Raw genomic sequence first — 114,236 nt, 5'->3', positions numbered from 1 at the left:
CATTTCGGCACAACTGCGCTACTGGCATCTCGATCCCCTGATCGACCATGCCGCGCTAGGTGTCACCGAACTGCTGACCAACGTCCACCGGCATGCACAGCCGGACAAATCGTGCACCGTCGAGATCGAGCTCCTGCTCGACCGGCTGACGGTCTCCGTCCACGACCACGACCCCCGGCTGCCGACCGTGTGCGACGCCGATTCGTCCGCCACCTCCGGGCGCGGACTGGCGATGATCGCCGCGGTCAGCGAGAGCTGGGGCATACGACCGAGCGATGACGCGGGGAAGGTCATCTGGTTCACCCTTCCCGCCCCATCCTTCACCAGCGCTCTGCCCACTCTCCCGGTGTACGGGTCGACGACCGACGGCCCCTTCGCCACGGACCTGGCGGGCCTCCTTGAGCCCACAGCGGTAAGAAAGCGGGCCCGGTCGACCGTCGTCGGCTGACGGGCCCGGGCGGCGCACTCCACGGGCACCCCGACGGAGCGCATCGCCACGAGCGCACAGGAGCGCGCCGGCCCCCGGACCGGCGCGCTCCCACGTCGCCCCCCCCTCACTCCCCGGCGGTCACGCCGCGCCGTCCTTGCCGTAGCGGCCGTAGGGCTCGTCGAGCACGGAGAGCCTGCGCCAGTACTCCTCCTCGTCGATCTCACCCGCGGCGAAGCGCCGCCCCAGAAGGGCGACCGGTGCACGCTCGCCGAGCGTTGCACGGTGTCCGGCGCGCGTCCGCCACCCGCCACCACCCCGCCACACGGTCCGCCGCAGCACCGTGACTGCGCCGACGACGACGGCCGCCCAGATGACGGGGAAGAGGAGGATCCAGGGCCCGGGTCCTCCGGTATACGCAAGGGTGTTCATCTCGGTCAGCTCCTCGGTGACGACGTCGTCGGGTTTTCCCGTCACCTACGAGCCTGTCTCCGGGCGGCCGTCAGGGCGTCGTACGGTCGGCGGCAGTGCGCGTACGCCTCCGGGAGCAGGCGGCCGGCATCTGCCTGCTCCCGGACGGGTCCGCCGAAGTCCGCACTTCTGTACCTACTGGTATGTACAGTGCCGGCATGAGCACTCCGGACCGGTTGATCGAGGCCACCCAGGAGCTCCTGTGGGAGCGGGGTTACGTGGGTACGAGCCCCAAGGCGATCCAGCAGCGGGCGGGAGCCGGCCAGGGCAGCATGTACCACCACTTCGCGGGCAAGCCCGACCTGGCACTGGCGGCCGTGCTGCGCACGTCGGCCCGGATGCGGGAGACCGCCGGAGCCCTCCTCGACGGCCCCGGGTCGGCCTACGAGCGGATCTCGGCCTATCTGCTGCGTGAGCGTGAGGTGCTGCGCGGCTGCCCGGTCGGGCGGCTGACCATGGATCCCGACGTGGTGGCGAGCGACGAACTCCGCGCCCCGGTGGACGAGACGATCGCCTGGCTGCGGGAGCGACTGGCACAGATCGTCCAGGAGGGTCTGGACAGCGGGGAGTTCGGCGCGGGGCTCGCACCGGGGGACATCGCCGCCTCCGTCGTGGCCACGGTCCAGGGCGGCTACGTCCTGGCCCGGGCCTCGGGCTCGGCGGATGCCTTCGACGCCGCGGTCCGGGGGCTGCTCTCCCTGCTCGACCCGCCCAACCCGCCCCCGGCCTGAGGAGCACAGCGTGCACGCCATGCAGTACGAGATCACTCTGCCCGCCGGCTACGACATGGGCATCATCCGCGAGAGGGTCGCGACGAGAGGGCATCTCCTGGACGACTTTCCCGGACTCGGCCTCAAGGCCTACCTGATCCGCGAGCGAGGCCCGGACTCACCGGTCAACCAGTACGCCCCGCTGTATCTGTGGTCGGCCCCGGAGGGCATGAACGCGTTCCTGTGGGGCCCCGGATTCCAGGGGATCGTCGACGACTTCGGCCGCCCCGAGGTGCAGCACTGGACGGGGCTCTCCTACCAGGAGGGCTCCGTGCCGACGGCACTCCCCCGCACCGCCGTCCGACGCCGCGAGACGATCCCCGGCACGGCCGCGCCCGCGCAGGCCGTCCAGGCCGCGATCGAGGAGGGCGCACGGACGGCAGCACATCCGGGGGCCGTCGCCACCGTGACCGCCGTCGACCCGCGCCACTGGGAGCTGCTGCACTTCTCCCTCTGGGACCACGAGCCACCCGGACCGCTGCCCGGTGACCGCTACGAGATCCTGCACCTGTCGGCGCCGGAACGCGACCGGCCGGTCCGCGGCAGGCAGTGGTGAGCCGGGCCCGTTCGATTCGGGGGGCAGTTGCCGGTCGGGGGCGGCACGAGGGTGCCGGAGACAGCGGGCAAGCCCCATCTGCTGCGGCGGCTGCGCCCACAGCCGGTGACGACGCTCGGCGAGGAGGTCCCAAGGCGATGCTCGCAGCACGTCCGGCACGGGCGTTCGCCCTGTCGGAGGTCTGATCCGCTCCGCACCACCCGTCTCCCGCCGGGAGGGCGGGCGGTCAGGCCAGCGCCGCGAGCGGGTCGTCGAGCACGGGCTGCCAGGCCAGTTCGGCGGCACCCACCAGGCTGTTGTGGTCGAGGGTGCACGCGAGAATCGGCACACTGCCGCTGCGGCCCCAGAGGCTGCGGTCGGCGACGACCGCCCGCAGCCTCTCCGGGTCGGCCTCCAGAAGGTCGCGGTGCAGCCCGCCCAGGATGATCCGGTCCGGGTTGAGGATGTTGACCAGGCCCGCGAGGCCGAGGCCGAGACGGTCGATCAGCTCCTCGGAGGCCGCCCGCACGTCCGGGTCGTCGTACTCGGCGCGCAGGAGGTCGCCGGACTGCTTGAGCAGGGACTCCTCGGGGCCCGGTTCCCGGCGGGCGGCCGTGAGGAAGGCCAGCGGGTCCGTCTCGACGTCGAGGCAGCCGCGTCCGCCGCAGTGACAGGGGCGCCCCTCGGGGTTCACCGTGAGGTGCCCGACCTCCAGGGCGAGCCCCGAACTCCCGGTGTGCAGGCGGCCGTCCAGGACGAGCGCGCCGCCCACGCCGCGATGACCGGTGGCGACGCACAGCAGGTGCTGCGCGCCGAGTCCCGCGCCGTGCCGGTGCTCGGCGAGGGCCGCGAGGTTGACGTCGTTCCCGGTGAAGGCGGGCTGGGTGATGCCCGCCTCGCGTACACACGCGGCGAAGATCTCCCGGACGGGCGCACCCGCGGGCCAGGCGAGGTGCAGGGGGTTCAGCGCCGTGCCCTCGGGTTCGGCCACCGCCGAGGGGACGGCGAGCCCCGCGCCGACGCAGCGCAGTCCGCTCTCGCGCAGCAGCCGGGCGCCGGCCTCGACAACCTCGCCGAGCACCTGGGCGGGGTCGGCCATGACGGCGACGCAGCCGGGGGCGGTGGCCACGATTCTGCCCCCGAGCCCGACGAGCGCGGCCCGGAAACCGTCGGAGTGGACCTGGGCGGCGAGGGCCACCGGACCGCTGTCCAGCACGGAGAGCCGGTGGGAGGGGCGCCCCTGCGAGCCGGCCGCTGAACCCGGGCTGGAGTCGACCTTGATGAGCCCGAGCGCTTCGAGTTCGGCGGCCACCGCGCCGGCGGTGGCACGGGTGACGCCGAGTTCGGAGGTCAGCACGGCACGCGTGGGGGCGCGCCCGGTGTGGACCAGCTCCAGGGCGGGCCCGAGCGCGCTGCGGCCCCTCTCCAACTTCGTCCGCGTGGTGGTCGACTTGCCGTTCATGGGGGCGAGTCTCCCATGATCCGGAGCCGCTGCCGACGCTGCGGCATCCTGCGGCGTTCACCGGCCGGCCACCGCGACGACCGTCTTGCACGCGCCATGGGTAGGCCTCTATGCTCACTTTGTGCCGCAACGAAACAAACTGCGGACGGCCCTGCCGGGGGGATTTGACGGAAGCACCGCCCCACCCTCCTTCACTCGCCTCCGTACCGCGCTGACCGTTTTCTTCGCCCTCGACGGCTTCCTGTTCGCGGGATGGGTGGTCCGGATCCCCGCCATCAAGCACCGGACCGGAGCGACAGCGTCCACTCTGGGGCTGGCCCTGCTCGGCGTCTCCGCGGGCGCGGTGATCACCATGATGCTCACGGGCGCCCTCTGCCGCCGCTACGGCAGCCACGTCGTCACCGTGATCTGCGGCGTACTGCTGTCACTGAGCATCGCCCTTCCCGCGCGGACGGGTTCGGCCCTCACGCTCGGTCTCGTCCTGCTGGTCTTCGGTGCGGCGTACGGCGGCATGAACGTGGCGATGAACAGCGCGGCGGTCGATCTGGTCGGCGCCATGCGCCGCCCGGTCATGCCGAGCTTCCACGCCGCCTTCAGCTTCGGGGGCATGGCGGGCGCGGGGCTCGGCGGCCTGGTCGCCTCCCGCCTGTCACCCGGGAGCCACCTCCTGGCCCTCACCGGCTTCGGGATCCTCGTCACCGCGATCACCGCCCCCGTGCTCCTCGGCGGCCGGACGACGGCCGCGGCACTCTCGCAGGAACGGGGTGACGATGCCGCGGCACAGCCGCACAGGATGAGCCCGCACACCCGCCGGGTCGTGGTCCTGTTCGGTGTCATCGCCCTCTGCACGGCGTACGGCGAGGGCGCACTGGCGGAATGGGGCGCACTGCACCTCAGCCAGGACCTGCTGGCCGATCCCGGCCTCGCCGCCGCCGGGTACTCGCTGTTCGCGCTCACGATGGCCATCGGGCGGCTCACCGGCACCACGCTGCTCGAACGGTTCGGGCAGACCCGCACGCTCGTGGCGGGAGGGACGACCGCTGCCGTCGGGATGCTGTTCGGCGCACTGGCCCCGACCGCGTGGCTCACCCTCCTCGGCTTCGCCGTGGCGGGCCTGGGGCTGGCGAACATCTTCCCCGTGGCGGTCGGACGGGCCGGTGCGCTCGCCGGCCCGGGCGGAGTGGCCGCCGCCTCGACCCTGGGCTACGGCGGAATGCTTCTGGGACCGCCGGTGATCGGATTCCTCGCCGACTGGCTCTCCCTGCCGGCCGCCCTCACGACGGTGACGCTCCTCGCCGCCACCGCGGCGGTACTGGGCCTCGCCGCCCGCAACGCGGGAACACCTGAACGGATTGAGTAGGCGTACTCAGGCACCTGCCCCTGCCCCGGCGGACGATGGAGGAACCACCTACCGACGGGGAGCGGAACATGAGTCACCGAATGATCGACATACAGCGGCTCGGCACACTGGCGCGACTGACCTTCGGCAACACGGCCTCGCGGATCTACCTCGGCCTCGTCCTCGCGGTCACGGTGTTCGTCGCCGTCGACACACTGTTCGTGACGCATGACGACGCCTCGTTCGCCGGCGTCTGGCTGTTCCTCCTCGCCGCGCCGACCGTCTTCGCCTTCTTCCTCGGCAGCTCGATGGCGGGGGCCGACACGGCAGGCCCCGCCTGGTTCGTCTACCTCGCCCTGGTCGTGTCCGTGCTCGTCCAGGCCTGTGCGCTGGGATGGTTCTCGCGACTGGTGCGCCGGGCCGGCCGGGGGCACCCGGCACACCCGCAGGGCGTCTGACGCTCTGGCACAATCACCGCCGTGGAGATATCGGATCATCTGGCGTCCCTTTCGGCGGACGGCCGTTCACTCGCCTCGGCCGCCAGGCAGGCGGGGCCGGACGCACCTGTCCCGACCTGCCCGAAGTGGCAGGTGCGCGACCTCCTCAGGCACACCGGCACGGTGCACCGCTGGGCCACCGCGTTCGTCGTCGAGGGGCACCGGGCCTACCGGCCCGACGACGGCGAGCCCGACCTGGACGGCGCCGCCCTGCTCGACTGGTTCACCGAGGGCCACGGCCGGCTCGTCGACGCGCTGTACTCGGCGCCCGCCGGCCTGCGGTGCTGGACCTTTCTCCCCGCGCCGTCCCCTCTCGCGTTCTGGGCAAGGCGGCAGGCACACGAGACCTGCATCCACCGGGTGGACGCCGAATCGGCGCGCGGCGGCGCGCTGACGCCCGTACCTCCGTCGCTCGCCGTCGACGGGATCGACGAACTGCTGGCAGGTTTCCACGCGCGCGCCACGAGCCGGGTCCGGTCCGGCGCCCCGTGCACACTGCTCGTGCATGCCGTGGACACGGAGACGGCGTGGACCGTGCGGCTCTCCGACGGCCCGCCCCGCACGGTGCGTGGCGGCGACGCCGCGGGGCCGGTCGACTGCACCCTGAGCGGGACCGCCGAGGCCTTGTACCTGGCCCTGTGGAATCGCGCGCCCCTGTCGTCGGTCGAGGTCTCGGGTGACGCGGGCGTCGCCACGCTCTGGGCGGAGAACTCCGCGGTGATCTGACGGCGGCCGAACGCCGCCCCTGTGGAGCGCGTCCGGCGGGACGGCGGCCACACTCCCGGGCCGGGAGTGACCACGTACGCGCGGGGGCAAAGCGGACGCGGGACGGCAGAACTCCTTGTCGTCGGCCGCCGCTCCTGTGACACTCCGGGTATGCAACATCGCACCCAGGCACAGCGGGACGCCGCGACCATCGAGACCGGCTACGCGCTGGTGAGCGGAGCCTTCGTGGCGGTCGCCACCTTCATCGGGGTGTCACTTCCCGCTCTGCTCCTCGAACTGCCCGACACCGGCGAACGCCTGCTGTTTCTCAGTGGTGCGGTGCTGGGCGCGCCGGCCTTCGTCGTACGCGTGGTGCATGTGCTCCTGCGGTTCCAGCAGAGGCCCGGACCCCGGGGCGAACAGCCGGTTCAGTCGAGCCAGCCAGGGCGCACGAGCCCGGACTCGTAGGCGAGCACGACCAGTTGGGCGCGGTCCCGCACGCCCAGCTTGACCATGGCCCGACTGACGTGCGTCTTGGCGGTGAGCGGGCTCACCACGAGCCGGCGGGCGATCTCCGCATTGGAGAGCCCGATTCCGACCAGAGCCATGACCTCCCGTTCGCGATCGGTCAGCCCGTCCAGGACCGTGGCCGACGCGGGCTGCTTGGAACGGGCGGCGAACTCGGCGATCAGGCGGCGGGTCACACCGGGAGACAGGAGCGCGTCCCCTCCCACCACGGCACGCACGGCTCTCAGCAGCTCCTCCGGCTCGGCGTCCTTGACCAGGAAGCCGGAGGCCCCCGAGCGAATGGCCTCGAACACGTACTCGTCCAGTTCGAAAGTGGTCAGCATGACCACTCTCACGCCGCGCAGGGCCCGGTCCTCGGTGATCGTCCGGGTGGCGGCCAGGCCGTCCGCCTTCGGCATCCGGATGTCCATGAGCACGACGTCCGGCCGCAGTTCACGCACCAGCCGCACGGCCTCCGCCCCGTCGGCGGCCTCACCGGCCACCTCGATGTCCGGCTGGGCGTCGAGCAGCGCCCGGAACCCGGCCCGGACCAGCACCTGGTCGTCGGCCAGCAGTACACGGATCACGTCGTCCCCTCCGTGGTGGCATCGGTCCGAGGGGTGGAAACTCCCCGGCCGGAGAACAGCGGGATCTCCGCCGCGACCCGGAAGCCACCGCCCGCGCGCGGTCCCGCGTCGACGGTCCCCCCGAGGGCAGCCGCCCGCTCCCGCATCCCGACCAGCCCGTTGCCGCTGCCGCCGGCGTCACCCGCGGCGGCGGGCCCCTCGTCGTCCACCAGAAGCAGGAGACGTGCGCCCCCGTACACGACCTTGACGTCCGCGGTGCGCGACCCGGAGTGCCGCACCACGTTGGTCAGGGCCTCCTGCACGATGCGGAAGGCCGCGAGGTCGGCTCCGGGCGGGATCGCCTCCTGCACGCCCGACGTCCCGACGGTCACGGCGAGACCGGCCGCGGCAGCCTGTTCGACCAGCTCGGGCAGGCGGTCGAGCCCGGGGGCGGGGGCCCGCGGGGCGTCGCCGGGCGTACGCAGGCTCTCCAGCACCTGGCGCACTTCGCCGAGCGCCTCCTTGCTCGCCGATTTGATCGTGGTGAGCGCGGTGCGGGCCTGTTCGGGGTCGGAGTCGAGCAGGGCCAGGCCGACTCCGGCCTGGACGTTGATGACGGAGATGCTGTGGGCGAGGACGTCATGGAGTTCGCGGGCCATGCGCAGCCGTTCCCCGTCGGCGCGTCTCCTCTCCGCGGCCTCGCGCTCCGACCGGGCGGCCGCCCACTGCTCACGGCGCACCCTCAGCAGTTCCGCCGCCGCGACGATCGCCACGATCCACGCGGAGACGAAGGCTTCCTGGCCCCACGGTGCCGGGCCGTCGCCGTCCGGCGGCAGCCACCGGTAGAGCCAGTGGGCGGCGAGCAGATGGCCCGCCCACAACAGGCCGAGCGACCACCAGGCCGCCCTGCGGTGCCCCGACACGATGGCGCTGAAGCAACCGACGGCGACGGCGACGAACACCGGGCCGTACGGGTAGCCCAGACAGAGGTAGACGAGTGTCGCGGCGCACGTTCCGCCGACGGCGACCACGGGGTGGCGGTGGCGTACGAGCAGCACGGCCACCGCGGCGACCAGCAGCAGCCGGCCGACGGCACCGAGCGGCTCCCGGCCCTGCCCGTGGGCGGCGACGTTGGTGCCCAGCAGCACGATCACGGCGAGCACGACGGTCGAGAGCCAGGGCAGGCGGCCTCCCGGCCCCCGGCCGGCGTTGCTCCCGAGCCACGGCGGACGTCGGCCGGCCATGGGGGACGGCTCCCGGTGAGGGACGGCGCCCTGGTGGGCTCGCTGATCGCGCATACCCGCAACGCTAGACGCGCGGACGACCGGCGCGCGTCGGCCGGACGTGGTGGACGCGTGTACTCCCGGCGGAGTAGCGGCCGGGAGCACTCGCGTGCGGTACGCCCCGCCTGTGCGGCTCCCGGCCGGCCCGTGCGCCCTCCCGGGCACGTGTGACCGCCCAGCACTGCTGTCGGTGCGGCCCATCCGTCTCGTACGGCCGGTCCGAACGCGTTCCGGCCGGCCGCGCCCGCGCCACCGGGCCGAAGAAGGCCGCCCGGCGGCGCCCTCGGCTCGGGCGCCTCCGCCGCGTCAGGCTCCCCCGCCGCCGGTTCCCGCGCCCCGTCCGCGCAGGAGTCCGACGGAGTGTCCGAGCTCCTCGGCGGACCGCCGGAAGAACGGCTCACGGTCCTCCACGACCCGTTGGAACTGGCCGAACAGCTCGAAAGAGATCAGCCCGAAGAGCTGGGCCCAGGCCGCGATGAGAGCCGTCACCACGGCGGGAGGGAGGTCGGCGGCCAGGTCGGCCGCCATGCGCTCGGCCTCGGGGCGCAGATCGGCCGCGAGCGCAGGCGCCGCGAGTCCATCGGCGCCGTGGGCCTCGCGCACGACCCCGACCAGGACGAGGCCGACACGGGACGCGGGACCGACCGTGTCCTGGGGGGCGATGTATCCGGGTACGGGAGAGCCGTAGATCAGCGCGTACTCGTGCGGATGCGCGAGAGCCCAGTCCCGCACGGCGCAGGCGACCGCCGCCCATCGGGCGGCGTGACCGGCTGACGCGTCACGGGCCGCCGCCCACGCGGCCTCCGCCGTTTCACCCACCGCGTCGTAGGCGTCGACGATCAGTGCGGTCAGCAGGTCGTCGCGGCTGGGGAAGTAGCGGTAGAGGGCGGAGGAGACCATGCCGAGCTCGCGGGCGACAGCGCGCAGGGAGAGCTTCGCGGCGCCCTCCGCGGCGAGTTGTCTCCGCGCCTCGTCCTTGATCGCCGCGGTGACTTCGATACGGGCACGCTCTCTGGCTCCTCGGATGGTGCTCATGCAGTCAGCCTGCCACGAAAACAGAGCACCGAACAACAAAGAGAGCAGTGCTCTTGCTTTAGAGCATCGCACTCGTACACACTGATCTCAAGCGAGAGCACCGCTCTCGCAAATGAAGAGCACTGCTCTCTCGATCGCTTCTCTCCACGGTAGGAGCCCACCCATGTCGCAGCAGCCGTACTACCTCGAGGCCGACGCCTTCGCCCAGCGGATGAACAACGTCATCGGCTGGCTCGCACGCCACGGCGTCAGCCTCCTCGGATCCGCCGAGATGTCCGTCCCGGGGCGCAAGAGCGGTCGGATGCAGCGCATTCCCGTCAACCCCCACCTCCACGAGGGCGTCCAGTACCTGGTCTCCGCCCGCGGACACTCGCAGTGGGTGCGCAACATGCGCGTGGCCGGCGGCGGCGAGCTGAAGGTGGGCCGGAAGGTCCGCGTGTTCACCGCTGTGGAGATCGCGGACGACGAGCAGAAGGCACGGATCGTCCGCGCCTACCTCAAGCGCTGGGGCTGGGAGGTCAACCAGTACTTCCAGGGCATCACCGCGACGTCTACGGACGCCGAACTCCTGGCCGCCTGCCCGGACCACCCGGTCTTCCGGATCAAGGTCGAGAGCTGACCCCGTCCGCTCCCCGTCGGTCCATGGCGTGCAGAGCGCGCTGTGCCAGCGGATGCGAACGGACCAGCTCCGCCAGCGAGGTCGTCCCGCGGGTGATCCCGGCGAAGGCGTTCCAGGCGGGGCGGAAGCCCGTGAGCGCAGCGTGCAGGAGACCCGGACGTCGCTCGAACAGCCGGAGCATACGGCGTCCGACGCTCATCTCCACACCGAGGCCGGCCTTGATCGCGAACGCGTAGTTGAGCGCCTGCCGCCGGGCGTCGACCGCGTCGTGCGCCTCCGCGATCCGTACCGCCCACTCACCGGCGAGCCGCCCGGACCGCAGTGCGAAGGAGATGCCCTCCCTGGTCCAGGGTTCCAGCAGCCCGGCGGCGTCACCGCAGACCACCACCCGCCCGCGTGACAGCGGAGAGTCGTCGCTCCGGCACCGGGTCAGATGGCCGGAGGAGACCGTCGGCTCGAAACCGGCCAGGCCCAGCCGGCCGACGAAGTCCTCCAGATAGCGCTTCGTCCCCGCGCCGTCGCCGCGCGCCGAGATCACGCCGACGGTCAGCGTGTCGCCCTTGGGGAAGACCCAGCCGTAACTCCCGGGCATCGGGCCCCAGTCGATGAGCACCCGGCCGGCCCAGTCCTCGGCGACCGTCTCGGGCACCGGGATCTCCGCCTCGAGGCCGAGGTCGACCTGGTCGAGCTTCACTCCGACGTGGGCTCCTATGCGGCCCGCACTGCCGTCGGCGCCGACGACGGCACGGGCGAGCACCGTCTCACCGCCGGCGAGCACCACCGCGACGGTGCGCCGGTCGGGCACGGCGGGCCCGTGCTGCTCCACCCGCGTCACCGTCGCACCGGTGCGCAGTTCGGCGCCCGCCTTCTGGGCCTCCTCCACCAGACCGGCGTCGAACTCCGGCCGGTTGATGAGCCCGAAGAGCATGCGCCGGGACCTGCGGGTACGGGACAGCTTCCCGTTGAGCGAGAAGGTGACCGCGTGGATCCGGTCCTTCAGGGGGAGTTCGAACCCCGGAGGCAGGGAATCCCGCGAAAACCCGATGATCCCGCCGCCGCACGTCTTGTACCTGGGGATCTCCGCCTTCTCCAGCAACAGCACCCGTCGCCCTGCGACGGCTGCCGCGTACGCCGCGGAAGCTCCGGCCGGGCCCGCGCCGACCACGACGACGTCCCATACCGAAGACTCCTGCGGTACCGACGACGACTCTTCCGGCTCACGTCCGGCGTCTGCGTTCTCGCTGCTCACGATGTGCTTCTGCTCCCGATCCGACCAGTGACCCCAACTGCTCACGGCATCCTACGGCGCGTCGCGGCCGAGCTCCTCTGTGGGAGGATCAGCCATGAATTCGTCGTACACGCAACGTCGCACCCACGGCGTCGCACACCGTCGTGGCGACACCGCGCCACAGTCCTAACGTCGCACCCACCAGGAGCGTGCCCATGACCGCCCGTCCGATTTCCGAGACCGTTGCCTCGCTGATGCCCCGTGCCAAGGCGGAGCTGACCGAGCTGGTGGCCTTCCGGTCGGTGGCGGACCCGGCACAGTTCCCCAGGAGCGAGTGCGAGGCAGCGGCCGGCTGGGTCGCCGACACCCTCCGGGGAGACGGCTTCCAGGACGTCGCGCTGCTCGACACCCCCGACGGAACCCAGTCGGTGTACGGCTATCTGCCCGGGCCGGCCGGGGCGCCCACGGTGCTGCTCTACGCCCACTACGACGTGCAGCCGCCGCTCGACGAGGCGGCGTGGCTCTCCCCGCCGTTCGAGCTGACCGAGCGCGACGGCCGCTGGTTCGGCCGCGGCGCCGCGGACTGCAAGGGCGGACTCATCATGCACCTGCTCGCGCTGCGCGCCCTGCAGGCGAACGGCGGCGTCCCGGTCTCCGTCAAGGTGATCGCCGAAGGCTCGGAGGAGCAGGGCACGGGCGGGCTCGAACGGTACGCCGAGGCCCACCCGGAGCTCCTGGCCGCCGACACGATCGTCATCGGCGACACCGGCAACTTCCGGGTCGGCCTGCCCACGGTCACCGCCACCCTGCGCGGTATGACCATGCTCCGGGTGCAGTTGGACACCCTCGCGGGCAATCTGCACTCCGGTCAGTTCGGTGGCGCGGCCCCGGACGCCCTGGCCGCGATGATCCAGTTGCTGGCGTCCCTGCGGGCCGAGGACGGCACGACGACGGTGGACGGTCTCACGGCCGACGCCCGGTGGGACGGACTGCAGTACCCGGAGGACGAGTTCCGCAAGGACGCAAAGATCATCGACGGCGTGGAACTGATCGGCACGGGCACGGTCGCCGACCGGATCTGGGCGAGGCCCGCGGTCACCGTCGTCGGCATCGACTGCCCGCCGGTCGTCGGAGCCACCCCTTCCCTCCAGGCGACCGCCCGGGCCCAGATCAGCCTGCGGGTTCCGCCCGGCCAGGACGCCGTCGAGGCCACCAAGCTGCTGACCGCCCACCTCGAGTCGCACGCTCCCTGGGGTGCCCGGGTCGCCGTCGAACAGGTGGGCCACGGGCAGCCGTTCCGCGCGGACACCGGCAGCCCCGCGTACACGTCGATGGCCGAAGCCATGCGGCTCGCCTACCCGGGTGAGGAGATGCAGGTCTCCGGCATGGGCGGGTCCATCCCGCTGTGCAACACCCTGGCCGCGCTGTACCCGCGGGCGGAGATCCTCCTGATCGGTCTGAGCGAGCCCGAGGCCCAGATCCACGCGGTGAACGAGAGCGTGTCCCCCGAGGAGCTCGAACGGCTCTCCGTCGCCGAGGCGCTGTTCCTGCGGAAGTACGCCGACTCCAAGGCGGTCTGACGACGTACCGGCGCGCCGCCGGACCCCGGGTCCGGCGGCGCGTCCGCGTACCCGCGGGACCGGCGTGCGTCATGTGTCCCGCGCGCTGCCCCGCACAGGTGCGTGGACAGGGCGGCAATCCCGGAGCCGGGCGGCTCCGGCCCCGGTGGTTCGCCGGCCGGGCACCGGCAGCCCGGCGGGCCTATCCGCCCACCGGCACGCCCGCCTCCAGGTTCAGCACGGCGGACCGTTCCCGGGCGCGCAGTGCCCAGCGCAGCCGCTCGAAGCGGGTGGGAGGCAGCAGACCTGCCGCCTCCTCCTCCGTGACGAACCGCCAGTCGCGCAGCTCCGAACCCGGCAGGAGCAGTTGTGCGGCCTCCTCCGCGCTCAGCCGGCCTCCGTCGAAGAGGAAGCGCAGTCCTCCGTACGCCGGCGGTCTGGGCGCCTCCCAGTCGACGACCAGGAGCTCAGGCAGCCTTCCCAGGCTCAGTCCGAGTTCCTCGGCGACCTCGCGCACCCCGGCCTGCGCGGGGGCCTCACCGGCCTCCACCACACCGCCGGGGAATTCCCAGCCGGGCTTGTAGGTGGGGTCGACGAGCAGGACACGGTCCTGTTCGTCGAAGAGCAGGACCCCCGACGCGACGGTCTCCGCCCGCGGCGCGGGAGTCTGCACGATGCCGCACTCTCTGGCCGCACCGCTGCTCAGGGCCTCGGCGATGCGTTCGGCCGTCGCGTGCGGGGTCAGGGAGCTGGTGTCGATGGTGTGCGCGTCGGCTTCGATCCAACTCAGCGCTGCCCGGTAGGGCTCGACGTGGTCGTACGCCCGCTCCCTGATCCGCTCGCTGTGCCCGGGGTCGTCGGCGAACTCCTCCCGCTCGGCGATCCGTTGCCGCAGGATCGTTTCCTCTGCTGCCAGCAGCACATGCCGAACGGGTATGCGCCGGGAGGCGAGTCCGCCGAATATCTCGTCCCGGTAGTCCTGCCTCAGCAGGGTCATCGGAACCACCAGCACCCCGGACAGCTCGGCGAGCAGTGCGGCGGCCGTGTCGACCACCAGCCGACGCCAGATCGGCAGGTCCTGGAAGTCGGTCACTTCCGCGAGTTTCTTCTGGGGCAGCATCCGCCGCAGTCCGCCGCCGATCAGCTCGGGGTCGTACAGGGTGCTGTTCGGGATCAGATCGATCAGTTCGCAAGCGGCGCTGGTCTTGCCCGCGCTGTACGCACCGTTGATCCAGACGATCACGGGTCCCCCTCTTCCGTAGCCCCCTGTGGCTTGCCCGCAACACCCCGTTGCGGAAACCCCGTCGGGGCGGTGCGGTTGCACCGGGGCGGCAGCCGGGAGCGTCCCACTGTACGAGCACGTACGGGCGGGACGGCCCGTAACGGGGGGCGGCGGGCGTCGTTGGAGCGGGTAGCCACAGGAACGACGACGGGGGTGCGCGGTGCGCCGCACGGTACTTGAGCAGTTTCCCGCGGGAGGGCCGCGGGGCAGCCGGCCGGCGGAGGAGTTCGCCGCGGCCCGCCGCGGCGAGGGAGTGGCCGCGGAGGTCGTGATGGACCTGGAGCAGGACGCGTTCCTCGTGGTCGTGCCCCAGCAGACGGCGGACCGGGGCCGCAGGCCACGCTGATCCGGCGCCGGGCGGCCCCGGTCCCGGGAGGCCCGCGCCTACTTCGCGGCGGCGGGTACGCCGTTGACCGCGGCAGGCCGGAGGGCCGAGGCCGCGGCCGCCGCGCCCACCAGGCCGGCGTCCGTGCCCATCACCGCGGAGGTCACCGTGAGGCCCTGGACGAAGGAGAGCGTGGCGTAGTCGCGCAGGGCCTCGCGCAGCGGCGCGAAGAGCACCTCGCCCGCGCCGGCCACTCCCCCGCCTATCACCGCGATGTCGATGTCGGTCAGGGTGGCGGTGGCGGCGATCCCGGCTGCCAGGGCCTGGGCCGCCCTTCCGAAGGAAGCGACGGCGACCGGGTCCCCGGCCCGCGCCGCGGCGGCCACCGCGGCCGCCGTGTCGTCGCCGTCGGGCCCCGGGCGCCAGCCGTTCTCCAGGGCACGCCGGGCGATGTTGGGCCCGCTGGCGATGCGTTCGACGCAGCCGCGCGCGCCGCACGGGCAGAGGTCACCGTCCAGGTCGACGCTGATGTGACCGATGTGACCGGCGTTGCCCGAGGGGCCGGGGTGCAGCTTTCCGCCGAGGACGAGCCCGCCTCCGACTCCGGTGGACACGACCAGGCACAGCGCGTTGTCGAAGCCGCGGGCGGCCCCGAGCCAGTGCTCGGCCGCAGTCATCGCGACCCCGTCGCCGACCAGTGAGACGGGCATCCCGCCGGTAGCGGCGGAGACACGGTCCACGAGCGGGAAGCCGCGCCAGCCCGGGACGTTGACCGGGCTGACCGTGCCCGCCGTGGCGTCGACCGGGCCCGCGCTGCCGATCCCGACCGCGCTCACCCGGGGCCACAGGGCGGAGGCGGTCAGTTCCGCCAGGATGTCACTCACGGCGCCCATGACCGACTCGGCACCCTCCCGCGCGGGCGTCGGCCGCTGCGCCCGGACGAGAAGGGAGCCACTGCCGTCCACCAACGCGCCGGCGATCTTGGTGCCGCCGATGTCGAGCGCGGCGACGAGGTCGGTATGCATCGGTGTGGACTCTCCGGAGGGGTGAGGGGCAGGACCTGCGACTTCGGTCGACGGTCCTCCCCAGTCTCCATTCTGTTGACAACGTTGTCCAGGGCCTATGCTCGACGCCACAGCTTCGGGACACTCCACGGCACCGCACGAGAGGCCCCCGAAGCACTCGTTCCCGACGACAGGACAGCGCACCGTGGCCGAGACCACCCGTCATTCCGAGTCCCGCTACGGCAACAGGCCGACCATGAAGGACGTGGCGGCCCGAGCCGGAGTGGGCCTCAAGACGGTATCCCGGGTGGTGAACAGCGAACCCGGGGTCACCCCGGACACGGAACGCCGCGTGCAGGAGGCGATCGACGCCCTCGGCTTCCGCAGGAACGACAGCGCGCGTGTGCTGCGCAAGGGACGCACGGCCTCCATCGGACTCGTCCTCGAGGATCTCGCCGACCCCTTCTACGGGCCGCTGAGCCGCGCCGTGGAGGAGGTGGCCCGTGCCCACGGGGCCTTGCTGATCAACGGCTCCAGCGCCGAGGACCCGGACCGTGAGCAGGAGCTCGTCCTCGCGCTGTGCGCCCGCCGGGTCGACGGACTGATCGTGATTCCGGCGGGCGACGACCACCGCTACCTCGAGCCCGAGATGAAGGCCGGCATCGCCACCGTCTTCGTCGACCGCCCGGCGGGGCGGGTCGAGGCGGACATGGTCCTCTCGGACAGCTTCGGGGGCGCCCGCGAAGGCGTCGCGCATCTCGTCGCGCACGGGCACCGCAGGATCGGCTTCGTCGGCGACCAGCCGCGCATCCACACCGCGACGGAGCGACTGCGTGGCTACCACACCGCTCTGACGGAAGCCGGGATAGAGGTCCGGGACTCCTGGGTGTCCCTCGGTCCGACCGACCCCGACCGGGTGAGGACGGCCGTCGAGACCATGCTGTCCGGCCCCGAGCCGGTGACCGCGCTCTTCTCGGGCAACAACCGGGTGACCGTCACCGCAGTGCGCGTCCTCGCCGAGTGCGACCGCCGGATCGCACTGGTGGGCTTCGACGACATCGAGCTCGCCGACCTGCTCGGCATCACGGTCATCTCGCAGGACGCCGCCGCGGTCGGCCGGACCGCGGCGGAGCACCTGTTCCGGCGCCTGGACGGCGCGGGCCACCCGCCGGCCAGGGTCGAGCTCCCGACCCGGCTCATCCCCCGCGGTTCGGGGGAGCTGCCGCCGGCCTGAGGCCGCTCACGGCGCCGTCACGGTCAGCGCGCCACGGCGGGGCGACGCGAAGGCGTCGAGGTCTTCCCGGGTCAGACCTGTCGCTGCCTCGACCTCCGCGGAGTCCAGGGCACCGCAGTCGACGCCCCGCAGCAGATAGCCGCTGAGCGCCTTCGCGGTGGCAGGCTCGTCCATGACGTCCCCGCCGGCCTTGGCCACGTAGGCGGCGAGCCGGGAGGCGGCCTGGCCCAGACCCTCGCGGTAGAAGGCGTAGACGGCCGCGTAGCGCGTGGGCAGGTGGCCGGGGTGCATGTCCCAGCCCTGGTAGTAGGCGCGGGCCAGAGCGCGGCGCGTGAGGCCGTGGTGGAGGCGCCAGGCGTCGTGGACCTGCTGGGTGGGTCCGACCGGGAGCACGTTGGTGGAGCCGTCGCAGACGCGCACACCGGTACCCGCCGCGGCGACCTGCATGACGGCCTTGGCGTGGTCGGCGGCGGGGTGGTCGCTCGCCTGGTAGGCCGGGCTGACGCCCACGCAGGCGCTGTAGTCGAAGGTGCCGTAGTGCAGGCCGGTCGCCCGGCCGCGGGCGGCGTCGATCATGCGGGCGACGGCGGCGGTGCCGTCGGCGGCGAGGATCGACTGGCTCGTCTCGATCTGGATCTCGAACCCGAGGCGCCCGGCCGGCAGACCGTGAGCCTGCTCGAAGGCCTCCAGGAGCCGTACGAAGGCGGTGACCTGTTCGGGATAGGTCACCTTGGGCAGCGTCAGGACGAGCCCGTCGGGAAGGCCTCCGGCCCGCATGAGGCCGGTCAGGAAGATGTCCGTGGTGCGGATACCACGGTCCCGCACGGCGGCTTCCATGCACTTCATGCGGATGCCCATGTACGGCGCGGCCGTCCCGTCGGCGTACGCCTCGGCGACCAGCCGGGCCGCACGCGCCGCGGCCTCGTCCTCCTCGGCGTCCGGACGCGGCCCGTAACCGTCCTCGAAGTCGATGCGGAGGTCTTCGACGGGCTCGCGCTCCAGCTTGGCGCGTACGCGGTCGTGGACGGGCGCTGCGAGCTCCTGCGGGATCCCGAGTACCGAGGCGAACACGTCGGCGTCGGCGGCGTGCTCGTCGAGCGCCGCGAGGGCCTGGTCGCCCCAGCTGCGGATGGTGGTGGCGGCGAAGGTGTCGGCGGGTACGTAGACGGTGTGGACCGGCTGGCGCGTCCCCGGGTCTCCCGGGTAGCGGCGGGCGAGCTCGGCGTCCACCTCCGTCAGGGAGGCGCTGATCTCCTCACCGACCGCGCCGGCGAGGCTCGTCGCCACCTTCTGCTGCTGACCCATGGCCGTACCCTCCAGTGTCACTATTTCCGCTTCCCGGAATCTTTCATCCGCATAGCGAAGTTATAAGTCTCCCGGTTCTGCGTCAATGGTGATCGGAAACGGCCTGGGGCCGCGCGGTGGAGAACACCACGCGGCCCCAGGCCGTCGTACGGGACTACGTCGCCGGGTCAGCCCTTGCGGGACTTGACCTCGTCGGTGAGCTGCGGGACGACGGCGAACAGGTCGCCGACGACGCCGTAGTCGACGAGGTCGAAGATGGGCGCCTCGGCGTCCTTGTTGACCGCGACGATGGTCTTCGAGGTCTGCATGCCGGCGCGGTGCTGGATCGCGCCGGAGATGCCCGAGGCGATGTACAGCTGCGGGGACACCGACTTGCCGGTCTGGCCCACCTGGTTGGTGTGCGGGTACCAGCCGGCGTCGACCGCGGCGCGCGAGGCGCCGACAGCCGCGCCGAGGGAGTCGGCGAGCGCCTCGATGATCGCGAAGTTCTCGGCGCCGTTGACGCCACGGCCGCCGGAGACGACGATCGCGGCCTCGGTCAGCTCCGGGCGCCCGGTCGACTCGCGCGGCGTGCGCGAGAGGACCTTGGTGCCGGTGGCCGTCGCGGAGAAGGAGACCGCGAGGGCCTCGACGGCGCCCGCGGCCGGGGCGGCCTCGACGGCGGCCGAGTTCGGCTTGACCGTGATGACCGGAACACCCTTGGAGACGCGGGACTTGGTGGTGTACGAGGCGGCGAACGCGGACTGCGTCGCGACCGGGCCCTCGTCACCGGCCTCCAGGTCGACGGCGTCGGTGATGATGCCGGAGCCGATGCGCAGCGCGAGGCGCGCGGCGATCTCCTTGGCCTCCGCGGAGGAGGGAAGGAGCACGGCGGCCGGGGACACCGCGTCGTAGGCGGCCTGGAGGGCGTCCACCTTCGGTACGACGAGGTAGTCGGAGAACTCCGGGGCGTCGGCGGTGAGCACCTTGACCGCACCGTGCTCGGCGAGCACGGCGGCGGTGTCGGCCGCACCGTTGCCGAGCGCGACGGCGACCGGCTCGCCGATGCGGCGGGCGAGCGTCAGCAGCTCCAGGGTGGGCTTGCGGACGGCACCGTCCACGTGGTCGACATAGACGAGAACTTCAGCCATGGGACTTCAATCTCCTGCGTGCGAGGGAGTGCGGGGCGGTGGAGGGAACGGCCGGGGCTAGATGAACTTCTGGCCCGCGAGGAACTCGGCCAGCTGCTTGCCGCCCTCACCCTCGTCCTTGACGATCGTGCCCGCCGTGCGGGCCGGACGCTCGGCCGCGGAGTCGACCGCGGTCCACGAGCCGCCCAGGCCGACCTCGTCCGCCTCGATCTCGAGGTCCTCGAGGTCCAGGGACTCGACCGGCTTCTTCTTGGCCGCCATGATGCCCTTGAACGACGGGTAGCGGGCCTCGCCCGACTGGTCGGTCACGGAGACCACGGCGGGGAGGGACGCCTCGAGCTGCTCGCTCGCGGAGTCGCCGTCGCGACGGCCCTTGACCGTGCCGCCGTCGACGGAGACCTCGGAGAGCAGCGTGACCTGCGGGACGCCGAGGCGCTCCGCGAGCAGCGCCGGGAGGACGCCCATGGTGCCGTCCGTCGAGGCCATGCCGCAGATGACCAGGTCGTAGCCGGTCTTCTCGACCGCCTTGGCCAGCACCAGCGAGGTGCCGATGACGTCGGTGCCGTGCAGGTCGTCGTCCTCGACGTGGACGGCCTTGTCGGCGCCCATCGACAGCGCCTTGCGCAGCGCGTCCTTGGCGTCCTCGGGGCCCACCGTGAGCACGGTGATCTCCGCGTCGTCCGCCTCGTCGGCGATCTGCAGCGCCTGCTCGACGGCGTACTCGTCGAGCTCCGACAGCAGACCGTCGACGTCGTCACGGTCCAGGGTCAGGTCATCGGCGAAGTGCCGGTCGCCGGTGGCGTCGGGCACGTACTTCACACAGACAACGATCCTCAAGCTCACGCCGGCTCTCCTACTGCATCGTCATTTCTGGGCTGCCTTGTTGCACGCAGCATAGGCGCCTCATCGGGCGGTTTCCGGTCGGGAGACCGGGCCCCCAGCCGAATATTACTCGCCAGTACACCCAGTACGTTACCCATAAGCAAGCGCTTGGAACTGTGACGTAGCCAACCAGGCCCGCCCCCTGCGCCGCCCTGCTCGACCTCAGTCTCGCAGAGCCGTGAAACGACCTCGGTGGTAGACCAGCGGCCGGCCACCCCCGGACGGGTCCCCCGACTCCACCTCGGCGATCACGATGCGGTGATCGCCCGCCGGAATCCTGGCCACCACACGGCAGACCAGCCAGGCCACCACCCCGTCGAGCAGGGGTACGCCCTCCGGCCCGTCACGCCAGCGGGTGGACGGGCCGAACCGGTCGGCACCGCTGCGGGCGAAGGTCGCGGCGAGATCCCGCTGCTCCTCGCCGAGCAGGTGCACGCCTACGTGCTCCGCCTCCGCGACCACGGGCCAGCTGGAGGACGCCGTGCCCACGCCGAAGGAGATGAGCGGAGGTTCGGCGGCGACGGAGTTGAGCGATGTCGCGGTGAAGCCCACGGGGCAGTCCCCTGCGGCCGTGATCACAGCCACTCCGGCGGCGTGCTGCCGGAACACGGATCGCAGGAGTTCGGGTGCAGCCGTCCGGGAAGTGCCGAGGCCGGGCGAGGCCGTCATGGAAAAGTCCTTCGGGGAGTGGGCGTACGGGGCCGTGGGTAGCTCAGGCACCCGGACAGCGCGCACTCGCGTGGCGCACGAGGTCGACATGGACCCGGCAGTGGAGAAGGAGTTCCGGCGGCATGTCGTCAGAGTGACGATGCGTTGTGTACACAGTCAAGTGCGTCCCGTCATGTGGGAGATGCGTCACTGCCCGTCACATCGCCTGCCCCAGCGCGGCCACGACATCCGCGGTGCGCGGCTGACCGGTCGCCCGCCGGACCACGCGGCCGGCCGCGTCGAGCACCAGCACGGTGGGCGTCCTGGTGATGCCGAGGCTGCGGACCAGCTCGAGACGGGCCTCGGCGTCGACCTCGATGTGGGTGACCCCCTCCACCATCCCGGCGACCTCGGCAAGGACGCGTCGGGTGGCACGGCAGGGCTGACAGAACGCGCTCGAGAACTGCACGAGGGTCGCCCTGCCCCCGAGTTCCGCGCCCAGTCGGGCGGCGTCCAGGGTGCCGTCGGCCTTCAGCCCGTCCATACCGGCTCCCTTCCCAGAGCTCCGCGCAAAAGGTCAGCACCCGGCGTGCGTATTACATTCCCGGAGGTTTCACGTGACGAGAATCTCTCGCCAGGGGGCCTTTGGGGCTGGCCACGGCGTCGCGCATGGGGCACCATCGCCACAATGCCGAATACCTACGGCTGCGTAACTTCCGCGGGGGGAACCCTCCCCAGGCATTGACGAAGGGTCTTCATCCAGATGGCAGAGCTCGTCTATCGGCCGGTCATCGGCGCCGCTCGCACGCTGTTCAAGGCGCTCGACCTGAAGATCGACACCCAGGGTTCGGAGCACATCCCGAAGACCGGTGGCGCGGTTCTGGTCAGTAACCACATCAGCTATCTGGACTTCATCTTCACCGGACTCGGCGCCCTGCCGCAGAAGCGGCTCGTCCGCTTCATGGCGAAGGACTCGGTGTTCCGTCACAAGGTCTCCGGCCCCCTGATGCGCGGCATGAAGCACATCCCCGTGGACCGCGCGCAGGGCGAGGACGCCTACGCGCACGCGCTCGCGTCCCTGCGCTCGGGTGAGATCGTCGGCGTGTTCCCCGAGGCGACCATCTCGCAGTCGTTCACGCTCAAGAGCTTCAAGTCGGGCGCGGCTCGGCTGGCCCAGGAGGCCGGCGTGCCGCTCGTCCCGATGGCGCTCTGGGGTACCCAGCGCATCTGGACCAAGGGGCGCCCGCGCAACTTCAAGCGCAGCCACACCCCGATCACGATCCGCCTCGGCGAGGCCATGGAGGCACCGGCCGACCAGTACGCGGGCGCGATCACCCGCCGGCTGCGCGAGCGCGTCCAGGAACTCCTGGAGGCCGCGCAGCGGGCCTATCCCGTACGCCCCAAGGACGCGACGGATACCTGGTGGGTGCCGGCGCACCTGGGCGGCACGGCTCCGACCGCCGCCGAGGTGCGCGAGCTCGGCTGACGGCGCCCTGCGCCCACCCTGCCCGGGCGAAACGTCACACCCCGGTACGGGCGCGAATCCGCCCGCCCGGGCCGGGCGACTCCTCACGGGTCGCACCCCGGCTCGGGGGCGCCCCGGAAGTTCCCGCCCGCTCGTCCGCCGGACACGACGGCGTGGCCGGCGGAGAGGTCTCCGTCCGGCCACGCCCCCCAGGGTCTTTCGCCCGCCAGGGATTACGGGACAGCCCTCAGCGGGCCATCTCCTCCTTGAGCGCCTGGACGAAGGCGTCCACGTCCTCCTCGCGGGTGTCGAAGGCGCACATCCAGCGGACGTCGCCGGCCTTCTCGTCCCAGAAGTAGAACCGGAAACGCTTCTGCAGTCGCTCGCTCACCTCGTGCGGCAGGCGCGCGAAGACGGCGTTGGCCTCCACCGGATAAAGGATCTCCACCCCGTCGACCGTGCGGACCCCGTCGGCGAGCCGCTGGGCCATGGCATTGGCGTGGCGCGCGTTGCGCAGCCACAGGTCCCCTGCCAGCAGCGCCTCCAGCTGGACCGAGACGAAGCGCATCTTGGAGGCGAGCTGCATCGACAGTTTCCGCAGATGCTTCATGGCGCGGACGGAGTCCGGGTTCAGGACGACGACGGCCTCACCGAAGAGCGCGCCGTTCTTGGTGCCGCCGAAGGACAGCACGTCGACGCCGACCGTGTTGGTGAACGTGCGCATCGGCACGTCCAGCGACGCGGCGGCGTTCGCTATCCGGGCACCGTCGAGGTGCACCTTCATGCCCCGCTCGTGGGCATGCTCGCAGATGGCGCGGATCTCACGGGGCGTGTAGACCGTGCCGAGCTCGGTGTTCTGGGTGATCGACACGACCTGCGGCATCGCCCGGTGCTCGTCGTCCCAGCCGTACGCCTCGCGGTCGATGAGCTCGGGGGTCAGCTTTCCGTCCGGGGTGGGCACGGTGAGCAGCTTGAGCCCGCCCACGCGCTCCGGTGCGCCACCCTCGTCCACGTTGATGTGCGCGGACTCGGCGCAGATCACCGCGCCCCACCGGTCGGTCAGCGCCTGGAGCGCGGTGACGTTGGCCCCCGTGCCGTTGAACACCGGGAACGCCTCGGCGGTGGGGCCGAAGTGGCTGTGCATGACCCGCTGCAGGTGATCCGTGTAGTCGTCCTCCCCGTAGGCGACCTGGTGGCCGCCGTTCGCGAGGGCGAGGGCCGCGAGTACCTCGGGGTGCACACCGGCGTAGTTGTCACTGGCGAAGCCGCGTACCTGCGGATCGTGATGACGTCGCGCGTCGGTCCTTACGGTTGCGGGGTCAGCCACAGACGCTTTCCGTTCAATTCTCCGGCGGGCTTGTCCCAGACGCCGGCGATGGCCTCGGCCAGCTCCTGGACGTCCGTGAAGCCCGCGAACTTCGCTTGGGGGCGCTCGGCGCGCATCGCGTCGTGCACCAGTGCCTTGACCACCAGGATCGCAGCAGCCGCCGTCGGGCCCTGCTCGCCCCCCGCCTTGCGGAAGGCGTCGGCGAGTGCGAGCGTCCAGGCCTCGGCGGCGGCCTTGGAGGCGGAGTAGGCCGCGTTGCCCGCAGTGGGGCTGCTGGCACCCGCCGCACTGATCAGCACGTAACGTCCCCGGTCGCTGCGCCCCAGCACGTCGTGGAAGGCCAGCGAGGTGGACTGCACGGTCCGGATCAGGAGCTTCTCGAGGAAGTCCCAGTCCGCCAGACTGGTCTCGGCGAAGCCCGCGCTGCCGCGCCAGCCCCCGACGAGGTGGACCAGGCCGTCGACACGGCCGAATTCCTTCTCCGTCTTGAAGGCCCAGTCGCGGGCGGCTTCCGGGTCGAGCAGATCGACGGTGTCACCGGTGACCGTCGCCCCACCGTGGGCGTACCGCGCGGCGTCGACCGCTTCCGCCAGCCGTTCGGGGTTCGCGTCGGACGCGACAACGGTCGCGCCCGCCTCGGCGAGCCTGAGCAGGGTCGCCCGCCCTGCCGGTCCCGCCGCTCCGGCCACCGCGACGACCGCCCCCTCGAGCGCGCCGCTGTCGGCCCTGCCTGTTGCGTTCATCGCCACCGCCTCCTCAGACCGCGCGCTCACGCGGCTGCCCGCCCGGCATCCGCCGCAGTGATCCCCTTGGTGGAGGCGATCACACGCTTCAGCTTCTTCGAGAGCGCCTCATAGAACATGCTCAGGGGAAACTCGTCCGGAAGCACGTCGTCGACGAGCTTACGGGGCGGTTGATCGAGGTCCAAGGCGTCCGGGCCCTTGGCCCAGCGGGAGCCCGGGTGCGGAGAAAGATAGGTCGCGACGAGGTCGTACGCCGCGAACCAGTGCACCAGCTTCGGGCGGTCGATGCCCTCGCGGTAGAGCGTCTCGATCTCAGCGCAGAGCTGGTTGGTGATCTGCGGGGCGCGGGCCCAGTCGATCTTGAGCGTGTTGTCGGTCCAGCGGACCACGTCGTGCTTGTGGAGGTAGGCGAAGAGCAGCTGGCCGCCGAGACCGTCGTAGTTGCGCACGCGCTCGCCGGTGACGGGGAAGCGGAACATCCGGTCGAAGAGGACCGCGAACTGCACGTCACGGCCCTGGCCGAAGCCGTCCGACTCCAGCTTCACGGCCTCCCTGAAGGCGGTGAGGTCGCAGCGCAGCTCTTCGAGCCCGTACATCCAGAACGGCTGCCGCTGCTTGATCATGAAGGGGTCGAAGGGCAGGTCACCGTGGCTGTGGGTGCGGTCGTGGACCATGTCCCAGAGCACGAACGCCTGCTCGCAGCGCTTCTGGTCGCCGAGCATGTCCTTGATGTCGTCAGGCAGTTCGAGGCCGAGCAGGTCGACCGACGCCTCGGTCACCCGGCGGAAGCGGGCGGCCTCGCGGTCGCAGAAGATGCCGCCCCAGCTGAAGCGCTCCGGGGCCTCGCGCACGGCGATGGTCTCGGGGAACAGGACGGCGGAGTTGGTGTCGTATCCCGCGGTGAAGTCCTCGAAGGTGATGCCGCAGAACAGCGGGTTGTCGTAACGCGTGGCCTCGAGCTCGGCCAGCCACTCCGGCCAGACCATCCGCAGCACGACGGCTTCGAGATTGCGGTCGGGGTTGCCGTTCTGCGTGTACATCGCGAACACGACCAGGTGCTGGAGGCCGTCGGCGCGGTTCTTGGCGGGCTGGAAGGCCAGCAGGGAGTCGAGGAAGTCCGGGACGCCGAAGCCGTCCGCGACCCAGCGGCGCAGGTCCGCTACGAGCGCACGGTGGTAGGCCGCGTCGTGCGGGAGCAGCGGGGAGAGCCGCTCGACGGCGGTGATCACCCGCTCGACGACGGAGGCGGCAGCCTCGGCGGCGGGGGCGTTCTCGGCCTCCAGGTCTATGGAGCCGTCCTTGGACTGCCAGGGACGCAGTTCCTCCACGGCACTCTTGAGCGCGGGCCAGGCCGGGTGCTCCACGACCCGCTGGGCAGCAGTTGTCGCACCGGCGGCGGCGGTCTGCTCAAGAATTTCCGTCATGACACTTCCTTCACGGGAGAACCTCGCGTCAAGTAACCGTATCCATGTGCGGTTCCTTCGGACAAGTGGAGGGCAGAAAATTATCCTGCCGCTCCCCATGCTCACCGCTATTTTTCCTGCCACACATCCGTAGGACAACTTCTTCCTCACGGCTGGCCGGGTAGCCGCAGTCGGGCACGCGCGAACTGGTTCCCTGGGGGCAGGAGTCGCACGCAGGGCAAGGACGACGGACGGAAGCGGGAGTGTCTTGACTTTTCTCACCATCGGTCATCGCGGAGTCATGGGTGTCGAACCGGAGAACACGCTGCGCTCGTTCGCGCACGCGGAGCAGGCCGGCATGGACGCCGTCGAACTGGATCTCCATCTGAGCAAGGACGGCGCACTCGCCGTGATGCACGACGCGTCCGTGGACCGGACCACGGACGGACAGGGACTGATCGCGGAGAAGACGCTCGGGGAGCTTCGCGAGCTCGACGCCGGGCAGGGCGAGCGGGTGCCCGTGTTCGAGGAGGTCCTCGACGCCGTCCGGTCACCGCTCCAGGCGGAGATCAAGGACGTGGCGGCGGCTCGGGCCCTGGCGGACGTGATGCTGCGCCGTGGCCTGGCCGGCCGCGTGGAGGTGTCCTCGTTCCACGACGAGGCCGTCGCAGAGATCGCGCAGCTGGTTCCGGGGGTCAGGACGGTCCTCATCGCCAGCCGCTGGGAGGGCGACGTGGTGGACCGGGCGAAGACGGTCGGTGCCGCGACGCTGGCCCTCAACATCCGCCGCCTCACCCTGGAGGTGGTCGAGCAGGCGCACGCGGAGGGCCTGAAGGTGATCGGCTGGGTCGTGAACACCCAGGACCATCTGCGTCTGGTGCGCGCGCTGGGTCTGGACGGCGCGACGACCGACTACCCGGAGATCCGCCGCGCGGGCCGCTTCACCGCGTGAGGACGGCCCGGGGATCCGACGCCAGGGCCTCTCGTCCGGATCATGCCGGGCTCGTGTGCCCCGGCACCGCCTCCTGATCCAGCCTGATCCAAGCGAGACCCTAGAGCTCCTTCACCAGCAGCTCGAACGCCAGATCGTCGCGCTGCGGGACCCCGAAGCGCTCGTCGCCGTACGGGAAGGGCGTCAGCTCTCCCGTACGGCGGTAGCCCCGGCGCTCGTACCAGGCGATCAGTTCCTCGCGGACCGAGATCACCGTCATGTGCATCTCGTCCGTCCCCCAGTCGGAGCGGGCCGCGCGCTCCGCCTCGGCGATGATCATCTTGCCGAGGCCCGCGCCCTGCAGTCCGGGACTGACGGCGAACATGCCGAAGTAGGCGGCCCGGCCGCGGTGTTCGAGCTGACAGCAGGCGACGGTTTCGCCCTCCCGCTCGGCGATCAGGACCCGCCCCGAGGGATCGGCGAGGATCTCGCGCACCCCGTCGGCGTCGGTGCGCTGCCCCTGGAGGATGTCCGCCTCCGTGGTCCATCCCGCCCGGCTCGCGTCTCCCCTGTAGGCGGACTCGACGAGTCGCACGAGGACCGGGACGTCGTCCTCGGTCGCGTCGCGGAAGGTCAGTTCTGCCCGTGCCGTGGCGGGTGCGATGTCCATGGGCTCTTCTCCGGTGAGGCGCTGCCGACTGTGCCTTCCCGAGACTAACCCGCCCCCCGACCGCCCCCCGAAGGCCCGGGCGCGCTCCCCCAGTACTTCAATGCGCCCCGGTAGGAGCGGTCCGGACGGGGCATCGATGGGACGACACCGGCGTCGTTCGCCGTAGGGGGAGGTGCGCTGTGCACGGACCGGCACTGTCCGGCTGGCTGCTCATGGTGCTGTGCGGGCTCACGGGGGCCTACTGCCTGCTGCGCGCCCGGGACGGTACGGAGCGGGAGCGCAGCACCGCGCGCGCCGAGGCGCTGATGGGTTTCGGCATGGCCGCGATGGCGGTGCCCGCGGCCCTGTTCACCCTCCCGGACTGGATGTGGGCCGTGTACGCCGTGACGTTCGGCGCGTCGGCCCTGCGCGCGCTCGCGTACGCCCGTGCCGGAGGACATCATCTGCACCATCTGGTGGGCTCGCTGGCCATGGTCTACATGTCCGTCGCGATGATTCCGTCATCGGCGCACACGGTCGGGGGTCACTCGGGCCACGGTGCCGGCGCCGCCGGAGGCGTCCCCGTCCTGACGGGAGTGCTGCTCGTCTACTACGCGGCCTACGTCCTGCGCTCGGCGGGACGGCTCATACCGGCGTCCGCACCCGTGGCCGTGCCGGACGGCGGGACGGTGGGTGTCAGCTGGGGTGCGCGGCCGGAGCTGGCACTCGCCTGCAGGCTGACCATGGCGATGGCCATGTTCGCCATGCTGCTCACACTCTGAGACGGCGGACGTCCCACACCGTGGCGTACGTCACTTGACGCGCACGGCCATACCGCGGCACACGGCGGCACTCATAGGCTGACGCCCATGTTGGTCTCCCTGACCCTGCTGCTGCTCGGTGCGCTGGCCGCCGTCGCGGCCCCGGGCCTGATGGCGAAGGCCCGGTGGCCGGACCGTGAGCCCGTCGTCGCCCTCTGGGTCTGGCAGTGCGTCGTGGCGGCTGTCCTGCTGTCGTTCGCCCTCTCCATGACCTTCAGCGCGGCAGCCGCCTGGCAGGCGGTCCGGGGCCACGTCTTCGCACCCGCCCCGCACGGCGTGGTCGAGGCATACGCCCTCGGCGCGTACGGGCCGTGGTCCGCGGTCATCGCCGTGGTGCTGGCCCTGGGCGGCGCGTGGAGCGGCGCGATGCTCGTGCGGGAGATCCACCGGGCCGGCCGCCGGCGTCGGCAGCGGCGCACCGAACTGCTGGCGCGCTCCCCGCTCATGCCGGGCGAGGAGCCCGACGGCGGACGCCTCGTGGTCCTGGAGGGGGAACGCCCGGACGCGTGGTGGCTGCCCGGTTCGGCTCCTCAACTGGTCGTCACCACAGCGGCACTCGACCGGCTGAAAGGCCGTCAGCTGGATGCCGTACTGGCTCACGAACAGGGACACGCCCAGGCCCGGCACGACTGGCTGCTGCACTGCTCGGGCGCCCTGGCGAACGGATTTCCGCAGATCCCGGTCTTCGCGGCGTTCCGCGACGAGATGCACCGCCTCGTCGAGCTGGCGGCGGACGACGTGGCGTCACGACGTTTCGGGCGACTGACCATCGCGCTCGCCCTGGTGGAACTGAACGAGGACCGGGGGGTGTTCGGGCCCGGCCCGGCATCCGGCGCCCATGTGCCGTTGCGGGTCGACCGCTTGCTCGCGCCGACGAAGCGGCTCACCGCGGGACATCGGCTGCGCCTGACGGCGGCGGCCGCGCTGGTGCCGGTCGTACCGCTGCTGGTGGCCTTCGTGCCGGGACTCAGCGCACTGGGATAGCCGGGCGCTCGCCCCGTCCGCGAGGATCGTCCCCATGCACTCCCCCTCACGCTCCGCGCGTACCGGTCTCCCCTTCCTCGTCACGGGCCTCGCCTGTGCCGTCCTCTCCGTCGTACTGCTGTCTCTGGTCGCGGTGCGCTGGCCGCCGCTGATCTCCGCGGACGGTTCGGTCGCGGAGGCGCTGCACCGCGATGCGGTGGGAGAACCGGTGCTGGTCCACGTCAACCGCGTACTGACGGACTGGGTGTGGGACCCCTGGACGATGCGTGCGCTGACGGCCGTCGCCGTGGTCACCCTGTGGTGGCGTGGAGCGCGGCTGCTCGCGGTGTGGGTGGCCGTGACGAGCGCCGTCACCACACTCGTGCAGCAGGGGCTCAAGGCCCTCGTGGGGCGGGAACGCCCCCGGTGGCCCGATCCGGTGGACTCGGCGAACTACGCCGCCTTCCCCTCGGGTCACGTGATGACCGCGGCGGTGACGTGCGGGCTCCTCCTGTGGCTGCTCCGCCTCCACGGCGCTCAGCCTCCGCTGTGGTGGGGCTCGCTCGCCCTCGCCGTGGTGTCGGTGACCGGCGTGGCACTGACACGCCTCTACCTGGGCGTGCACTGGCCGAGCGACGTTCTGGGCGGAGCGCTCCTGGGCGGGGCCGTGTGCGCGCTCTCCGTGGCCGCGTACACCCGCCGCACCGGCGGGTCACCGTCGACGCGCAGCCGCCCTTGTAGGCCGGTTGCGGGGCGGCGATGATCGGGCCATGCAGATCAAGGGCGCACTTTTCGACTTCTCCGGAACCCTCTTCAGGATCGAGCCCGTCACCTCGTGGCTGCGGGCAGCCCTGGACAGCACGGGTACGGTCCTGGACGAGGCCGACTTCGAGGGGTACGCACAGCGGCTGACGGCCGCCGGCGCACTGCCCGGGGGCCCGTCCCCCGAGCGGATCCCGCCCGAACTGGCGTCCGCCTATGCCGTTCGCGACAGCAGCGCGCGACACCACAGGGAGGCGTACACGGGCCTGGCACGGCAGGCGGGTCTGCCGGATCCCGGCCTCTGCGACGCGCTGTACGAGCGCCACATGGATCCCGCCGCCTGGCAGCCGTATCCCGACGCGGAGGAGGTGCTGCGCGGACTGCGCGCCGACGGGGTTCCGATCGGTGTCGTGAGCAACATCGGCTGGGATCTGCGCCCTGTCTTCAGGGCGCACGGCCTGGACGGGCTGATCGACGTCTACGTGCTGTCCTACGAACACGGCGTCCAGAAGCCGGATCCCCGCCTGTTCCGCACGGCGTGCACGCTGCTGGGGCGCGACCCGGTGGACGTGGTCATGGTCGGTGACGACCGGCACGCTGACGCGGGGGCGGCGGGGATCGGCTGCGAGGTGCGCTTCGTCGACCACCTCCCCGTGGCGGAGCGGCCCGGCGGACTCCGGGCGCTCGGCTTGACGGACGTCACGGAAGAGGGCCGCGATACCCGCGGTTCGTGAAGGATTCCGTCAGGAGGTGTGAGGGATATCCCTGTCCGCGAGGGGGTCCGGGGCTCTGACGGGGCCTAACCTGGTGAGCATGTCCCCGTATCCGAACACGTCCGCCCGCGTGCGCCCCGCCTCTGTGGTCAACGAAGCGATCCGTGACCTGTGGCAGCGCTCGGGGGGACTGCTGTCTCCGGACGACGAGACCGAGTACCAGCGCCTTCTCGTGGAGTGGGCCGCCGCCGCGGGTACGAGCGTGCGGCCGGCCGCCTGACGTCCGGGCGGGCCCGGGCCCGCCCGCGGCTGATTCCGGCGATCCCCCGCGTCGCCGGAATCAGGGGTACAGCATGTCCCCGCGACGTCCACCGGTCAATGAGACGAACGTGCCCCGCCGGACGGAGACCGTCCGGCGGGGCAGTCGTTCTCACCTGTGGGTGGAGCGGGTCGGTCAGTGACGGAAGTACTCCGGCTGCGTCTGCACGTTGAGCTCGGGCAGGCGCACCCGCTTGGCCGGGTCCGTCCGCCGGTCGTCGAGCTTCAGGACGTCGAAGCCCTTGGCGATGTCGTTGGAGTAGATGTAGCCGTTGTAGTAGTAAGCGGACCAGGGGCCCGCGGTGGTGACGGCCTCCGTGGACACGGGGCCGCGCTCGAAGTACGCGATCTCCTTCGGCTTCGAGGAGTCGGTGAAGTCCCACACGGAGATCCCGCCCTGGTACCAGGCCTGGACCATCAGGTCACGGCCCTTCACCGGGATGAGCGACCCGTTGTGGGCGACGCAGACCTCCGTGTCGGCCTGGGGGCGGTCGATCTTGAAGTAGCTCCGGAAGACCAGCTTGCGCTTGTCCCCCTTGCCGGTGATGTCGTAGATCCCGTCCGCACCCCGGTTCGGACCGATCTCGTCGTTGCAGGTGGCGGCGCCACCCCCGCCGAGCTCGTCCGTGAACACGACCTTGTCGGCGTCCTGGTTGAAGCTGGCGGAGTGCCAGAACGCGAAGTTCACGTTGTCCTGGACCCGGTCGATGATCTTCGGGTTCTCCGGATCCTTGATGGAGAACAGCAGGCCGTCACCCATGCAGGCGCCCGCGGCGAGGTCCTTCGACGGCAGGACGGTGATGTCGTGGCAGCCCGTGGTCTTGGACACGCCCGGGTTGTCCGGCGCTCCCGGGTTGCCGCCGTCCGGGAAGAGGACGGGGAAGGACACGATGCGGGCGTTCCCGGGGGCCTTGCGCGGCACCTTGATGACGGAGATCCCGTCGTGCGGCGGCTGGCAGTCCGGGAAGGTCGCGTTCGGCGAGTAGGAGGAGACGTAGACGTACACGTCCTTCCGCTCGGGAATGATCGTGTGGGTGTGCGAACCGCACGCCGTCTCGACCGCGGCGACGTACTTCGGGTTGCGCTTGTCGCTGATGTCGAAGACCTTCATGCCCTCCCAGGACGACTTCTCCGTGGCTGGCTGGGTGGTGCTGGTGCACGAGTTGTCGCTGCGCGAGGAGTCGGTCGACAGGAACAGCAGGTTGCCCGAGACGGAGATGTCGTTCTGGGAGCCCGGGCACAGGACCTGTGCGACGGTCCTGGGCTGCTTCGGGTTGCTGATGTCGAAGATGCGGAAGCCGTCGTAGTTCCCGGCGTAGGCGTACCTGCCCTGGAACGCCAGGTCCGTGTTGAGCCCCTGGAGCGCGTCCTTGGGGATGTTGGTGAGGTGCTCGATGTTGTCGCTGTGGACTATCTCGTCCACGCCGGGTATGTCGCCGCTCTTGATGGCGGCCCTGGCTTCGGCCTGCTCACTCACGGAGACACCGCCGCGGGTGGTGGCGGTATCGCCCGGGTCCGGCGTGGCCGCGGCGGGCCCGGCTGTCAGCAGAGTGGCGAAGAGCCCGGCCGCGGCTGCCGCCACACCCAGACGTCTGCGCCGCACGCTTGTGGTGTGCAACGAGGTCACTGCGTCCTCCCTTGTATCCGTTCGTCGAGGAACGGTTCATGGACCCCGGCAGTATCGTCCCTCTCATGTACACACCAACAGATGGCAACACAGACGTAATGAAAGTTTTTGATCAACGGCCTGTGGAAGGTGTTAGGACGGTCTGCAATACACCCAAGTGCCCCTGGAGGTAGTTGTGCTGATATCCCGTCGGACGTCACGCCTGCGCTCTGTCGTCCTGGTGGCCGCCCTCTCGGCCGCGCTGCTCACGAGCGGCTGCGAAGCAGACGGCGGTGACGGCGCGACGAAGTCAGCGGCGGACGGGGGCCCTTCGGTCATCGCTCCCGGAAAGCCGGGTGAGCCGGCCCGGACGCTGTCGCCCGACGAGGCGGCCGAGGCCGCCGGGGACGACACCCCCAACTCCGCCGACATCCGGTACGCGCGGATGATGATCGAGCATCACCGGCAGGCACTGGTGCTCACCGCACTCGTCCCGGACCGGGCCCGGTCGGGCTCGGTCGAACGGCTCGCACAGCGCATATCCGCCGCTCAGAAGCCGGAGATCGCCGCCATGGAGGGGTGGCTGAAGAACAACGGCGTCGAGGGCAGGGAGGAGACCCACGAGCATTCCCCGATGCCGGGGATGGCGACCGAGACCCAACTGGCGGACCTGCGCGCGGCGCGGGGCGAGGCGTTCGACACGCTCTTCCTGAAGCTGATGATCACTCACCATCAGGGTGCGGTCACGATGGCCACCGAAGCCCTCACGGACGGCAACAACGTACTGGTGGAAGAGATGGCCAACGATGTCGTGGCTCAGCAGACCGTCGAGGTGGAGCGCATGCGTGCGCTGATGACCTGAGCGGTGCGGGGAGGGCGGGCCGGCGGCTCAGCTCTCGCCGTGGCGCTCGGCCTGGAGGGCGGCCGCACCGAGGACGCTGTCGAGCAGCCCGGGGAACAGGGCGTCCAGGTCTTCCGCCCGCACACAGTTCAGCTTGGCCGTGCCGCGGTAGAACTGACTGATGACGCCGCTCTCGCGGAGCACCCGGAAGTGGTGCGTGGTGGTGGACTTGGACACCGGGAGGTCGAAGCGGGAGCAGGCCAGTTCGTCGACCGCCCCCGCGAGCTGGCGCACGATCCTCAGCCTGACCGGGTCGGAGAGCGCGTGGAGTACTCCCTCGACACGGATCTCCTCGCGTGAGGGGTGGACGAGCACGCGAGCGGCGTTCGACGTCACGACGGCTCCACTTCGTACGGGGGACTCCATTGTACGAGAGTCATCGAAATTTCATTCCGGGACCGCTGCCACCACGAGGCGGGCACGCGGGCTTCCGTCCTGCCTCCGGCCGAGGGTCTCCAGCGGCAGGAGACGGGTCCCGAAGCCGGCGCGTCCGAGATCGGCCAGGACACCCGGCAACGGAAACGTGCGGTAGTACATGATGAATCGGGGGCGCACGAGCGCGTTGCGCACCCTCATGGCGGAGTCGAAGCCGAGCAACGACCAGTAGGCCCGGGAACCGACGGCGGGCGGCGCGCCCACCGGGAAGGCGAACAGGCCGCCCGGCCTCAGGGACGCGCGCACCTGGGCGAACAGCCCGGGGCGCTCCGACGGCAGGAAGTGCCCGAACGCCCCGAGACTCAGCGCCAGGTCGAAGACCGGCCGGAACGGCAGGGCCCGTGCGTCCGCCCTCACCCATCCCACGTCCGGGCCGCCGCGGTCGGCCGGGTGCGAGTGCCTGGCCACGGCGAGCATGCCCGCGCTGAAGTCGACGCCGGTGACGCGCTCCGTACACAGACCGCGCAGCACGCCAACCCCGGCGCCGGTGCCGCAGCAGACGTCGAGGCCGCTGCTGAAGGGCCCCAGGGGCCGCACCGCCTCGGCAACGGCGTCGAGGACCCGGTCCGGGGTGCGGTACGGCGTCAGGTCGAACTTCGGGGCGAGCAGGTCGTATCCGCGCATCGTCGAGGAGAGCGCCTGTACGGCCAGTTCGCGGAGCGTGGGGCCCTGCGGAGTGGACATCGCGGTCAGCGTACCGACAGGAGTGGCGTCACACCGCCCGGCCGTACTGATCGGGTGTCCGGACCTCGCCGCCGAGCTCCCGCGCCGCCCGGCGGGCGAAGTAGGGGTCACGCAGCAGTGCACGGCCGAGCAGGACCGCGTCCGCGCCGCCGTCGGCAAGGACCTTCTCGGCCTGTACGGCGTCGGTGATCAGTCCCACTGCCGCGACCGGGAGGCCGGTCTCGGTGCGCACCCGCTCGGCGAACGGCACCTGATAGCCGGGCTCCAGGGGGATTTGGGCGTTCGGCGCCAGTCCGCCGGTGGAGACGTCCATCAGGTCGACACCGTGCGCGAGCAGCAGTCGGGCGAAGCGGACGGTCTCGTCGGCGGTCCAGCCCTCGCGCGTGTCGTCCGCGTTCTCGGTCAGCCAGTCGGTGGCGGAGATCCGGAAGAACAGCGGGAGCTCCTCGGGCCACACCGCTCGCACCGCGTCGACGACCTCGAGCGCGAGCCGCGTGCGGTTCTCGAAGGAGCCGCCGTAGGAGCCGGTGCGGCGGTTGCTGTGCGGGGACAGGAACTGACCGATGAGGTAGCCGTGCGCACCGTGGACCTCGGCGACCTGGAAGCCGGCGGCGAGTGCGCGGCGGGCGGCCTCCGCGAAGTCGTCGACGATCTTCTTGATGTCGTCGACGGTCAGCTCGGCGGGTGCGGGGTCACCCTCGTCGTACGCCAGGGGACTCGGGGCGACCGTCTGCCAGCCTCCGGGCTCGCCCGCCCCGATGGGAGTTCCGCCGCGCCAGGGCAGATCGGTCGAAGCCTTCCGTCCGGCATGCGCGAGCTGGATGCCGGGGACCGTCCCCTGGCTTCGGAGGAAGTCGGTGACGCGCCGGAACGCCTCCACCTGCCGGTCGTTCCAGATGCCGAGGTCGGCGGGGCTGATCCTGCCCTCGGGGCTGATGGCGGTGGCCTCCGTCAGGACGAGGCCGGTGCCGCCCACCGCGCGCGCCGCGTAATGGGCGAAGTGCCAGTCGTTGACCGTGCCGGCGTCCGGCCCGGACGCCTCCGCGCTGTACTGGCACATGGGAGCCATCCAGACACGGTTGGGGACGGTCAGCGACCTGAGGGTGTAGGGCTCGAAGAGTGCGCTCACGGGGGGCTCCGATTCATCGGGACGCGACGGGGGGCGGCCGGGGGCGCACCGGGCCCGCCCCTTCGTACGAGATTCACCGTACTACGAGATTCACCGTACTACGAGATTCACCGTACTACGACAGGCTTCGAATTATGAAGCCGCCCGATGACCGGCCCCTCAGCTCCCCGGGCGCAGGCGGCGCCTGAGCCTGATGTCGGTCCCCGCGGCGTAGACCTGGCTCCAGCTGCGTCCGGCTCCCGACGTCCAGGTCACCAGGACGTTCGCCCCGTCCGGCTTCACCGCCTCGACCGTCATGTTCCGGTCCCCGTCGCGTACGTCACCGCGCAGCAGTTCACCGGCCTTGACCGTGACGGGCTCCGACCTGGCGTTCTCCGCCTCGGCCGCTGCGGCGGCAAGCGCTGCGGCCAGCTCCCTGGCCGCAGCCGGGGAACAGGTCCAGGAGGCGCGTACGGCGTGTCCCTCCACCTGGATGCCGACCTGAACCGGCCCGCCCGCCGGGCCGGGCGCGATACCGAACACCACCTCTCGGCCGTCGGTGTCCTGGACCTCGATGCCCATCCGTGTCTCCTCCTCGTCCCGTTCCGGCCGGCCGGAACCCGGACCACCGGTCCTCATGGAGTACCACGACGGACCGGCCGTACAGAATCCGAGGGGCCGGGACGCGGTGTCCTCGAAAGTTTCGACAGCGCCCGGCTCCCCCTCGGGAGGCGGTGCGGGCCCCTGCTCCTCACTCCTGGACGAGTGGCGGTCCCACCGACGTGACGCAGACCATGCGGCGACCGTGATCGACGGTGCGCTCGGGTCCGGTGAGACGCAGCCGCACGGTGTGCTTGACGTCGGCCGCGTCGCTGGACGTGGCGAAGCGGAGTTCGAGATCTCCCGGTTCCACGATCCGGCGCCCCGCGGTCCCGGTGAAGGAGACCAGGTCCGCGTGGAAACGGAAGCCGACCCTGCGGGCCTCCCCCGCGGCGAGCGGCACCCGGGCGTAAGCGATCAGCCGGACCTCGGGGCGCGTGGTCTGGGCGACCGGGTCGTGGGCGTAGAGCTGCACGACCTCGGCCCCGTCGCGGTCGCCGGTGTTGCGCACCGTGATCTCGAGGTCCCTCTCACCGTCGGTGGAAAGCTCGGCCGGGACGTCCGGGCCGGGCTCCCAGGCGAACGAGGTGTAGGACAGCCCGTGTCCGAACGGGTAGAGAGGGCTCGGGTCGAGGTTGCTCACCCCGTTGGCACGCCCGAGCGGAGGCTGGAGATACGTCCACGGCTGTCCCCCGGGCCCCTCGGGGACTCCCAGGGGCAGGCGTCCGGAGGGATTCACCCGGCCCGAGAGCACACCCGCGAGCGCCGGGCCGCCCTCCTCGCCGGGGAAGAACGCCTGCACACACCCGGCCAGCCGCGCGGCCCGTCCACCCAGCGCGTACGTACGTCCCGTCAGCAGGACCAGGACGACCGGGGTGCCCGTGGCCAGGAGTGCGTCCAGGAGTTCGCCCTGCCGGCCCGGCAGGGCGAGGTCCGCCGCGTCACAGCCCTCTCCGGACGTGCCCCTTCCGAACAGCCCGGCCCGGTCCCCGAGTACGGCGACGCAGACATCGGCCGCGGCGGCCGTCGCGGCGGCGGCCGCGATGCCGGAGGTGTCCGCACCGTCCACCTCGCAGCCCCGGGCATGGTCGACGCCGGCGCCCGGGAACTCCTCGCGCAGGGATTCCAGCAGCGTCAAAACCTCGATGCCCATGGGCGAGGCGGGGTGCTGGACCCCGACGTGACTGGGGAAGGAGTAGCAGCCGAGCATGGCCAAAGGGTCGTCGGCACGCGGTCCGACGACCGCGATCCGGCCGGTGCCGCTCAAAGGCAGCACGCCCCCGGGGTTCGCCAGCAGCACGCAGGACCGCTCCGCGAGCAGCCGGGCAAGGGCCCTGTTCCGCGGCGGGTCCAGGTCCACCGTGCCGCGTGCGTGGGACGGCTCCACACCGTCGAGTGCCACGGGCAGGAGGGACAGGTCCCGGTCGAGCAGCCCGAGCGCGCACTTCTGGAGCAGAACGCGGTGCAGGGCACGGTCCAGGAGTTCCTCCGCGACACGTCCGTCCCGCACGGCGGCGACCAGCTCGTCGCCGTAGCTGCGCACGGTGGGCAGTTCGACGTCGACTCCCGCGGTCAGGGCGAGGCGCGCGGCGTCCCCACGGCTCCCCGCCACCTTGTGCAGGGTCTCCAGGAAACCGATGCCGAAGTAGTCGGCGACGACCGTGCCGGTGAATCCCCAGGTGTCCCGGAGGAGTCCGGTGAGCAGCGAGGGGTCGGCGGCGGCGGGTACGCCGTCGATCTCCGCGTAGGAGTGCATCACGGAGCGTGCACCGCCTTCCCGGACCGCCATCTCGAACGGCGGCAGGATCACGTCCGCCATCTCCCGGGCGCCGGCCCTGACGGGAGACAGGTTCCGTGCGCCGGCCGACGCGGAGTAGCCCGCGAAGTGCTTGAGTGTCGCGACGATCCCGGCGGACTCGAGACCGCGGACATAGGCCGTACCGATGGTCGCGACCAGGTAGGGGTCCTCCCCGATGGTCTCCTCGACGCGGCCCCAGCGCAGGTCCCGGACCACGTCCAGGACCGGTGCCAGTCCCTGGTGGACGCCGACCGAACGCATGTCGTCGCCGATCCGCCGGGCCATCTCCGTGACGAGCCCGGGGTCCCAGGCCGCACCCCAGGCGAGCGGGACCGGGTAGGCGGTCGCACCCCAGGCGGTGAAGCCGGCCAGGCACTCCTCGTGGGCGAGTGCCGGGATACCGAATCTGCCGGCCGCGACGATCCTGGCCTGAGCGGTGGCCAGCGAGACGGCTCCGACGCCCGGGTCCACCGGAGCGCTGCCGAACGGCCGGGTGAGCTGGCCCAGGCCGCGGGTGGTGAGGTCCTCGAAGTCGACGGGGTCGACCATGTCGTTCTGATGCGGCGCGACTCCGTCGCCCTCGGCGTCGGCACCCACCCAGATTCCGTACAGCTGGGCGGCCTTCTCCTCCAGCGTCATCCGGGACGCCAGGTCGGCCACCCTCTCCTCGGGGCTGAGCGAAGGGTCGCGCCACGGGCCGTCCGCGGCCGGGGGCGGGTCGGCCGGACGGGCCTGCGGTGCGGGGTGGATTGCCATGGCGGCAGAGGTTCCTCTCATGAGTGCGGTGGTCCGGGGCGGCGTCGGCGCTCTATTTGCCGCCCACCCCCATCAGTCCGTCGATGAGCGCCCGCCGGGCCACGAGGTACACGGCGAAGATGGGGACGACGGAGAGGACGATCGCTGCCAGTACCGCGGGGATGTTCACTCCGAACTGGGTCATGAAGGTGAACAGCCCGAGCGTCAGGACGCGGTTCTCCTGCGACTGCGTCAGGATCAGCGGGAACAGGAATCCGTTCCACGCCTGCAGGGCGGAGAAGATCGCCACCGTGCTGATCCCGGCCCTGGACAGCGGGACCGCGAGCTGCCAGAGCATACGGAGGGGTGACGCGCCGTCGAGGGACATCGCCTCGTACATCTCCTCGGAGACGTCGCGCATGGTGCCGCTGAGGACCAGGACCGCGACCGGCATCGCGAAGGCGGCGGTGGGCAGGATGATCGCCCAGAGGGTGTCGTACAGGCCGAGCTTGCCGATCATCAGGTACAGCGGCACGATCACCGCCTGGGCCGGGATCGCGACGCCCAGCAGGAACATCCGGAAGGCGAGCGACGAGAGGCGGCTGCGGGTGCGCACCGCCACGTATGCCACCGGGACGGAGAGCACCAGGACGATGGCGACCGTGGCGACGGCGACGATCGCGGTGTTGCCGAGCAGTGCGGCGAAACCGCTGTCCAGCACGGTTTCGTAGTTCTCCGACGTCGGGTCGGACGGGACGGCCAGCGGGTCTCCGTTCAGCGCCTGGTCCTGGCGCATCAGCGACGCGGAGACCAGGGTGTAGAGCGGCACCAGGACGACGACGAGCCAGATCAGCGAGCCGAGGCCGGCCACCGGGTTACCGAGGGACCTTCGGCGCCGGACCGTGCGCGTACCGCGGGGAGCGGCGGGCACCGGCCGGTGCCGGGGTGTGGCGGGACGGGTGTCGATCGACATGGCGTCACATACCTTCCCTGGTGGACCTCATGGCCCCGAACCCGCTGAATCGGACCATGATCAGCGAGATGCTGGTGGCCACCACGACGAGCGCGGTGGCGATGGCGGCGGCGTAGCCGAGGTCATACGTCTGGAAGCCGGTCCGGTACATCAGGTAGGGCAGGATCGTGGTGTCCGTGCCGGGACCGCCCTTGGTCATGATGAGGACGGTGTCGAAGTACGTCAGCGATCCGACGATCATCAGCACCGAGGAGGTCGTGATCGTGTGGCGCAGCTGCGGCAGGGTGATGTGGAAGAACTGCCGCACCATGCCCGCGCCGTCGATGGCGGCCGCCTGGTGGAGGACTTCGGGGATCTGCCGGGCGCCGCCCTGGTAGATCAGCGTGTGGAAGGGCATGAACTGCCATCCGCCGACGAACGCCACCACGAGCAGGGCTCCGGTGGACGATCCCATGACGTCGGAATCGATGCCCAGCCAGGGTCCGATCGACTTGATCACGCCGAAGTTCGGATCCAGCAGGGCGTGGAAGAGCATCGCTATCGCGGTGGTGGAGAGCAGCAGCGGGACGAAGAAGACCGCCGACAGGAAGGCGCGGCTGCGTTGGCGACCCGCCGCCCAGACGCCCAACAGCAGGGCCACCGGGGTCTGGAAGGCCCAGCTGACCGTGGTGAGCAGCAGGCTCAGCCAGGCGGCCTGGCCGAACTCCGGATCCTGGAACAGCCGGGTCCAGTTGTCCAGGCCCGTCGGGGTCGGGGAGCCGAGCCCGTCCCACCGGCAGAAGGAGAGGTAGACGGCGATCGCCAGGGGGACGATCGCGAAGACGGCGAAGAAGAGGATGCCGGGGACCGCCCAGGCGACCGGGGGGCGGCCGGCGTTACCGGCGGCCGCCCTTCTGTCGCCGCGCCTCTTCGCGACCGGGGTGTGAGGGGACATCGCTACCTGGCGGCCTTCATCGCTGCGACGAACTGCTCGGGCGTGCTCTTGCCGGCGAACAGCTTGCTGATCTCCGTCAGGAGCGGCGTGGCGTACCGGGCTTCGAGCGCCTGGTCCCACGAGAGGGTGAAGCTCGGGGCCTTCTGGACCATGGCGTACTGGTCTGCGGCGAACTCCGGATTGGGCGAACCGCTGAGCATCGAGGCGGCGTTGGAGGTGGTGGGCACGTCACCGTTGTCGACGAGGGCCTGGGCGTAGGTCTTGGAGGCCATGGTCCTGAGGAACGCGACAGCGGTTTCCTTGTGCTTGGTCCGGGCATTGACCGACCAGTAGTTGGTGGGGTTGCCCACGACGTTCGCCGCGTCGCCCGCTCCCCCGGCGACGGTCGGGAACGCGGTCCAGCCGAGGTCCTTCTTCGCGAACTCGGGGGCCTTGCCCAGCTGGGTCGAGTACTCCCACGAGCCCATGAGGTGCATGGCCGCCTTGCCCTTGTTGAGCAGGGTCGGGGCGCCGCCGTTGCCGTAGTCGACCGAGTTGAAGTTCTTGCCGAAGGCACCGTCGTCGATCAGCTTCACGACGGTCCTGGCCGTCTCCAGGACCGCCGGGTCGCCCCAGCCGCCGGTGTCGCCGTTCTGGATCTTCCGGAAGACCTCGGGCCCGCCGATCCGGTCCAGCAGGTACTCCATCCACATCAGCTCGGGCCACTTGTCGGAGCCGCCGAGAGCGAACGGGGTGATGCCGGCGCCCTTGAAGGTGGTGACGGCCTTCTGGAGGTCCTCCCAGGTCCTGGGTGCCTGGAGGCCGTGCTCCTCGAACAGGGCCTTGTTGTAGAAGAGCATCACGGGCTGCATGCCGCGCATCGGGACCCCGTAGATCTTCCCGTCGAGGCTGCCCGCGGCCACGACGGACGGCAGGAAGCCGTCCTTGAGCACGGCGTCGTTCTTGACCGTGGAGGTCAGGTCGACGAGCTTGTCGGAGTCGACGTACGGCTTGATGGACCCGCCGCCCCAGTTGAAGAAGACGTCCGGCGCGCCGGGCGAACCCATGGCACTGCGCAGCTTGTTGACGTAGTCGGTGCCCGGGACGGACACCAGCTTCACCTTGACCTCGGAGGTCTTGTTGAAGGCGTCGACGGCGGCCTGCTGCACCTTGACCGCGTCGTCGCCGTAGACGTAGGCGGTGATCGTTCCGCCGTCACTCCCGCCGGCACCGGAGCCGCAGCCCGCCAGCAGCCCTGTCATGGCCATCGCCGCACCTGCGGCGGCCCCTCTCGTCGTACGCCTGCCCTGAGCGAATATCCCCGACCGCATGACCGCACCTCTGTCGAATGTTTCGGCGTGCCGTTCGAATGTTGCCGGAACCGTACGGTTGGGTTTCGGGCTCGTCAAGAGGGCAGGAGCAAGGATTCGCGAACCTCGCCCGGACCGCCGTCGACCCTGCCGGGGAAGCTACGATTCGTGCATGAGCCCTGCAAAGGTCCAGCACCGCAAGGAGAAGGCATCCTCCGGCGAGCCGACGGAGAGCACCGCCACGCTGGCAGAGATCGCCCGAGCGGCCGGAGTCTCGACTCCGACAGTTTCGAAGGTGCTGAACGGCCGGGCCGATGTCGCCCCCGGCACGCGCACACGGGTGGAGGAGCTGTTGCAGCTGCACGGCTACCGGCGCCGGCGCGGGGCCTCCCAGCAGTCCCAGCTGATCGACCTCGTGTTCCACGAGCTGGACAGCGCCTGGGCGATGGAAGTCGTCCGCGGCGTCGAGAACGTCGCACGGGAGGAGGGGCTGAGCCTGGTCCTCTCGGAGAGCGCGGGCCGGCTCACCCCGGGCCAGACGTGGGTGGACGGCGTCCTGGCGCGCCGCCCGGCCGGGGTCATCCTGGTGCTCTCGGATCTCGACGCGGCGCAGCGCGCCCAACTGACCAGCCGCTCCATCCCGTTCGTCGTGGTCGATCCGGCCGGCGACCCCGGGGACGACATCCCGTCGGTCGGGGCGGCCAACTGGCAGGGCGGCATCGCCGCCACCCGCCATCTGACGGGCCTGGGCCACCGGCGGATCGGTGTCATCGGCGGGCCGGCCCGCATGATGTGCAGCCGGGCGCGGCTGGACGGCTACCGCGCCGCCCTGGAGACGTCCGGCCTGGTGATGGACCCCGAGCTCGTCCGGGAGGGCGAGTTCAACCACGAGGACGGGTACACGGCGGCGCTGGACCTCCTGCGCCTCCCCGAACCTCCCACCGCCGTCTTCGCGGGGAACGATCTGCAGGCCCTCGGCGTGTACGAGGCCGCACGCGAGCTGGGGCTGCGCATCCCGGAGGACCTCAGCGTCGTGGGCTTCGACGATCTGCCGCTCACCCGCTGGATCGGGCCGCCCCTCACCACGGTGCGGCAGCCGCTCATAGAGATGGCCGAGACCGCTGCCCGGCTGGTTCTGGACCTCGGGCGGGGCAGGCAGCCGGCGACCACGCGGGTCGATCTGGCGACGAGCCTGGTGGTCCGCAGCAGCACGGCTCCGCCGTCGCGCTGAGGCGGTCGCGGCCGTGACGTCCCGCCGGTCGTGGGCGACGCGGGGCCGCACCGGGATCCGGCGGCAGGGTCACCCGTCCCCCGATCCGGGTGCGCGGGGGCGGCGGATACCCGGGCGGGCGGGGAAAGGGAGGGGCACGGAGGGGCACCCGGGCGGGCGCGAGCCTGACGAGACCCGGCTGATCCGGACGGGAGACCCCGGCGTGCGTCGTCGCTACGGGCCGTTGTCAGTGGCGGGGTGCAGACTGACCCGTATCCGGCACAACGGCGTCTCGGGAGGTCCTGTCATGACCGATGTACTGCTCACCGTGGGTACCCGCAAGGGACTCTTCATCGGCCGCAGGCGCGGCGGGACATGGGAGTTCGGCGATCCGCACTTCAACGCGCAGGCGATCTACTCGATCGCGATCGACACCCGGGGAAGCACGCCACGGCTGCTGGTGGGCGGAGACAGCGCACACTGGGGCCCCTCCGTCTTCCACTCCGACGATCTGGGGGCGACGTGGGTGGAGCCGAAGCAACCCGCCGTGAAGTTCCCCCGGTTCACCGACGCGTCGCTGGAGCGGGTCTGGCAGCTGCACCCGGCCGGGCCCGAGGCGCCCGACGTCGTCTACGCGGGAACCGAGCCGGCCGCCCTGTTCCGTTCGGACGACCGGGGTGAGTCCTTCGAGCTGGTGCGCCCGCTCTGGGAACATCCGACGCGGTCCCGATGGGTGCCGGGCGGGGGCGGAGAGGGGCTGCACACCATCCTGACCGACCCCAGGGACGCCGCGGCCGTGACCGTCGCCGTCTCCACCGCGGGCGTGTTCCGGACCGAGGACGGCGGCGAGCGCTGGACGCCCTCGAACAGGGGCGTCTCGGCCGTGTTCCTCCCCGATCCCGATCCCGAGTTCGGCCAGTGCGTGCACAAGGTCACCCGTGACGCGGCCGATCCCGACCGGCTCTATCTCCAGAACCACTGGGGTGTGTTCCGCAGCGACGACGGCGGGAAGCGCTGGACGGACATCGGCGCGGGACTGCCCTCGGACTTCGGCTTCGCCGCCGCCGCTCATCCGCACCGCGCGGACACGTTCTACGTGTTCCCGATCAACGCCGACGCCGACCGGGTGCCGGCCGGTCACCGCTGCCGGGTCTTCCGCACCCGGGACGCGGGGGGCACCTGGGAGCCGCTGGCGCAGGGTCTCCCCGACGGCGACCACTACGGCACGGTGCTGCGGGACGGCCTCTGCACGGACGACGCGGACCCGGCCGGCGTCTACTTCGGCAATCGCAACGGCGAGGTGTACGCGAGCGCCGACGACGGTGACAGCTGGCAGCAGTTGGTCTCCCATCTGCCGGACGTGCTGTGCGTACGGGCGGCGGCGCTCGGCTGACCGGGAGCGCTTCCGTGACTCGGCCCGCCCGGTGGCGGTTCCCCGAAAGAGCCCTTTGGAGGGCCGGTTCCCCGGTAGCGCCCGCCACGCGACCGACCGCCGACCGACCGCCGACCGACCGCCGACCGGCGCGGGCCGACGGACGACCTGCGCGGCGACGGCCGTGCGCCCGAGAGCCGGTATGCCCCCCGGCCGGGCACGGGCCGGGTCAGACCTCCGTCGGCACGCACAGCACGGGCACGGTCGACAGGTGCAGGAGCTTGTGCGGGGTGGAGCCGAGCAGAGCCCCTCGCATCGGGCTCTCGCCCCAGGTGCCCACGACGATGACCCGCGCCTCGTGGCGGGAGGCCGCGTCGATCAGCGCCTGCGCAGGGCTCAGGTCGATGACTTCGACGGTGGTCGGCACCTCGGCCTCCTCCGCCGAGGCGACCGCGCGTTCCAGCCCCGTGCGTCCGGCCTGCCGAATGGCCTCGTAGTGGGCGCGGTACTCCTCGCCGGTGGGACGGCCGGGCGGAGCGGCTCCGTAGACGAGGACGAGCTTCTCGCCGAACGCGGCGGCCACCTCGATCGCCGCCCGCAGGGCACGCGCCGCGCCGGGTGACTCGTCGTACCCGAGGACCACGGACATCTCAGGACTCCTTGCCGTGGACGAGGTCGGGGTCGACCACACAGCGCCGCTCTGCCCAGAAGGCCGGCGACCGGAACCGCAGGACCACCATGATCACCACTCCGATGAGGATGATGGCGATGCCGATGACGAGCGGCGGGCCCAGTCCGAACCACGAGGTTCCGCTGTAGGAGTTCGCCGGGTCAGACATGTCCATGACCGACCGGACCAGCAGCCACGTCAGCAGACCCGCCCCGACCAGCGGGCCGAGGCCGATGAGGAAGAAGTTGCGCACGCTCTCGGTCAGGTGGCGGCGGTAGTAGACCGCGCAGGCCACACCGGTCAGCGCGTAGTAGAAGGCGATGAGGAGGGAGAGCGCGGTCAGCGAGTCGAAGAGGGCGTTCTCACTGATCTGGCTGACGACCAGATACCAGGCGATGGCGATCCCGGCCACCCACCACGTGCTGACGTCGGGGGTCCGGAACCTCGGGCTGATACGGGCGAAGTGGGCGGGCAGCGCGTGACGACGGGCCATCGACAGGGCGGTGCGCGACGCCGGGATGATGGTCGTCTGGGTGGAGGCGAGCGCCGAGGTCGCGACCGCGAGGAGCACGATCCAGTCCCATCCCCCCATGACCTCACGGGCGAGCAGGGCGAAGATGAACTCCTCCTCACCGGCGTTCTCCACCAGGTAGGCCGTTCCGGCGAACGCGACGACCGCGAAGCCGACGGAGAGGTAGGTCACCAGCAGGATGACGGTCGACCACACGCCGGCCTTGCCCGGCGCGGTCGCGGAGTCCTCCACCTCCTCGGTGAGGTTGACGGCCGATTCCCAGCCCCAGTAGATGAAGACGCCCAGCAGCAGCCCGCCGGTGAGCGCCGCACCTCCCGCCCCGAAGGGGTTGAGCCACTCGACCGAGGGTCTGACCGAGTCGAAGGACGTCGTGCCCGCGTAGACACGGTAGAGCGCGACGATCACGAACACGAGCAGGAACGCCACCTGAGCCAGGATGAGGGCGTTCTGCACCTTGGCCGACAGTTCGGTCCCGATGACACACAGCCAGGTCATCACCACGATCAGGACGACGGTCAGCAGTTGGCGGACGAAGGTGTTCTCGGCCCAGCTGTCGAGCCCCACGGCGAGCAGTCCGAAGCTGACGGCGATGTCGGCCAGTGATCCCACGACCAGCACACCGGTCATCGCGATGGCCCAGCCACCGAGCCACCCGGCCCAGGGACCCATGGCGCGGGTCACCCAGGAGAACGTGGTCCCACAGTCCTGGTCGGCCTTGTTGAGGTAGTAGAAGGCCGATGCGATGAACAGCATCGGCACGAACGAGGCGAAGAGCACCCCTGGCGCGTAGACACCGACGAGCGCCACGACCGGGCCGATGACCGCGGCGACCGAGTAGGCCGGGGACGTGGCGTTCAGCCCGATGACCAGCGCGTCGACGAAGCCGATCGCGTTCGGCTTCAAGCTTGCCGGTGGCGCTGATCCGGCACGGACCTCTGCCATGTTCCCTCGCTCGGGTCACAGGCCTGAAGAGAAGGCGGAATATTTCCTTCCACATGCTAGGGAGGTGCCTCCCGGTGTGCACGTCCGGCGAGGCGTCCCCACGCCGCGCGCACGGACGCCTCCCGGCCTTCACTGCTCGCGCATGCCCCAGGGAACGCCGTACTCATTGAGCAGATCGAGGAACGGCCGGGGCGGCAGGGCTTCGGGGCCGAGTACTCCGCTCCCGCTCCAGACGCCGCCGGCCAGGAGTTCGAGGGCGGCCACCGGGTTGATCGCCGTCTGCCAGACGACGGCCTGGGAGCCGTACTCGCGCATCGACCACTGGTTGTCGACCACGTGGTAGAGGTAGACCTCCCGGGGCCGTCCGTCCTTGCTGCCCTTCACCCAGGTGCCCGCGCAGGTCTTGCCGTGCATCCGCTCCCCGAGTCCGGCCGGGTCGGGCAGGCACGCGGCCACCACGTCGCGGGGGGAGACCTCGGCCGCCGCCCCCGCACCGCTCTTCACCGACACGGGATCCGTACGGTCAAGGCCCAGCTTGTGGAGCGTGCGCAGGACACCGATGAACTCGTCGCCCAGTCCGTACTTGAAGGTGACGCGCCTGGCCTTGAGCCAGCGCGGCACGAGCAGGACCTCCTCGTGCTCGACGTTGACGCACTCGACGGGACCGATGCCCTCCGGGAAGTCGAACACCTCCGGTTCACTGAAGGGCTCAGTGGTGAACCAGCCGCGGTCCTCCTCGTAGACGACCGGCGGATTCAGACACTCCTCGATGGTCGTCCAGATACTGAAAGATGGGGCGAAGTCGTAGCCCTCCACCGTCAGGTCGGCGCCGTCACGGATCCCGATCTCCTCGATCTCGTCGAAGAGCTCGTCGGAGGCATAGCGCGCGAAAACGTCCGAGAGTCCGGGCTCCACGCCGATCCCCACCAGCGCGAGCCTGCCGGCGGCCTCCCAGTCGGCCGCCCGCTCGAACTGCGCGTCCCCCAGCTTGACGCCGCACTCCTCGTACGGGCGGGACGGGTGAGGCCGGGACAGGGACATGGCCATGTCGAGGTAGTGAGCGCCATGGGCGAGGGCCGCCTCGAACAGCGGCATGACGAACCGCGGGTCGGTGGCGTTGAGCAGAACGTCGCACCGGTGTTCCGTGAGCACCGCGCGTACGGCGACGGGGTCCGAGGCGTCCAGCCGGGCGGCGCCGAACCGGGCCCCGCTCTCCCCCAGTGCGGCGACGGCGGACTCTGCCCGTCCGAGGTCGTAGTCGGCCACCGTCATGTGCTCGAAGAAGGATCGACGGGCCGCGATACGCGTGATCGCCGTACCCACGCCTCCCGCCCCGACCAGGAGGACACGCATGGGACACCTCTCCTCTGCCGTTCCGGCGCTGCGAACGGCTGCAGCCGGGCCGGCCGGTCCGGTGGTCCGGGGACGCTAGCAGCCGGGCAGCCCTGCCATCAGCAACCGTCCGGAAGATGTCCCGCGTCCGGGCTATCCGCGCTGCCGGCTCCCACTCCGACGGGCGGGCGCCTTCGCCCCCGTGGTCGGGGACGTCGTTGCGGACCCCGGGGCCACTGCGACAGGAGGGCCTACGTGTTCCACGGCACCGTCACCGGGCTGCGATCCGCCGATGGCTTCGGCCCTGATCCGCCAACGCCCGTCAAAGCCCTGTGGGATCACTCGTGGCTTCGGCGGGGCGGAAGCAACTGGCTGAAGGCAATCAGGAGCAGCCCGCCAAACAGGAGTGCGTTCCCGCCGAGGAAGCGGGCCTCCCAGGAAACGCTCGGCATGACTCGAAAGAAGCAGAGGCTCTGCAGAACGACGGAAGTGCCCGTGAGCAGGGCGCCGAGACCATGGAGTCGGGGCCTGGTGACATGGCGACGCGCCGTGGGCACGATCCACCCTGTCCGGAGCGTGACGAATCCTGATGCGATGGCCAGCAGCCCCAGAAGCGCGCCCATTCCTGCTGTCCATGCCATGGTGTCGCTCCGCTCCGACCGCAGAAAGGACCGGAACGCGAATAGCGCCCGGCACGAAGGGTGCCTCCATGGTCGCCGGACCCGGTGTCGCCGGACCATGCCGGGGTCCGGCAATGATCATCCGGCTTCGTTGCCGTCTCTACGCGGTGTGCTCGAGATCTGCCACGTGGAGTTCGCCAACACGCCCGCCGACAGCTCCTGGCCGGCCGCATCGAGGCCCGGTTCACTGCCCTGCCCCACTTCGCCCCCGGCGGCGCGGATCATGCCGACCACAAGGAACAGGGCAGCATGATCCGCCGCGAGCCGACAGCGTCAGTCGCCGGAAACTTCTGAGTCCGCCGGTGGACTTCTCCTCGCACCTGATCGGAACGCGGCCCGGACACGGGTTCGGCGCCGGCTCAGAGGCATGCCAACAACGCGGTGAGTTCCACGCCACTGCCAACGCGGCAATGACCACACAACCCCACCTCACGTTCGAGGAAGCCGGTGACCGACGCCTTCAGGCCGTCGAAGGCCCGGGCGCTCCCGTCGGGGTTGTGCGTCCACACGACCAGCAGGGGGACACCGTCGGGCCCGGTGCTTATCCCGATCCCGTACGGGCAGAAGTCCGGCCCCACCGACGGGGGGATGGCGGTGGGGCCGGAGGCTCACACAGGTGCTGGGGGGAAGCACCGACCGGAGCTCGGGTCACAGGGTCTCGTGCCCCGGAATCGCGGTCCCATGCACGGTTCGCCCCTGGACATTCGGAACGGCGCCGCAGACCGCGCCCACGACGCCCCGAGCCACTGGGCGCCGCATCTCAGGCATCACACCGGGACGCCGCAGGACCTCGCGTCCCGCGCTTCCCGGGTCAGGGCAGACGCCAGTCCACAGGCTGCTGCCCCAGACCGACGAGGAAGTCGTTCGTGCGGCTGAAGGGCCGCGAACCGAAGAACCCGCGGTCGGCCGACATGGGCGAAGGGTGTGCGGACTCGACCGCGGGCAGGTCCCCGAGGAGCGGGCGTACGTTGCGCGCGTCCCGGCCCCACAGCACCGACACCATCGGTCTGCCCCGCGCAGTGAGTGAGCGAATCGCCTGCTCGGTGACTTCCTCCCAGCCCTTGCCCCGGTGGGCGGCGGGCTTGCCCGGTGCCGTCGTCAGCGCCCGGTTCAGCAGGAGCACTCCCTGCCGCGTCCACGGTGTGAGATCTCCGTTGGACGGCCTCGGGAGACCGAGGTCGGTGTGCAGCTCCCTGAAGATGTTCTCCAGGCTGCCGGGAAGACGGCGTACGTCGGGGGCGACGGCGAAACTCAGCCCGATGGCCATCCCCGGCGTCGGGTACGGGTCCTGACCGACTATCAGGACGCGTACGTCGTCGAACGGTTGCTGGAAGGCGCGCAGGACGTTCTGCCCGGACGGCAGATACGTGCGCCCGGCGCCGATCTCGGCGCGGAGGAAGTTGCCCATCTCCGCGATCCGGCCGGCCACGGGCTCCAACGCCTGAGCCCAGCCGGGCTCCACAAGTTCACTCAACGGTCGCGCTGCCACGTCCGTCACCCTACCGGCCTACACCGACAACGTGATCATGCGGTCCTCCGCGGCCGGCGTCCTGGGGATAGGCTGCGCGTCGTCCCCGTCCTCCAGTCCCCGGAGTCGGTCCCCATGGTCACGCAGGCGTTCGTCGAGGATGGGCGGTGCCCCGCGCCCCGGGTGATGGCACGGGCCGGGCAGCGCCCGTCCGAGGGGTGGCCGCGGTGAGCGCCGCGACAGCCGGACTGGTCCTCGGGGTGGACTCCGGCGGTTCCGGACTGAGGCTGGCGCTGGGAGCCGTGGACCCCCGGCTTCCGGTCCGCACCGCCGTCTGCGCCGAGCCGGTGCGGACCGGCGCCGCCGGGATCGACGCCGCGCACCTGCTGGAGCAGTTGCTTCCCGAGGTGCACAGGCTGATGAAGGCGGCGGACCCTGGGGCCGCCGTGACCGCGGCGGCGATCGGCGCGGCCGGCATGGCGACGCTCGGCGGCCGGCTGCGCGCGGAGCTGCCCGCCGCGCTCGCGTCCGCACTGGGCGTGCGACGGATCGCCCTCGCCGCCGACGCGGTGACGGCGTACGCCGGCGCGCTCGGCCAGCGGCCCGGCGCGGTGGTGGCCGGCGGCACCGGCATGATCGCGCTCGGCACCGACCTCTCGACGTGGCGCAGGGCCGACGGCTGGGGCCATCTGCTGGGCGACAGCGGCGGTGGCGCCTGGATCGGCCGGGAAGGGCTCGACGCGGCCATGCGCGCCCACGACGGCCGGCGCGGTGGTTCCCCGGCCCTGCTGGCGCGGGTCGAGACGGTCTTCGGCCCCGCGGCCGGCCTGCCCGGCCTGCTCTATCCCCGCACGGACCGCCCGGCGCTGCTCGCTTCCTTCGCGCCGGAGGTCGCGGCCTGCGCCGGCGAGGACGGGACGGCGGCGACGATCCTGCGTCGGGCGGCCGTCCACATCGCGGAGGCTGCGGCCGCCGTGTGCCCGGACCCCGCGGAACACCGGACGGAGGCATACGAAATCGCTCTGACCGGTGGGTTGTTCCGCATGGGCGAGGCTCTTCTCGGACCGCTGCGCGAGGAGTTGGCGGAGCAGGTGCCGCGGGCACGCGTGGTCCCGGCGGCGGGCGACCCGCTGCACGGTTCGCTGGAGATCGCCCGGGCGCTGGCCGGACCAGGGCTGCGACTGCCGCCCCACCCGGCCCTGTTGTTCGTACCGGGAGTAACGTAGAAGGTCGGGCGATCAGCGGTCCGGGACAGAGCAGGTCAGTTGCCCGCTATGCCGCTCTACAGACATATACGGACAGATAACGCCCTGCCGCCCCCTCCCCGAACAGAGGGGTACCCAAAACCAGTAGCATGCGGCGCCATGAGCACCCCCACTGGGCCCGCCTCCGGCCTGCCAGTACGAATGCCGCGACCTCGCCAGTCCGGACGGCACCGCCGCCCTGAGCCCGTGGTCGCACCTGAGGGCGCTGCCGCGCTCGTTCTCGCCGTTCCCGGCACTCCTTCCCCGGCATCGCGCAGCCTTGCCGAGGAGGTCATCAGCATCGCTCGTTCCGAGCTGCCCGGCCTGAACGCGCAGATCGGTTATCTCGACGGCGAAGACGCCGAGTTTCCCGCACTCGCCTCCGTCCTGACGCAGGCCGCCGCCGAGCGCGTCGCGCGCTTCGAGCAGGCCACCGCAGCCGGACGCGAGGTCGCCGCACCGACCGGCCCGTCCGCCGTCGTGGTGCCGCTCCTCGCAGGCCCGGACAGCGCCTTGATCCGGCGCATACGGCAGGCCGTGATGGAGAGCGGCACGCAGGTGGAGCTGACCGACGTGCTCGGTCCGCACCCGCTGCTCGCCGAAGCGCTGCACGTCCGTCTCTCGGAGGCGGGGCTGGCGCGCGCCGACCGCGCCAGGCTGTTCACCGTGGCGACCGCCGCCGACGGCATCGTGCTGGCCACGGTCGGTGGCGAGGAGGCCGTGCAGGCCGCCGGTATCACCGGCATGCTGCTCGCCGCACGTCTCGCGGTACCGGTGATGGCCGCGGCACTGGACGTGGAGGGCTCGGTCGCCTCCATCGCCGCCCAGCTGCAGGGATCCGGTTCCGTGCAGCTCGCGCTCGCGCCCTACCTCGTCGGGCCGGAGATCGACGCCGCACTGCTGGAAGCCGCCGCGAAGGAGGCCGGCTGCGCGACCGCCGAGCCCCTCGGCGCGTACCCGGCCATCGGCAAGCTGGTGCTCTCCCTCTACGCGACCACGCTGGGCATCACCCCGGCGACGCCGCAGGGAGCCCCGACGCACTGACGCGCGTCAGGCTGTGGCACGGACCGGCGGTTCCGGTCCGCGCCACAGCCTTGCCGGTCCGGATCCACGAAGGTCGCACGGACGGCGCGGCTCCCCGCCCGAGGGCGGACGGGGAGCCGCGCTGTCAGGCGAAGACCACGCAGGAAGCCGCCGGTACGTCGATGGAGCCAGCGGGCGACGGCATGCCCGTCTCCGCGTCGAGGGAGAACCAGCTCACGTTCCCGGAGCGCTCGTTGGCGGCGTACAGCCACTGTCCGGTGGGGTCCAGGGTGAGGTCGCGGGGCCAGCGCCCTCCACAGCCCACGGCCGCCACGAGGACGGGCTTCTCGGCCGTCTCGTCGAGGGCGAGCACGGAGATGCTGTCGTGCCCCCGGTTGGCGGCCCACAGGAACCGCCCGTCGTGCGACACCACCACCTCGGAGGGGTACGTACGCACCGCGTCATCGGCACCGTGGGGCAGCACCGGGGTCTCACCCGTCGGTTCGAGCCGGCCGGTGGCAGCGTCCCAGCGGCACACGGTGACGGTGGGTTCCAGCTCGTTGAGGACGTAAAGGTGTCCCCCGGACGGATGAAAGACGAGATGGCGCGGACCGGTCCCCGGACGCAGCACCGCCTCGGAGTGCGTGCGGAGGGAACCCGTGCCGGGGTCGAGTGCGCAGACGCGCACGGAGTCCGTGCCGAGGTCCACACTCAGCACCCAGTTTCCCGACGGGTCGGCGAGCACCTGGTGAGCATGGGGGGCGGTCTGGCGTGCCGCGTCGGGTCCGCCGCCCTCGTGCCGCAGGACGCCGGCGGCCGGGCCCGGCGAGCCGTCGGGCCGCAGGGGCAGGGAGGTGACACTGCCCGAACCGTAGTTGGCGGTGAACAGGTGGCCGGCCCGGACGTCCAGGTGCGTGGGACCGTCGCCCTCAACCGGCCGCGACTCGCCGATGAGCACCGGCGCGCCCCCGCCGCCGATGTCGAAGGCCGCGGCGGCGCCGTCGGCGACCTCGCTGACCGCGTACAGCACCGGGGCACCCGTGCCCGGCGCGTGGCCGACCGCGAGGAAGGAAGGGTCGGCCAGGACGTTCGTGGACGCCAGGACGGACAGCTTCCCGGTGCTCCCGTCCACTTCGGCAACGGTGATCCCGAGTCCACCCGCCGAGGTGAACGACCCTATGAATGCCCGTCCGCCAGTGTTGGCGCCCATAGCGCTACCCCTCTTCGCATGCGTCGCGATCTTCACCGTCGACGGTAGCAGGAGCCCTTTCTGGTCCAGACCAATTCTCGGCGCTTCGGCGAGGCGTCAGGACCGGGCCCGGTGACTCGAATACGTCGGGCCGGCCCGCCCGAGCCTGCGGGACCACCCCCGGCGTCAGGTCCCGACGAGCGGAGCACGCGGGGAGCTGTGCAGGGGGGCCGCCAGCTCGGCGAGCGCTCTCTCCAGGCCGTGCAGATGAGCGAGCGCAGGTTCGACGGCGCCGGCGGGCGGCAGCACGCCGACGGGGGCCACGGCCTCACGATGCCTGCGGGCCGGGGCGGTCAGCGCCTCCACGGACGCCTCCACGCGCCAGCACGCCGCGGCGAGCCGCGCGTCGTGGGACGCCTCGGGGTCGGCCGCGACGGAGGCGAGGCCCCTCACCTCACGTGCGCAGTCGTCGAGCAGGGCGAGTACCTGCCCCGCACGCGCCTTCCGGGCGCGCAGCGGGCTCAGGGGGTGCACGAGCGGACCGAGCGACAGCCGCACGCGGCCCAGGAGCGCTTCCAGTTCGGCGACGCGGCTCGCGGGGTCGGCGGTCGCCGTCCCCGCGAGCCGCGCGGTGGCCTCGGCGGTGCAGGCGTGCACGCAGCGCAGAGCGCGCTGGATCCAGGCGTCCGTCGTGGCGTGGGTGGTGACCGGCAGCACGACGAGCACCGCCAGCATCGCCCCGAGCGCTCCGACACCGGTCTCGACGAGGCGCAACGCGAGCAACGCGGGGTCGAGCACGCCGAGCGCCCCGTACAGCGCTCCCGCAAGGACCGTCACCGAGAACATCATCCAGGTGTAGGAGACCGCGGCGGAGTAGAAGATCCCGAACACACCGAGCGCCACCAGGAGCGCCGTGGGCACGGCAGCCCCGTGCAAGGGGGCGATGACGACGAGACCGACGGGTATACCGATCAGCGTTCCCAGCACCCGTCGGAAACCGCGGACCAGCGTCTCGCCGCGCGACGCCGTGTTGACGAACACCCACCAGGTCGCCCCCACGGCCCAGTACCAGCGCTCGTCGGAGAGGAGCTGGCCGGCCAGGAGCGCGAGCGCGCCGCCCGTGGTCGCCTGGACTGCCTGGCGGGTCGTCGCCCGGGCCAGCCCCCGGCCGGCGACCGGTGCGAGCAGGGCGGTCACCGGCAGCCTGCGCTCGTAGCACCAGAGGCCGAAGCGGACGGACGACGCCGCCAGCAGCGAGAGCAGGACGGCGGAGAAGAGCTCGGGCAGCTGTCCCGGCAGGGTGTGCAGGAACTGGGTGATGAAGAAGCACATGAAGGCGAAGACGCCGAGCGAGTGGCCGCGTGGACCCCACCGCCGGGCGTAGACACCCGCCCCCATCACCGCGAGGAAGGCCAGGTCACGGGCCACCGGGTGGTCGTGCAGCACGGCGGCCAGGGCGAGGACCGGCAGTCCTGCCACCGGGAGCAGCGCGGTGGTCACCGCCTGCCCCCGCACGGTCGAGTCGGTGACCGTGAAGAGGGCAAGCAGTGCGGCGAGCCCACCGGTGATCGCGGCGACGAGCGAGTGCCCGGCGACGCCGCAGACGACGACCGCCAGCCCGATGCCGAGGACGGCCCTGCTCGCGTGCCGCAGCCGCAGCCGCCCCGGGTCAGGAGCCACGAACACCTTCTTCAGCAAGACTTCCCGCCCCTTCTCATGAAAAAGGGCGCCACGGAATCCGCGGCGCCATCGACAGGACCATCAGACCACGCGCACGACCGATGGCTCAACAGGCAAGACTCTCACTGGGCCATTGGTGCATCATAGGTGCATTTTCGTGTACCAGATCCCTGCCATTGGCAGTGCTCGGACGCCATGGAGGGGTCGAGCCACCCCTGCGCACACCGCGGGAGGGGCCCGCCGGGCGTCACCACCCGGCGGCCCTCCCCCGGTACCCGGGAGCCGGGCGGCCGCACTCCCCCAGGCATACCGGAACGCACCGGATCGCCGTACGAGTGTGCGGACACGACGGAGGGTGCCGGGATCCATTCGGTCCGGCACCCTCTCCTCCCGACCACGTCGCGGGTCCCGCTCGCTGACCCAGGGGCGAGGGCGCAAGCCGCCGGACAGGCGTCCAGGGCCCCGCGAGCCGTCCGGGTCGCGGCCGCTCAGCTTTTGCGGCGGCGGAACGTCATCCAGGCGACGACCGCGGCTCCTGCGGCCACCAGCAGCACGGTGCGGTTGTCCCGCGCCACCAGGGCACCCTCGGCCGCCTTCCGCCGCACCGGCTCCGGCGCCTTGTCCTCCCACAGGCTCCCGGCCTGTGCGGCCTTGGCCCGGACTTCACTGGCCGCCTGCGCCGCCTTGTCCTTGACCGGTGCCGGCACCGTGTCCTGCACCCGGTGCGCGGCCTCGGCCGCTTTGGCCTTGAGCTCCCCGGCCTTGGCCGTCGCCTGCTCCTTGACCTCGGCGGACTTCTGCCTGACCTCTGCCGTCTTCTGCTTGGCCTGGGCCTTCACATCGGCCTTGGCCGCCAGCGCCTCGACCGTCTGACCGAGTTCGTCGCGGGCCTCCTCGACCTGCTCGCGGAGTGCCTCCGGGCTGGAGGCGTTCGGATTGTCGTCGAATGGCTTGGTCATCGGTGGGCACTCCTCTTGATCTCGGCCACGTCGGCCTTCACGTTCTCGATCGCCTGCTCCGGTGCGGGGGGCGCCGCACGGACGACTTCCTTCTTTCCGGCCAGGGCCATCACAGCGGCGATCGCCCCGAGCGCAGCGGTGACGATGAGGGCAGCGGCCCATACCGGCAGTGGCACCGCCAAGGCGGCGACAGCGGTGACCACCAGGGTCTGCAGCATCAGGAAGCCGACCACACCTGCCCCTCCGAACAGCCCGCCGCCCTTGCCGTAGTGCCTGCCCTTCTCCTTCACTTCCGCCTGCGCCAGTCGCAGCTCGCTGCGCACCAGCTCCGTCAGCTGCTGCGAGGCCCTCTGCACCAGCTCGCCCACCGGCTCCGCCCCGGATGCGTGGACATCACGGTCGGAGCGCGGGGAGTGCGGCTGCGTGTCCGACACCGCAGTCACCTCCTGTCCCTCTTCGATGAAGCCGGACGCCATGGAGGCGCCCTGACCATGCGTGAGGCCACGCGTACCCCGAACGGAGCGGTTCATCGGCACATCGCCGTACGAACCGGGCCCACCGCCCCGCCACGACGGCTTCGGCGGGGTCGCCCGGCCGCCGGGACCGCGTCCGCCCACGGGGCGGCTTGCGGACCGCGGCGCGCCGGTGGCCCGGCCGGGGGGCCGCACGCGGGCCCTGAAGTGTGACGGCCGCGCGCACCCTGGGGCGGCCCTCACGCCTCGTCCAGCCGACGCACGTCCTTCTCGTCCCAGGTCCGGGTGTCGCGCGGCCGCGTGTAGGGCTCGGCCTCCGGCGGGTGTCCGCCGGCGATGGCCCGCTGCCTGGCCGTCTCCGCGTCGAACTGGAGGCCGAACAGGATGGCCAGGTTGCCGATCCACAGCCAGATCAGGAAGACGACGAGGCCGGCCATGGTTCCGTACGTCTTGTTGTAGGAGGCGAAGTTGGCGACGTACAGGGCGAATCCCGCCGAGGCGGCCATCCAGATCAGCAGCGCCAGGACACTGCCTGGAGTGATCCACCGGAACCCCTTGACCTTGGCGTTCGGCGCCGCCCAGTAGAGGATCGCGATCATGGCGGTGACGAGCAGGATCAGCACCGGCCACTTGGCATACGCCCACACCGTCAGCACGCTGTCACCGATGCCGAGCACGCTGCCCGCCTGGTCGGCGAGGGCGCCGGTGAACACCACGATGAGGGCGCTGACGACGGCGAGCACCATGAGGATGACCGTCACCCCGACGCGCACGGGGAGGATCTTCCAGACGGGCCGGCCCTCGGGCATGTCGTAGACGGCGTTCGCGGCACGGATGAAGGCGGCGACGTAACCCGAGGCCGACCAGACGGCCAGGGCGAGACCGACGATCGCGAGGACCGATCCGGTGCCGGCGCTGTCCTGCAGCTGTTCCACGGCCTGCGTGATGATGTCCCGGGCGGAACCGGGAGCCAGCTTGCCCAGCCCCGAGACGATCTTGTCCGTGGCGGACTTCCCCGTGATGCCGAGCAAGGACACGAGGACGAGCAGCGCCGGGAACAGGGACAGCACCCCGTAGTAGGTCAGCGCTGCGGCACGGTCGGTCAGCTCGTCGTCCTTGAACTCCCGCAGTGTGCCACCGATCACGGCGCCCCACGCCCGTTTCGGCATCCTCGTGGGACGGTCCGGTTCCGCTGCCTCCACCTCCGGATCCGGGCCGGCCTGCTCCGGATCCGGCACCCGCCGGCCATGCCGCTGGTCCTGTCGCCCTGGAAATCGCAGATTCGCCATAGGACTCGGGTAGCCACAGGAAGGCTCCCTACACCCCCCGCTCGCAGCAACCCCGGCCCGGCCGTTACGCGGCCGGCGCCTCCCCTTCCGCCCGGGCGGACCGGCCGGGCCCCGGGACAGCCGGGGAACGGGGCCGCAAGCCACCGTCGCCACCCACCAGACGCAGGTGGCGGCCGGCGGCATGGCGGCGCGCCGGTGGCCGGCGGAACAGCAGCTCCTCGACACGGTCCATTCCGTAGAGGAGCAGTCCGAGCGCGGGCAACAGCAGCAGCGCGACAGCGATCACGACACAGTCCTTCCCGACCGACGACAGTCCATCGGGTGCCCCCGGGGGACGCGGGTCAGCGACCGCCGAGGTGAAGGTCCGGTGACCACCGGGCGCTCGGGCGCTCGCGAGGCGAGCGCGGAACCCTGGCACCCCGGCCGCTCCGGCCCCGGCTTCCGGGCACGGACCCCAGCCGCACCGGCCGCCTCGCGTCCGGCACCGCCGTCACCTGCCGTACGTGGTACGGCACAGGTCGACGATGTCCGCGGAGGCGACTCCCTTGCCCGTCGCGCACACGGACCGCATGTCGTAGGTGCGCTTCGGCTTCACCCACCGCGGTACGGCCGCCCGGCGGGGGCGCCCGGGCCGGGCCGGAGTGAAGCGGCGCGACTGTTCACGTGCTTCCCGGGGTGCGGCCGGGGCGGCCGCTTCGGCCCGTCGGGCGGGTGAGCGCGCGCCCTCACGCTCCTTCTGCTTCTTCCCGCCCCCGTCCTGCCGCCGTCCTTCCGCCGTGCCCAGCGCGTCGTGAACGGCAGCGGGCGCGGAGGGCACTGCGGAAGCCTGAGCCGCGGGCGCGTTTCCGGACGGCCCGTGGGTGGCCGGGGCATGTCTGTCCGCGCCCGCCGGGACTGAGACACAGCCGGACATACCCAGCAGGGCGACAAGCAGGAGGGACATCGACCGCAGCTTCATGCCCTGGTGAACGACGGCCGGCCCGCCCGGACACGTCCGGTCGCTTCCGGTCAGTCTTCGCCCAGAGCCCGATGTGCGCTGCCCATCATGTGCGTTACGCGCGCCGCCATCGCCCGCTCCGGCCCCGGCCTCCACCGCCTGGACCGTCTCCGGCTTGACGTATGCCGATATCGGCATACGATTGCCCCATGGCACGAGCAGCGACGACGTCGGACGTCTTCAACGCGATCGCCGAGCCGCAGCGCCGAGAGATCCTGGCGCTGCTGCGGGCAGGTGAGCGGTCGGTGACCGAGTTGGCCCAGGAGTTGGGGATGACCCAGCCGGGGGCGTCCAAACACCTGCGGGTGCTCCGGGAGGTCGGGCTGGTGCGGGACCGCAAGGCAGGCAAGCAACGCCTGTACGGCCTTGACGCCAGCGGGCTGCGCCCGGTCCACGAGTGGACCGGCGGTTTCGAGCAGTTCTGGAACGAGAGCTTCGACCGACTGGGCTCCTACGTGCAGGACCTGAAGCAGACAAGAGAGCGGAGTAGCTCATGAGCACGACAGAACGAGGAACGCCGGCGCAGTCGGCGACAGCCGACCGCGAGATCGTCATCTCCCGGCTTATCGACGCCCCACGGGAGCTGGTGTTCGAGGCGTTCACCGAGGTGCGGCACCTGTCGCACTGGTGGGGACCGGAGGGGTTCACCACCACCACGCGGGCGTTCGAGTTCCGCGTCGGCGGGGAGTGGGACTTCGTGATGCACGGACCGGACGGGACGGACTACCAGGAGTGGATCACCTGGACCGAGCTCGCCCCGCCGGAGCGGATCGCGATGCTCCACGGTGAGACCCGCGACGACGCGAACGCCTTCGAGTCGGTCCTGACGTTCGCGCCCGACGGTGCGGCGACCCGGATCGAGATGCACACGGTGTTCCCCACCAAGGAGCTGCGCGACGAGGCGGTCGAGAAGTACCACGCGGTCGAGGCCGGCCGGCAGACCCTGAGCAACCTGGCTGACTACGTAACCGAGATCGTTCGGAAGGGAGTTGAGGGCTGATGGCAGGAATGGTGTTCTTCAGTGTGTCGATGTCGCTGGACGGTTTCATCGCGCCCGAGTCCTCCGATGAACTGATGGGGCAGCAGTGGATGGAGCTCCAGCGGTGGATCTTCCCGCAGCGGTTCTTCCGGGAGAACCTGAAGCTCGGCAAGGGCGGCGAGGAGGGGCGCGACAACGACATCGTGCGGGAGACGTTCGAGCGCACCGGCGCGAGCGTGATGGGCAAGCGCATGTTCGACGCCGGCGAGCAGATGTGGCCGGAGGAGGCGCCGTTCCACGCGCCGGTCTTCGTCGTGACGCACGAGAAGCGTGACCCCTGGAAGCGGCCGGGCGGGACCACGTTCCACTTCGTCAACGACGGCATCGAGTCCGCCCTCGACCAGGCCCGCGAGGCCGCCGGTGATCGCGACGTCCGCATCGCGGGCGGTGGCGCGACGATCCTGGAGTACGTGAACGCCGGCCTGATCGACGAGTTCTCGATCGCGCTCTCACCCGTGCTTTTCGGCTCCGGAATCCGCCTGTTCGAGGGCGTGGACGCCGGCCGCGTGGCCCTGGAGCAGGTCCGGGCGGAGCCCTCCCCAAAGGTGACGCATCTGACCTACACCGTCCGGAAGCGGTAACTGCCCCGAACTCAGCGCTCTCCCGCCGCCCTGCCGCACGTCGGGGCCCTTGCCTCGGTAGAGTCGGGTGACCCACAACGGAACCCCAAGGAGCCGGCCGGACATGGCGGTGGACGCCCTCGACACCCGCATCCTGCGTCTGCTCATCGAGCAGCCGCGCACCAGCGTGCGCGAATACGCGCGCGTACTGGGCGTGGCACGCGGCACCCTCCAGGCCCGCCTCGACCGGTTGGAGCGGGACGGCGTGATCACGGGCACGGGCCCCGTCCTCTCGCCGGCCGCCCTCGGCCACCCGGTGCTCGCCTTCGTGCACTTGGAGGTCACCCAGGGGCACCTGGACGAGGTGGGGGACGCGCTGGCGGCCGTCCCGGAGATCATCGAGGCGTTCTCGACGACCGGCGGCGGGGATCTGCTGACCCGCGTCGTGGCGCGTGACAACGGGCACCTCGAGGATGTGATCCAGCACCTGATCCAGCTCCCCGGCGTCGTCAGGACCCGGACGGAGGTCGCACTGCGCGAGCGGGTGGCGTACCGGGTGCTCCCGCTGGTCGAGGCCGTGGGACAGGTGACCGCCGGCCCCGCCTGAACGGTGTCGGGCATGCTCGGGGGCCATGAAGAGCCCGGGCGTCCCGGCCCTCTCCGTCCTGTTCGACCTGGACGGGACCCTCGTCGACAGCGAGCCGAGCTACTACGAGGCGGGACGCCGGCTCCTCGCCCGTTACGGCGTAGGGGACTTCAGCTGGGAGAACCACACCCGATTCATCGGGATCGGCACCCGCGAGACGCTCACGGTCCTGCGCGCGGAGTACGGCATCGAGGCACCCGTCGACGAACTCCTGGCCGGAAAGAACGCCCTGTACCTGGAGCTCGCCGGGACGTCCACCACCGTCTTCCCCGAGATGCGCGCCCTCGTGGAACGGCTCCACGCGGGCGGAGTCCCGATGGCGGTCGCCTCGGGGTCGTCCCGTGCCGCGATCGCCGCCGTGCTCGCGGTCACCGGACTCGACGCATATCTCCCCGTGCACGTGTCCGCCGAGGAGGTGGCGCACGGGAAGCCCGAACCCGACGTGTTCGTGGAGGCGGCCCGGCGGCTGGGTGCGGAGCCCTCTTCCTGCGTGGTCCTGGAGGACGCGGGGCCGGGCGTGCGGGCGGCGCACGCGGCCGGGATGCGCTGCGTCGCGATTCCGGACGCCGAAGCGGCCCCGGACGAGGCCGTGTTGGCCGGAGCGGAACTGCTCTTCGCGGGCGGGCAGGCGGAATTCACCGCCGCCGCTGTGCTCGGCCGGCTCGCCGAGCCGTGAGAACAGGCAGGTCCGGCCCCCGACTGGCCGGATCCGGCACCCGTGCAGCGGGCCGGGCGATCGGAAGCCCGGCGTACGGATATCCTGATCACGCCGCGCAACCCGACGCACGTAACGAGGCGATGAGCCCGATGATGTCGCCGCCGCGGCAGTCGGAGCGGGCCACAATTCGAGATAGGTGTGCACAGGTGCTGGTTGCTGGACGGTACCGGTTGATATCCCCCATCGGCCGTGGCGGTATGGGCGAGGTGTGGCGCGCCACGGACGAGGTGCTGGGCCGTGCCGTGGCGGTGAAGCTGCTGCTGGGTGACCACGCCGATGCCTCGTCGACCGCGCGGTTCCGCCTGGAGGCGCAGACCGCCGCCCGCCTGAGTCACCCTCACCTGGTGGCCGTCTTCGACTTCGGTTCCTGGGAGGACCGCTTCTATCTGGTGATGGAGCTGGTCGAGGGCAGAAGCCTCGGAGACCTGCTGGAGTCCCAGGAGTCCGTCCATCCCGAGCAGGTGGCTCACATCGCCGGTCAGGCGGCCGCCGGCCTGGCCGCCGCGCACCGGCAGGGCATCGTGCACCGCGACATCAAACCGGGCAACCTGATGCTGGACGCCGACGGGTCCGTGAAGATTGGCGACTTCGGAATCGCCCAGTTCGTCGACGACCCGTCGACCGCTCTGACGACCGCCGGTCACATCGTCGGGACGAGTCTCTACCTCGCCCCTGAGCGGGCCCTGGGCCGGTCGGCGGACGCCGCCTCGGACATGTACTCGCTGGGCTGTGTCATCTACCAGCTCCTGGTCGGCCAGCCGCCGTTCCGCTCGGACACGGCGACCGCGACGCTCTACCAGCACGTCGACACCCCTCCGGTGCCGGTGAGACAGCGCGGGGTGGAGATCTCCCCCGCCTTCGACTCGTATCTGCTGGGCCTGCTGGCGAAGAAGCCGGAGGACCGGCCGAGCGCGCAGCAGGTGTCCGACTGGTTCCGCACCGATGCCTGGCGCGGGCGTCCGGAGCCGCTGCCCCGGCACGCGCCCCCGAGCCGGCGGAGCAACGCCCCGGCCGCACCGGCGGCGGTTTCGGGAGGCCCGGGCACAGGGACGGGTTCGACGTACCGGCTGCCGCAGGCCACCGGTCGCAGACGGGCGGCTCCGGCTCCGCGGGCGTCGAAGTCGGCGACCACCCGCACGAGCGAGGCCATCCGCCGCCGTCCGCGCGTGGCGAGCGCCGTGGCCGGGGCGGTCGCCTTCGTGGCGGCGGTCTACCTGGGCTCGGTCCTGTTCGCACCGGACACCGGGACCGCGGACACTCCGGACCCAAGCACCACGCCGACGGCCGGTGTCGGTTCCCCCGCCCCGGCCGACCCCTCGCCCGGCGCCGCCCAGGACAGCTCCGGCCAGGACGGTCAGCAGGACGGCGACGACGAGGACGACTGAGCCACGCGCCTCACCAGCGCGCGTGGACCTCGGCGCGGATCCGGCGGTCGTACAGTTCACGCACTGCGTCCAGGGTGCTCTGCGGGAGCGGCGGGAGCGCGGCGGCCGCGGCGTTGGCGCGTGTCTGTTCCACGGAACGCGCACCGGGGATGACGCTGGTGACACCGGGCTGCTGGAGGATCCAGCCGAGCGCGGTCTGCGCCGGGGTGGCTCCCTCGGGCGCGAGCTCCGAGAACTCGGCCGCGGCGGCCACGCCGGTCGCGTAGTCGATGCCCGAGAAGGTCTCGCCCTGGTCGAACGCCTCGCCGTGGCGGTTGTACGTGCGGTGGTCCTCGGGAGCGAAGACGGTGTCCGCGGTGTACCGGCCGGACAGCAGCCCGGAGGCGAGCGGGACACGCGCGATGATGCCGACCCCTGCCTCGGCCGCGGCCGGCAGGACCTCGTCGAGCGGCTTCAGGCGGAACGGGTTGAGGATGATCTGGACGCTCGCGACACCCGGCCTGGCGATGGCGGTGAGCGCCTCGGCGCAGGTCTCCACACTGACCGCGTAGGCGGCGATCCGCTGCTCGGCGACGAGCGTGTCCAGGGCGTCGTACACGGCGTCGGACGAGTAGACGGCCGTGGGCGGGCAGTGGAGTTGTACGAGGTCGAGGGTGTCGACCCCGAGGTTGGTCCGCGAGCGGTCGTTCCAGGCGCGGAAGTTGTCGAGGACGTAGTTCTCCGGCAGCTGGTCCGCGCGTCGCCCCATCTTGGTGGCGACGAAGACGTCCGCGTCCGGCCGGTCCTTCAGGTAGCGGCCGATGAGCTGTTCGCTCCGGCCGTCGCCGTACACGTCCGCGGTGTCGAAGAAGGTGATCCCGGACTCGACGGCGGCGTCCAGGACGTCGAAGGCGTCCGTTTCCCGCACCTCGCCCCAGTCCCCGCCGAGCTGCCAGGTGCCCTGTCCGACGACCGATACATCACGGCCGGTCCTGCCGAGTGTGCGCTGCTCCATGCGGATCATGGTACGCCGGTGTGCGGGGCCGCCGGCTGTGCGCGCCGCCGGCCCCGCACCGGTACTCAGTCGCCGGTGGTCACGCGGACGTAGTCGACCACGAGCTGCTGCGGGAAGCTGGTGCTTCCGTCCGGATCGCCGGGCCAGTAGCCCCCGACGGCGAGGTTGAGGATGAGGAAGAACGGCTTGTCGAACACCCAGGCGTTGCCGTTGAGGTCGGCGGGGGTGCGGCGTTGGTAGACGGTGCCGTCGACGGACCAGGTGATGGAGTCCGGCTCCCAGTCCACGGCGAAGGTGTGGAAGTCGTCGGCGAAGGCCGCTCCGCCCGGGAGGGTGAAGCCGGCGCCGATGCCGCCGCTGCCGGAGTAGCCGGGGCCGTGCAGGGTGCCGTGGACCGTTCCGGGTTCGAAGCCGACGTTCTCCATGATGTCGATCTCACCGCTGTTGGGCCAGCCCACGCTGCCGATGTCGGCGCCGAGCATCCAGAACGCGGGCCAGATGCCCTGCCCGCGCGGGATCTTCATCCGGCTCTCGACGTGTCCGTACGTCGACGTGAACGTGCCCGAGGTGTTGAGCCGGGACGAGGTGTACTCGCAGGTCCCGTACCAGCACTCGTAGTTGGCGGGGTTCTCCTTGCGGGCGGTGATGACGAGGTTGCCCTGCCCGTCGAGGGCCGCGTTGGAGTTTCCGGCGGTGTAGTACTGCCGTTCGTGGTTGTTGACGTTGTCGCCGGTCTCGGTCTGCCACTTGCCGCCGTCGACGGCCGATCCGGCGGGCCCGTCGAACTCGTCGGCGAAGGCCACGGCGGCCGCTGCCCGGGAAGCCGTGGAGGACGCAGCCGCGTGGGGGTCGGGTGCGGCCGAGGCTCCGGCGGGGAGTGCGGTCAGGACCAGGGAGCAGCAGAGCATGGAGAGGGCGGACAGGGTCGTACGGCGCCTGTTGGCGGGGCGCTTCTCGGCCCGGTGGGGGGAAGGCACGGACATCACATCATTTCGGTGGGGGATGGCGACGGAACCGCCGCCAGTCATGCACATGACAGATATGCGCCGAGAGGTGAACGCGGTAAGGGCTCATCCCCGGCGCATACTTCAATACTTGATTTAAGGCAGGGGGCACAGGGGCAGTCAAGGACTTGGTCCGGACCGGACGGGCACGGGTAGAAGTCGGCGCAACGGGGAAGCGACAAGTCATGCGCATCCGCACCGTACTCACCCTTTCCGCCGTTCTGGCCTTCGCACTGCCTGCCTCGGCCGGGGTCGCGACCGCCTCCCCGGCCGTTACTCCCCAGGCGTGCCGTGAACACAGCCTGACCGTCGCCGCACGGGCCTCGGACCGGCCCGACACGGTGCGGATCAGCATCAGGAACCACGGGCGGCACGCCTGTGTCGTCGACCGCGTCCCCACGGTCGTCTTCGGCGACCTGGATGGACCGGCCCTGCCGGTGCCCGACGGCACGAGCGCGCCGTTCCGCGTGCCAGCGGGCGGCACGGCGTACGCGGCGGTGCGCACCCTGGATCCGGCCGCCACGGAACTGCGGGTCGTGGACCGGCTGACCGTCGCCGGTGACCCCGCGCACCGGGGACGGACGTTCGGTGCGGCTGCTCTGGGGGCGCCCGGCGGCATCCGGGTCTGGGAGCCGGTCACCACCCGGTGGCACCGGTCCGCCGCATCGGCGGACGCCGTGCTCGCGCGGCACACCGGCTGACCCGACGGGCCGCGAGCCCCCGCCACGATGCGGCCACCCGGTGGCACCGGTCCGCCGCATCGGCGGACGCCGTGCTCGCGCGGCACACCGGCTGACCCGACGGGCCGCGAGCCCCCGCCACGATGCGGCGCGCGGCGCGCGGACGCAGAGTGGAGATACGCACTGTGCGGGGCCGTCCGACCTGACCACGCAGGGCGCGCATCGTCCGACCGCATCCCGGCGGAGGGAGCCGGCGTGGACAGCGAAAGCACACAGCGCTTCGTGGTGCAGATCCATGAGGCCCGGCGCATGCACTTCGACTTCCGGCTGGAGGTCGACGGCGTCCTGAGGTCCTGGGCCGTGCCGCGCGGCCCCTCCGACAACCCCAGTGACAAGCGGCTGGCCGTGCCGACGGAGGACCACCCCCTGGAGTACCGCGAATTCGAGGGCGTCATCCCGCACGACGAGCAGGGCAGCGGCACGGTGATCGTCTGGGATCAGGGCACCTACCGGCCACTGGGCCACGACCCCGCGGGGGACCCCGTCCCGTTCGCCGAGTCCTTGGAGCGGGGGCATGCGGACTTCTGGCTCGACGGAGCGAAGCTGCGCGGCGAATTCACGCTCACCCGCTTCCGCATCGACGACGGGGACGGCACCCCGGGCCCCGAGGCCTGGCTGCTCATCAAGGCCGACGACCGCCAGGCCGTGCACGACCGGCCGGGCACCCCGGACCCGCACCACGCACGCTCCGCCCGCACGGGCCGGACGCTGCACCAGGTGGCGGTGGCGGGACGAGCGAACAGGACCTGACCTGGGCGGCTCAGCGTTCGGCGGCGGTGGCCGGTCCTGGATGGCGGCGCGGCGGGCGCGCGGGCCGGTGCGGGCATGATCGGCGGCGTACCGCAGAGCCCTCCCCGGACAGACAGAGGCCGCCTGTCCTCATCAGGTCAGCAGGTGGCCGGCCGGCCCCGACGCCTGACTCGGTTCCATCCGGTGTCCAGACCGAGCCCGGCACTGTCCCCACCCAGTCCCCAGGCGACCAAACCACCACACGGAGACGCCACTTGCCCACTCCTGCTACGCTTGACGCATCAATCAAAATGATTGCCTCGGGTTGATATCCGTCGAGAGTGGTGCTCTGTCGATGCAGTCCGCGCCGGTCTGCATCGACTACCGATCTCGGACTGCGACAGGCCGGCTTCCGGACTCTGCGGGAGCACCGTCCGCGCGTCGGCTGACTCGAACTCTCATACAGCAGATCTTCCGGCAGGTATTTTAGTTCACAGCGCACTTTTTCGGATATCGATACAGATCCTCAGCCAAGGCAGGGCTCTATCGCCGCCGCAGTCGGTCGTGCCATCAGATCGACACGGAAAGAGAGCACCCCAACTCGCCGAACAATTCTCATCCCATGTGGCCACGTTTCCCTCACCGGATGCCGGCGCCAGGGGATGACGGGCATCAGTTTCAATTCATTCTCATGAGAGGGAAGGCCGCATGTCCGAGAAAACCGATATCGAGGTTCCGGTTCTAATAGTGGGCGGTGGCGGAGCCGGCCTCACTTCGTCAATCCTGCTGTCCAGACTGGGCATCCGCTCGTTACTCGTCACCCGCTACCCGGATACAACGACTCTTCCCCGCGGGCACTATCTCAACCAGCGCTCCATGGAAATACTCGCCGACATGGGCGTCGCTCCCGACATCAGGGCGAAGGCAACGCCCCAGGAAAACATGAAGGGGGTCGCCTGGTACTCCGGACTCGCGGGCGGCGGCCCGGAGGACGGGCACGGCCGCCTCCTGGGGTTCCTGGACTCCCTGGGTGCCGGGCACGCCGACCCGGACCACATCGCCGCGAGCCCGGAGGCCGACGCGAACCTCTCCCTCCTGCACACCGAGCCCATACTCCGGAAGCACGCCGAGAGCTATTCCGAGGCGACCACTCGGTTCCACCACGAACTTGTCGGAATCGAACAGGATGCCGACGGGGTGACCTCGACCGTTCTGGACCGGGACACCGGCGAGACATACACTGTGCGATCCGCCTATCTTCTCGGCGCCGACGCGGGCCGCACCGTGGGCAAACTGGTCGGCGCCGAAGTGACGATGCATGAACGCATGCGCAAACTGGTCAACTTGTACTTGTCCATGGACCTGTCCCAGTACCTCCCCGGTGACGACTCCGTGCTCACCTGGGTCTTCAACCCGGAATTTCCGGAGCACCTGGAATACGGCGCGGTCCTTGTACCCCAGGGCCCCACTCGTTGGGGGAGGCACTCCGAGGAATGGATGCTCGCCGTTTCGAGGCCCGACCTGGACGGGTCCCAGAGCGAGAAGATGCTGCGCTGGGCAAGCGAGGCAATCGGAATTCCGGACCTCGATGCGAAAATTCTCGGGGTAAGTGAGTGGAACCTCGAACTGTTCCTCCTCGAAGACTTCCGAGTCGGTCGGGCATTCCTGCTCGGCGACGCCGCCCACCGGCTTCCCCCGGCAGGCGGGCTCGGCCTCAACAGCGCAATCCAGGACGCCTACAACCTCTGCTGGAAGATTGCCGCCGTACTGGAGGGCCGAGCCGGGGATGGTCTCCTGGACACATATTCCGCCGAGCGACGCCCGGTCAGCCTGAACAATATCGAGACCGCGACCAAGGCCGTTGGCAACCAGGACTCGATGGCTTCGGCGCTGGGGCTCTCGACCAGCGAGAGCGCTGAAAAGAACTGGGCGGCCATGAGCCTGTTCTGGGACGGCACCCTTCCCGGCGCCGCCGAGCGCCGGCACAGGTTCAACGAGTGGCTCGGAATGGCCACCCTGGAGTTCAACCAGCACAACGTCGCCATGGGCTACACCTACGACTCCGCAGCCATCGTCGGTGACGGAACCCCGCGGCCGGTATCGCCTGACGAGATCCGTCTCTATGAACCCAGCAGCAGGCCCGGCCATGCTCTGCCCCACGCCTGGGTCGAGCGGTCCAATGAGCGTATGGCGCTCCGCTCACTGACACATGACGGGCACTTCGCTCTCATCGCCGGTGAGAACGGTCAGGCCTGGCTCGAGGCGGCGGAACGCATCGCGCAGGTTCGGGGAATCCCGCTGCGCGGCGCACGGGTGGGGCTCGGCAAGGTCGATCTCATCGACATCCGGTTGGCGTGGAAGCGTAACCGCGCGATCTCGGCCGACGGCGCGCTCCTGGTCCGTCCCGACGGCTACATCGCCTTCCGCTCGATCAACGGGGCCGACGACCCGCTGGCTTGTCTCACGGCTGTCTTCGACCAGATTCTCGCTTCCCCCGAAGCCTGACCGGGTGGGCCCCTGTCCGACCGGACAGGGGCCTTCCGCTTGGCCGTCATCGCGCCGGACTCGACGCGATGACGGCCCGGTGGAAGGCACGAGACTGAACGCCGTGCCCTCCGAAGAGTCCGCCGTGTGCGTATCGCATGCGCAGGGAGACACCACAGTCCGCCGGCAGTTCGGCGCGCAGCCAGGCGATCCGCACCCGCACGGGCAGCTTCGCCGCTCGCCACGGAGGCGTACTCCGGCCCGGGAGGTGAACGCCGGGCCGCTCGTGGGTTCCGGCCATAAGCATTGCCTCCTCCGGCGAATCGGGCACTCGCACGGCATCAGTTCCGCCGGCCCGGCCGCGTCCGCACCACCAGTGGCACGGGCCGCCCGCTCCGCGAGGAGGATGAGCCCGCAGGCGCCCCCGCCGGTCGGGGTGCCCGACGAGTCGGGCGAGTCGGGCGGTGGAACACTCCTCGTCCGGGGCGTCGGCGGGGTCCACTGTCCGGCGGGGGTCGTCGTCACCGCCGGATCGTAGGTCCGCCCCGCCGGACTCGGCCAGCGGATACCGGTGCGGGAGTGCGCAGTGGTGTCCCGGACTCCCGCACCCGGGTGTCAGCGGCGGGGTTTCAGGTGCTCTTGACCGAGGCCAGGTGGGCGAAGACCACGACGTTGTCCTCGTAGTCCTTGGCCTTCTTGTCGTAGTTGCCGCCGCACGTGATCAGCCGCAGCTGGGCCGTGCCCTTGTCGGCGTACACCCTGCTGTTCGGGAAGTCCGTCTTGCTGAACGTCTCGACCGAGTCGACCTTGAACGTGGCGACGACCCCGTCCTCCCGGGTGATGTCCACCGTGTTCCCCGCCTTGAGGGTGCTGAGCAGGAGGAAGACCGCGGGGCCGGTCTTCGTGTCGACGTGTCCCGCCACCACCGAGGTGCCTCGCTCGCCGGGGGTGGCCCCGTCCTTGAACCATCCGGCCAGATTCGCGTCGTTCGCGGGCGGCGGATCGAGCCGCCCGCTGGAACCGATGGAGAGCGGGGTGAAGGGGGCGTCGACGGCGATCGACTTGATCGAGATCCGCTCCGGTTCGGATCGGGGCAGGCCCGACGGCAGGAGCGACGGCGAGCTGGACGGCGCGGGCGAGGCCGCGGCCGACGCGGACGGGGCGGGCAGCGAGACCACCGCGGGGGCCGGCGTGACCCCCGCCGACGCGTCGAAGGAGTTGTAGACGAGAAGGAAGCCCAGCCCCACCGCCACGACGGGCCACAGCAGGGAACGGCCGAGGGCAGGGGAGGCGGGTACGGATTCTGACTGCTGCGGGGCGGCCATGCGCGTGCTGCCTTTCGCGTACGGGGAGGGCGGGCCCGGCCTGGACGCCGGGAAAATCGGCGCGGCCACCGCCCCGGGTGAGGGCGGCGGCCACGACAGGGTTCATTCAGTGCTGCGGGTCGCCTGGCGGAGTCAGACTGCCGCGGCGCCCGAGGCGTTGCGGCGGCGCAGCTTGTACGCGACGGCACCGATGCCGCCGAGCATCAGCACCGAGCCCGCGGCCAGACCGCTGCCGGAGAGCGCCATCGCGCCACCGCCGGTGTGCATGCCGCCCTCGGGCTTCTCGTGCTTCCAGGTCTTCTCGCTGTCGCCGCTGCCGGAGCCGGACTCCTTGTCCTTCTCCCAGTCATCGGCCGACACGCCGGCCAGCGCGCCGCCACCGGCGTGCACACCGCCCTCCGGCTTCTCGTGCTTCCACGAGTCCGACTTCTCACGGTCGTCATTGCTGCCGGAGCCGGACTCCTTGTCCTTCTCCCAGTCGTCCGCCGACACGCCGGCCAGCGCGCCGCCACCGGCGTGCACACCGCCCTCCGGCTTCTCGTGCTTCCACGAGTCCGACTTCTCACGGTCGTCATTGCTACCGGAGCCGGACTCCTTGTCCTTCTCCCAGTCGTCCGCCGACACGCCGGCCAGCGCGCCGCCACCGGCGTGCACACCGCCCTCCGGCTTCTCGTGCTTCCACGAGTCCGACTTCTCACGGTCGTCATTGCTACCGGAGCCGGACTCCTTGTCCTTCTCCCAGTCGTCCGCCGACACGCCGGCCAGCGCGCCGCCACCGGCGTGCACACCGCCCTCCGGCTTCTCGTGCTTCCACGAGTCCGGCTTCTCACGGTCGTCATTGCTGCTGGCGGAGGAACCGCTGTCCTTGTCCCAGCCGTCCGCCGAGGTCACGGCGTATGCGGCGGGGGTGGTGACCGCGAGGACCGCCGTGACGGCGGCCGAGGCGAACAGGGTGCGGGCAGTGCGCATGGATACACAGTCCTTTCGCCACTCCCGCGTCGGCCGGCTGGTTGTCGGCTCATCGGATCACGGGTGCGACGTGATCCACCGTCAGTCCGATCCGGACCGCGCACCACTCGGGGAGGCCGCATTGGGGCCATGCGGTGGGCCCAACGTGTGACAGGGAGCCAGATGTCACCCGTCTGACGGCACGCCACGCCGGGAGGAGGTTTGAGCGGCGACGATCATCGTGTACGGGGCTGGGTCGCACTCATACGGTCGCAGCATGACAGGGCACTCCCTCCAAGCTGCCGCTCCCCCGGACGAGGGCGGCCTGACGACCCGTCCGCGCCGCCTCACCGGCCGCGCCGGCCGATGGAACAGGGCCGACCGGAACAGCGCCGCCGTCCGGGCCGATGGCACGTGGCCCCCGGGCCGACGCGAACAGGACCCGTCTCCTACCGCCGGTCGGGCACATCAGGGGGACCTTGACCGCTCGTGGGCCCACGCAGCGCCCGGACCCGCCTGCCGCTCCCGAACCCGTCCGCCACTTCCTGAACCCACGCCGCGCCGGACGGAACACGCCGCCTCGAAGGCGTCCGGCAAAAGGGGCATCACAAGGAGCCGCCATCAGGCCTTGTCGTCAACAGCCGCCGAGACGAGGGTTGTTGCACATCTATTGACGTGCTCGTAACAAGGGTGGAGTATCTCGCACAGTCGGAGAGAGCGCTCTCTGACCGTGCGCGTCGTGTACCCGCCCCACGACTCAGGAGACCCCCATGTACGCACATCCCCGGCTCCGCATACCCCTCCCCGCATCGCGGGCCAGACGCAGCGGTGTACCGGCCGTCATAGCCGGCCTGGTCCTCTCCCTCCTCGCCCTCGTCCCCCAGACCCCCGCGAGCGCCGCGCCGTCGTTGCTCTCCCAGGGCAAGACCGTCACCTCCTCCAGCCAGGAGAACGACGGCACTCCCGCTTCCGCGGCGGTCGACGGCAACAACGGGACACGCTGGTCGAGCACCTTCTCCGACCCTCAGTGGATCAAGATCGACCTCGGCGCCGCCGCCTCGGTGAGCCAGATCGTGCTGCGCTGGGAGGCGGCCTACTCCACGGCCTACCGGATCGAGTTCTCCTCGGACAACAGCAGCTGGAGCACCGCCTACTCCACCACCACCGGCCCCGGCGGTACCGAGACGCTGAACGCCTCCGGGACCGCCCGCTACGTCCGGCTGACCGGCACCGCTCGCGCCACCGGCTACGGCCACTCCCTCTGGGAGTTCCAGGTCTTCGGCACGACCGGCGGCAGCGACCCGCAGATCCCCGGCGGGGGTGACCTCGGGCCCAACGTACTGGTCTTCGACCCCTCGACGCCGGGCATCCAGGCCAAGGTGGACGCGATCTTCAAGCAGCAGGAGTCCGCGCAGTTCGGCACAGGCCGCTACGCGCTCATGTTCAAGCCGGGTACGTACAACAACATCAACGCCCAGATCGGCTTCTACACCCAGATCGCCGGCCTCGGCCTGAAGCCCGACGACACCACGTTCAACGGCGACGTCACCGTCGACGCCGGCTGGTTCAACGGCAACGCCACTCAGAACTTCTGGCGCTCGGCCGAGAACCTCGCCCTCAACCCCGTCAACGGCACCAACCGCTGGGCCGTCTCCCAGGCCGCCCCCTTCCGCCGCATGCACGTCAAGGGCGGACTCAACCTCGCCCCGAACGGCTACGGCTGGGCCAGCGGCGGCTACATCGCCGACAGCAAGATCGACGGCCAGGTCGGCCCCTACTCCCAGCAGCAGTGGTACACCCGCGACAGCTCAATCGGCAGCTGGGGCAACGGCGTCTGGAACATGACCTTCTCCGGCGTCGAGGGCGCACCCGCCCAGAGCTTCCCCGAACCGCCCTACACCACCCTGAACAACACCCCCGTCTCCCGCGAGAAGCCCTTCCTCTACCTCGACGGCAACGACTACAAGGTCTTCGTCCCCGCCAAGCGCACCAACGCACGCGGCGTCTCGTGGAACGGCACCCCGCAGGGCGAGTCCATCCCGCTGAGCCAGTTCTACGTGGTCAAACCGGGCGCGACCGCGCAGACGATCAACGCGGCCGTACGGCAGGGCCTGCATCTGCTGTTCACGCCGGGCATCTACCACGTGAACGAGCCCATCGAGATCAACCGCGCGAACACCGTCGCACTGGGCCTCGGCCTCGCCACGATCATCCCGGACAACGGCGTGACCGCGATCAAGGTCGGCGACGTCGACGGCGTCAAGCTCGCCGGACTCCTCGTGGACGCCGGTACGCAGAACTCCTCGGTGCTCGTCCAGGTGGGCCCCGATGGCGCGGCGGCCGACCACTCGGCCAACCCGACCAGCCTCCAGGACGTGTTCGTCCGGGTCGGCGGCGCGGGAGCCGGCAAGGCGACCACCGGCATGGTGGTCAACAGCGACGACACCGTCATCGACCACACCTGGTTGTGGCGCGCGGACCACGGTGACGGGGTCGGCTGGGAGACCAACCGGTCCGACTACGGTCTCCGGGTCAACGGTGACGACGTGCTGGCGACGGGCCTGTTCGTGGAGCACTTCAACAAGTACGACGTCCAGTGGTACGGCGAGAACGGGAAGACGATCTTCTTCCAGAACGAGAAGGCGTACGACGCCCCCAACCAGGCCGCCATCCAGAACGGGGACATCAAGGGGTACGCCGCCTACAAGGTGGGCGACTCGGTCACCACGCACGAGGGCTGGGGCATGGGCAGCTACTGCTACTTCAACGTCGACCCGAGCATCCGCCAGCAGCACGGATTCCAGGCGCCCGTGAAGCCCGGAGTGAAGTTCCACGACCTGCTCGTCGTCTCCCTCGGCGGCCAGGGACAGTACGAACACGTCATCAACAACACCGGATCACCGACCTCCGGTACATCGACCATCCCGTCCCAGGTGGTGTCCTTTCCCTGAGCCGGGGTGAGGTGAGCGGACTCGGCTCGTCGCATGGTGCGGGGCCCGGCAGTGTCACGGCCGGGCCCCGCGTCACGTCCCGAGGAGCGCCGGCAGGTGGGTCGACAACTCCGGTCCGCCCGCTCGCCTGTGCACAGGAAACCTCACTCCAATGCGGCGCATTATGGGCGGTATTTCCATTTCGCCCCGCACACTTCATTCACGTGCGAACGGAACGCGACACAGCTCCTCCATATCTCCGAGGAGAAGGTGGGACCACGGGTACGACACAGAGGGAAATGCTTCATACCGACACCTTCACCGATATACGGCGGGCAGGGAAAAGAGAGCCTTGTTCATCTTCCGCAGCGCCGTCGATGTGACCGGCCGCGGAAACGGGCCTCCCGTCTGACCGCACCCACCGGGTTGCCATTCCTCCAGCCGTCGCCGCGGGGAAATCTGCACACGGCATGCGCACAGCGATCACGCCGTTCGGCACATAGCAGCTGGTCCGGACCACGGCGCGAGGCGTTTGGGGCGGGAGTGCCCCACTTGGGAGACCCGTGGCCGCGTCGGTCGAGAATTCATGCGGTGAAGCTCGTGAAGGACCTGCCGCCATGAAATGAACACTTCTGCACGAAAGTCGAATTCGAGGCCCGGACGACGGCGGAGCGGCCGCAGTTCGATTCGCTGTGCGCGGCACCGGCGTGCTTTGATCCTGGCCCATACGGAAGCCGCACCCCCGGTTTCCGTATAGAAGCAATTTCCATACGAAGGGCAGCGCTCATCATGAACTACACCCCCCAGGTCGAGACCGCCGAGATCTCCGACAACGACCTCGACAACGTCTCGGGCGGCCTCATCGGCGGCCTCGCCGGCAACGTCACGGGCACCGTCGAGAGCATCGTCCCGGTCTCCGGCGTCGTCGGCTCGGTCACGGGTCTCGTCGAGTCGGCCACCGGCGTGAACACGGGCGCGGTCACCGGCCTGGCCTCCGGCCTCACGGCCGGTCTCTGAGAGACGGCAGTGCCCACCGAGCCCCGGAACCCGTCGGTTCCGGGGCTCGGTGCCGACCGCCGACAGGTGAGGGAAGAGTTCCGTGCAGTTCCGTCAACAGGCGCTTTCCAAGCTGCAGTCGCCCGAACACCTCGACCTCCCGGTGCGCTTCGCCCGCCCCCAGGGCCTGCTCGTCCTCTGCGTCACCGTCGCCGTGATGGGCGCGGCCTGCTTCTGGGCCGTGACGGGCTCCGTAGCGAGTACGCTCGACGCCCCCGGCATCCTCACGCACGCGCGCGGCAGTTACGTCCTGCAGAGCCCGGTCGCCGGCCAGATCACCGAGGTGCTGGCCGACGAGGGGGCAAGCCTGCCCGCCGATGCCCCGCTCCTCAAAGTCCGTACACAGAACGGCGAAAAGGTCGTGCGCACCATCGGCGCGGGCCGTCTCACGTCCGTCACGGCGACCATCGGAGCGGTCGTGGCGACGGGCGCCGATGTGGCGAGCGTCGAGCGGATCGAGGGCGCCGACGATCCCCTCGTCGTCCTGCTGTACGTGTCCGGCGGCAGCGCGGCGTCGGTCCCGGTGGGTGCGAAGGTCGACCTCACCGTGCAGTCGGTTCCCGCCCAGCGGTACGGGGTCCTCCGGGGCAAGGTGGCGGCGGTCGGCAGGGCAGCCCAGACGCGGCAGCAGATCACCCGCTTCCTCGGCGACGCCCAGCTCGGGGCGCAGTTCTCCCGGCACGGACGGCCGCTGACCGTCCTGGTGCGGATCGAGCACTCGAAGTCCACGGAGTCCGGCTACCGGTGGTCCTCGGCCGAGGGTCCTCCGTACGCGATCGGTTCCATGACCCTGGCCACCGGCTCGGTGCACCTCTCCGACCAGCACCCGATCGATTGGCTGCTCCCGTGACCGCACCCCACCCGTCGCCCGCCGCACAGCAGTTGCCGCCTTCCGGCCGGGGCAGACACCGGCCGGAGAGCGGGCGCCGCTCGCGTCCCGCCCCGAAGCCGGGACGGACGAGGACGGTGCGCTCCCCCACGGTGCTCCAGATGGAGGCCGTGGAATGTGGTGCGGCCTCGCTGGCGATGGTGCTGGCGCACCACGGCCGCCACGTGCCGCTGGAGGAACTGCGCATCGCCTGCGGAGTCTCCCGTGACGGTTCCCGCGCGAGCAACGTGCTGAAGGCCGCCCGCAGTTATGGACTGCGGGCCAAGGGCATGCAGATGGAACCCGCCGCACTGGCCGAGGTCCCGGCGCCGGCGATCCTGTTCTGGGAGTTCAACCACTACGTCGTGTATGACGGCATGGGACGCCGTCTGGGGCGGCGGGGCGTGCACGTCAACGACCCGGGCAAGGGCCGCAGGTTCGTACCCACGGAGGATTTCGACACCAGCTTCACCGGGGTCGTCCTCGTCCTGGAGCCCGGCGAGGACTTCCGCCGCGGAGGCCGCAGGCCCGGGGTCCTCGCGGCCCTGCCCGCCAGGCTGCGGGGCACCACCGGCACGATGCTGGTCGCCCTGCTGGCCAGCCTGCTGCTGGTCGCCGTCGGGGCGGCGCTGCCGGCCCTGAGCCGCACGTACATCGACATGTTCCTGATCGGTGAGCAGACCTCCCTGCTCGGGCTGCTGTTCGGTGCGATGGGCACCATGGTGGCCCTCACCGTCGTCCTGACCTGGCTGCAGCAGGCGAACCTGCTGCGCGGACGCATCATCTCGTCCACGCTCGGCAGCGCGCGCTTCTTCCGGCACCTGCTCAGGCTGCCGGTCACCTTCTTCGCTCAGCGGAGTCCCGCCGATCTCGTCCAGCGGCTGCAGTCGAACGACGCGGTGGCCGAGACGCTCGCCCGGGATCTCACCGCGGCCGGTGTGGACGGCGTCGTCGTCCTCCTCTACGCGTTCCTGCTGTGGACGTACGATCCGCAGCTGACCGTCATCGGGGTGGGGATCGCCCTGCTCAACGTGGTGGCGATGCGCATCGTCGTACGGCTGAGGGCCACCGGCACGCAGAAACTGCGGGCCGACAGCGCGCGGCTGACGAACACCTCGTACACCGGCCTCCAGCTGATCGAGACGATGAAGGCCACCGGTGGCGAGAACGGCTACTTCCGCCGGTGGGCGGGCCAGCACGCGACGACCCTGGAGGAGCAGCAGCGCCTCGGGGTGCCGAGTGCCTGGCTGGGTGTCGTCGCCCCGCTCCTCGCGACGCTGAACAGCGCGCTCATCCTGTGGATCGGCGGACTCAGGGCGGTCGAGGGCCACATCTCGATCGGCCTGCTCGTGGCCTTCCAGGCGCTGGTGACCAGGTTCACCGCACCCGTCACCCGGCTCAACGGGGTCGCCGGGCGCATCCAGGACTTCGCGGCCGACGTGGCGCGGCTGAAGGACGTCGAGAACTTCCCGGTCGACCCGCTGTACTCCCGCCGCGAGCCCGCCGCGAGCACTCGCCGGCTGAAGGGCCACGTGACGCTGGAGGAGATCACCTTCGGCTACAGCCCGCTCGACAAGCCGTTGCTCACGGGCTTCTCGCTGACGGTCGGGCCGGGGCAGCAGGTGGCTCTCGTCGGCGGTTCGGGCAGCGGCAAGTCGACGGTCTCCCGTCTCGTCTCGGGGCTCTACAGGCCCTGGGAGGGTGTGATCCGCATCGACGGGCAGCGCCTGGAGGACATACCCAGGGGCGCTCTGGCGGCGTCGGTCTCCTTCGTCGACCAGGACGTCTTCCTCTTCGAGGGCACGGTCCGGGACAACGTGGCGCTGTGGGATCCCTCGGTCCCCGACGAAGCGGTGACAGAGGCGCTGCGGGACGCCGCGCTGTACGACGTCGTGGCCCGGCGGCCCCGGGGCATCCACAGCCGCGTCGAGCAGGACGGCCGCAACTTCTCCGGCGGTCAGCGTCAGCGCCTGGAGATCGCCCGGGCGCTCGTCCGCCGCCCCAGCATCCTGGTCCTGGACGAGGTCACGAGCGCGCTGGACGCCGAGACGGAAAGGGTCATCATCGACAACCTGCGGCGGCGCGGCTGTGCCTGTGTGGTGATCGCGCACCGGCTGAGCACCGTGCGCGACAGCGACGAGATCGTCGTCCTGGACCACGGGACGGTGGTGGAACGCGGCCGGCACGAACACCTGGCGGCTGCCGGAGGCCCGTACGCCGAGCTGGTCAGGGAGCACTGAAGTGGCATCCGCACACCCCTTCCCGGCCACGGCCGCCCCCGGGGCCGACCCTGTCATCGACGCGCTGGGGACGCTCGGCACACCGGTCGACTGCACGGGTCTGCGGAGTCTCCCGCTGGAGGGGCCGCAGGTGCTGTGGCTGGTCACGGGCGGCGCCCTCGACCTGTTCGCGGTGGACGCGGCGGCGCAGGGGCACTGGCACTTCCTGGGCCGTCTCGAACCGGGGGCCCTCGTCCTGGGCCCGGTCGAGGGCCCCCGGCACACCCTGGTCGGGCGCCCTCTCCAGCAGTGCGAGCTGCGCCGGATCGCGCTGCGCGAGCTGTACCGGCCCGCCCACGCGGAGCAGGGCGGCTTCGAAGGACAGTTCCGCAGCCACTACGACACCGGTGACGCGACGCTCAGCCTGCTGGAGCACGCCTTCTCGCTCGGTGTGGGGCGCAGCCGGCGGGTCCTGTTCGAAGCTCCGCTGGACGGGCGGACCACGGTCGACGACGTGGTCGGCGACGACGACGTCCTGTGGCTGCCCGTGTCTCCCGGGGACGTGCAGTACGGCGCCGCCTTCAGCGCCGAGGCGGCCGGTGACCTGCTCGTCGACGCCGGGATGTGGCAGGGGATGGTCAACCAGCAGTTCCGCCTGCTGTCGGCGCTGGACCGCTGGATCGAGCAGCTGGAGCGCGCGCACGAGGACCGGACCGCGGCCGGGATGAAGGCGGGCGAGGCCGTACGCGAGGAGGCCGACCGGGCGCTTCTGACGTCGATGGGCCGGTCCGGGAGGGGCACTTCGCGTTCGGCGGACGCCTCGGACGACGCTGTGTACGCCGCCTGCCGGCTGGTGGCCCGGGACTCGGGGATCGTCCTTTCCGCGCCCGCGACGGGCGGCGCGGTCAGCGACCGGATCGATCCGGTCGAGCAGGTCGCCGTCGCCTCGCGTATCCGGACGCGCGCGGTGCGGCTGGACGGGCGCTGGTGGCGGACGGACGCCGGCCCGCTCGTGGGGCGCCGGGCCGCGTCGGGGGCACCGGTGGCACTGCTGTGGCGTCGCGGCCGTTACGAGGCCGTCAGTCCGCTGACCGGGCGGCGCGCCCGTGTGGACGCGGACAGCGCGGAGGAGTTCGAGGAACGGGCCGTGATGTTCTACCGGCCTCTGCCCGAGCGGCCCCTGGGCAGATGGCAGCTGCTGCGCTTCGGCCTCTTCGGCACCCGCACCGACATACGGAGGCTGGTGCTGACCGGGCTGGTGACGGTCGCGCTCGGCTCACTGGTGCCGGTCGCGACGGGCCGGGTGCTCGGCGTGTACGTGCCCGAGGCCGAGACCGGTCTCATCGTGCAGGTCTCCCTGGCGGTGATCATCACCGGAGTCGTGTCGGCCGCTTTCATGCTCCTGCAGAACCTGACGATCCTGCGGATGGAGGGGCGTATCGAGAGCACCCTCCAGCCCGCGGTGTGGGACCGGCTGCTGCGGCTGCCGACGAAGTTCTTCACCGAGAGGTCCACCGGGGAGCTGGCGAGCGCGGCCATGGGAGTCAGCGCGATCCGGCGGGTGCTGTCCGGCACCGGTCCCGTCGTCGTGCAGGCGGGCACGCTGGGTGCCATGAATCTGGGGCTGCTGCTCTGGTTCAGCGTCCCGCTGGCGCTCACGGCCGTCGCGATGCTGGTGGTGATCGCCGCGGTGTTCCTCACGATGGGCATGTGGGAGCTGCGCTGGCAGCGCAGGCTGGTCGAGCTGGGCAACAAGCTCAACAACCAGGCATTCCAGACGCTGCGCGGGCTGCCGAAGCTGCGCGTCGCCGCGGCCGAGAGCTTCGCGTACGGGGCATGGGCGGCGGAGTTCGCGCGGAGCCGTGAGCTGCAGAAGCGGGCCGGCCGGATCAAGAATCTGACGACGGTGCTCAACGCGGTCTATCTGCCGCTGTGTTCCCTGGTCGTCTTCATGCTGCTGGCCGGTCCGGCGCGCGGCTCGCTGTCGGCGAGCGAGTTCCTGACCTTCAACACGTCCGTGACGATGCTGCTGACCGCGGTGACCCAGCTCACCGGTGCGTTCGTGTCGGCCGCGGCCGTCCTGCCGATGTTCGAGCAGATCAAGCCGGTGCTCGACGAGGCACCCGAGGTGCGGGGGGTCAGCACGCAGCCCGGGCCGCTGTCCGGGGAGATCGAGGCGAGGGGCGTCACCTTCCGCTACACCGACGACGGCCCCGTGGTCCTGGACGACGTGTCACTGGCCGTGCGGCCGGGTGAGTTCGTCGCGATCGTGGGGCCCAGCGGGTGCGGCAAGTCCACGCTCCTGAGGATGCTCATCGGCTTCGACCGGCCGCTCTCGGGCAGCGTCCTGTACGACGGCCAGGACCTCGCCTCGCTGGACCAGGCCGCAGTGCGCCGCCAGTGCGGGGTCGTCCTGCAGAACGCACAGCCGTTGTCGGGGTCGATCCTCGACTGCATCTGCGGCGCCGAGGTCTTCACGCAGGAGGAGGCGTGGGAGGCCGCCGCGATGGCGGGGCTCGCCGAGGACATCAAGCGCATGCCGATGGGCCTGCACACGATGATCTCCGGCGGCGGGGCGATCTCCGGCGGGCAGCGCCAACGGCTGATGATCGCGCAGGCCCTGGTCAGGCGCCCGCGCATCCTGTTCTTCGACGAGGCGACCAGCGCACTGGACAACGAGACCCAGCGGACGGTGATCGAGAGCACCAGGTCCCTGCGGGCCACCCGGGTCGTGATCGCGCACCGGCTGTCCACGGTGCTGGACGCCGACCGCGTGATCGTCATGGCGGAGGGCCGTGTCGTCCAGGAGGGGCCGCCCGCCCAACTGCTCGCGGACAAGGACGGGCAGCTCCACGAACTGGTGCGGCGTCAGATGGCTTGAGCAGTCCGCCTCATGGCCGGGGAGGACTCGGTCCTCCCCGGCCCGGACGGACGGATTCAGTTCCTCTGGCCGCCGGGCCTCGGGGTCTCCGCGGCATCCCGGATGCTGTCGTGTGCCGCGGCCTCCACGGCCTCGGCGGTGATGCCGAACTCCTCGTACAGCCGCTGGTAGTCGGCCGAGGCCCCGTAGTGTTCCAGGCTCACGATCCGGCCGGCGTCGCCGACCACCTCGCGCCATCCCTGGCCGACCGCCGCCTCGACACTGACCCGGGCGCGTACCCCCGGCGGCAGCACCTCGTCCTGGTAGGACTGCGGCTGCTCCTCGAACCACTCGCGGCAGGGCATCGAGACCACGCGCACGGCCAGCCCCTCGCCCGTCAGGCGGGTGCGTGCGTCGAGGGCGATCTCGACCTCGGACCCGGTCGCCACCAGGATGACGTCGGGCGTGGCCTCGGGGGAATCGACGAGGACGTAGGCGCCGCGGGCCGCCCCTTCGGCCGGTGCGTGGGCACCGTCCCCGCGGTCCAGCACGGGCAGGTTCTGGCGGGTCAGCACGAGACCTGCGGGGCGGTCGGTGTGCTCCAGGATCGTCCGCCAGCAGACGGTCGTCTCGTTGGCGTCGCCGGGGCGTACGACGTCGAGGCCGGGAATCGCCCGCAGGGCGGCCAGGTGCTCGACGGGCTGGTGGGTGGGGCCGTCCTCACCGAGACCGATCGAGTCGTGCGTCCAGACGTAGGTGACGGGGAGCTTCATCAGAGCGCCCAGCCGCACCGCGGGACGCATGTAGTCGCTGAAGGTGAGGAACGTGCCGCCGTACGGGCGGGTCAGGCTCTGCAGGCCGATCCCGTTGAGGACGGCTCCCATGGCGTGCTCGCGGATGCCGAAGTGCAGGGTGCGCCCGTAGGGACCGCCCGCGAACTCGGAGGTCTGCCGGTCGGACGGGACGAAGGAGGGCTCGCCGTCCATGGTGGTGTTGTTGCTGCCCGCGAGGTCCGCGGAGCCGCCCCACAGCTCGGGGAGCACCGGCGCGAGGGCGGTGAGCACCTCGCCGGACGCCTTGCGCGTGGCCATGCCCTTGGGGTCCGCGGGGAACACCGGCAGGGCGTCCGTCCAGCCGTCCGGCAGTTCCTGCTCACGCAACCGGTCCAGCAGCGCGGCCCGCCCGCTGTTCGCCCCGCGCCACGCCTCGTAGCCCTTCTGCCAGTCCGCCTTGGCCGCCCTGCCCCGTTCCCCCACCGCCCGCGTGTGCGTGAGGACGTCGTCCTCGATGGGGAAGTACACGTCCGGGTCGAAGCCGAGGAGCCGCTTGGTGCCGGCGACCTCGTCGTCCCCCAGTGCCGCGCCGTGTGCCTTGCCCGTGTTGCGCTTCGTCGGGGCCGGCCATCCGATGATCGTGCGCAGCATGATCAGGGAGGGGCGGGAGCGTTCCGCCTTGGCCGCCTCGATCGCGGCGAGCAGGGCGTCGACGTCCTCGACGTAGTCGCCCGTACGGGTCCAGTCCACCGTCTGCACGTGCCAGCCGTACGCGGCATAGCGGGCTGGGACGTCCTCGCTGAAGGAGATGTCGGTGTCGTCCTCGATGGAGATGTGGTTCGAGTCGTAGAACACCACGAGGTTGCCCAGCTGCTGATGGCCGGCGAGCGACGAGGCCTCGGAGGCGACGCCCTCCATCATGTCGCCGTCGGACGCGAGTACGTACACGTGGTGGTCGAACGGGCTGGTGCCGGGGGCGGCGTCGGGGTCGAGCAGACCGCGCTCCCTGCGCGCCGCCATGGCCATCCCCACACTCGCGCCGAGCCCCTGTCCGAGCGGTCCGGTGGTGATCTCGACGCCCCGGGTGTGCCGGTACTCGGGGTGGCCGGGGGTGGCCGATCCCCAGGTGCGCAGGGCCTTCAGGTCTTCCATGTCGAGCCCGTAGCCGGCCAGGTAGAGCTGGATGTAGAGCGTCAGACTGGTGTGGCCGCAGGAGAGGACGAAACGGTCCCTGCCCAGCCACTGGTCGTCGTCCGGGTCGTGGCGCATGACCTGCTGGAACAGCAGGTAGGCGAGGGGCGCCAGGCTCATCGCCGTACCCGGATGTCCGTTGCCCGTCTTCTGGACGGCGTCGGCGGCCAGGACCCTGACGGTGTCCACCGCCCGCACGTCGAGGTCGGTCCAGCCCGCCCGTTCCGCCACGGGAAGAGCGAGCCCGGGGTCGCGGGTGCTGCCGGATGAGGATCGCTCGGGCGCCATGGGTTGTCTCCCTCGGATGTGGCTTCTCTGTACGACGGAGCCGTTCGGTGCGGCTCGCCACCCTTCGCATCCTCTGTTCCCTCGTCTCCGCCCGCACCCGGAGCGGGCCCGGGCGGAGAGTGGCCGGCGCGGGTGGCGGCGACGCGTGCCCCGTCGCCCGGTCGCCTACCCGCCGGGGCGCCGGGCAGACCCGTGGAGAAGACGCCCCGAGCGGCGGAACGGGCGGGGCGGATGAATGATGGGCAGACGATGTGGCCACGCGCGCGGGCGGGGCCCGCTCCCCGGACGGAACGGTCTCTGCTCCGGCCGAACCGACCGGAAGGGCATGGCATGACCTCGCAGACGGCTGTTCCGGCGAGGGACGGCAGGACGCCCGGGTCGGATCCGGGAGACCGCCCGGAACCCGCAGGCCTCCCGGAACCCGCCGCTCACCCCCGGACACGGGGGGTCACGCCATGAGGGACGAGGACGGGCTGCTGGAGCTGGGACTCATGCGCACCGTGTTCGACAGCCTGGGTGCGGGCGTGTTCGTCACCGACACCGCCGGTCTGCTGACGGCGTCCAATCCCCGGGCGCAGCAGATGCTCGGCCGGTCGAGGGACGAGCTGCTCGGTCACGACCTGCACGATCTGCTGCACCGCCGGAAGGACGGCAGCACCTTCCCGCGCGCCGAGTGCGCCATGCTCGCCGTACTGGAGAGCGGCCGGCCGGACGAGGGCAGCGACGAACTGTTCCTGCGCGGGGACGGCAGTCTGGTGCCGGTCATCTGGGCCGCCACCCCACTCCGGCACGAAGGGCGCCTGAAGGGCGTGGTGATCGTCTTCCACGACTTCAGCCTGCACCGCGACGCGGCCGAGCAGACCGCGGCCCACCTCGCGGCCCTGGAGGGACTCACCGCACGGCTGACGATGGTGGCGGAGGTCTCCACCGTCCTCATCTCCACCACGGACACCCCGGAGATGCTGGACAGGCTGGCCGGGCTGCTGGTGCCGGAGATGGGTGACTGGGCGGTCGTCGATGTGCACACGTCCGCCGAGAAGGGCGGCATGCGGCGCGTCGCCGCCCGCAGCATGGACGACCCAGCGGCGGCCGACGCGCTCAAGGGGCCTCTGCCGCCGCAGGCCGAGTCGTCGGGTTCGACGGGCATCCAGGCGCTGCGGGGCTTCCGGCCGGTCGTCCTGGACGAGGCGGCGCTGGCCGAGCCGCCGGACACCCCGCTCGCGGCCGCCCACCGGCAGCTGTTCGACCGCCTCGGCGGAACCTGCGGCGTCGTGGTACCCCTGCACACCCGGCGCCAAGTGTTCGGCGAGCTGACCGTGGCACGCTCGGCCGCCGGGTCGTCGTACACGGAGGCCGAGCTCTTCCTGCTGGCCGACATCGGGCGGCGCGCCGGACTCGTGATGCAGGCGGCGGAGCTGTTCGAACAGCAGCGTCATGTCGCGGAGACCATGCAGCGGCAGCTTCTCACCCCTCTCCCCCAGGTCGACCACTTGCGACTGGCTGCCCGTTACCGTCCCGCCGAGAGCGCGGCGGAGATCGGCGGGGACTGGTACGACTCCTTCCTCCTCAGCGACGGTGTGATGACGATGGTCATCGGGGACGTCGTCGGGCACGACCTCCAGGCCGCCGCCCACATGGCCGAGGTCCGCAACATGCTCCGCGCCCTGGCGTGGGACCGCACGGAACCCCCCAGTCTGATCATGCGCCGGCTCGACGAGGCGATGACCCACACCAGCGACGCCCCCATGGCGACGTGTGTCTTCGGTCGCGTCGAGGGCCCGGAGGGCGGCCCCTGGCACTTCAAGTGGGTCAATGCCGGGCACCCCCCGCCCCTGCTGATCACGGCGGACGGGCGCACCCGCTTCCTCGAAGAGGGACACGGCCCGCTCCTGGGCCTCAGTTCGGCCCTGCACATGGGTCTCGACTGGCCCGACGCGCGGGTGGAACTCCCGGCCCGGTCGACCCTGCTGCTCTACACCGACGGTCTCGTGGAGAGCCGCGCCCGCGACATCGAGGCGGGGCTCACCGCACTGCGCCGGCACGCCTCGGACCTGGCCGGGCACGACATCGAGGACTTCCTCGACGAGCTGCTCGCCCGCATCGACCCCAGCGGCGACGACGTGGCGCTGCTGGTCCTCCGCGTGCCGGCCGCTGGGGCCGGGGCGGGCCCCGGCGAGGCACCCCCGCAGTACGCGCACAGCCCGGCGGCGTCCAACCGAGGCGCACCCGGTTCGCGCATCGAGGGCTCCCCGGTGAGGGACACCTCCGAACCGACGTGACGCACCCGGGAGTCCGGGCCGTGAATCTTCTGCGACGGGGTACGCCCGTCATGCGGGGCCCGTCGCACCACGACGGACCGGGAGGAGGGTGTGAAGCCGCCGCCTCCCCGCCCGTCGAGGTCTCAGCGAGCGCCCTGCGCTGCCTGGTCGAGCAGCCGCTGGATGCGCAGTCCGTGGGCCGCGTCGATGCCGGTGCCCACCCCGCTCCGTACGGCGGTGGCGAACTCCCGGCGGAGCACGGGCCAGCACTCCTCGTGGTCGATTCCCGCGGTGTCGTAGACCAACTCCTCCCCGGCGCCGAAGAGTTCGACGCGGGTCCGCGCCTGGGGAAGCCGCACGCTGCCGGACAGGGATGCCTGGCTCACCGCCCCGTTCTCGTGCTCGCAGGTGAGCTCGACCCAGCGGCGCGGGTCCCCCGCGGCGCGGACGGAGACGATGGGCCCGACCGCGGTGTCGAGGATGTCCAGGAGATGGGGGCCGAGGTCGAGCAGTGCGCCGTGCTCCAGCCGCCAGGACGTGGCGAACTCCCCGCCGAGGAAGGCTCCGTGCAGATAGCAGGAGCGTGCGCCGGTCACCTCGCGGGTGGCCGCCTCGGCGAGGAAGGCACGGGTGACCGGGTGGTACCTCTTCGTGAGGACGAGCTGGGAGATCACCCCGTGCTCGTCGACGGCGTCCGCCACAGCGCGTGCCGATTCGAGGTCGGCGCCCAGCGGCTTCTCCAGCAGCAGGGCGCGTCCCGCGGCCGCGGCACGCGGTGCGAGGGCGGCCTGGACGGCGGGCGGCACCGCGAACGCCACGGCCTCGCATGTGTCGAGGAGTTCCTCGAAGGAGTCGGCGACGGGTGCCCCGTAGGGCTCGGCCACCTCGGCGGCCGCCTCGCGGCGGCGGGCCCAGACCCCTGCGAGCACCGTCTCGGGGCCGGTCGCGAGCATGCGGGCGTGCATGGTGCGCGCCCATGGGCCGGCGCCCACGAGGCCGACGCGGACGGGCTCGTGGGACCAGGTGTGCGTGAGGGGGGTGGTGCTGGACATGGTGCTCTCCGTCGGATCTGCGGGGGATGTGGTGCGGCCGGTCACCGGTGGTGCCGGTCACGGCCGTGGTAGCCCTGCGGGTCCGCACCGGTGGTGGCCTCGTGCTGCGGCCCTCAGACACCGGCCCGGGCGAGGGCCGCGAGCCGGGCGTCTGCGCGGTCGGGGGCGTAGAGGTGGTCGATGACCATACGGGCGGCTCCGGTGAGCGCCGCCCGATCGCCCAGCGCCGAGGTGACGACCTGCAGGTGGGCGGTGGTGCGTGGCATGGCCCGCTGGTAGATGAGTTCGCGTACGCCGGTGAGGAACGGGGTGCTCGCCAGGTCTCCGCTCAGCATCAGTACCCCGGGGTTGAGCAGGGTGACGACGGTGACCAGCACCTCGCCGACGCGCTGTCCTGCCTCACGGGCGAGCCGGACCGCGTCGGGCTGGCCCGCGGCGAGGTGGTCGCGCACATCGGATCCCGAAGCGGTGGGCACTCCCGCCGCAGTGAGCTGACCCGCGATGGACCGGCCGCTCGCGACCGCCGCGAGGCAGCCGTAGGAACCGCACATGCACAGGGCGTCGGGGCGGTCGTGCAGCCGGATGTGGCCGATGTCGCCGGCTCCGCCGTCGATGCCCCGGTACACCTCACCGCCCACGACGACGCCGGCACCGATCCCGGTCGACGCCTTGACGAGGACGAAGGCGCTGCAGTCCGGGTGGCCCGCACGCTGTTCGGCCAGGGCCATCAGGTTGGCGTCGTTGTCGACGAACACCGGCAGCGGCCCGCCGGCGGGCATCCGGCCGACGTGCTCGGTCCAGGCTTCGCGCAGGCGCTCCCGTACGGGGAACCGGTCCCAGCCGGGCATGATCGGCGGCTGCACGATCTGGGCGGACTCCCAGTCGACGGGCCCCGGCACGGAGAGCCCGATGCCGCAGACCCGTTCGGGTCCGACGGCGGCCTCGGCGAGCAGTGGGCCGAACCAGCTGGCGAGTTGGTCCAGCGCGCGGTCGGGGCCGTCGGCGATGACGAGGGTGCCGGTGTGCTCGGCGAGGACCGTGCCCGAGAGGTCGAGCAGGGCGACCCGGGCGTGCCGGGTCTCCAGGTCGGCGACGAGCACCACGGCGTGCGAGGGGTCGAACTCCAGCCGGGCGGAGGGCCGCCCACCGGTGGAGGTTCCGGTGGCGCCACGCAGCCAGCCCGCTCCGAAGAGCTGGTCGAGCCGGTGTCCCACCGTCGAGCGGGAGAGGCCGGTCGCCTGCTGGAGCTCTCCGCGCGTGGTCGCCTCGCCGCTGCGAATCAGCTGGAGCAGATGCCCCGCGCTGGCCTGGTTTCCTGCCATCCCCGCCGTCCTCGCCCTGTCAGTCTCGCCCGTGCCTGCCCCGGTGGCCTCCCGGCCGTCGTCCCGGCTCCTGGCGTCAGCCCTTGTCCGCACCGCTGGTCAGGCCCTCGGTGAGGAGCCGTTCGGCGGAGAAGAACAGGAGTACCACAGGGATGGTCAGGACGACCGACCCGGCCATCAGTACCGTCTTCGACACCTCGATGCCGTTGGCCAGTTGCTGCAGGCCCAGGGATACCGTCCACCTGTCGGGGTCGGCCGCCAGGAAGAGCAGGGCGAACAGGAACTCGTTCCAGGCGATCATGAAGACGTACAGCCCGGTGGCCATGAGCGTGGGCAGCGCCAGCGGGAGGATGATCTTGCGTACGGTCTGGAGCCGTGACGCACCGTCGATCGCCGCCGCTTCCTCGATGCTGAAGGGGATGGTGACGAAGTAGTTCTTCAGCATGTAGATGGAGACGGGCACGGTCTGCGCGATGTAGACGATGGCGAGTCCCACGAGGCTTCCGGACAGGCCCATCTTGGCGAACATCACGAAGAGCGGAACGGCCAGCAGCGTCGCCGGGAACATGTATACGGCGAGGAAGAGCGCGCTGACCTGCCGGCTGCCGAAGAACTTCAGCCGGCTCACCGCGTAGGCGCCGGGCACCGCCGCCGCAAGGGTCAGGATGACGGTCGCGATGGCCACGAGCGCCGAGTTGAGCAGCATCCTCAGGAAGCCCTGGCCGCCGTCCGAGGTCGACTTGAGGACGCTCTCGTACGTGTCGAACGTGAAGTCCTTGGCGGACACCCAGAGGTTGCCCGGGTCGAGGAGCAAGGCGTCGATGGGCTTCACCGACAGCAGCAGCATGTAGTAGAAGGGCACGATCGTGATCGCCGCGAGGAAGGCGATCACCACCCAGCGCAGCACACCGAAGAACCGGTTCTCGAACTGGGCACGGGTCAGCCGGGCCTTGGGGCGCGCGGGTGACGGCACCGGACGCGAGGTGCGTCCCGGCTGCTCGCGGGTCATCGTGGGGGTGGGGGTCATGCCGACTCCTCCTGGACCTTCTTGCCGAAGAACTTGAAGTAGATGCCCAGGAGGGCCATGAGCACGACCGCGAGGACGAGTGCCTGGGCGGACGCGGCCCCGACGTCGAAGCGCGACGTGAGGAAGTCGTAGACGCGGACGGCCACGACGTCCGTGCCCGAGCCGCCGCCCGTGAGCAGGTAGATGTCGTCGAACTTGTTGAACGTCAGGATGAAGCGCAGGACGGACAGCAGGGCGATGACGGGCATCAGCTGCGGCAGCAGGATGTGCCGGAAGCGCTGGGAGATCGTGGCGCCGTCGACCTCCGCGGCCTCCTCCAGTCCCGCCGGTACCGCCTGGAGGCGGGCCAGCATGAAGAGGAAGGCGAAGGGGAAGTAGCGCCAGGTCTCGAAGGCGATGACCGTGAGCAGCGCGAGCGGGATGTGGAAGTGGACGCCGAGCACGCCCACTTCGTAGGACCGGGTGGACAGGAAGGCGATCGGGTCGTCCCATCCGAAGAGCTTGCGGCCCCACTCGTTGACGATGCCGTACTGCGGGCTGAGCGCGACCTCCCAGACGAACGAGACCGCGACCACGGGGGCGACGTACGGCAGGAGCATCGCGGCACGCAGGATTCCGCGCCCACGGAAGGGCCTGCGCAGGGCGAGGGCGGCGATCAGCCCGAGGACGACGGACCCCGCGGTCGCGCCGACGGTGTAGAGGAGCGTGGTGCCGAGGCTGCTCCAGAATCCGGGGGAGCCGAAGACCTGGGAGAAGTTGTCGAGGGTCCAGTGGCCGAAGAGGCCGTTCTCCTGGATGTCGACGAGCTTGGCGTTCTGGAAGGCGAGCAGGACGGTCCACAGGATCGGCAGGATCACCACGACCAGGACCACCAGGAAGGTGGGCGTGACGAAGGCGAGACCTGACCGGTTCTCCCGCCTGCTGCTGCTCTGCGGTGGGACGCGGCGCTTCTTCGCACCGCTCGTTATGGAGCTCATGGGTGGGTTACCTCGGTGACGGAGCGGCGTGCGGCTACTGAAGGGACTTCTGGAGGGCGGACACTTCGTCGTTGGCCTCCTTGGCGGCCTGCTCGGGCGAGATCTGACCGCTGGTCATCGCGCCGATGGCCTTGGCGACGGGGAGTTCGCCGTTGGTGGCGCCGACGAGGGTGCCCTGCCCCTGGGTGAGGCCCCATCGCTTCATGTCGCCGACGCCGGTGACGAGCCGGTCCAGGAGGCCCGGGGGGTAGGCCTTCTGCATGGACTCGCGGTGGTCGACGCCCATGACGCTGCCGCGCCACGCCTGCTGGAAGGAGCCGGGCTTCTCCGGGGTGCCGGTGCGGACGGGGATCTTCCCCTCGGGGGCCATGCCGAACCAGTCGGCGTAGCCCTTGCCCATCATGTACTCGATGAACTTCCGGGACGCGTCGGTCTCCGCGGTCCTGGTGACCGCCCACGACGTGATCTCGCCGAACTGGGCGGGCTCCTTGCCGTCGGGGCCCTTGAGGGAGGTCACGATCCCGGTGTTGCGGGCCAGGAACTTCGGGTCCTTCTTGCAGTCGGGGCAGCTGGGCAGCGCGTCGTCGCGCAGGCCGGCCATCTCGTCCAGCAGGAAGGAGGACCAGACCGCCATGGACGACTTCCCGGCGAAGTAGGTGGCACGGGTGGTGTCCACGGTCTGGCTGCCGGGCGCGCCGTGCTTGCGTGCGAGGTCGTTGTACGCCGTGAAGGCGTTGTGGCACGCCCGGGAGTCGAGGGCGGGCTTGCCGGCCTCGTCCACCAGCTCACAGCCGTTGGCCAGGGCGAGGTCCTCGAAGCTCTGCTGGGTGAAGACGTCCGAGGGGTCGGAGGCCAGGGATATGCCGTCCCGGCCGCCCTTGTCGAGCTTCGCGGCGGCCTTCAGGGCGCTCGCGTAGCTGTCCGGCGCGTCGAGTCCGGCCTTGGCGAAGAGGTCCTTGCGGTACACGAGGATCTGGAGCCACGCGTCGGAGGGGACGCCGAGCCGGGTGCCGCCGTCGGCGGTGAGCGAGAGCGCGTTGCCGTTGAACGTCTCCGGGTGCAGGTCCTTGACCACGCGGTCGGCGACCTCGGTGTTGAGCAGGCCGTTGCCGTACATCTGCCAGACCTGGCCCATCGGGACCGCCCCGATGACGTCGGGGAGCTTGCCGGCGGCGGCAGCGGACATGATCAGCTGCGGCAGCTGGGTCTCGTCCACGCCGACGAGGTCGACCTTGACGCCCGTCTCCTTCTCGAACCGGTCGACGACCTTCTGGGTCGCGGCCATCCGCGGCGGCAGGTTCTCCTGGGACCACACCGTGATCCTGTTGTCGGGCCGCTCGGCACCTGAGCTGCCGGAGCAGCCTGCGAGCAGACCTGCAGCCAGGGTCCCGGCGAGCCCGAGCAGGGTCGCCTTTGACCGTCGGGTCTTCATCACCATGCTGTGTCCTCACGCCACTTACGCACTTTCCTGATGCATCTCAGCATCACTTTTGCTTCTTGACAAGACATAACTCTGAGATATCTTCGACTGAAGTCAGCGAGTAACACCCCTTCCAGCACCAACGGAGCCTCCCGTGGAACGCGTCGTCCAGTTCACCGGCCCCCGCCAGGTAGAAGTCGCCGAGCACGAGAGCGCTCCGCTTCCCGCGGGACATCTGCGAGTCCGAACTCGCTATTCGGGCATTTCAGCAGGAACCGAACTAACTGCCTATAGGGGAACGAACCCGTACCTGACGCGTACTTGGGACGCCGAGGCCAGGATCTTCCGGGACGGTGCTGCCGGCATCGAGTACCCGGTCGCCGGCTGGGGCTACTCGGAGGTCGGCGAGGTCACCGAGGTCTCGCCCGAGCTCGTCGGCACCCCGGGGATGCCGGCCACCGGCGATCTGGTCTGGGGCATCTGGGGCCACCGCAGCGAGGGAATCGTCCCGGCCGAGCGCATGGTCGGTCACACCCTCCCCGCGGACCTGGAGCCGCTCGCCGGGGCCTTCGCCCGGGTCGGCGCCATCGCGTACAACGCGATACTCGCCGCCGACATCCACCTCGGCGAGGACGTGGCCGTCTTCGGCCAGGGCGTCATCGGCCTGCTGACCACCCGCCTCGCGCAGCTCAACGGCGCGCGCGTCACCGCGGTCGACGCACTGGACGGCCGGCTGGCGACAGCCCGGGAGTACGGTGCGCGGCACACGCTGAACGCCCGCGCGGACAGCGTCGCCGAGAGCATCCGTGCCGCCACGGGCGGGGCCGGCGCGGATGTCGCCATCGAGATCAGCGGCGTGTACCCCGCCCTGCACGAGGCCATTCGCTCCGTGACCGTCGGCGGCCGCGTCGTCGCGTCCGGCTTCTACCAGGGCGACGGCGCCGGTCTTCGGCTCGGTGACGAGTTCCACCACAACCGGGTGCAGCTGATCTGTTCCCAGATCGGCGGAGTGCCCCCGCAGCTCGCCGGCCGCTGGACCGTCGAGCGGCTCCAGAAGACCTTCCTCTCGCTGGTCGCCGAGGGCCAGGTGGACGTGAAGTCCCTGGTCAGCCATGTCGTCCCGGTGGCCGAGGCCGCCGACGCCTACGTGCTGCTCGACGAGACCCCCGCCGACGCCCTCCAGGTCGTGCTGGAGTTCTGACCCCCGCGGTCCCCCACCCCGTACGAACAGCCAGACCCCCAGCGCGCCCACCGTCGGCGCCGAAAGGCATCCCATGCTGAAAACCGCCTGCCAGGAACAGCTCCTTCCCGGCGACACGCTCCAGGAGAAGTGGGCCTTCGCCCAGGACGCCGGCTTCGACGCCGTCGAGCTGCGGTCCAAGGGAGACTTCCACTTCCGTGACCGTCTGCCCGAGCTGAAGCAGGCCCTCGCCGACGGGGTCGTCATGCCGACCGTCTGCGTCGACATGCTGCACTTCTTCGCCGCGTTCGACGACGATCTGCGCCGTGACGCCCTGGAGCAGATGAAGTCGCAGCTCAGCGTCGCGGCCGAGATCGGGGCCCGGGGTGTGCAGACCCCCGCCTCGTACGGGATGTTCTCGCGCCGGCTGCCGCCCTTCGAGCCGCCGCGCACCGAGGAGCAGGACCGCGAGGTGCTGCTGGCCGGTCTCTCCGAGCTGGGCGAGCACGCGCGCCGTGAAGGCGTGAGCCTGTACCTGGAACCGCTCAACCGCTACGAGGACCACATGGTCAACCGGCTGGAGCAGGCCGTCGACCTGATCCGCACGGTGGACCTGGACTCGGTCCGCATCGGCATCGACAGCTACCACATGAACATCGAGGAGACCGACCCGTCGGCCGCCATCCTCGCGGCGGCCCCGTACATCGGCCACGCCCAGGTCAGCGACTCGAACCGGTTCCAGCCGGGGGCGGGCCACCTGGACTGGCCGGCCTGGATCGGCGCGCTCCACAGCATCGGTTACGAGGGCTACCTCGCCGCCGAGTGCCGTCTGACCGGCGACCCCGTCGCGGCCGTCCGCTCCATCCCCGCGTTCCTGCGGAGGTCCGGCGCGTGACGTCGCTGCTCGAAACCCCCGTGCCCGCCGCTGCCGACGACCTGACACTTCGGCACGGCGCGGCACGGGTTCTCCTCGCCAACTGGACCGGCGGTTCGACCGTCCCGTCGCGGGGCCTGTACCCGCACCAGTGGAGCTGGGACTCGGCCTTCATCGCGATCGGGCTGCGCCACCTGTCGGTGCGCCGCGCCCAGCGCGAACTGGAGAGCCTGCTCGGCGCCCAGTGGTCCGACGGGCGCGTGCCGCACATCGTGTTCAACCCCTCCGTCCCCCTCGACGCGTACTTCCCCAGCCCCGACTTCTGGCGCTCGTCGACCGACGGCACGGCGGCGGGCGCGCCCGCCGGCACCGAGACGTCGGGCATCGTGCAGCCGCCGGTGCACGCGCTCGCCGCCTGGCTGGTCCACGAGTCGGACCCCGAGACCTCGCGCAGCCGCGGCTTCCTGCCCCGGGTGTACGGGCGGCTCGTGGCCTGGCACGACTACCTCACCGGGTCCCGCGACCTCGGCGGCGCCGGGCTGGCCGCCATGGTGCACCCGTGGGAGCCGGGAATGGACAACAGTCCCTGCTGGGACGCGCCCCTGCGACGCGTCGAGCCTGCCGTCCCGGGCTCGTACCGGCGTGCCGACCTCGACCACGGCCAGGCCTCGGAGCGTCCCACCGATCTCGACTACGGGCGCTACGTGCGCCTGGCGGCCGACTACCGCGACAGCGGCTACGCGGATGTGCGGGGCTCGCACTCCTTCGCCGTCGAGGACCCCTGCGTCAACGCGCTCCTGATCGTCTCGGAGCACGCGCTCGCCCGGATCGCAGCCGAGACGGGGGCGGACCCCGCTCCCCACGAGGCACGGGCCGCGCGTCTCACCGCCGCGCTGGTGGAGCGTCTCTGGTCGCCCGCCGACGGCATGTTCCTCTGCCGGGACGTGGTCGGCGGCGAGCTGATCGCCGAACGCAGCGTCGCCGGGCTCGTCCCCCTCATCGTTCCCGGGCTGCCCCAGGACATCGTGGACGCCCTGCTCAGCACGGCCGAGGGCCGCAGCTTCCGTCTCGGCGAGGTCCCGATGGCACCCTCGTACGACTTCGAGGGGCACGCCTTCGACCCGTCCCGCTACTGGCGCGGTCCCGCCTGGTTCAACACCAACTGGCTGCTGGAGCGCGGTCTTCGGCAGTACGGGCGGACGCGCGCGGCCGACGCGCTGCGCGGGGCCATGCTCGGCGCGGCGGGCGGCAGCTCCTTCGCCGAGTACGTGGACCCGGTCACCGCCGAGGCACGCGGCACCCGGGCGTTCGGCTGGACGGCGGCCCTCACCCTCGACCTGCTCGCCGCGTCCGGTCGGGCGGGCGGCGGCGCCCTTCCCACGTCGAACGGAGCACGCACGTGAACGGCACGGCGGACACCACCCTGGTCCGCGCGGGCACCTTCGTCGTCCTCGGGGCCGACGGCGGTCTCAGCGGCCGCGGCGGCACCTCCCCGGACGGCCTGTTCCACCGTGACGCCCGGCACCTGAGCCGGTGGACGCTGAACGTCGACGGCACCGCGCCCACGGTGCTGGTCCCGTCGAGCGGCGAGGCGTCCGCCGGCTGCGTACTCACACCGCCCGGCACCCGGGACGAACCGGCCGCGTACGCCGTGTTCCGTGAACAGGCGCTGGGGACCGGGGCACTGACGGAGCGTCTGCGGCTGGTCAACAACCGCCCCGCGCCCGTCGCCGCAACCCTCTCGCTGACCGCGGACGCCGACTTCGCCGACCAGTTCGAACTGCGGTCGGACAAGCGCACCTACGACAAGGCCGGTGCGCTGCGCACGGCGAGCGGCCTCCCGGACGGCGTGGTCTTCGGCTACGAGCGCGGCGAGTGGATTTCGCGCACGACGGTGCGCGCGTCCCCCGCCCCTGCTTCCGTACGGCCGGTCGACGAGGAGCCCACCGCCCACCGGCTGGAGTGGCGTCTCGAACTGCCCGCCCACGGCACCGCCGAGATCCTGCTCACCGTCACCGCGCACGCGCACGGCGCTCCGGCACCGGCCGCCGTGGGCACACCGGCGGAAGCGGTCGCCGAACAGGCCGCGGACGCGGAAGCCTTCACGTGGGCACCACTGCCGCTGCCGCCGGACGCCCCAGCGGGCCTGGCCGCCGCGTGCGAGCGGGGACTGCGCGACCTGGCCGCCCTGCGGGTCCCGGCCACGGGCCCGGACGGCGAGGACGTACGGGTCCCCGCGGCGGGCATCCCCTGGTTCCTCACGCTCTTCGGCCGGGACTCCCTCTTCACCTCGCTCTTCGCCCTGCCCTATCGGCCCGAACTGGCCGAGGGAACCCTGCTCGCACTCGCGGCGACGCAGGGCACCGGCTACGACGCCGGCCGGGGAGAACAGCCCGGGCGCATCGTCCACGAGATCAGGCACGGCGAACTGGCGCACTTCCGCCAGGTGCCCTACGGCCGGTACTACGGCGCGGTGGACGCGACCCCGCTGTTCCTGGTGCTGCTGGACAGCTACACCCGGTCGACCGGTGACACGGCCCTCGCGATCCGGCTGGAGAGCCGGGCCCGGGCGGCCGTGGACTGGATGTTCCGGGACGGCGGTCTGGACGACGGGGGCTACCTGGTCTACTCACCCGACCCCCAGGGCCTGGTGAACCAGAACTGGAAGGACTCCGAGGGAGCCATCTGCTTCCTGGACGGCACCCAGGCCGGGGGGCCGATCGCCGTCGCGGAAGCACAGGGCTATGCCTACGACGCGCTGGTGCGCACCGCGCGGATGGCCCGGTGGCTGTGGGACGACGCGCCGTACGCCGAGCGGCTCGACAAGGCCGCCGCGGATCTGCGGGAGCGTTTCCTGCGGGACTTCTGGATGTCAGGGCCCGACTTTCCGGCGCTCGCCCTGGACGGCGAGGGCCGGCAGGTCGACTCGCTGGCATCGGACGCCGGTCACCTGCTGTGGTCCGGCATCCTCGACGACCGGCATGCCCGGCGGGTCGGACAGCGACTGCTGGAGCCCGACTTCTTCTCGGGCTGGGCCATCCGCACGCTGGCCTCCGGCCAGCCCGGTTACCACCCGCTGTCCTACCACCGGGGCACCTCCTGGCCGCACGACAACGCGGTGATCCTGCTCGGCCTCGCGCGCTGCGGTCTGCAGGACGAGGCGCGCACGGTCGCTCTCGGCCTGCTGGACGCCTCGGCGCACCACGGGCACAGGCTGCCCGAGGTGATGGCCGGCTACTCGCGGGAACAGCACCCGCGCCCGGTCCCGTACCCCCACTCCTGCTCCCCGCAGGCCTGGGCAGCGGCGACTCCCCTGGCTGTCCTCACCGCACTGCGGGAGGGTGACGGCGGCCCGTCGTAGTCCTGCCGGGGCCGGCCCGCCACACCCCGGCGGTCCGGCCCGGAACCGGCGCGGCCCACAGCATCCCCTGCTGCGGACCGCGCCGGTTCCGCACGTCGTACCTGCGCCCGTGGGGGGCGGCGGGACCACCCGGGCCCCCGCGCGAGCGGACCCGTCACCGCGGTGACCCGGTCAGGGACGGCGGGCGCGGCCTCCTTCCACGTCGGCCAGGAGCGCGATCAGCGAGGTCCGCGCCCGCGCGACGCGTGAGCGCACGGTCCCGATGGGGCAGCCGACGGCCGTGGCCGCCTCGGCGTAAGGGAACCCGAGCAGTTGGGTGAGCACGAACGCCTCACGCCGCTGCGCCCGGATCAGCGTCAGGAGTTCGGCGAGTGCGACTCCCTCGTCGAAGCCGGGCACGTCGTACGGCTGTGCACGCTCCGCGGCCCTCTGCCAGTCGTGACGGTCCGCGAGGCGCGGCCGGGCGGCGGCCCGGCGGAAGCTGTCCGCCACGGTGCGGCGGGCGATGGAGAGTATCCAGGTGCGGGCCGACGAACGGCCCTCGAAGGCGGGCAGCCCGGTGAGTGCCCGGAGGAACACCTCCTGGGTGAGGTCGTCGGCCGCCTGCGGGTCCGCGCTGAGATGGGTGACGTAGCGCCGGACGTCGCGGTGCAACGCGCGGACGAGCCGGTCGGTCTTCTCGGGATCTCCGTCCCGGGCCTCCAGCGCCAGCCGGGTGGCCGACTCGTCGAAGGCCGCGGTACGCCGGTCCGGTGTTCCGAGGTGGGGCGGGTACGGGGCATGGGGCATCGCCACAAGGTCCTTTACGGGCATGTGTGGTCCGGCGGCGCGCGTGGCCGACAGGTGACGGAATCGGCCTGCGGGAAGGCAGTGCCGATGCCCGAGTCGCGGTGGGGTGCGCGCTCGGGGAACCTGCCGTCGCCAGGGGATGCCCATTGATCCGTGCAGGGATTGCGGGACAGGCCTCAGGCGACAGCGGTTCCCGTAGGCGGACCTCGCGAGGTGATGCTGTGGACCAGCAGGAGGAGCGCCGGCGCGCGGACCGTCCGCGGGCGGCGCACGCGCGGGCGGGGCCGCTGCGGGAGCACGCAGAGGCGGACGAGCATGCGGAGCGGTGACCCGATCCGCCCCGCGAAGGCGCGCATCACGCGGAAGAGGGCCCGCTCGCCGTGGGCGAGCCACAGACCGCACAGGACGGCGGACAGCAGGTGGGCGACGAGCATGCCGGCGGAGGGCATGCCGGCCATGGCGTGAGCGCCGTCCACCCCGGATGCGAAACCGTCCGTCACATCGGACGCCATGTGGTGGGAGATCAGGTTCCCCAGACCCGCGTTGCGCACGACCTCGGCCGCCTCCCGGTCGGAGAGCCGGGCCGCGCCCTCGCCGCACAGGAGCTGTTCGGCCCACAGGTGTGCGGACGAGACGCGTGAAGGCCGCGGGGGCCTGGGGACGGAATGTGCCAGGGCGAAGACGGTGTGGAGCACGGTCTGCACGACGACGGCGGCCGAGGTGACGGCGAGCAGTCCCCTCTCACGGCCCCCGAGGAGCCAGGCCACCGATGCCGTGCCCACGAGCGCGAGGGCCATCGCCCACCAGGACACCGCCGTTCCCGACATGAACGCGTGGCCGGTGGCCGCGAGCAGCACACAGACGGCTGCGAACAGCGCAGCCGTACAGCGCGGTGGCTCCGGCCCGGATTCATGGCCTCCGCTTCCCCCGCCGGTGCGCGATCCCACCCAGCAGGATGTCCGCGACCATGAAGGCGGCCAGTGGGATGCCGAGGAGCGGGACGAAGGAGCCGAGGACGGCGACGGCCGCCATCGACGGGACCAGGACGTGGGGCGGCACCTTCTGCCACGAGCCGCGCGCCATCGGGCGGCCGAACGACGAACCCCGCCCGCGCTGCCACCACATCCGGTACCCCAGCAGGATCAGCACGATCAGACCGGCGGTGGGGCTCTGCTGGTCGTCGTGCGAGGTGAGGACCGCTGGTTCGACGGACAAGTCTGCTCTCCTTAGCGCGGGACGGCCCGGGCGGGCCGTGATCGGCCGGTCCAGTAGTCGGATCGGACCGCCCGGTGGTTCCCGGTACTCGTCCCGGCATGGATCTCGGAAACGTCTTCGCCCAATTCCGCAGCGGCACAAGGGATTTGCTCCACGCCCGAGAACACGTCCGAACCGGCCCGCCACGCGGCACGCTCATGGCCCGCAACGCCTGCTCGCCAGGGTGAGCCCGGGGTCAGCCGGTCACGATCCCGATGACCAGGTTGATCGCGGTGGCCAGGACGCCCGTGCCGAAGACGTAGGAGAGCAGGCAGTGCCGGAGAGCGACCGCTCTGATGGTCGAGCTGGACACGTCGGTGTCGGAGACCTGGTAGGTCATGCCGAGGTTGTAGCTGAAGTACAGGAAGTCGACGTACTTCGGCCGCTCGTCGGTGTTGAAGTCGATGCCGCCCTCGGGCTCCAGGTAGTAGAGGTAGGCGTAGCGGGTGGCGTACATCAGATGAAGGGACGCCCACGCCATGAAGACCCCGCAGAGCGCGGCCGCCGCCGCCGCGTGACTCAGGTCGGCGTCACCGACGAGGAGCAGCAGCACGATGCCGACAAGCCCGCACAGGGCGGCGACGACGACGGCGAGCTCCTCGGCGACCGGGCGGAACTCCTCGCGCCGGACGTTGTGGTGCGTGGTCGCCGCGTCCATCGGCCACAGCGCGATCCAGCCCGTCACGACGAAGGCCGCCTCAGCCGCGGCGATGCCGGCGAGAAAGCCCAGGGGCAGGCTGGTCGTCACGCCTGCGACCACACCGATCACGGCTCCGACGATCACCGCTCCGGCGAGCCTGGGCACGGCCGAGCGCGCCAGCCGGTGGTTCAGGGATCTCACGGGCGAAAACCTCCACAGCTCGGGGCGGGCCCTGGCCTGGGCCGGTCCCGTCGTATGGGCCTGGTAGCCGGACCGTCACGAAGGAACGAAGCGAATAAGGCGCATATGTGACGGTATCCATGTACTCGCCAGGCGGCAGTCCGGCACCCCCGACCGCCCCCCTCCCGTGGGTACGACGCCCGCTCGGCAGCCGCGCCCACGGAGGTCGGGTGGCAGGTCGGGCCCCGCATGCATAACCTGCCCGGAAGTGCGGTTTGTCACTGTGTGCCCCATGTGGTGAAGGATTGAGAGCCGTGAGCATCGATCGTGACGAGCAGAAACCCGTGGAGCCCGAGGCCGGCCCCCTCCCGCAGGGCGAACCGCAGTTCCACCCCTACCGTCACCCCGCCGCGGGCTGGGGTGCGGCGAAGAGCGTGACCCGGTTCATGGTGCGTGAGGGGGCCCTGGTGGACGGCCCGCGGGCGATCATGCGGATGAACCACGAGAACACCGGGTTCGACTGTCCAGGATGCGCGTGGCCGGACGACCTGAAGGGCCTGCACCTGGACATCTGCGAGAACGGCATCAAGCACGTCACGTGGGAGATGACCCGCAAGCGGGTGGGGCGCGACTTCTTCGCCGCGCACTCGGTGTCCGAGCTCTGCGGGTGGAGCGACTACGAGCTGGAGAACCAGGGCCGGCTCACCGAGCCCATGGTCTACGACCCCGGGTCGGACCACTACGTCCCGATCAGCTGGAAGGACGCCTTCGAACTCGTCGGCCGCGCTCTGCGCGAGCTGGACAGCCCGCACCAGGCGTCCTTCTACACCTCCGGCCGGCTGGGTAACGAGGCCTCGTTCCTCTATCAGCTGCTGGCCCGTGAACTGGGCACGAACAACCTGCCGGACTGCTCCAACATGTGCCACGAGGCGAGCGGGCGGGCCCTCCAGGCCTCTCTCGGCACCGGCAAGGGGACCGCCGACCTCAAGGACTGGGAGGCGGCGGACGCCCTGTTCATCATGGGGGTCAACGCCGCGTCCAACGCGCCCCGGATGCTCACAGCGCTTGCCGAGGCCCACGACCGGGGCGCGAGCATCGTGCACGTCAACCCGCTCGTCGAGGCGGCTGCCACCCGCACGATCGTCCCCCACGACTTCACGGACATGGCCCTCTTCAAGTCGACACCGACCAGCAGCCTGAACCTGCAGGTGCGCATCGGCGGCGACATGGCCCTGCTGCGCGGGATGGCCAAGGCGGTCATCGAGCAGTCGAAGACCGACCCCAAGGCGCTGGACCGGGAGTTCATCGACCGCCACACCACGGGTTTCGAGGAATACCGCGCGCTCTGCGAGGCGACCTCGTGGGAAGAGATCGAGGAGCAGTCCGGGCTGAGCCGGGCGGAGGTGCTCCAGGCGGCACGTGTGTACGGCGAGGCCGACCGCAGCATCATCAGCTGGTGCCTGGGCGTGAGCCAGCACGAGCACGGCGTCGACACCGTCCGCGAGATCGTCAATCTGCTGCTGCTGCGCGGCAACCTGGGGCGGGAAGGCGCCGGCCCCTCCCCCGTGCGAGGGCACAGCAACGTCCAGGGAAACCGGACCTGCGGCATCGATCACCGTCCCACCGAGAAGTTCCTGGACCGGCTGGCCGAGGTCTGCGGGATCGAGCCTCCGCGCGAGCACGGTCTGGACACCGTCGGCACCATCGAGGCGATGCTGCGCGGCGACGTGAAGGTGTTCATCGGCATGGGCGGCAACTTCGCCCTCGCCGCACCGGACACTCCCGTCACCTACGCGGCGCTGCGCAACTGCGACCTCACCGTTCAGGTGAGCACCAAGCTGAACCGCAGCCATCTCGTCCACGGCACCGGGGCGCTCATCCTGCCGTGTCTCGGCCGAACCGAGAAGGACCATCAGCGCAAGGGCGTCCAGAGCACCTCCGTCGAGGACTCGATGAGCATGGTCCACCTCTCGATCGGCATGAAGCGCCCCGCCTCGAAGGACCTGCTGTCCGAGCCGGCCGTCATCGCGGGCATCGCCCAGGCAGCCCTGCCCGGGTCCGCCACGCCCTGGCAGTGGTACATCCAGGACTACGACCGTATCCGCGACACCATGGCCCAGGTCCTCGACGGCTTCGAGGACTTCAACCGCCGGGTACGCCTGCCGCTGGGGTTCCGCATCAAGCAGCCCGCCCGCGAACTCGTCTTCCTGACGCCCTCGGAGCGCGCCGAGTTCTCCAGCGCCGTGCTGCCCGACGTCGTGCCGGCACCCGGAACGCTGGCACTGGGCACGATGCGCTCGCACGACCAGTGGAACACCACGATCTACTCGGACAACGACCGGTACCGAGGAATCAAGAACCTGCGCACGCTGGTGTTCATGAACAGGGCGGACATGCGCGAGCGCGGAATCGACGACCTCGCTCCCGTCGACATCACGAGTACCGCGAGGGACGGCAGCAGGAGGTTCCTGAACGGATACCTCGCCATCCCCTACGACATCCCCCGTGGCTGCGCGGCGGGCTACATGCCCGAGATGAACGTCCTGTGCGCGCTCGTGGACCACAGCACCCAGAGCGATCAGCCGATCATGAAGCACGTCAAGGTCACGATCGTGCCGGCTGCCTGAATGACTTCATGGCCGGTCCCCGCCATCCTCCGGTGCGTCCTGCCCCGCGCCCGCACCGGACTCGTCCTTGCGGACCGTACAGTGCGGCGAGTTGACCTCCAGGCGCATTCCCTGTGCGCGGACACGACGCTCGCCGCGGTCCAGGAGGTGCTGGACGATCTGGGTCAGGTCCCCTCTCGAGCTTGAGGAGCCGCTCCTTCTCACCTTCGGTGAGCTGGGAGACCGGAATCCCCGTGCGCCTGGAGACGATGTCCGCGATGTCGACGGCGGTGACGGACACGACGCCTTCACGCTGCTCCTCGATCCCCGCGGTCTCCGCCTCCACCTCGGCGATTCGTTCCTTCCGTTCTGAGGCCTTCGCGAAGTCCTCACCGTCGACGGCCTGGTCCACCCGGCACACGCCACCCCCGGCCGGCACGCTCGACGGCGTACCGGCCGGGGGCCGGAGCTACTTCCGCGCGGCCGCCTTCGCGGCGCTGCCGTTGATGACGAACTGCGATCCGGGTTCGATCACGACGTCTCCGTCGGCCGAGCCGGTGATCGTCACATCGCTCAGCGTCGCACTGCCTCGCGCTCCTCCGTGGGCCAGGATTCCGGACCCGTTGACGGAGTTGTCGATCCGTACGCGCTGGATCTGCGCTCCGGGTACGGAACCACCACCGGACTTGAACTGGATCCCGTCGTAGGTCGAGTCGTGGATGTCGGTGTCGCGGATCGTGACGCCGGGGATGTCCTGACCTGCGGCGAACAGCGTGATGGCACCGAACTCCTGGGCCTCGCCCCAGAAGGCCCCTCCTGTCCGGTGGAGGGCGTTGTTGGCGATCAGTGTCTGCCCGGAGAAGGGCAGCGGGTCGTGGTCGGTCGCCAGCATGATTCCGGGGTAGTTCATCGTGTCGGAGATGATGTTGTTCTCGATCGTGTTGCCATGACCTCCGTAGACCGCGATGCCGTTGGCTCGCCAGGGCAGCTGGATCGTGTTGTTGCGGAAGTGGTTGTCGTGGCCGATGTCCACCGACGGGTTCTTTACGTACCTGCTCGACCAGACGGCCAGCGCGTCGTCGCCGGTGTTCCTGAACGAGGAGTTGAAGACGGTCGAGTTGCGGGTGCCGTTGGCGAAGTTGATGCCGTCCGCGTAGGTGTTGCGGATCCGCATGCCGGTGAACTCGACGCCGTCGCCGGGCCCCCAGAGGTCGGGGATGTTGTCGTAGTCCCGGCCGGCCCACACCCCGACGTTCGCGTGCTCCAGCCACACATTGGTGATCTCGGTGTCCTCGCCGAAGCGGCCGTTCAGCCCCACCCCGCCCTCGGCGTTGCCGTCCCCGCCCCGGATGGTGCCGGAGCCGAAGATCGCCAGGTCCGAGATCTTGGTGTTGTCGTCGATGTCGAAGCCGAAGTTCCCCTCGTGCGGGTGGTTGATGCCACCCGCGTTCTGGGGCTGGGTGAGTGTGTACAGCTGCGAGTGCCACATGCCGGCACCGCGGATCGTGACGTCCCTGATCCCGACCTGGTTGTACTGGCCCCGGTTCAGCGGGTCGTCGGTGAGGATCTTCTGCTCCTGCCGCCACTGCCCCGGCGGGATCCACACGCAGCTGATCTCACCGTTCTGGTCGGCCGTGACCGCCCGCTGGAGGGCGACGGTGTCGTCGATGCCGTCGTTGGGGACGGCGCCGTAGGTGGTGATCGAGGTGCATCCGGCCGGCTGGGCCGTCGCCGGCGCGACCTGCTCCAGGTCGACGAGGTCGATGATGTAGAAGGACGCCGTGTCACCGGCGTCGCGCTGGAGGCGGAACTTCGTTCCTGCCGGATAGGTCTGCCCGAGCAGGGCGTTGGACTCGTCGAACAGCCTCCGGGCGTCCGTCTGCGGCTGGTTGGTCAGGCCCTCGGGGCTGTCCGTGTCGCCGTAGAGCCAGCTGTGCTTGGAGGAGAGGGTCAGCTTCCGGGCGAAGGTGTTGTTGACGTAGAGGCTGATGGTGGCCTCCGCGCCGCCGCCGCCGGGGGCGTCGGGGACTGAGTTGCGGACCACGATCGAGTTGGACGGCACGGTCGAGGTGACCTCGACGTACTGCCCGGTGGAGTTCAGCCGCACGGACTGGCGGCCGGAGGACTCGGTCGCGAAGTTGGTGTGCCCGAAGGTGCGCTCCTGGTCGGACTTCAGCAGCGTGCCCTGGTAGGTGCCCTGTTCGGCCTCGTACTCGGTGTACGGCACCGCGGCGCCGCGCCCGACCACGATGGCGCGCGAGAAGACGTTGTTGTTCTCGTTCGTCTCGGCCACGACACCGGTCGCGTCGGCGGTGGCCGTGAGGTTGGCCCCGCCGCTCTTCGCCGTCCAGCTGCCGCTGACGGGCACGGTGACGGTGCCTCCGGCCGGAACTGCTCCCGTCGTGCCGTTCAGCGTGGTGCTCTCGACGAGGAGGCGGGTGACCGTCGAGGCGCTGACCGCGGTGGTTCCGCGGTTGTGCACGGAGACGGTGAAGGTGACGGCGGCGCCGACCGCCGGGTTCGACGGGTTCGACGCGATGCCCAGCACCTCGAGGTCCGGGCCGGGGCTCTGGCCGACGACGAGCTTGGACGTGGCGGTGCGGCTGTTGTTGCTGTTGTCCTGCTCGGCGATCGTGTCACTGGGGTCGACCACCGCCGACACGCTGTACGAACCCATCGGCCGCTTGCCCACCGCGACCGGCACCGTGGCCGACGCGCCGGCGGCGAGGGCGCCTACGGCCGCGCTGCCTGCGGCCACGCCCTCCAGGCTGACGTCGACCGCAGTCGCGGCGGCGGCCGACGTGCCCGTGTTGCGCACGGTCGCGTTCACGGTGACGTCGTCCTTCTCCGACGGCGTCACGGGCGACCACGTCAGGTCGGAGACGACCAGGTCCGGGTTGGGAGCCGCGGTCCCGACGACCTGCATCTCTGCGACCTGGGCACCGGGCGCACCGGTGTTGGCGAAGAACTTCAGCTGGATGTCGGCGTACCGCCCGCTGACCGGGATCGTCACCGTGTTCTGGTTGCCGGAGGGGTTGAACGCGTAGTCGGCCCGGTCCTTCAGCGAGGTGAATCCGGTGGCGGACTGGGCCCGGCCGAGGACCTGGAGACTCTGCGTGCGGGTGGCCCACGCCTGGTCCGGGGAGAGCTTGAGGACGACCGCCTCGACGTCGGCGTCGGCACCGAGCTTCACGGTGAGCGTCGCGGGCTGGCCGTTCGACTCCCAGTATGTGCCGGTTCTGTCGTCATTGGCGTTGGCGGCCAGGTAGGTCTGCGTGTACGACGATGCCTCGATCGGTTTGTTGAGCGCCAGGTTGGAGCCGTTCGCGGGCGGCGGGCCGGAGTCCTCCTCCCCGTAGACCTCCATCTGGGAGAGCTGGGCGGCGTTCCAGCCGGTGTTGGCGGTGATCTGTACGCGGACGTGGCGCACCTGCTTGGCGGTGAAGCCGATGGTCACCGTGTTGCCGGACGACGGGTCGAACACCCTCGCGGCCGAGGCGGACAGTGCGCTGAAGGTGCTCCCGTCGGTGCTCCCCTGGATGCTGAGCGTCTGGGTCCGCGCCTCCCACGCGGTCGGCAGTTTCAGCACGACCTGGTCGACGTCGAACCGGTTGCCCAGGTCGATCTGCACCCACTGCGGCAGGGCACCGGAGCTCTCCCAGTACGTCTGCTGACTGCCGTCCGTGACGTTGGACGCCGGGTAGGCGCCGTGCGATCCGCCGGCCGTCGCCTGTTTGCCGAAGGCCAGATCGGTTTCCTGGGCGGCGGCCGAGGCCGCCACCGGCAGGAGTCCCACGGTCATCAGCGCGGTGGTCACCGCACCCACGACGAGACGCCATCGGAGTTGCTTCCATCTCATGCTGTCCTCTGTTCCGGGGGGCCTGGGGACCGGGAGGGCACGACGACGTGCCGCCGGCCGCCGGGCACGTCCTGCTGCGCCGGGCGGTCGGCGACGGCCGGGTACGGGCTGCCGGTACACCGATGGGGGGATCGGGAACGCCGGCAAGAGGGAGAGCAGGCCACCTGCCGGAAAAAGCGCGCTAGTTGCCTAGGTTTTTGAGTGATCCGGTCAATATTTTGCGGTGTCGAGGTCACAGGTTTCTAGCAGGTGACACTTTTGTCAACGGTCCTCACAGCCGCACACCCACCGGCGCGCCGTCGCCGCAGCTCAACGCCGTCGGCCGGGATCGCCCGGAGGTGCATTCGCCGACGAAGTGGGCTGCCGCGCACCGGTGTTGCCGATCGCCTCGACGAGCACCCGGCAGGGCGAACGGGCCCCCGGCGACCCGCCCGGGCACACGGGACGGAGACCCCGGAGCCCGCTCCTCGTCTCCCGGATCCCGCCCTGCGCCACACGCATGAGGCAGCCGATTCCCCGGTCAGGCCATAGGGTGACGCGTCGCATCCGACCATCCCGTGGGGGGATCACATGTCTTTTCCGCCGCCACCGAACCAGGAACCGCATCAGCCTCCGCAGGGGAACCCTCCGCCGACGGAGCAGCAGTACCGGCCGTGGCCGGACCCGGCGTGGGGAGCACCGCCACCCAGAAAATCCAGCACGGGACTGATCGTCACCCTGTCCGTCGTGGGCGGCCTGGTCGGACTCCTGCTGATCGCGGGCGTGGTGGCCGCGACCTTGGGGAGCATGTCCCACTCGTCCGCGGAGCGGAGGAAGCCCGCGGCCACGCCGCCCGGGAGCAGCGCCCCGGCCGAACCGGCACCGCCCGCGGAGGCTTCCACGGACCCGGCGGCGGAGGAGAGCAGCCCCGAGGCGGACGTGACGCTGTCCACCTGCGAGATCGATTCGCTGACACAGTGGCCGTCAGTCGTCGTGAACATCACCAACGGCACCGCCGAACCGGCGAGTTACATCGTCTCCGTGGAGTTCGTGAACCGCTCCGGGACCCGCGTCGCCGAGGGCATCGCCTCGACGAGTGCGCTCGCACCGGGGCGGACGTCGAAGCAGAAGGCCCAGGGCGTGGGTGAGGTGCCCGCCGGCACGAAGTGCAAGGTGTCGCACGTGTCGAGATTCCCGGACGGCGGGTGACAACGGGGCCGAGCCCGCATCACTGAACGTCGACCGCCCCGGCAAGCGCCACTGACGCCCCGCCACTCCACCGAGTGGCGGGGCGTCAGCGATTCCACGCCCCGGACACGGACCTGGAATTTCACGGCCACCCGAAGACCCCCGACATCGATTAGGTTAGGCTTACCTAAGTATCTGCCAGTGCCCCGCTCGTCCCTCTGGAGAATCTGGATGCGTCCTTTCACGTCACGCGTCGCGCAGCCGACCCCCGCCGAACGCGTACTGTCGATCCTGACCTCAGCGCACTCGATGACGGTGGTGAGCGACGGGCTCGACCCCGTCGAGGTGCACCGCCTCGACGGCACGAGCGCGATGGGGCACATCCACCTCCACGAACCCGCCGAAGCCGGCCACACGGGCCCTGGCGCACGGATCCCGGTCCGCCTGGAGTTCACCGACGTCGCCGCCACCCCCGTACGGGACCGCATCCGCGCCCGTGTCACCGTGACCGGACTCCTGTCGGCCCCGTACAGGGGTGACGCCTCGGAAAGCACGTGCATGGAGTTCGGCCAGGCCCTGCTCGAGGAACACAGGGGCCGGTCGTTCGTCACGCTGGACGCGCTGCAGGCCACCGAACCGGATCCGGTCTCCGGCAGTGAGGCGGCGATGCTGACCCACCTCGTCGACGACCACGGGGAACTCGTCCCCCTACTCCTGCGCCTCGCACAGCCCCAGCCCGCGAAGGGCGTGACGCGCGCACTCCCGCTGGCCCTGGACCGGTACGGCGTCACCCTGCGCCTGGAGTACCCGGGTACCCACCGCGATGTACGCCTGCCGTTCGCGAAGCCCGTGACCCGGCTCGATCAGGCCGGACCGCAGATCCACGCCCTGCTCGCCGCGGCCCGCCGCGCCTCCCACCACAACCGGCTGCTCACCTGACCGCGAGGCTCACCGCCCGCGGCCCGCCGGGACGGCGCTCCCGGCGGGGACGCCGGCCACCCCGTGCCGCCTCTTCGCCGCCGGCCCTTCACAGTGCGTGTTCGGGTCACCCCGCGGGAACGGCCACGCACCCGTCGGGGAGCGTGGCCGTGACCGGAGCAACTGGCGTGACCGCCCTGACCGCTCAGTAGGCCGAGTCGACGTTGTCGATCGAACCGTACTTGTCGGCGGCGTAGTTGGCGGCGGCGGTGATGTTGGCGACCGGGTCGGTCAGGTCCCGCTCGGTGCCGTCGACGTGGTAGGCGTCGAAGGTCGGCTTGATCACCTGCAACAGGCCCTTGGACGGCGTGCCGTTCTGCGCGTTGACGTCCCAGCCGTTGGACGCCTCGGGGTCACCACCGGACTCACGCATGATGTTTCGGTGCAGACCCTCGTAGCTGCCCGGGATCCCCTCGGCCTTCATGATCTTGAGGGCCTTGTGGATCCAGCGGTCCAGCTTGTCCGGGTCGGTGGCCTTCTTGGCGGCCTTCTCCGCTACGGCGTGTGCCTGCACGGCGACACCGGCGGCGGCCGGCGCGGACACGCTCTGCGAGACCGGCTCGGAGGCCTGCGCGGGGGACGGGACGAGGGTCACGGCCGCTGCTGCGGCTCCGGCGGCGCACAACCCGGCAACCGAGAACTTGCGGATGCGGACGGCGGAGGTCGGGGTCTGAGCGGACGTACGGATAGAACACACTCCTTGCGATGACAACAGGGGGACCAGGGGGCCTGCGGACTGACCGGAAAGGCGCGCCGCATACGGAACACGCGGGGCTCGACCGGTCCGGAGCGTCGGCGCCCCGGCCTCGCTCCATGGTTAGCGGCACATCGGCGGGGCGGCAATGACCGGTGTTACTACCCGCCTGCGTACCCCCGGACGCCGGGTCACGGGTCCGGGCGCACGGGCACGCGGCGGGAGACCCTACTATCCGTCCTCGTATGCGATCCGGGCCCTATGTCCTGATTCACAGAGGGCGCCTTCCGCGAGCGGCCCCGGGACCGGGTCCCACCGCTGTACGGCGCGGTGCCGGCCGGGGAGGTGAGCGGACCGCGCCGCACCGGGCGGCCGCCGGCGCACGGTTCCCCCGGGCCGATCGCATCGCCCTCGTCGCCCGCGCTCTTCGCCCGCCCTGGCACAAGGCTCGGCTACGGCGAGGCGCCTCTCACCGCGCTCCGTGGGCAGACGAGAAGCCCTGCACGGGGTTACTCGGGTTGCGCGTCAGCATCGTCGCTCCCAGCAAGGTCAGCGTGTGGATCACGGAGTTGCCGTCACGGTGGCTGGTGATGAGCCCGGCGTCTCGCAGGGCCGTGGTGTGATGCGTCGCGGTGGCGGGAGAGACACCGGCCCGCCGCGCGGCTTCGGTGGTGGTCGCCCCGGCGGCGGCGGCCTGCAGGACGGCGGCGCGGGCCCGGCCCAGCAGTACCTGGAGGGACGACGGACCGGCGCTCCCGGTCGCGGTCCTGGCCGGTCCGGTGGGCACCTCGTGGTGCAAGGAGTAGATGAGCACGGGAGGTAACCCCGGATCCGCGAGGGAGATCGGTCCCTTCCAGCAGAAGTACGACGGAATGAGCAGCAGCCCGCGGCCTTCGAGCCGGATGTCGTTCTCGGTCGGATACGAGCGGACCTCGAGGCGCGGGTGCTTCCACCGCACCGCTGGGCCGATCCCCTCCAGCAGGCCCTCCGTGCCCCCGTCGAGCAGATGACGTGCCAGTCGGATCCGCTCGGTGTGCAGGCTTTCGTGCACCCACCGCTCATGGGGCGCGATGACGGCCCGGTGGTAGGCGCGCAGGATGTCCACCAATTCACCGCGCGCCTCCCGCTCCGTCAGCCGGCCGAGCTGGGCGGGCACCCGTACGACCCGGGCGAGCGCCGCGAGTTCCGCCGCGACCTGGTCCGGTGGCGTGGCGAGGATGGCCTCCAGTCCGGCTTCCAGTCCCGCCGTGCCTTCCAGCGGGGTGAGGAAGTCGGGGAAGTAGGCCGCGCGCGGGAAGAGGGGCAGCAGGACCCGTCGCACCGCCCCCTCGAGCCCCGCTTCCCGGAGCCGCTCGCGCGCGGGGTGGTACCAGTGCGCGTACGCCCAGCGGCCCGAGGGTGTCTGGAAGCGATGCAGGCTGGAAGCGATCTCCCACAGGGGATGCGGTGCCGCTGCGACCCGGGTCCTGGCCAGGTCCTCGGCCGAGAAGTGGAAGCGAAGCACTGCATCACCCTTTCCACCTGCGTCATTTCATCTCGTTCGAATGAGCATGACAGCCGGGGGCGCAGGCCGGAGCATGAACTCGCCTCGTCGCACCGGTCCCCACCGCACCACTCGCCGCTCAGGCCTCTTTCCGCTGCTCCCGCACGACCTCGAACCGAGGGGAAGTCCGATGGCAAGCCACCACGGTCCGGGCCTCGGCCTTCCTTCCCACCCCCGCGAACCTGACCCGCACAACGAAAAGGAGAATTCGGATGACTCGAACCCGGAGAACCGCCGTGCTCGCCGCCGCGGCCGCGCTCCTGGCCGGGGGCGCCACGACGCCCGCCCTCGCACAGCCCGCGGCGGCAGCGGCCTCCTGCTACGACGGTGCGAAGTCGCTCACCTATCGCTACTCCGCCTCGGCCGTGGAGTTCGGCACCTACACCGCGAGCTCGCGGTGCTCCGACATCAACATCAAGCTCAACACGTCGGCGCCCGGTGTGTATCTGGACGCCTGTGTCGTCTTCGTCGACCACACCTCGCTGTGCAATCACGGCAACACCTACTCGACCTTCGGCCCCCAGTGGGCCACCGTCGCCACCGACGTCAAGGACGGCACCCGCTTCAAGCTGCGTGTGCACGCCTACGACACCGACGCGCAGGTCGTGCCGTTCCAGTTCGCGTACTGACACGGCTCCCTCACCAGCCCCCACTCCCCCACACCCCAAGGAGCACCGATGACCTCTTCTCCGAACCGCCGCACGATCCTGCGGGGCACCTTCGTCGCCACCGTGGGTGCCTTCGCGGGCCCACTGCTCCTGTCGGGCACCGCGCACGCCTACAACTGGACGCGGACCATGAACCAGGGTGCCAATGGCGCCGACGTGACGGAACTGCAGATCCGTGTCGCCGGGTGGGCCGCAGACTCGGCCTCGCACTCACGGGTGAGTATCGACGGTGACTTCGGCGCGGGAACAGCCGCGGCGGTCCGCAGATTCCAGGCGGCGTACGGCCTGTCCGTGGACGGCAGCGCAGGGCCTGCCACCCAGGCTCAGCTGAACGCCCTTGAGCAGTCGGACGGTTCGACGACTCACTTCAACTGGAGCGAGTTCACCGACCGTTCGAACGGCACCTTCAACGGCGGCAAGGTGAGCGCGGCCACCACCCGGGAGAACGCCCGCCGCGCCATGTACAAGTTGGAGGCTCTGCGCAAGAAGCTCGGCAACACCGCCATCACGGTCAACTCGGGCTTCCGCAGCATCGCCCACAACGCAGAGATCGGCGGGGCGAGCGACAGCATGCACCTGTACGGCACGGCGGCCGACCTCACCGTCCCCGGCGTCAGCAACCGCACGGTGTACCAGAAGGCGGAGACCTGCGGTTTCTCCGGTCTGGAGCGGTACACCGTCGATCACCAGCACGTGGACAGCCGCGCGGATCTCGGCCGGGCCTGGTGGTGGGAGAGCGGCACCATCTGAGGCGCGACGGCCCGCCCCCTCTGCTCGGCCGACGCGCGCCGCCCTGTCCGGGGACCCGTTCTGGGGACCCGTTCCGGGGACCCGGAACAGACCCCCGGGCGGCGCCTGAAGCGACCGGCCACGCCACCGCACAGCCGGGCTCTGCCACCGCGCGCCCGACGTCACCCCTTCCTCCGGAGGCACACCGATGCACCGCAGACCGCCGCGCATACCCCTGCGACGAGCCGCCCTGTCCGTCCTGGGCACCCTGGCCGTCCTGGCCACCGCTGTACAGCCCGCCGGCGCCACGCCGCGCACCGGGAGCACCGCGGCCCCGGATCCCGTCGGCCGTGCCTTCACCGAGGCGGCCGCGGAGTACGGCGTCCCGCGCGACCTCCTGGTCGCCCTCGGGTACGGAGAGACGCACCTCGACGGTCACGCGGGCAGGCCGAGCCAGGCCGGCGGCTACGGGGTGATGCACCTGGTGAGCAACCCGGACCGGCACACCCTGGAACTGGCGTCCCGGCTCACCGGCGAAGCACCGGTCGCCCTGCGTGAGGACACCGCGGCGAACATCCGCGGCGGAGCGGCCGTCCTGCGCTCCTACGCCGACGAGGCCGGCCTGGGCCGGGCCGATCGGCGCGACACCGACGCCTGGTACCCGCTGGTGGCACGGTACGGCGGCGCGGCAGATCCCTCCGGCGCGCGCCTCTACGCGGACACCGTCTACACCTTCCTGGCCGGGGGCGTGAAGGCCCGCACTCCCGAAGGCGAGGAACTGACCGTCCGCGCCCGCACCGTCGCCCCCGACCGCGGTCCGTACGAGAGCGCCGCGGTGACCGCGGCACAGAGCCCGGACTACCCGCCGGCCCTGTGGGTCGCGGCCAGCTCGGCGAACTACGCGGTCGGCCGGACGGCGTCCATCAGCAAGGTCGTGGTGCACGTCACGCAGGGCTCGTACGCGGGGACGCTCAGCTGGTTCCAGAACCCCTCGGCGCAGGTCAGCGCCCACTACGTCGTGCGCTCCTCGGACGGCCAGATCACACAGACGGTGCGCGACAAGGACACAGCCTGGCACGCCCGTTCGGGCAACGCGTCCGGCATCGGCATCGAGCACGAGGGGTACGTCGACAATCCGAGCTGGTTCACCGACTCGATGTACAGGTCCTCAGCGGCGCTCACCGCCTACCTGTGCAACCGGTACGGCATCCCCAAGGACCGCGCCCACGTCGTCGGCCACTCCGAAGTCCCGGGCAACGACCACACCGATCCGGGGCCGAACTGGAACTGGACGTACTACATGCAACTGGTGGGCGGCAGCACGGGCGGTGGCAGCGTCCAGTTGACCTTCCCGTCCTACGACACCCTGCGCGCCGGCTCGTCCGGGGCCCAGGTGTCCGCCGTGCAGTCGCTCCTCAACCAGCAGGGATACGACGCGGGCACGGTGGACGGCAGCTTCGGCTCGAAGACCACCACGGCCGTCACCTCCTTCCAGCGGGCGCGCGGGCTCAGCGCGGACGGGGTGGTGGGCGCGCGCAGCTGGACCGCGCTCCTCTCGGCCGGCACCACACCGGCGCTCAGCCAGGGCAGCACCGGCTCCGCGGTCCAGCGCCTGCAGAGGGCGCTCACGGCCGCCCTCGGCCGTACCGTCTCCGCGGACGGTGACTTCGGCTCGGGGACCCAGCAGGCGGTCCGTGACTACCAGAGCAGCCGGGCACTGGGCGTCGACGGCACGGTCGGTCCCGCTACCTGGACGGCTCTGCAGGCAGGGCGCTGAACCGCGGGCGGCCACGGGCCGCGCGCTGAACCACGGGGGACGGAGGGCGGCCACGGGCCGTTCGTCGTCTCCCGTGGTCGTGTTCCCGGGTAC

103 protein-coding genes and 2 pseudogenes (1 of these 105 running past the window's edge) are annotated in these 114,236 nt (G+C 71.1%); 49 read left to right on the top strand and 56 right to left on the bottom strand.

The genetic code is table 11. From position 1 onward, the window contains the following. Positions 1-448, top strand: the 3' portion of a protein-coding gene (locus tag OG206_RS29010) for an ATP-binding protein (RefSeq protein ID WP_327121256.1). It extends 77 nt beyond the left edge of the window; 448 of the gene's 525 nt are visible here — the last part of the coding sequence; its start codon lies beyond the left edge, outside the window; the stop codon is at positions 446-448. Positions 449-568: 120 nt separating this feature from the next. Here the strand turns inward: OG206_RS29010 and OG206_RS29005 are convergent, their stop codons facing one another. After that, positions 569-859, bottom strand: coding sequence for an SHOCT domain-containing protein (locus OG206_RS29005; RefSeq protein WP_327122432.1), 291 nt, complete (start codon positions 857-859; stop codon positions 569-571). Positions 860-1,056: 197 nt separating this feature from the next. Between OG206_RS29005 and OG206_RS29000 the strand changes: the two genes are divergently transcribed. Next, positions 1,057-1,629, top strand: coding sequence for a TetR/AcrR family transcriptional regulator (locus tag OG206_RS29000; protein ID WP_327121254.1), 573 nt, complete (start codon positions 1,057-1,059; stop codon positions 1,627-1,629). 10 nt (positions 1,630-1,639) lie between these two features. Next, a complete protein-coding gene (locus OG206_RS28995) occupies positions 1,640-2,224 on the top strand; it encodes a DUF4865 family protein (RefSeq protein ID WP_327121252.1) in 585 nt (194 codons plus the stop codon). A gap of 226 nt (positions 2,225-2,450) precedes the next feature. Here OG206_RS28995 and OG206_RS28990 read toward each other — a convergent pair whose 3' ends face one another. After that, positions 2,451-3,665, bottom strand: coding sequence for an ROK family protein (locus OG206_RS28990; protein ID WP_327121250.1), 1,215 nt, complete (start codon positions 3,663-3,665; stop codon positions 2,451-2,453). A 121-nt stretch (positions 3,666-3,786) separates the two neighbouring features. Between OG206_RS28990 and OG206_RS28985 the strand changes: the two genes are divergently transcribed. From OG206_RS28985 to OG206_RS28970, 4 genes are all read left to right on the top strand, one after another. After that, on the top strand, positions 3,787-5,025 hold the full coding sequence (locus tag OG206_RS28985) for an MFS transporter (protein ID WP_327121248.1): 1,239 nt from the start codon (positions 3,787-3,789) through the stop codon (positions 5,023-5,025). A 68-nt stretch (positions 5,026-5,093) separates the two neighbouring features. Beyond that, positions 5,094-5,462, top strand: coding sequence for an SCO4225 family membrane protein (locus tag OG206_RS28980; RefSeq protein ID WP_327121246.1), 369 nt, complete (start codon positions 5,094-5,096; stop codon positions 5,460-5,462). A gap of 21 nt (positions 5,463-5,483) precedes the next feature. Then, entirely contained in the window at positions 5,484-6,227 is a 744-nt protein-coding gene (locus OG206_RS28975) for a maleylpyruvate isomerase family mycothiol-dependent enzyme (protein ID WP_327121244.1), read from the top strand. Between the two features lie 150 nt (positions 6,228-6,377). Beyond that, complete coding sequence (locus OG206_RS28970; protein WP_327121242.1) at positions 6,378-6,674, top strand: DUF6332 family protein; 297 nt, start codon at positions 6,378-6,380, stop codon at positions 6,672-6,674. On the opposite strand, the gene OG206_RS28965 is transcribed toward OG206_RS28970, so the two are convergent. The 3 genes from OG206_RS28965 to OG206_RS28955 all read right to left on the bottom strand — a co-directional run bounded on the left by OG206_RS28965 (position 6,635) and on the right by OG206_RS28955 (position 9,597). Then, positions 6,635-7,300: a response regulator transcription factor gene (locus OG206_RS28965; protein WP_327121240.1), complete on the bottom strand. Its 666-nt coding sequence runs from the start codon at positions 7,298-7,300 to the stop codon at positions 6,635-6,637. The two genes, OG206_RS28970 and OG206_RS28965, sit on opposite strands and share 40 nt — an antisense overlap. Continuing rightward, a complete protein-coding gene (locus OG206_RS28960; protein WP_442805910.1) occupies positions 7,297-8,577 on the bottom strand; it encodes a sensor histidine kinase in 1,281 nt (426 codons plus the stop codon). The genes OG206_RS28965 and OG206_RS28960 overlap by 4 nt, the downstream gene beginning before the upstream one ends. Positions 8,578-8,868: 291 nt before the next feature. After that, positions 8,869-9,597, bottom strand: coding sequence for a TetR/AcrR family transcriptional regulator (locus OG206_RS28955; RefSeq protein ID WP_327121238.1), 729 nt, complete (start codon positions 9,595-9,597; stop codon positions 8,869-8,871). A gap of 163 nt (positions 9,598-9,760) precedes the next feature. On the opposite strand from OG206_RS28955, the gene OG206_RS28950 reads away from it, so the two are divergent. Further along, complete coding sequence (locus OG206_RS28950) at positions 9,761-10,216, top strand: nitroreductase/quinone reductase family protein (RefSeq protein ID WP_327121236.1); 456 nt, start codon at positions 9,761-9,763, stop codon at positions 10,214-10,216. On the opposite strand, the gene OG206_RS28945 is transcribed toward OG206_RS28950, so the two are convergent. Continuing rightward, a complete protein-coding gene (locus OG206_RS28945) occupies positions 10,200-11,465 on the bottom strand; it encodes a geranylgeranyl reductase family protein (protein WP_327121234.1) in 1,266 nt (421 codons plus the stop codon). The genes OG206_RS28950 and OG206_RS28945 overlap by 17 nt on opposite strands. A gap of 194 nt (positions 11,466-11,659) precedes the next feature. On the opposite strand from OG206_RS28945, the gene OG206_RS28940 reads away from it, so the two are divergent. After that, complete coding sequence (locus OG206_RS28940; protein ID WP_327121232.1) at positions 11,660-13,024, top strand: dipeptidase; 1,365 nt, start codon at positions 11,660-11,662, stop codon at positions 13,022-13,024. A gap of 181 nt (positions 13,025-13,205) precedes the next feature. Here OG206_RS28940 and OG206_RS28935 read toward each other — a convergent pair whose 3' ends face one another. After that, entirely contained in the window at positions 13,206-14,246 is a 1,041-nt protein-coding gene (locus OG206_RS28935) for an NUDIX hydrolase (RefSeq protein ID WP_327121230.1), read from the bottom strand. A gap of 199 nt (positions 14,247-14,445) precedes the next feature. Here OG206_RS28935 and OG206_RS28930 point away from each other — a divergent pair, with 199 nt between their 5' ends. Then, entirely contained in the window at positions 14,446-14,631 is a 186-nt protein-coding gene (locus OG206_RS28930) for a hypothetical protein (protein WP_327121228.1), read from the top strand. A 38-nt stretch (positions 14,632-14,669) separates the two neighbouring features. Here OG206_RS28930 and OG206_RS28925 read toward each other — a convergent pair whose 3' ends face one another. After that, positions 14,670-15,635 carry an ROK family protein gene (locus tag OG206_RS28925; RefSeq protein WP_327121227.1) on the bottom strand — a complete coding sequence of 322 codons (966 nt, stop codon included), beginning with the start codon at positions 15,633-15,635 and terminating at the stop codon, positions 14,670-14,672. 184 nt (positions 15,636-15,819) lie between these two features. On the opposite strand from OG206_RS28925, the gene OG206_RS28920 reads away from it, so the two are divergent. After that, the gene (locus OG206_RS28920; protein WP_327121226.1) at positions 15,820-16,848 is read left to right on the top strand and encodes a LacI family DNA-binding transcriptional regulator; all 1,029 of its coding nucleotides are present in this window, start codon (positions 15,820-15,822) and stop codon (positions 16,846-16,848) included. Between the two features lie 6 nt (positions 16,849-16,854). Here OG206_RS28920 and OG206_RS28915 read toward each other — a convergent pair whose 3' ends face one another. From OG206_RS28915 to OG206_RS28895, 5 genes are all read right to left on the bottom strand, one after another. Continuing rightward, positions 16,855-18,153 carry a DUF6986 family protein gene (locus OG206_RS28915; RefSeq protein ID WP_327121224.1) on the bottom strand — a complete coding sequence of 433 codons (1,299 nt, stop codon included), beginning with the start codon at positions 18,151-18,153 and terminating at the stop codon, positions 16,855-16,857. Positions 18,154-18,320: 167 nt separating this feature from the next. Then, entirely contained in the window at positions 18,321-19,283 is a 963-nt protein-coding gene (locus OG206_RS28910) for an electron transfer flavoprotein subunit alpha/FixB family protein (RefSeq protein ID WP_327121223.1), read from the bottom strand. A gap of 57 nt (positions 19,284-19,340) precedes the next feature. Next, positions 19,341-20,126, bottom strand: a complete 786-nt coding sequence (locus OG206_RS28905) for an electron transfer flavoprotein subunit beta/FixA family protein (RefSeq protein WP_033305351.1) — start codon at positions 20,124-20,126, stop codon at positions 19,341-19,343. 201 nt (positions 20,127-20,327) lie between these two features. After that, entirely contained in the window at positions 20,328-20,834 is a 507-nt protein-coding gene (locus tag OG206_RS28900) for a flavin reductase family protein (protein ID WP_327121220.1), read from the bottom strand. A 196-nt stretch (positions 20,835-21,030) separates the two neighbouring features. After that, a complete protein-coding gene (locus OG206_RS28895; protein WP_327121218.1) occupies positions 21,031-21,357 on the bottom strand; it encodes a TlpA family protein disulfide reductase in 327 nt (108 codons plus the stop codon). A gap of 219 nt (positions 21,358-21,576) precedes the next feature. Between OG206_RS28895 and OG206_RS28890 the strand changes: the two genes are divergently transcribed. Then, complete coding sequence (locus tag OG206_RS28890; protein ID WP_327121216.1) at positions 21,577-22,299, top strand: lysophospholipid acyltransferase family protein; 723 nt, start codon at positions 21,577-21,579, stop codon at positions 22,297-22,299. A gap of 226 nt (positions 22,300-22,525) precedes the next feature. On the opposite strand, the gene OG206_RS28885 is transcribed toward OG206_RS28890, so the two are convergent. From OG206_RS28885 to OG206_RS28875, 3 genes are read right to left on the bottom strand one after another with little or no spacing between them, the layout of a single operon-like run. Then, a complete protein-coding gene (locus tag OG206_RS28885) occupies positions 22,526-23,605 on the bottom strand; it encodes a threonine aldolase family protein (protein ID WP_327121215.1) in 1,080 nt (359 codons plus the stop codon). Then, positions 23,584-24,348, bottom strand: a complete 765-nt coding sequence (locus OG206_RS28880) for an SDR family oxidoreductase (RefSeq protein ID WP_327121214.1) — start codon at positions 24,346-24,348, stop codon at positions 23,584-23,586. The genes OG206_RS28885 and OG206_RS28880 overlap by 22 nt, the downstream gene beginning before the upstream one ends. A 26-nt stretch (positions 24,349-24,374) precedes the next feature. Then, positions 24,375-25,772, bottom strand: a complete 1,398-nt coding sequence (locus OG206_RS28875) for a DUF6421 family protein (RefSeq protein WP_327121212.1) — start codon at positions 25,770-25,772, stop codon at positions 24,375-24,377. Positions 25,773-26,052: 280 nt separating this feature from the next. Between OG206_RS28875 and OG206_RS28870 the strand changes: the two genes are divergently transcribed. After that, the gene (locus OG206_RS28870) at positions 26,053-26,703 is read left to right on the top strand and encodes a glycerophosphodiester phosphodiesterase (RefSeq protein ID WP_327122430.1); all 651 of its coding nucleotides are present in this window, start codon (positions 26,053-26,055) and stop codon (positions 26,701-26,703) included. A 100-nt stretch (positions 26,704-26,803) separates the two neighbouring features. Here OG206_RS28870 and OG206_RS28865 read toward each other — a convergent pair whose 3' ends face one another. Further along, positions 26,804-27,352 (bottom strand): GNAT family N-acetyltransferase, encoded by a 549-nt coding sequence (locus OG206_RS28865; protein ID WP_327121210.1) that lies wholly within the window; start codon positions 27,350-27,352, stop codon positions 26,804-26,806. Between the two features lie 179 nt (positions 27,353-27,531). Here OG206_RS28865 and OG206_RS28860 point away from each other — a divergent pair, with 179 nt between their 5' ends. From OG206_RS28860 to OG206_RS28840, 5 genes are all read left to right on the top strand, one after another. Then, complete coding sequence (locus tag OG206_RS28860) at positions 27,532-28,113, top strand: DUF5134 domain-containing protein (protein WP_327121208.1); 582 nt, start codon at positions 27,532-27,534, stop codon at positions 28,111-28,113. 87 nt (positions 28,114-28,200) lie between these two features. Continuing rightward, entirely contained in the window at positions 28,201-29,136 is a 936-nt protein-coding gene (locus OG206_RS28855; RefSeq protein WP_327121206.1) for a M56 family metallopeptidase, read from the top strand. Positions 29,137-29,170: 34 nt separating this feature from the next. Beyond that, the gene (locus OG206_RS28850; RefSeq protein ID WP_327121204.1) at positions 29,171-29,878 is read left to right on the top strand and encodes a phosphatase PAP2 family protein; all 708 of its coding nucleotides are present in this window, start codon (positions 29,171-29,173) and stop codon (positions 29,876-29,878) included. 7 nt (positions 29,879-29,885) lie between these two features. After that, positions 29,886-30,611 (top strand): HAD family hydrolase, encoded by a 726-nt coding sequence (locus OG206_RS28845; RefSeq protein ID WP_327121202.1) that lies wholly within the window; start codon positions 29,886-29,888, stop codon positions 30,609-30,611. Between the two features lie 79 nt (positions 30,612-30,690). Then, positions 30,691-30,870: a hypothetical protein gene (locus OG206_RS28840; RefSeq protein ID WP_327121200.1), complete on the top strand. Its 180-nt coding sequence runs from the start codon at positions 30,691-30,693 to the stop codon at positions 30,868-30,870. Between the two features lie 174 nt (positions 30,871-31,044). On the opposite strand, the gene OG206_RS28835 is transcribed toward OG206_RS28840, so the two are convergent. Further along, complete coding sequence (locus OG206_RS28835; RefSeq protein WP_327121198.1) at positions 31,045-32,535, bottom strand: LVIVD repeat-containing protein; 1,491 nt, start codon at positions 32,533-32,535, stop codon at positions 31,045-31,047. Between the two features lie 175 nt (positions 32,536-32,710). Here OG206_RS28835 and OG206_RS28830 point away from each other — a divergent pair, with 175 nt between their 5' ends. Beyond that, positions 32,711-33,376 (top strand): DUF305 domain-containing protein, encoded by a 666-nt coding sequence (locus tag OG206_RS28830; RefSeq protein ID WP_327121196.1) that lies wholly within the window; start codon positions 32,711-32,713, stop codon positions 33,374-33,376. A gap of 27 nt (positions 33,377-33,403) precedes the next feature. On the opposite strand, the gene OG206_RS28825 is transcribed toward OG206_RS28830, so the two are convergent. From OG206_RS28825 to OG206_RS28790, 8 genes are all read right to left on the bottom strand, one after another. Then, positions 33,404-33,751, bottom strand: coding sequence for an ArsR/SmtB family transcription factor (locus tag OG206_RS28825; protein ID WP_327121194.1), 348 nt, complete (start codon positions 33,749-33,751; stop codon positions 33,404-33,406). Positions 33,752-33,802: 51 nt separating this feature from the next. Further along, complete coding sequence (locus OG206_RS28820) at positions 33,803-34,534, bottom strand: class I SAM-dependent methyltransferase (RefSeq protein WP_327121192.1); 732 nt, start codon at positions 34,532-34,534, stop codon at positions 33,803-33,805. 28 nt (positions 34,535-34,562) lie between these two features. Continuing rightward, entirely contained in the window at positions 34,563-35,663 is a 1,101-nt protein-coding gene (locus OG206_RS28815; RefSeq protein WP_327121190.1) for an NADH:flavin oxidoreductase/NADH oxidase, read from the bottom strand. Between the two features lie 159 nt (positions 35,664-35,822). Next, positions 35,823-36,224, bottom strand: a complete 402-nt coding sequence (locus tag OG206_RS28810) for a hypothetical protein (protein ID WP_327121188.1) — start codon at positions 36,222-36,224, stop codon at positions 35,823-35,825. A 169-nt stretch (positions 36,225-36,393) separates the two neighbouring features. Continuing rightward, positions 36,394-38,796, bottom strand: coding sequence for a glycoside hydrolase family 3 N-terminal domain-containing protein (locus OG206_RS28805; RefSeq protein ID WP_327121186.1), 2,403 nt, complete (start codon positions 38,794-38,796; stop codon positions 36,394-36,396). Between the two features lie 52 nt (positions 38,797-38,848). Beyond that, positions 38,849-39,748, bottom strand: a complete 900-nt coding sequence (locus OG206_RS28800; protein WP_327121184.1) for a carbohydrate ABC transporter permease — start codon at positions 39,746-39,748, stop codon at positions 38,849-38,851. 4 nt (positions 39,749-39,752) lie between these two features. Then, the gene (locus tag OG206_RS28795; RefSeq protein WP_327121182.1) at positions 39,753-40,682 is read right to left on the bottom strand and encodes a carbohydrate ABC transporter permease; all 930 of its coding nucleotides are present in this window, start codon (positions 40,680-40,682) and stop codon (positions 39,753-39,755) included. 2 nt (positions 40,683-40,684) lie between these two features. Next, positions 40,685-41,929, bottom strand: a complete 1,245-nt coding sequence (locus OG206_RS28790) for an extracellular solute-binding protein (protein ID WP_327121180.1) — start codon at positions 41,927-41,929, stop codon at positions 40,685-40,687. Positions 41,930-42,143: 214 nt separating this feature from the next. Between OG206_RS28790 and OG206_RS28785 the strand changes: the two genes are divergently transcribed. Further along, a complete protein-coding gene (locus OG206_RS28785; RefSeq protein ID WP_327121178.1) occupies positions 42,144-43,202 on the top strand; it encodes a LacI family DNA-binding transcriptional regulator in 1,059 nt (352 codons plus the stop codon). Positions 43,203-43,488: 286 nt separating this feature from the next. Next, on the top strand, positions 43,489-44,574 hold the full coding sequence (locus OG206_RS28780) for a WD40/YVTN/BNR-like repeat-containing protein (protein ID WP_327121176.1): 1,086 nt from the start codon (positions 43,489-43,491) through the stop codon (positions 44,572-44,574). Between the two features lie 208 nt (positions 44,575-44,782). Here the strand turns inward: OG206_RS28780 and OG206_RS28775 are convergent, their stop codons facing one another. From OG206_RS28775 to OG206_RS28755, 5 genes are all read right to left on the bottom strand, one after another. Further along, complete coding sequence (locus tag OG206_RS28775; protein ID WP_327121174.1) at positions 44,783-45,202, bottom strand: universal stress protein; 420 nt, start codon at positions 45,200-45,202, stop codon at positions 44,783-44,785. A gap of 1 nt (position 45,203) precedes the next feature. Next, complete coding sequence (locus tag OG206_RS28770) at positions 45,204-46,697, bottom strand: APC family permease (RefSeq protein ID WP_327121172.1); 1,494 nt, start codon at positions 46,695-46,697, stop codon at positions 45,204-45,206. Between the two features lie 129 nt (positions 46,698-46,826). After that, positions 46,827-48,050: a saccharopine dehydrogenase family protein gene (locus OG206_RS28765; protein WP_327121170.1), complete on the bottom strand. Its 1,224-nt coding sequence runs from the start codon at positions 48,048-48,050 to the stop codon at positions 46,827-46,829. 317 nt (positions 48,051-48,367) lie between these two features. Beyond that, positions 48,368-48,670, bottom strand: coding sequence for a hypothetical protein (locus OG206_RS28760; protein WP_327121168.1), 303 nt, complete (start codon positions 48,668-48,670; stop codon positions 48,368-48,370). Positions 48,671-49,520: 850 nt separating this feature from the next. Then, a complete protein-coding gene (locus tag OG206_RS28755) occupies positions 49,521-50,198 on the bottom strand; it encodes a uracil-DNA glycosylase (protein WP_327121166.1) in 678 nt (225 codons plus the stop codon). Between the two features lie 197 nt (positions 50,199-50,395). On the opposite strand from OG206_RS28755, the gene OG206_RS28750 reads away from it, so the two are divergent. Then, positions 50,396-51,403, top strand: a complete 1,008-nt coding sequence (locus tag OG206_RS28750) for an N-acetylglucosamine kinase (protein WP_442805968.1) — start codon at positions 50,396-50,398, stop codon at positions 51,401-51,403. A 138-nt stretch (positions 51,404-51,541) separates the two neighbouring features. Next, positions 51,542-52,465 (top strand): sirohydrochlorin chelatase, encoded by a 924-nt coding sequence (locus tag OG206_RS28745; protein WP_327121162.1) that lies wholly within the window; start codon positions 51,542-51,544, stop codon positions 52,463-52,465. A gap of 124 nt (positions 52,466-52,589) precedes the next feature. Here the strand turns inward: OG206_RS28745 and OG206_RS28740 are convergent, their stop codons facing one another. The 7 genes from OG206_RS28740 to OG206_RS28710 form a co-directional block, all read right to left on the bottom strand. Then, positions 52,590-53,654 (bottom strand): lactonase family protein, encoded by a 1,065-nt coding sequence (locus OG206_RS28740; RefSeq protein ID WP_327121160.1) that lies wholly within the window; start codon positions 53,652-53,654, stop codon positions 52,590-52,592. Positions 53,655-53,819: 165 nt separating this feature from the next. Then, on the bottom strand, positions 53,820-55,331 hold the full coding sequence (locus tag OG206_RS28735; protein WP_327121158.1) for an FUSC family protein: 1,512 nt from the start codon (positions 55,329-55,331) through the stop codon (positions 53,820-53,822). A 470-nt stretch (positions 55,332-55,801) separates the two neighbouring features. After that, positions 55,802-56,272, bottom strand: coding sequence for a DUF3618 domain-containing protein (locus tag OG206_RS28730; RefSeq protein WP_327121156.1), 471 nt, complete (start codon positions 56,270-56,272; stop codon positions 55,802-55,804). Further along, positions 56,269-56,715: a phage holin family protein gene (locus tag OG206_RS28725; protein ID WP_442805967.1), complete on the bottom strand. Its 447-nt coding sequence runs from the start codon at positions 56,713-56,715 to the stop codon at positions 56,269-56,271. The genes OG206_RS28730 and OG206_RS28725 overlap by 4 nt, the downstream gene beginning before the upstream one ends. Positions 56,716-56,984: 269 nt before the next feature. Then, the gene (locus OG206_RS28720; protein ID WP_327121154.1) at positions 56,985-58,034 is read right to left on the bottom strand and encodes a YihY/virulence factor BrkB family protein; all 1,050 of its coding nucleotides are present in this window, start codon (positions 58,032-58,034) and stop codon (positions 56,985-56,987) included. Between the two features lie 64 nt (positions 58,035-58,098). After that, positions 58,099-58,320 (bottom strand): hypothetical protein, encoded by a 222-nt coding sequence (locus tag OG206_RS28715; RefSeq protein WP_327121152.1) that lies wholly within the window; start codon positions 58,318-58,320, stop codon positions 58,099-58,101. A 204-nt stretch (positions 58,321-58,524) separates the two neighbouring features. Further along, entirely contained in the window at positions 58,525-58,851 is a 327-nt protein-coding gene (locus OG206_RS28710; RefSeq protein WP_327121150.1) for a hypothetical protein, read from the bottom strand. Positions 58,852-59,180: 329 nt separating this feature from the next. On the opposite strand from OG206_RS28710, the gene OG206_RS28705 reads away from it, so the two are divergent. The 6 genes from OG206_RS28705 (at position 59,181) to OG206_RS28680 (ending at position 63,379) form a co-directional block, all read left to right on the top strand. Then, positions 59,181-59,528 (top strand): ArsR/SmtB family transcription factor, encoded by a 348-nt coding sequence (locus tag OG206_RS28705; protein ID WP_327121148.1) that lies wholly within the window; start codon positions 59,181-59,183, stop codon positions 59,526-59,528. Continuing rightward, a complete protein-coding gene (locus tag OG206_RS28700; protein ID WP_327121146.1) occupies positions 59,525-60,031 on the top strand; it encodes an SRPBCC family protein in 507 nt (168 codons plus the stop codon). Before OG206_RS28705 ends, OG206_RS28700 begins: the two co-directional genes overlap by 4 nt. Further along, on the top strand, positions 60,031-60,651 hold the full coding sequence (locus OG206_RS28695; protein ID WP_327121144.1) for a dihydrofolate reductase family protein: 621 nt from the start codon (positions 60,031-60,033) through the stop codon (positions 60,649-60,651). The genes OG206_RS28700 and OG206_RS28695 overlap by 1 nt, the downstream gene beginning before the upstream one ends. A gap of 103 nt (positions 60,652-60,754) precedes the next feature. Continuing rightward, positions 60,755-61,237, top strand: a complete 483-nt coding sequence (locus OG206_RS28690; protein ID WP_327121141.1) for an Lrp/AsnC family transcriptional regulator — start codon at positions 60,755-60,757, stop codon at positions 61,235-61,237. 25 nt (positions 61,238-61,262) lie between these two features. Continuing rightward, a complete protein-coding gene (locus OG206_RS28685) occupies positions 61,263-61,952 on the top strand; it encodes an HAD family hydrolase (protein WP_327121139.1) in 690 nt (229 codons plus the stop codon). A 239-nt stretch (positions 61,953-62,191) separates the two neighbouring features. Next, positions 62,192-63,379, top strand: coding sequence for a serine/threonine-protein kinase (locus tag OG206_RS28680; RefSeq protein WP_327122428.1), 1,188 nt, complete (start codon positions 62,192-62,194; stop codon positions 63,377-63,379). A 10-nt stretch (positions 63,380-63,389) separates the two neighbouring features. Here OG206_RS28680 and OG206_RS28675 read toward each other — a convergent pair whose 3' ends face one another. Both OG206_RS28675 and OG206_RS28670 read right to left on the bottom strand, forming a co-directional pair. Further along, positions 63,390-64,382: an aldo/keto reductase gene (locus tag OG206_RS28675; protein ID WP_327121137.1), complete on the bottom strand. Its 993-nt coding sequence runs from the start codon at positions 64,380-64,382 to the stop codon at positions 63,390-63,392. A gap of 56 nt (positions 64,383-64,438) precedes the next feature. Then, on the bottom strand, positions 64,439-65,356 hold the full coding sequence (locus tag OG206_RS28670) for a glycoside hydrolase family 16 protein (RefSeq protein WP_327121136.1): 918 nt from the start codon (positions 65,354-65,356) through the stop codon (positions 64,439-64,441). Positions 65,357-65,562: 206 nt separating this feature from the next. Here OG206_RS28670 and OG206_RS28665 point away from each other — a divergent pair, with 206 nt between their 5' ends. From OG206_RS28665 to OG206_RS28650, 4 genes are all read left to right on the top strand, one after another. Continuing rightward, positions 65,563-66,078: a DUF4232 domain-containing protein gene (locus OG206_RS28665; RefSeq protein WP_327121135.1), complete on the top strand. Its 516-nt coding sequence runs from the start codon at positions 65,563-65,565 to the stop codon at positions 66,076-66,078. 234 nt (positions 66,079-66,312) lie between these two features. Then, positions 66,313-66,867: a DNA polymerase ligase N-terminal domain-containing protein gene (locus OG206_RS28660; RefSeq protein WP_327121134.1), complete on the top strand. Its 555-nt coding sequence runs from the start codon at positions 66,313-66,315 to the stop codon at positions 66,865-66,867. Positions 66,868-67,554: 687 nt separating this feature from the next. Then, the gene (locus OG206_RS28655; protein ID WP_327121132.1) at positions 67,555-69,351 is read left to right on the top strand and encodes an FAD-dependent monooxygenase; all 1,797 of its coding nucleotides are present in this window, start codon (positions 67,555-67,557) and stop codon (positions 69,349-69,351) included. Between the two features lie 385 nt (positions 69,352-69,736). Then, the gene (locus OG206_RS28650) at positions 69,737-69,868 is read left to right on the top strand and encodes a hypothetical protein (RefSeq protein ID WP_327121130.1); all 132 of its coding nucleotides are present in this window, start codon (positions 69,737-69,739) and stop codon (positions 69,866-69,868) included. Between the two features lie 91 nt (positions 69,869-69,959). Here the strand turns inward: OG206_RS28650 and OG206_RS28645 are convergent, their stop codons facing one another. Next, positions 69,960-70,655, bottom strand: a complete 696-nt coding sequence (locus OG206_RS28645; RefSeq protein ID WP_327121128.1) for a class F sortase — start codon at positions 70,653-70,655, stop codon at positions 69,960-69,962. Positions 70,656-70,787: 132 nt separating this feature from the next. After that, complete coding sequence (locus tag OG206_RS28640) at positions 70,788-71,624, bottom strand: hypothetical protein (RefSeq protein WP_327121126.1); 837 nt, start codon at positions 71,622-71,624, stop codon at positions 70,788-70,790. A gap of 749 nt (positions 71,625-72,373) precedes the next feature. On the opposite strand from OG206_RS28640, the gene OG206_RS28635 reads away from it, so the two are divergent. The 5 genes from OG206_RS28635 (at position 72,374) to OG206_RS28615 (ending at position 81,557) form a co-directional block, all read left to right on the top strand. Next, positions 72,374-74,554: a discoidin domain-containing protein gene (locus OG206_RS28635; RefSeq protein WP_327121124.1), complete on the top strand. Its 2,181-nt coding sequence runs from the start codon at positions 72,374-72,376 to the stop codon at positions 74,552-74,554. A gap of 768 nt (positions 74,555-75,322) precedes the next feature. Continuing rightward, positions 75,323-75,550, top strand: coding sequence for a type A2 lantipeptide (locus tag OG206_RS28630; protein WP_327121121.1), 228 nt, complete (start codon positions 75,323-75,325; stop codon positions 75,548-75,550). Positions 75,551-75,632: 82 nt separating this feature from the next. Next, entirely contained in the window at positions 75,633-76,439 is an 807-nt protein-coding gene (locus tag OG206_RS28625; protein WP_327121119.1) for an HlyD family efflux transporter periplasmic adaptor subunit, read from the top strand. After that, positions 76,436-78,697: an NHLP family bacteriocin export ABC transporter peptidase/permease/ATPase subunit gene (locus OG206_RS28620; protein WP_327121117.1), complete on the top strand. Its 2,262-nt coding sequence runs from the start codon at positions 76,436-76,438 to the stop codon at positions 78,695-78,697. Before OG206_RS28625 ends, OG206_RS28620 begins: the two co-directional genes overlap by 4 nt. Before the next feature lies 1 nt (position 78,698). Further along, complete coding sequence (locus OG206_RS28615) at positions 78,699-81,557, top strand: NHLP bacteriocin export ABC transporter permease/ATPase subunit (RefSeq protein WP_327121116.1); 2,859 nt, start codon at positions 78,699-78,701, stop codon at positions 81,555-81,557. Between the two features lie 56 nt (positions 81,558-81,613). On the opposite strand, the gene tkt is transcribed toward OG206_RS28615, so the two are convergent. Next, on the bottom strand, positions 81,614-83,788 hold the full coding sequence (tkt, locus tag OG206_RS28610; protein ID WP_327121113.1) for a transketolase: 2,175 nt from the start codon (positions 83,786-83,788) through the stop codon (positions 81,614-81,616). A 455-nt stretch (positions 83,789-84,243) separates the two neighbouring features. Here tkt and OG206_RS28605 point away from each other — a divergent pair, with 455 nt between their 5' ends. Further along, complete coding sequence (locus tag OG206_RS28605) at positions 84,244-86,067, top strand: SpoIIE family protein phosphatase (protein WP_327121111.1); 1,824 nt, start codon at positions 84,244-84,246, stop codon at positions 86,065-86,067. Between the two features lie 122 nt (positions 86,068-86,189). Here the strand turns inward: OG206_RS28605 and OG206_RS28600 are convergent, their stop codons facing one another. From OG206_RS28600 to OG206_RS28580, 5 genes are all read right to left on the bottom strand, one after another. Beyond that, positions 86,190-87,098, bottom strand: a complete 909-nt coding sequence (locus tag OG206_RS28600; protein WP_327121109.1) for a Gfo/Idh/MocA family protein — start codon at positions 87,096-87,098, stop codon at positions 86,190-86,192. 113 nt (positions 87,099-87,211) lie between these two features. Beyond that, positions 87,212-88,420 (bottom strand): ROK family transcriptional regulator, encoded by a 1,209-nt coding sequence (locus OG206_RS28595; protein WP_327121107.1) that lies wholly within the window; start codon positions 88,418-88,420, stop codon positions 87,212-87,214. 76 nt (positions 88,421-88,496) lie between these two features. Continuing rightward, positions 88,497-89,363 (bottom strand): carbohydrate ABC transporter permease, encoded by an 867-nt coding sequence (locus OG206_RS28590; RefSeq protein WP_327122427.1) that lies wholly within the window; start codon positions 89,361-89,363, stop codon positions 88,497-88,499. A gap of 80 nt (positions 89,364-89,443) precedes the next feature. Continuing rightward, on the bottom strand, positions 89,444-90,424 hold the full coding sequence (locus tag OG206_RS28585) for a carbohydrate ABC transporter permease (protein ID WP_327121105.1): 981 nt from the start codon (positions 90,422-90,424) through the stop codon (positions 89,444-89,446). Between the two features lie 34 nt (positions 90,425-90,458). Further along, positions 90,459-91,862: an ABC transporter substrate-binding protein gene (locus OG206_RS28580; RefSeq protein WP_327121103.1), complete on the bottom strand. Its 1,404-nt coding sequence runs from the start codon at positions 91,860-91,862 to the stop codon at positions 90,459-90,461. 136 nt (positions 91,863-91,998) lie between these two features. Between OG206_RS28580 and OG206_RS28575 the strand changes: the two genes are divergently transcribed. The 4 genes from OG206_RS28575 (at position 91,999) to OG206_RS28560 (ending at position 97,259) form a co-directional block, all read left to right on the top strand. Further along, positions 91,999-93,045: a zinc-dependent alcohol dehydrogenase gene (locus OG206_RS28575; RefSeq protein WP_327121101.1), complete on the top strand. Its 1,047-nt coding sequence runs from the start codon at positions 91,999-92,001 to the stop codon at positions 93,043-93,045. Positions 93,046-93,118: 73 nt separating this feature from the next. Next, the gene (locus tag OG206_RS28570; protein ID WP_327121099.1) at positions 93,119-93,919 is read left to right on the top strand and encodes a sugar phosphate isomerase/epimerase family protein; all 801 of its coding nucleotides are present in this window, start codon (positions 93,119-93,121) and stop codon (positions 93,917-93,919) included. Continuing rightward, a complete protein-coding gene (locus OG206_RS28565; protein ID WP_442805909.1) occupies positions 93,916-95,301 on the top strand; it encodes an MGH1-like glycoside hydrolase domain-containing protein in 1,386 nt (461 codons plus the stop codon). Before OG206_RS28570 ends, OG206_RS28565 begins: the two co-directional genes overlap by 4 nt. Continuing rightward, a complete protein-coding gene (locus tag OG206_RS28560) occupies positions 95,298-97,259 on the top strand; it encodes an amylo-alpha-1,6-glucosidase (RefSeq protein ID WP_442805908.1) in 1,962 nt (653 codons plus the stop codon). The genes OG206_RS28565 and OG206_RS28560 overlap by 4 nt, the downstream gene beginning before the upstream one ends. 171 nt (positions 97,260-97,430) lie before the next feature. On the opposite strand, the gene OG206_RS28555 is transcribed toward OG206_RS28560, so the two are convergent. From OG206_RS28555 to OG206_RS28540, 4 genes and pseudogenes are all read right to left on the bottom strand, one after another. After that, positions 97,431-98,048 carry a sigma-70 family RNA polymerase sigma factor gene (locus OG206_RS28555; RefSeq protein ID WP_327121097.1) on the bottom strand — a complete coding sequence of 206 codons (618 nt, stop codon included), beginning with the start codon at positions 98,046-98,048 and terminating at the stop codon, positions 97,431-97,433. A gap of 176 nt (positions 98,049-98,224) precedes the next feature. Beyond that, complete coding sequence (locus OG206_RS28550) at positions 98,225-98,995, bottom strand: hypothetical protein (protein WP_327121095.1); 771 nt, start codon at positions 98,993-98,995, stop codon at positions 98,225-98,227. After that, positions 98,958-99,203, bottom strand: a pseudogene (locus tag OG206_RS28545) (PepSY domain-containing protein); the annotation flags it as partial. The gene OG206_RS28550 and the pseudogene OG206_RS28545, both read right to left, overlap by 38 nt. Before the next feature lie 295 nt (positions 99,204-99,498). Next, positions 99,499-100,143, bottom strand: a complete 645-nt coding sequence (locus OG206_RS28540; protein WP_327121093.1) for a DUF1345 domain-containing protein — start codon at positions 100,141-100,143, stop codon at positions 99,499-99,501. A gap of 293 nt (positions 100,144-100,436) precedes the next feature. Here OG206_RS28540 and OG206_RS28535 point away from each other — a divergent pair, with 293 nt between their 5' ends. Beyond that, complete coding sequence (locus OG206_RS28535) at positions 100,437-102,749, top strand: FdhF/YdeP family oxidoreductase (RefSeq protein WP_327121091.1); 2,313 nt, start codon at positions 100,437-100,439, stop codon at positions 102,747-102,749. Positions 102,750-102,924: 175 nt separating this feature from the next. Here OG206_RS28535 and OG206_RS28530 read toward each other — a convergent pair. Both OG206_RS28530 and OG206_RS28525 read right to left on the bottom strand, forming a co-directional pair. Further along, a pseudogene (locus tag OG206_RS28530) lies at positions 102,925-103,137 on the bottom strand (hypothetical protein); the annotation flags it as partial. Positions 103,138-103,197: 60 nt separating this feature from the next. Continuing rightward, positions 103,198-106,587 (bottom strand): CARDB domain-containing protein, encoded by a 3,390-nt coding sequence (locus OG206_RS28525; RefSeq protein ID WP_327121089.1) that lies wholly within the window; start codon positions 106,585-106,587, stop codon positions 103,198-103,200. A gap of 726 nt (positions 106,588-107,313) precedes the next feature. Between OG206_RS28525 and OG206_RS28520 the strand changes: the two genes are divergently transcribed. After that, positions 107,314-107,775 (top strand): hypothetical protein, encoded by a 462-nt coding sequence (locus tag OG206_RS28520; protein ID WP_327121087.1) that lies wholly within the window; start codon positions 107,314-107,316, stop codon positions 107,773-107,775. 210 nt (positions 107,776-107,985) lie between these two features. Continuing rightward, positions 107,986-108,693: a DUF2470 domain-containing protein gene (locus tag OG206_RS28515; protein WP_327121086.1), complete on the top strand. Its 708-nt coding sequence runs from the start codon at positions 107,986-107,988 to the stop codon at positions 108,691-108,693. Positions 108,694-108,877: 184 nt separating this feature from the next. Here OG206_RS28515 and OG206_RS28510 read toward each other — a convergent pair whose 3' ends face one another. Continuing rightward, on the bottom strand, positions 108,878-109,420 hold the full coding sequence (locus OG206_RS28510; protein WP_442805966.1) for a transglycosylase SLT domain-containing protein: 543 nt from the start codon (positions 109,418-109,420) through the stop codon (positions 108,878-108,880). A gap of 475 nt (positions 109,421-109,895) precedes the next feature. Beyond that, positions 109,896-110,930, bottom strand: a complete 1,035-nt coding sequence (locus OG206_RS28505; protein ID WP_327121082.1) for an ArsR/SmtB family transcription factor — start codon at positions 110,928-110,930, stop codon at positions 109,896-109,898. Between the two features lie 251 nt (positions 110,931-111,181). Between OG206_RS28505 and OG206_RS28500 the strand changes: the two genes are divergently transcribed. The 3 genes from OG206_RS28500 to OG206_RS28490 all read left to right on the top strand — a co-directional run bounded on the left by OG206_RS28500 (position 111,182) and on the right by OG206_RS28490 (position 114,143). Then, entirely contained in the window at positions 111,182-111,598 is a 417-nt protein-coding gene (locus OG206_RS28500) for a hypothetical protein (RefSeq protein ID WP_327121080.1), read from the top strand. A 48-nt stretch (positions 111,599-111,646) separates the two neighbouring features. Beyond that, a complete protein-coding gene (locus OG206_RS28495) occupies positions 111,647-112,387 on the top strand; it encodes a D-Ala-D-Ala carboxypeptidase family metallohydrolase (protein ID WP_327121078.1) in 741 nt (246 codons plus the stop codon). A gap of 187 nt (positions 112,388-112,574) precedes the next feature. After that, on the top strand, positions 112,575-114,143 hold the full coding sequence (locus OG206_RS28490) for an N-acetylmuramoyl-L-alanine amidase (RefSeq protein WP_327121076.1): 1,569 nt from the start codon (positions 112,575-112,577) through the stop codon (positions 114,141-114,143). The last annotated feature ends 93 nt before the right edge of the window (positions 114,144-114,236 follow it).

The sequence above is a fragment of the Streptomyces sp. NBC_01341 genome (assembly GCF_035946055.1).
GTDB lineage: Bacteria > Actinomycetota > Actinomycetes > Streptomycetales > Streptomycetaceae > Streptomyces.
This window is presented reverse-complemented; position numbering and strand designations above follow the sequence as displayed.

Bases quoted from the DNA above. Each gene is read 5' to 3' on its own strand.
- OG206_RS28940 (WP_327121232.1), top strand. From the start codon at position 11,660: ATGACCGCCCGTCCGATTTCCGAGACCGTTGCCTCGCTGATGCCCCGT.
- OG206_RS28570 (WP_327121099.1), top strand. From the start codon at position 93,119: ATGCTGAAAACCGCCTGCCAGGAACAGCTCCTTCCCGGCGACACGCTC.
- OG206_RS28875 (WP_327121212.1), bottom strand. From the start codon at position 25,772: ATGACGGAAATTCTTGAGCAGACCGCCGCCGCCGGTGCGACAACTGCT.
- OG206_RS28960 (WP_442805910.1), bottom strand. From the start codon at position 8,577: ATGCGCGATCAGCGAGCCCACCAGGGCGCCGTCCCTCACCGGGAGCCG.
- OG206_RS28745 (WP_327121162.1), top strand. From the start codon at position 51,542: ATGAGCACCCCCACTGGGCCCGCCTCCGGCCTGCCAGTACGAATGCCG.
- OG206_RS29000 (WP_327121254.1), top strand. From the start codon at position 1,057: ATGAGCACTCCGGACCGGTTGATCGAGGCCACCCAGGAGCTCCTGTGG.
- OG206_RS28600 (WP_327121109.1), bottom strand. From the start codon at position 87,098: ATGTCCAGCACCACCCCCCTCACGCACACCTGGTCCCACGAGCCCGTC.
- OG206_RS29005 (WP_327122432.1), bottom strand. From the start codon at position 859: ATGAACACCCTTGCGTATACCGGAGGACCCGGGCCCTGGATCCTCCTC.
- OG206_RS28695 (WP_327121144.1), top strand. From the start codon at position 60,031: ATGGCAGGAATGGTGTTCTTCAGTGTGTCGATGTCGCTGGACGGTTTC.
- OG206_RS28990 (WP_327121250.1), bottom strand. From the start codon at position 3,665: ATGAACGGCAAGTCGACCACCACGCGGACGAAGTTGGAGAGGGGCCGC.
- OG206_RS28950 (WP_327121236.1), top strand. From the start codon at position 9,761: ATGTCGCAGCAGCCGTACTACCTCGAGGCCGACGCCTTCGCCCAGCGG.
- OG206_RS28645 (WP_327121128.1), bottom strand. From the start codon at position 70,655: ATGGCCGCCCCGCAGCAGTCAGAATCCGTACCCGCCTCCCCTGCCCTC.
- OG206_RS28805 (WP_327121186.1), bottom strand. From the start codon at position 38,796: ATGGCAATCCACCCCGCACCGCAGGCCCGTCCGGCCGACCCGCCCCCG.
- tkt (WP_327121113.1), bottom strand. From the start codon at position 83,788: ATGGCGCCCGAGCGATCCTCATCCGGCAGCACCCGCGACCCCGGGCTC.
- OG206_RS28700 (WP_327121146.1), top strand. From the start codon at position 59,525: ATGAGCACGACAGAACGAGGAACGCCGGCGCAGTCGGCGACAGCCGAC.
- OG206_RS28840 (WP_327121200.1), top strand. From the start codon at position 30,691: ATGTCCCCGTATCCGAACACGTCCGCCCGCGTGCGCCCCGCCTCTGTG.
- OG206_RS28765 (WP_327121170.1), bottom strand. From the start codon at position 48,050: ATGCGTGTCCTCCTGGTCGGGGCGGGAGGCGTGGGTACGGCGATCACG.
- OG206_RS28850 (WP_327121204.1), top strand. From the start codon at position 29,171: ATGCACTCCCCCTCACGCTCCGCGCGTACCGGTCTCCCCTTCCTCGTC.
- OG206_RS28800 (WP_327121184.1), bottom strand. From the start codon at position 39,748: ATGTCGATCGACACCCGTCCCGCCACACCCCGGCACCGGCCGGTGCCC.
- OG206_RS28495 (WP_327121078.1), top strand. From the start codon at position 111,647: ATGACCTCTTCTCCGAACCGCCGCACGATCCTGCGGGGCACCTTCGTC.
- OG206_RS28640 (WP_327121126.1), bottom strand. From the start codon at position 71,624: ATGCGCACTGCCCGCACCCTGTTCGCCTCGGCCGCCGTCACGGCGGTC.
- OG206_RS28675 (WP_327121137.1), bottom strand. From the start codon at position 64,382: ATGATCCGCATGGAGCAGCGCACACTCGGCAGGACCGGCCGTGATGTA.
- OG206_RS28870 (WP_327122430.1), top strand. From the start codon at position 26,053: ATGGGTGTCGAACCGGAGAACACGCTGCGCTCGTTCGCGCACGCGGAG.
- OG206_RS28595 (WP_327121107.1), bottom strand. From the start codon at position 88,420: ATGGCAGGAAACCAGGCCAGCGCGGGGCATCTGCTCCAGCTGATTCGC.
- OG206_RS28630 (WP_327121121.1), top strand. From the start codon at position 75,323: ATGAACTACACCCCCCAGGTCGAGACCGCCGAGATCTCCGACAACGAC.
- OG206_RS28605 (WP_327121111.1), top strand. From the start codon at position 84,244: ATGAGGGACGAGGACGGGCTGCTGGAGCTGGGACTCATGCGCACCGTG.
- OG206_RS28845 (WP_327121202.1), top strand. From the start codon at position 29,886: ATGCAGATCAAGGGCGCACTTTTCGACTTCTCCGGAACCCTCTTCAGG.
- OG206_RS28760 (WP_327121168.1), bottom strand. From the start codon at position 48,670: ATGGCATGGACAGCAGGAATGGGCGCGCTTCTGGGGCTGCTGGCCATC.
- OG206_RS28705 (WP_327121148.1), top strand. From the start codon at position 59,181: ATGGCACGAGCAGCGACGACGTCGGACGTCTTCAACGCGATCGCCGAG.
- OG206_RS28900 (WP_327121220.1), bottom strand. From the start codon at position 20,834: ATGACGGCCTCGCCCGGCCTCGGCACTTCCCGGACGGCTGCACCCGAA.
- OG206_RS28515 (WP_327121086.1), top strand. From the start codon at position 107,986: ATGCGTCCTTTCACGTCACGCGTCGCGCAGCCGACCCCCGCCGAACGC.
- OG206_RS28500 (WP_327121080.1), top strand. From the start codon at position 111,182: ATGACTCGAACCCGGAGAACCGCCGTGCTCGCCGCCGCGGCCGCGCTC.
- OG206_RS28740 (WP_327121160.1), bottom strand. From the start codon at position 53,654: ATGGGCGCCAACACTGGCGGACGGGCATTCATAGGGTCGTTCACCTCG.
- OG206_RS28980 (WP_327121246.1), top strand. From the start codon at position 5,094: ATGAGTCACCGAATGATCGACATACAGCGGCTCGGCACACTGGCGCGA.
- OG206_RS28970 (WP_327121242.1), top strand. From the start codon at position 6,378: ATGCAACATCGCACCCAGGCACAGCGGGACGCCGCGACCATCGAGACC.
- OG206_RS28810 (WP_327121188.1), bottom strand. From the start codon at position 36,224: ATGGGCATCGAGGTCCAGGACACCGACGGCCGAGAGGTGGTGTTCGGT.
- OG206_RS28525 (WP_327121089.1), bottom strand. From the start codon at position 106,587: ATGAGATGGAAGCAACTCCGATGGCGTCTCGTCGTGGGTGCGGTGACC.
- OG206_RS28685 (WP_327121139.1), top strand. From the start codon at position 61,263: ATGAAGAGCCCGGGCGTCCCGGCCCTCTCCGTCCTGTTCGACCTGGAC.
- OG206_RS28635 (WP_327121124.1), top strand. From the start codon at position 72,374: ATGTACGCACATCCCCGGCTCCGCATACCCCTCCCCGCATCGCGGGCC.
- OG206_RS28915 (WP_327121224.1), bottom strand. From the start codon at position 18,153: ATGGGTCAGCAGCAGAAGGTGGCGACGAGCCTCGCCGGCGCGGTCGGT.
- OG206_RS28490 (WP_327121076.1), top strand. From the start codon at position 112,575: ATGCACCGCAGACCGCCGCGCATACCCCTGCGACGAGCCGCCCTGTCC.
- OG206_RS28650 (WP_327121130.1), top strand. From the start codon at position 69,737: ATGAGCCCGCAGGCGCCCCCGCCGGTCGGGGTGCCCGACGAGTCGGGC.
- OG206_RS28555 (WP_327121097.1), bottom strand. From the start codon at position 98,048: ATGCCCCATGCCCCGTACCCGCCCCACCTCGGAACACCGGACCGGCGT.
- OG206_RS28895 (WP_327121218.1), bottom strand. From the start codon at position 21,357: ATGGACGGGCTGAAGGCCGACGGCACCCTGGACGCCGCCCGACTGGGC.
- OG206_RS28585 (WP_327121105.1), bottom strand. From the start codon at position 90,424: ATGAGCTCCATAACGAGCGGTGCGAAGAAGCGCCGCGTCCCACCGCAG.
- OG206_RS28790 (WP_327121180.1), bottom strand. From the start codon at position 41,929: ATGGCCATGACAGGGCTGCTGGCGGGCTGCGGCTCCGGTGCCGGCGGG.
- OG206_RS28865 (WP_327121210.1), bottom strand. From the start codon at position 27,352: ATGGACATCGCACCCGCCACGGCACGGGCAGAACTGACCTTCCGCGAC.
- OG206_RS28665 (WP_327121135.1), top strand. From the start codon at position 65,563: ATGCGCATCCGCACCGTACTCACCCTTTCCGCCGTTCTGGCCTTCGCA.
- OG206_RS28820 (WP_327121192.1), bottom strand. From the start codon at position 34,534: ATGTCCACTCCGCAGGGCCCCACGCTCCGCGAACTGGCCGTACAGGCG.
- OG206_RS28775 (WP_327121174.1), bottom strand. From the start codon at position 45,202: ATGTCCGTGGTCCTCGGGTACGACGAGTCACCCGGCGCGGCGCGTGCC.
- OG206_RS28855 (WP_327121206.1), top strand. From the start codon at position 28,201: ATGTTGGTCTCCCTGACCCTGCTGCTGCTCGGTGCGCTGGCCGCCGTC.
- OG206_RS28655 (WP_327121132.1), top strand. From the start codon at position 67,555: ATGTCCGAGAAAACCGATATCGAGGTTCCGGTTCTAATAGTGGGCGGT.
- OG206_RS28670 (WP_327121136.1), bottom strand. From the start codon at position 65,356: ATGTCCGTGCCTTCCCCCCACCGGGCCGAGAAGCGCCCCGCCAACAGG.
- OG206_RS28785 (WP_327121178.1), top strand. From the start codon at position 42,144: ATGAGCCCTGCAAAGGTCCAGCACCGCAAGGAGAAGGCATCCTCCGGC.
- OG206_RS28925 (WP_327121227.1), bottom strand. From the start codon at position 15,635: ATGCATACCGACCTCGTCGCCGCGCTCGACATCGGCGGCACCAAGATC.
- OG206_RS28580 (WP_327121103.1), bottom strand. From the start codon at position 91,862: ATGGTGATGAAGACCCGACGGTCAAAGGCGACCCTGCTCGGGCTCGCC.
- OG206_RS28880 (WP_327121214.1), bottom strand. From the start codon at position 24,348: ATGAACGCAACAGGCAGGGCCGACAGCGGCGCGCTCGAGGGGGCGGTC.
- OG206_RS28680 (WP_327122428.1), top strand. From the start codon at position 62,192: ATGGGCGAGGTGTGGCGCGCCACGGACGAGGTGCTGGGCCGTGCCGTG.
- OG206_RS28910 (WP_327121223.1), bottom strand. From the start codon at position 19,283: ATGGCTGAAGTTCTCGTCTATGTCGACCACGTGGACGGTGCCGTCCGC.
- OG206_RS28780 (WP_327121176.1), top strand. From the start codon at position 43,489: ATGACCGATGTACTGCTCACCGTGGGTACCCGCAAGGGACTCTTCATC.
- OG206_RS28890 (WP_327121216.1), top strand. From the start codon at position 21,577: ATGGCAGAGCTCGTCTATCGGCCGGTCATCGGCGCCGCTCGCACGCTG.
- OG206_RS28730 (WP_327121156.1), bottom strand. From the start codon at position 56,272: ATGACCAAGCCATTCGACGACAATCCGAACGCCTCCAGCCCGGAGGCA.
- OG206_RS28720 (WP_327121154.1), bottom strand. From the start codon at position 58,034: ATGGCGAATCTGCGATTTCCAGGGCGACAGGACCAGCGGCATGGCCGG.
- OG206_RS28955 (WP_327121238.1), bottom strand. From the start codon at position 9,597: ATGAGCACCATCCGAGGAGCCAGAGAGCGTGCCCGTATCGAAGTCACC.
- OG206_RS28690 (WP_327121141.1), top strand. From the start codon at position 60,755: ATGGCGGTGGACGCCCTCGACACCCGCATCCTGCGTCTGCTCATCGAG.
- OG206_RS28795 (WP_327121182.1), bottom strand. From the start codon at position 40,682: ATGTCCCCTCACACCCCGGTCGCGAAGAGGCGCGGCGACAGAAGGGCG.
- OG206_RS28770 (WP_327121172.1), bottom strand. From the start codon at position 46,697: ATGGCAGAGGTCCGTGCCGGATCAGCGCCACCGGCAAGCTTGAAGCCG.